The organism is Paenibacillus sp. FSL H7-0716 (assembly GCF_038002705.1).
Classification (GTDB): domain Bacteria; phylum Bacillota; class Bacilli; order Paenibacillales; family Paenibacillaceae; genus Paenibacillus_AQ; species Paenibacillus_AQ odorifer.
This window is the reverse complement of record NZ_JBBODA010000002.1, coordinates 57672-173014: the sequence shown is the minus strand read 5'-3', so window position 1 is coordinate 173014 and position 115343 is coordinate 57672. Positions and strand designations below refer to the sequence as shown.

At 44.7% G+C, this 115343-nt stretch carries 109 protein-coding genes, 3 riboswitches and 1 other annotated feature (2 of these 113 cut by a window edge); of the genes, 90 read left to right on the top strand and 19 right to left on the bottom strand.

The window, feature by feature from the left end; genetic code table 11:
- Positions 1-881, bottom strand: partial view of an ABC transporter substrate-binding protein gene (locus tag MHH60_RS03660; RefSeq protein ID WP_076134739.1) — the 5' portion only. The gene continues 136 nt to the left of window position 1, outside the view; only the first 881 of its 1017 coding nucleotides appear in the window; it begins with the start codon at positions 879-881; its stop codon lies beyond the left edge, outside the window.
- A gap of 213 nt (positions 882-1094) precedes the next feature.
- Between MHH60_RS03660 and MHH60_RS03655 the strand changes: the two genes are divergently transcribed.
- The 9 genes from MHH60_RS03655 to MHH60_RS03615 all read left to right on the top strand — a co-directional run bounded on the left by MHH60_RS03655 (position 1095) and on the right by MHH60_RS03615 (position 12962).
- Positions 1095-2153 (top strand): FecCD family ABC transporter permease, encoded by a 1059-nt coding sequence (locus tag MHH60_RS03655; protein ID WP_076134738.1) that lies wholly within the window; start codon positions 1095-1097, stop codon positions 2151-2153.
- A 62-nt stretch (positions 2154-2215) separates the two neighbouring features.
- Positions 2216-3190, top strand: coding sequence for a FecCD family ABC transporter permease (locus MHH60_RS03650; protein WP_370511172.1), 975 nt, complete (start codon positions 2216-2218; stop codon positions 3188-3190).
- 42 nt (positions 3191-3232) lie between these two features.
- Positions 3233-4948 carry an ABC transporter ATP-binding protein gene (locus MHH60_RS03645; protein ID WP_076134736.1) on the top strand — a complete coding sequence of 572 codons (1716 nt, stop codon included), beginning with the start codon at positions 3233-3235 and terminating at the stop codon, positions 4946-4948.
- 42 nt (positions 4949-4990) lie between these two features.
- Entirely contained in the window at positions 4991-6031 is a 1041-nt protein-coding gene (locus tag MHH60_RS03640) for an NAD(P)/FAD-dependent oxidoreductase (protein ID WP_076129508.1), read from the top strand.
- 144 nt (positions 6032-6175) lie between these two features.
- A complete protein-coding gene (locus MHH60_RS03635) occupies positions 6176-7798 on the top strand; it encodes a helix-turn-helix domain-containing protein (RefSeq protein ID WP_076134735.1) in 1623 nt (540 codons plus the stop codon).
- Positions 7799-7930: 132 nt separating this feature from the next.
- Positions 7931-8956: an iron-hydroxamate ABC transporter substrate-binding protein gene (locus MHH60_RS03630; RefSeq protein ID WP_256715097.1), complete on the top strand. Its 1026-nt coding sequence runs from the start codon at positions 7931-7933 to the stop codon at positions 8954-8956.
- Between the two features lie 158 nt (positions 8957-9114).
- On the top strand, positions 9115-10626 hold the full coding sequence (locus MHH60_RS03625; protein ID WP_076134734.1) for a spore germination protein: 1512 nt from the start codon (positions 9115-9117) through the stop codon (positions 10624-10626).
- The gene (locus MHH60_RS03620) at positions 10623-11828 is read left to right on the top strand and encodes a Ger(x)C family spore germination protein (RefSeq protein WP_076134733.1); all 1206 of its coding nucleotides are present in this window, start codon (positions 10623-10625) and stop codon (positions 11826-11828) included. The genes MHH60_RS03625 and MHH60_RS03620 overlap by 4 nt, the downstream gene beginning before the upstream one ends.
- A gap of 36 nt (positions 11829-11864) precedes the next feature.
- Positions 11865-12962, top strand: a complete 1098-nt coding sequence (locus MHH60_RS03615; protein ID WP_076134732.1) for a GerAB/ArcD/ProY family transporter — start codon at positions 11865-11867, stop codon at positions 12960-12962.
- 6 nt (positions 12963-12968) lie between these two features.
- Here the strand turns inward: MHH60_RS03615 and MHH60_RS03610 are convergent, their stop codons facing one another.
- The 3 genes from MHH60_RS03610 to MHH60_RS03600 form a co-directional block, all read right to left on the bottom strand.
- The gene (locus MHH60_RS03610) at positions 12969-13199 is read right to left on the bottom strand and encodes a hypothetical protein (protein ID WP_076134731.1); all 231 of its coding nucleotides are present in this window, start codon (positions 13197-13199) and stop codon (positions 12969-12971) included.
- Positions 13200-13341: 142 nt separating this feature from the next.
- Positions 13342-14292, bottom strand: a complete 951-nt coding sequence (locus MHH60_RS03605; protein ID WP_232061539.1) for an ABC transporter substrate-binding protein — start codon at positions 14290-14292, stop codon at positions 13342-13344.
- A 160-nt stretch (positions 14293-14452) separates the two neighbouring features.
- Positions 14453-16036, bottom strand: coding sequence for an AraC family transcriptional regulator (locus MHH60_RS03600; protein WP_076134729.1), 1584 nt, complete (start codon positions 16034-16036; stop codon positions 14453-14455).
- 149 nt (positions 16037-16185) lie between these two features.
- Between MHH60_RS03600 and MHH60_RS03595 the strand changes: the two genes are divergently transcribed.
- The 4 genes from MHH60_RS03595 to MHH60_RS03580 all read left to right on the top strand — a co-directional run bounded on the left by MHH60_RS03595 (position 16186) and on the right by MHH60_RS03580 (position 19863).
- A complete protein-coding gene (locus MHH60_RS03595) occupies positions 16186-16545 on the top strand; it encodes a (2Fe-2S) ferredoxin domain-containing protein (RefSeq protein ID WP_036676102.1) in 360 nt (119 codons plus the stop codon).
- A gap of 243 nt (positions 16546-16788) precedes the next feature.
- Positions 16789-17943 carry an AI-2E family transporter gene (locus MHH60_RS03590; protein ID WP_076134728.1) on the top strand — a complete coding sequence of 385 codons (1155 nt, stop codon included), beginning with the start codon at positions 16789-16791 and terminating at the stop codon, positions 17941-17943.
- Between the two features lie 19 nt (positions 17944-17962).
- The gene (locus tag MHH60_RS03585; RefSeq protein WP_076134727.1) at positions 17963-19435 is read left to right on the top strand and encodes a carboxylesterase/lipase family protein; all 1473 of its coding nucleotides are present in this window, start codon (positions 17963-17965) and stop codon (positions 19433-19435) included.
- Between the two features lie 23 nt (positions 19436-19458).
- On the top strand, positions 19459-19863 hold the full coding sequence (locus MHH60_RS03580; RefSeq protein ID WP_076134726.1) for a VOC family protein: 405 nt from the start codon (positions 19459-19461) through the stop codon (positions 19861-19863).
- 49 nt (positions 19864-19912) lie between these two features.
- Here the strand turns inward: MHH60_RS03580 and MHH60_RS03575 are convergent, their stop codons facing one another.
- Complete coding sequence (locus MHH60_RS03575) at positions 19913-21415, bottom strand: N-acetylmuramoyl-L-alanine amidase family protein (RefSeq protein WP_076134761.1); 1503 nt, start codon at positions 21413-21415, stop codon at positions 19913-19915.
- A gap of 207 nt (positions 21416-21622) precedes the next feature.
- Complete coding sequence (locus MHH60_RS03570) at positions 21623-22795, bottom strand: PstS family phosphate ABC transporter substrate-binding protein (RefSeq protein ID WP_076134725.1); 1173 nt, start codon at positions 22793-22795, stop codon at positions 21623-21625.
- Positions 22796-23002: 207 nt separating this feature from the next.
- A riboswitch (FMN riboswitch) is annotated at positions 23003-23151 on the top strand.
- A 126-nt stretch (positions 23152-23277) separates the two neighbouring features.
- On the opposite strand from MHH60_RS03570, the gene MHH60_RS03565 reads away from it, so the two are divergent.
- From MHH60_RS03565 to MHH60_RS03505, 13 genes are all read left to right on the top strand, one after another.
- On the top strand, positions 23278-24234 hold the full coding sequence (locus tag MHH60_RS03565; protein WP_076134724.1) for a DMT family transporter: 957 nt from the start codon (positions 23278-23280) through the stop codon (positions 24232-24234).
- A gap of 244 nt (positions 24235-24478) precedes the next feature.
- The gene (locus MHH60_RS03560; protein ID WP_341161112.1) at positions 24479-28072 is read left to right on the top strand and encodes a glycosyl hydrolase 53 family protein; all 3594 of its coding nucleotides are present in this window, start codon (positions 24479-24481) and stop codon (positions 28070-28072) included.
- A gap of 139 nt (positions 28073-28211) precedes the next feature.
- Positions 28212-29957 (top strand): sensor histidine kinase, encoded by a 1746-nt coding sequence (locus MHH60_RS03555; RefSeq protein WP_076134722.1) that lies wholly within the window; start codon positions 28212-28214, stop codon positions 29955-29957.
- Positions 29958-29975: 18 nt separating this feature from the next.
- Positions 29976-31616, top strand: coding sequence for a response regulator (locus MHH60_RS03550; RefSeq protein WP_076134721.1), 1641 nt, complete (start codon positions 29976-29978; stop codon positions 31614-31616).
- 107 nt (positions 31617-31723) lie between these two features.
- Entirely contained in the window at positions 31724-33442 is a 1719-nt protein-coding gene (locus MHH60_RS03545; protein ID WP_076134720.1) for an extracellular solute-binding protein, read from the top strand.
- Between the two features lie 234 nt (positions 33443-33676).
- Complete coding sequence (locus MHH60_RS03540) at positions 33677-34567, top strand: ABC transporter permease (protein ID WP_036676126.1); 891 nt, start codon at positions 33677-33679, stop codon at positions 34565-34567.
- A 27-nt stretch (positions 34568-34594) separates the two neighbouring features.
- A complete protein-coding gene (locus MHH60_RS03535; protein WP_036676128.1) occupies positions 34595-35473 on the top strand; it encodes a carbohydrate ABC transporter permease in 879 nt (292 codons plus the stop codon).
- A gap of 5 nt (positions 35474-35478) precedes the next feature.
- Positions 35479-36522, top strand: a complete 1044-nt coding sequence (locus MHH60_RS03530; protein ID WP_076134719.1) for a glycoside hydrolase family 53 protein — start codon at positions 35479-35481, stop codon at positions 36520-36522.
- Positions 36523-36746: 224 nt separating this feature from the next.
- Complete coding sequence (locus tag MHH60_RS03525; protein ID WP_036676129.1) at positions 36747-37403, top strand: stage V sporulation protein AA; 657 nt, start codon at positions 36747-36749, stop codon at positions 37401-37403.
- A 2-nt stretch (positions 37404-37405) separates the two neighbouring features.
- Positions 37406-37831 carry a stage V sporulation protein AB gene (locus MHH60_RS03520; RefSeq protein WP_076134718.1) on the top strand — a complete coding sequence of 142 codons (426 nt, stop codon included), beginning with the start codon at positions 37406-37408 and terminating at the stop codon, positions 37829-37831.
- 528 nt (positions 37832-38359) lie between these two features.
- On the top strand, positions 38360-40060 hold the full coding sequence (locus tag MHH60_RS03515; RefSeq protein ID WP_076134760.1) for a spore germination protein: 1701 nt from the start codon (positions 38360-38362) through the stop codon (positions 40058-40060).
- Positions 40061-40186: 126 nt separating this feature from the next.
- Entirely contained in the window at positions 40187-41521 is a 1335-nt protein-coding gene (lysA, locus tag MHH60_RS03510; RefSeq protein WP_076134717.1) for a diaminopimelate decarboxylase, read from the top strand.
- A gap of 145 nt (positions 41522-41666) precedes the next feature.
- Positions 41667-42098, top strand: a complete 432-nt coding sequence (locus MHH60_RS03505; protein WP_036676135.1) for a peptidylprolyl isomerase — start codon at positions 41667-41669, stop codon at positions 42096-42098.
- Positions 42099-42151: 53 nt separating this feature from the next.
- Here the strand turns inward: MHH60_RS03505 and MHH60_RS03500 are convergent, their stop codons facing one another.
- A complete protein-coding gene (locus tag MHH60_RS03500; RefSeq protein ID WP_076134716.1) occupies positions 42152-42907 on the bottom strand; it encodes a YwaF family protein in 756 nt (251 codons plus the stop codon).
- A 243-nt stretch (positions 42908-43150) separates the two neighbouring features.
- Between MHH60_RS03500 and MHH60_RS03495 the strand changes: the two genes are divergently transcribed.
- Positions 43151-46615: a collagen binding domain-containing protein gene (locus MHH60_RS03495; protein ID WP_076134715.1), complete on the top strand. Its 3465-nt coding sequence runs from the start codon at positions 43151-43153 to the stop codon at positions 46613-46615.
- Positions 46616-46700: 85 nt separating this feature from the next.
- Here MHH60_RS03495 and MHH60_RS03490 read toward each other — a convergent pair whose 3' ends face one another.
- The 3 genes from MHH60_RS03490 to MHH60_RS03480 all read right to left on the bottom strand — a co-directional run bounded on the left by MHH60_RS03490 (position 46701) and on the right by MHH60_RS03480 (position 48998).
- Entirely contained in the window at positions 46701-46895 is a 195-nt protein-coding gene (locus MHH60_RS03490; RefSeq protein WP_172628842.1) for a stalk domain-containing protein, read from the bottom strand.
- Between the two features lie 292 nt (positions 46896-47187).
- The gene (locus MHH60_RS03485; protein ID WP_076134714.1) at positions 47188-48291 is read right to left on the bottom strand and encodes a sensor histidine kinase; all 1104 of its coding nucleotides are present in this window, start codon (positions 48289-48291) and stop codon (positions 47188-47190) included.
- The gene (locus MHH60_RS03480; RefSeq protein ID WP_076134713.1) at positions 48288-48998 is read right to left on the bottom strand and encodes a response regulator transcription factor; all 711 of its coding nucleotides are present in this window, start codon (positions 48996-48998) and stop codon (positions 48288-48290) included. Before MHH60_RS03480 ends, MHH60_RS03485 begins: the two co-directional genes overlap by 4 nt.
- Positions 48999-49377: 379 nt before the next feature.
- On the opposite strand from MHH60_RS03480, the gene mscL reads away from it, so the two are divergent.
- From mscL to MHH60_RS03375, 21 genes are all read left to right on the top strand, one after another.
- A complete protein-coding gene (gene mscL / locus MHH60_RS03475; RefSeq protein WP_076127447.1) occupies positions 49378-49773 on the top strand; it encodes a large-conductance mechanosensitive channel protein MscL in 396 nt (131 codons plus the stop codon).
- Positions 49774-49961: 188 nt separating this feature from the next.
- Positions 49962-50135: riboswitch (FMN riboswitch) on the top strand.
- A 218-nt stretch (positions 50136-50353) separates the two neighbouring features.
- Positions 50354-51454, top strand: a complete 1101-nt coding sequence (gene ribD, locus MHH60_RS03470) for a bifunctional diaminohydroxyphosphoribosylaminopyrimidine deaminase/5-amino-6-(5-phosphoribosylamino)uracil reductase RibD (RefSeq protein ID WP_076134712.1) — start codon at positions 50354-50356, stop codon at positions 51452-51454.
- A gap of 54 nt (positions 51455-51508) precedes the next feature.
- Positions 51509-52177 (top strand): riboflavin synthase, encoded by a 669-nt coding sequence (gene ribE / locus MHH60_RS03465; RefSeq protein ID WP_076134711.1) that lies wholly within the window; start codon positions 51509-51511, stop codon positions 52175-52177.
- A 62-nt stretch (positions 52178-52239) separates the two neighbouring features.
- Positions 52240-53493: a bifunctional 3,4-dihydroxy-2-butanone-4-phosphate synthase/GTP cyclohydrolase II gene (locus tag MHH60_RS03460; RefSeq protein WP_076127453.1), complete on the top strand. Its 1254-nt coding sequence runs from the start codon at positions 52240-52242 to the stop codon at positions 53491-53493.
- Between the two features lie 36 nt (positions 53494-53529).
- Positions 53530-53997: a 6,7-dimethyl-8-ribityllumazine synthase gene (ribH, locus tag MHH60_RS03455; RefSeq protein ID WP_036676377.1), complete on the top strand. Its 468-nt coding sequence runs from the start codon at positions 53530-53532 to the stop codon at positions 53995-53997.
- Between the two features lie 136 nt (positions 53998-54133).
- A complete protein-coding gene (locus tag MHH60_RS03450; protein ID WP_036676147.1) occupies positions 54134-54925 on the top strand; it encodes a segregation and condensation protein A in 792 nt (263 codons plus the stop codon).
- Positions 54894-55496 carry an SMC-Scp complex subunit ScpB gene (scpB, locus tag MHH60_RS03445; RefSeq protein WP_036676149.1) on the top strand — a complete coding sequence of 201 codons (603 nt, stop codon included), beginning with the start codon at positions 54894-54896 and terminating at the stop codon, positions 55494-55496. The genes MHH60_RS03450 and scpB overlap by 32 nt, the downstream gene beginning before the upstream one ends.
- A gap of 181 nt (positions 55497-55677) precedes the next feature.
- Positions 55678-56385 carry a DUF2953 domain-containing protein gene (locus MHH60_RS03440; protein ID WP_076134710.1) on the top strand — a complete coding sequence of 236 codons (708 nt, stop codon included), beginning with the start codon at positions 55678-55680 and terminating at the stop codon, positions 56383-56385.
- 89 nt (positions 56386-56474) lie between these two features.
- A complete protein-coding gene (gene ytfJ, locus MHH60_RS03435; RefSeq protein WP_076134709.1) occupies positions 56475-56963 on the top strand; it encodes a GerW family sporulation protein in 489 nt (162 codons plus the stop codon).
- 250 nt (positions 56964-57213) lie between these two features.
- Entirely contained in the window at positions 57214-58413 is a 1200-nt protein-coding gene (locus tag MHH60_RS03430; protein ID WP_172628841.1) for a D-alanyl-D-alanine carboxypeptidase family protein, read from the top strand.
- Positions 58414-58449: 36 nt separating this feature from the next.
- On the top strand, positions 58450-59115 hold the full coding sequence (locus tag MHH60_RS03425) for a nucleoside recognition domain-containing protein (RefSeq protein ID WP_076127464.1): 666 nt from the start codon (positions 58450-58452) through the stop codon (positions 59113-59115).
- 7 nt (positions 59116-59122) lie between these two features.
- On the top strand, positions 59123-59656 hold the full coding sequence (locus MHH60_RS03420) for a spore maturation protein (RefSeq protein WP_036676158.1): 534 nt from the start codon (positions 59123-59125) through the stop codon (positions 59654-59656).
- Positions 59657-59716: 60 nt separating this feature from the next.
- A complete protein-coding gene (locus tag MHH60_RS03415) occupies positions 59717-60061 on the top strand; it encodes an N-acetylmuramoyl-L-alanine amidase (RefSeq protein WP_038572446.1) in 345 nt (114 codons plus the stop codon).
- A gap of 20 nt (positions 60062-60081) precedes the next feature.
- The gene (locus MHH60_RS03410) at positions 60082-60840 is read left to right on the top strand and encodes a pseudouridine synthase (RefSeq protein WP_036676166.1); all 759 of its coding nucleotides are present in this window, start codon (positions 60082-60084) and stop codon (positions 60838-60840) included.
- A gap of 120 nt (positions 60841-60960) precedes the next feature.
- Entirely contained in the window at positions 60961-61482 is a 522-nt protein-coding gene (locus tag MHH60_RS03405) for a redoxin domain-containing protein (protein ID WP_038572444.1), read from the top strand.
- Positions 61482-63167 (top strand): cytochrome c biogenesis protein ResB, encoded by a 1686-nt coding sequence (gene resB / locus MHH60_RS03400; RefSeq protein WP_038572442.1) that lies wholly within the window; start codon positions 61482-61484, stop codon positions 63165-63167. Before MHH60_RS03405 ends, resB begins: the two co-directional genes overlap by 1 nt.
- The gene (gene ccsA, locus MHH60_RS03395; RefSeq protein WP_076134707.1) at positions 63164-64426 is read left to right on the top strand and encodes a cytochrome c biogenesis protein CcsA; all 1263 of its coding nucleotides are present in this window, start codon (positions 63164-63166) and stop codon (positions 64424-64426) included. The genes resB and ccsA overlap by 4 nt, the downstream gene beginning before the upstream one ends.
- A 76-nt stretch (positions 64427-64502) precedes the next feature.
- On the top strand, positions 64503-65219 hold the full coding sequence (locus MHH60_RS03390; protein WP_036676174.1) for a response regulator transcription factor: 717 nt from the start codon (positions 64503-64505) through the stop codon (positions 65217-65219).
- On the top strand, positions 65220-66656 hold the full coding sequence (locus tag MHH60_RS03385; RefSeq protein WP_076134706.1) for an ATP-binding protein: 1437 nt from the start codon (positions 65220-65222) through the stop codon (positions 66654-66656). It begins immediately after the preceding gene.
- Positions 66657-66774: 118 nt separating this feature from the next.
- Complete coding sequence (gene glpK / locus MHH60_RS03380; protein WP_076134705.1) at positions 66775-68268, top strand: glycerol kinase GlpK; 1494 nt, start codon at positions 66775-66777, stop codon at positions 68266-68268.
- A gap of 14 nt (positions 68269-68282) precedes the next feature.
- Positions 68283-68498: a DNA-binding protein gene (locus tag MHH60_RS03375; RefSeq protein ID WP_076134704.1), complete on the top strand. Its 216-nt coding sequence runs from the start codon at positions 68283-68285 to the stop codon at positions 68496-68498.
- Positions 68499-68574: 76 nt separating this feature from the next.
- On the opposite strand, the gene MHH60_RS03370 is transcribed toward MHH60_RS03375, so the two are convergent.
- The 6 genes from MHH60_RS03370 to MHH60_RS03345 all read right to left on the bottom strand — a co-directional run bounded on the left by MHH60_RS03370 (position 68575) and on the right by MHH60_RS03345 (position 74954).
- Positions 68575-69567, bottom strand: coding sequence for a ketoacyl-ACP synthase III (locus MHH60_RS03370; RefSeq protein WP_076134703.1), 993 nt, complete (start codon positions 69565-69567; stop codon positions 68575-68577).
- A 54-nt stretch (positions 69568-69621) separates the two neighbouring features.
- Entirely contained in the window at positions 69622-69972 is a 351-nt protein-coding gene (locus MHH60_RS03365) for a hypothetical protein (protein WP_051490905.1), read from the bottom strand.
- A gap of 207 nt (positions 69973-70179) precedes the next feature.
- A complete protein-coding gene (locus MHH60_RS03360) occupies positions 70180-70548 on the bottom strand; it encodes a carboxymuconolactone decarboxylase family protein (protein WP_076134702.1) in 369 nt (122 codons plus the stop codon).
- Positions 70549-70558: 10 nt separating this feature from the next.
- Positions 70559-72199 carry a thiamine pyrophosphate-binding protein gene (locus MHH60_RS03355; protein WP_143766679.1) on the bottom strand — a complete coding sequence of 547 codons (1641 nt, stop codon included), beginning with the start codon at positions 72197-72199 and terminating at the stop codon, positions 70559-70561.
- A 155-nt stretch (positions 72200-72354) separates the two neighbouring features.
- Positions 72355-72451: riboswitch (cyclic di-GMP riboswitch) on the bottom strand.
- Positions 72452-72625: 174 nt separating this feature from the next.
- Positions 72626-73876, bottom strand: coding sequence for a methyl-accepting chemotaxis protein (locus MHH60_RS03350; RefSeq protein ID WP_076134700.1), 1251 nt, complete (start codon positions 73874-73876; stop codon positions 72626-72628).
- 121 nt (positions 73877-73997) lie between these two features.
- The gene (locus tag MHH60_RS03345) at positions 73998-74954 is read right to left on the bottom strand and encodes a helix-turn-helix transcriptional regulator (protein ID WP_076134699.1); all 957 of its coding nucleotides are present in this window, start codon (positions 74952-74954) and stop codon (positions 73998-74000) included.
- Positions 74955-75113: 159 nt separating this feature from the next.
- Between MHH60_RS03345 and MHH60_RS03340 the strand changes: the two genes are divergently transcribed.
- On the top strand, positions 75114-75947 hold the full coding sequence (locus MHH60_RS03340; protein ID WP_076134698.1) for an SDR family NAD(P)-dependent oxidoreductase: 834 nt from the start codon (positions 75114-75116) through the stop codon (positions 75945-75947).
- Positions 75948-76324: 377 nt separating this feature from the next.
- Here the strand turns inward: MHH60_RS03340 and serA are convergent, their stop codons facing one another.
- Positions 76325-77917, bottom strand: coding sequence for a phosphoglycerate dehydrogenase (gene serA / locus MHH60_RS03335; protein ID WP_036676193.1), 1593 nt, complete (start codon positions 77915-77917; stop codon positions 76325-76327).
- A 243-nt stretch (positions 77918-78160) separates the two neighbouring features.
- Positions 78161-78391 (bottom strand) — a binding site (T-box leader).
- Between the two features lie 110 nt (positions 78392-78501).
- A complete protein-coding gene (locus MHH60_RS03330; protein WP_076134697.1) occupies positions 78502-79407 on the bottom strand; it encodes a hypothetical protein in 906 nt (301 codons plus the stop codon).
- A 115-nt stretch (positions 79408-79522) separates the two neighbouring features.
- Here MHH60_RS03330 and MHH60_RS03325 point away from each other — a divergent pair, with 115 nt between their 5' ends.
- From MHH60_RS03325 to MHH60_RS03315, 3 genes are read left to right on the top strand one after another with little or no spacing between them, the layout of a single operon-like run.
- The gene (locus MHH60_RS03325) at positions 79523-80116 is read left to right on the top strand and encodes a CPBP family intramembrane glutamic endopeptidase (RefSeq protein WP_036676197.1); all 594 of its coding nucleotides are present in this window, start codon (positions 79523-79525) and stop codon (positions 80114-80116) included.
- Entirely contained in the window at positions 80113-80517 is a 405-nt protein-coding gene (locus MHH60_RS03320; protein WP_076134696.1) for a hypothetical protein, read from the top strand. The genes MHH60_RS03325 and MHH60_RS03320 overlap by 4 nt, the downstream gene beginning before the upstream one ends.
- Entirely contained in the window at positions 80511-81353 is an 843-nt protein-coding gene (locus tag MHH60_RS03315) for a metallophosphoesterase (RefSeq protein ID WP_076134695.1), read from the top strand. The genes MHH60_RS03320 and MHH60_RS03315 overlap by 7 nt, the downstream gene beginning before the upstream one ends.
- A 151-nt stretch (positions 81354-81504) precedes the next feature.
- On the opposite strand, the gene MHH60_RS03310 is transcribed toward MHH60_RS03315, so the two are convergent.
- Positions 81505-82413, bottom strand: a complete 909-nt coding sequence (locus MHH60_RS03310; protein WP_370511485.1) for a polysaccharide deacetylase family protein — start codon at positions 82411-82413, stop codon at positions 81505-81507.
- Positions 82414-82498: 85 nt separating this feature from the next.
- Here MHH60_RS03310 and MHH60_RS03305 point away from each other — a divergent pair, with 85 nt between their 5' ends.
- The 38 genes from MHH60_RS03305 to hisC all read left to right on the top strand — a co-directional run.
- Entirely contained in the window at positions 82499-82870 is a 372-nt protein-coding gene (locus tag MHH60_RS03305; RefSeq protein WP_076134693.1) for a hypothetical protein, read from the top strand.
- A 234-nt stretch (positions 82871-83104) separates the two neighbouring features.
- Positions 83105-83719, top strand: a complete 615-nt coding sequence (locus tag MHH60_RS03300; RefSeq protein WP_036676203.1) for a genetic competence negative regulator — start codon at positions 83105-83107, stop codon at positions 83717-83719.
- 153 nt (positions 83720-83872) lie between these two features.
- Positions 83873-84568 carry a glutamic-type intramembrane protease PrsW gene (gene prsW, locus MHH60_RS03295; RefSeq protein ID WP_076134692.1) on the top strand — a complete coding sequence of 232 codons (696 nt, stop codon included), beginning with the start codon at positions 83873-83875 and terminating at the stop codon, positions 84566-84568.
- A 322-nt stretch (positions 84569-84890) separates the two neighbouring features.
- Positions 84891-86249 carry a germination protein YpeB gene (gene ypeB, locus MHH60_RS03290; RefSeq protein ID WP_076134691.1) on the top strand — a complete coding sequence of 453 codons (1359 nt, stop codon included), beginning with the start codon at positions 84891-84893 and terminating at the stop codon, positions 86247-86249.
- A gap of 134 nt (positions 86250-86383) precedes the next feature.
- On the top strand, positions 86384-87037 hold the full coding sequence (locus tag MHH60_RS03285) for a flagellar brake protein (protein WP_036676209.1): 654 nt from the start codon (positions 86384-86386) through the stop codon (positions 87035-87037).
- A gap of 207 nt (positions 87038-87244) precedes the next feature.
- Positions 87245-87955 (top strand): (d)CMP kinase, encoded by a 711-nt coding sequence (cmk, locus tag MHH60_RS03280; RefSeq protein ID WP_232061421.1) that lies wholly within the window; start codon positions 87245-87247, stop codon positions 87953-87955.
- Positions 87952-88539: a lysophospholipid acyltransferase family protein gene (locus tag MHH60_RS03275; RefSeq protein WP_036676211.1), complete on the top strand. Its 588-nt coding sequence runs from the start codon at positions 87952-87954 to the stop codon at positions 88537-88539. Before cmk ends, MHH60_RS03275 begins: the two co-directional genes overlap by 4 nt.
- Before the next feature lie 174 nt (positions 88540-88713).
- Positions 88714-90036, top strand: a complete 1323-nt coding sequence (gene rpsA / locus MHH60_RS03270; protein WP_179088889.1) for a 30S ribosomal protein S1 — start codon at positions 88714-88716, stop codon at positions 90034-90036.
- 176 nt (positions 90037-90212) lie between these two features.
- Positions 90213-91538, top strand: a complete 1326-nt coding sequence (gene der / locus MHH60_RS03265; RefSeq protein ID WP_036676212.1) for a ribosome biogenesis GTPase Der — start codon at positions 90213-90215, stop codon at positions 91536-91538.
- A gap of 12 nt (positions 91539-91550) precedes the next feature.
- Positions 91551-92168, top strand: coding sequence for a glycerol-3-phosphate 1-O-acyltransferase PlsY (gene plsY, locus MHH60_RS03260; RefSeq protein WP_036676213.1), 618 nt, complete (start codon positions 91551-91553; stop codon positions 92166-92168).
- Complete coding sequence (locus MHH60_RS03255; RefSeq protein WP_076127494.1) at positions 92161-93201, top strand: NAD(P)H-dependent glycerol-3-phosphate dehydrogenase; 1041 nt, start codon at positions 92161-92163, stop codon at positions 93199-93201. The genes plsY and MHH60_RS03255 overlap by 8 nt, the downstream gene beginning before the upstream one ends.
- 66 nt (positions 93202-93267) lie before the next feature.
- Positions 93268-93543 (top strand): stage VI sporulation protein F, encoded by a 276-nt coding sequence (locus MHH60_RS03250; protein WP_038572437.1) that lies wholly within the window; start codon positions 93268-93270, stop codon positions 93541-93543.
- A 197-nt stretch (positions 93544-93740) separates the two neighbouring features.
- The gene (locus tag MHH60_RS03245; RefSeq protein ID WP_036676218.1) at positions 93741-93920 is read left to right on the top strand and encodes a DUF2768 family protein; all 180 of its coding nucleotides are present in this window, start codon (positions 93741-93743) and stop codon (positions 93918-93920) included.
- Positions 93921-93954: 34 nt separating this feature from the next.
- A complete protein-coding gene (locus MHH60_RS03240) occupies positions 93955-94323 on the top strand; it encodes a 2Fe-2S iron-sulfur cluster-binding protein (protein WP_076134689.1) in 369 nt (122 codons plus the stop codon).
- A gap of 30 nt (positions 94324-94353) precedes the next feature.
- Positions 94354-95100, top strand: coding sequence for a hypothetical protein (locus MHH60_RS03235; RefSeq protein WP_341161111.1), 747 nt, complete (start codon positions 94354-94356; stop codon positions 95098-95100).
- A 437-nt stretch (positions 95101-95537) separates the two neighbouring features.
- The gene (spoIVA, locus tag MHH60_RS03230; protein ID WP_036676222.1) at positions 95538-97016 is read left to right on the top strand and encodes a stage IV sporulation protein A; all 1479 of its coding nucleotides are present in this window, start codon (positions 95538-95540) and stop codon (positions 97014-97016) included.
- A 377-nt stretch (positions 97017-97393) separates the two neighbouring features.
- On the top strand, positions 97394-97666 hold the full coding sequence (locus tag MHH60_RS03225; RefSeq protein ID WP_036676223.1) for an HU family DNA-binding protein: 273 nt from the start codon (positions 97394-97396) through the stop codon (positions 97664-97666).
- Between the two features lie 116 nt (positions 97667-97782).
- Positions 97783-98031, top strand: coding sequence for a trp RNA-binding attenuation protein MtrB (gene mtrB, locus MHH60_RS03220; RefSeq protein ID WP_051490908.1), 249 nt, complete (start codon positions 97783-97785; stop codon positions 98029-98031).
- Positions 98032-98124: 93 nt separating this feature from the next.
- A complete protein-coding gene (locus tag MHH60_RS03215) occupies positions 98125-98667 on the top strand; it encodes a hypothetical protein (protein WP_076134688.1) in 543 nt (180 codons plus the stop codon).
- A 91-nt stretch (positions 98668-98758) separates the two neighbouring features.
- A complete protein-coding gene (locus MHH60_RS03210) occupies positions 98759-99652 on the top strand; it encodes a heptaprenyl diphosphate synthase component 1 (protein WP_232061419.1) in 894 nt (297 codons plus the stop codon).
- A gap of 9 nt (positions 99653-99661) precedes the next feature.
- Positions 99662-100408, top strand: a complete 747-nt coding sequence (locus MHH60_RS03205; protein WP_036676394.1) for a demethylmenaquinone methyltransferase — start codon at positions 99662-99664, stop codon at positions 100406-100408.
- Positions 100401-101273 carry a UbiA-like polyprenyltransferase gene (locus MHH60_RS03200; RefSeq protein WP_076127498.1) on the top strand — a complete coding sequence of 291 codons (873 nt, stop codon included), beginning with the start codon at positions 100401-100403 and terminating at the stop codon, positions 101271-101273. The genes MHH60_RS03205 and MHH60_RS03200 overlap by 8 nt, the downstream gene beginning before the upstream one ends.
- On the top strand, positions 101273-101875 hold the full coding sequence (locus tag MHH60_RS03195) for a UbiX family flavin prenyltransferase (RefSeq protein WP_036676229.1): 603 nt from the start codon (positions 101273-101275) through the stop codon (positions 101873-101875). The genes MHH60_RS03200 and MHH60_RS03195 overlap by 1 nt, the downstream gene beginning before the upstream one ends.
- A gap of 4 nt (positions 101876-101879) precedes the next feature.
- Positions 101880-102740, top strand: coding sequence for a menaquinone biosynthetic enzyme MqnA/MqnD family protein (locus MHH60_RS03190; RefSeq protein ID WP_076101474.1), 861 nt, complete (start codon positions 101880-101882; stop codon positions 102738-102740).
- Entirely contained in the window at positions 102737-103705 is a 969-nt protein-coding gene (locus tag MHH60_RS03185; protein WP_036676233.1) for a polyprenyl synthetase family protein, read from the top strand. The genes MHH60_RS03190 and MHH60_RS03185 overlap by 4 nt, the downstream gene beginning before the upstream one ends.
- 99 nt (positions 103706-103804) lie before the next feature.
- Positions 103805-104248: a nucleoside-diphosphate kinase gene (gene ndk, locus MHH60_RS03180; protein ID WP_076134687.1), complete on the top strand. Its 444-nt coding sequence runs from the start codon at positions 103805-103807 to the stop codon at positions 104246-104248.
- Positions 104249-104275: 27 nt separating this feature from the next.
- Positions 104276-105079 (top strand): CheR family methyltransferase, encoded by an 804-nt coding sequence (locus tag MHH60_RS03175; protein ID WP_036676236.1) that lies wholly within the window; start codon positions 104276-104278, stop codon positions 105077-105079.
- Between the two features lie 105 nt (positions 105080-105184).
- On the top strand, positions 105185-105346 hold the full coding sequence (locus MHH60_RS03170) for a hypothetical protein (protein ID WP_169744788.1): 162 nt from the start codon (positions 105185-105187) through the stop codon (positions 105344-105346).
- Between the two features lie 192 nt (positions 105347-105538).
- Positions 105539-106708 carry a chorismate synthase gene (gene aroC / locus MHH60_RS03165; RefSeq protein ID WP_076134686.1) on the top strand — a complete coding sequence of 390 codons (1170 nt, stop codon included), beginning with the start codon at positions 105539-105541 and terminating at the stop codon, positions 106706-106708.
- Positions 106709-106710: 2 nt separating this feature from the next.
- Positions 106711-107814, top strand: a complete 1104-nt coding sequence (gene aroB / locus MHH60_RS03160; RefSeq protein WP_076134685.1) for a 3-dehydroquinate synthase — start codon at positions 106711-106713, stop codon at positions 107812-107814.
- Positions 107808-108182, top strand: a complete 375-nt coding sequence (gene aroH, locus MHH60_RS03155) for a chorismate mutase (protein ID WP_076127508.1) — start codon at positions 107808-107810, stop codon at positions 108180-108182. The genes aroB and aroH overlap by 7 nt, the downstream gene beginning before the upstream one ends.
- Before the next feature lie 421 nt (positions 108183-108603).
- Positions 108604-110169, top strand: a complete 1566-nt coding sequence (gene trpE / locus MHH60_RS03150) for an anthranilate synthase component I (RefSeq protein ID WP_076127509.1) — start codon at positions 108604-108606, stop codon at positions 110167-110169.
- Between the two features lie 41 nt (positions 110170-110210).
- Positions 110211-111251, top strand: coding sequence for an anthranilate phosphoribosyltransferase (gene trpD / locus MHH60_RS03145; protein ID WP_172628839.1), 1041 nt, complete (start codon positions 110211-110213; stop codon positions 111249-111251).
- On the top strand, positions 111241-112071 hold the full coding sequence (trpC, locus tag MHH60_RS03140) for an indole-3-glycerol phosphate synthase TrpC (protein ID WP_076134684.1): 831 nt from the start codon (positions 111241-111243) through the stop codon (positions 112069-112071). The genes trpD and trpC overlap by 11 nt, the downstream gene beginning before the upstream one ends.
- Positions 112064-112741 (top strand): phosphoribosylanthranilate isomerase, encoded by a 678-nt coding sequence (locus tag MHH60_RS03135; RefSeq protein ID WP_076134683.1) that lies wholly within the window; start codon positions 112064-112066, stop codon positions 112739-112741. Before trpC ends, MHH60_RS03135 begins: the two co-directional genes overlap by 8 nt.
- Complete coding sequence (trpB, locus tag MHH60_RS03130) at positions 112738-113937, top strand: tryptophan synthase subunit beta (protein ID WP_076134682.1); 1200 nt, start codon at positions 112738-112740, stop codon at positions 113935-113937. The genes MHH60_RS03135 and trpB overlap by 4 nt, the downstream gene beginning before the upstream one ends.
- A complete protein-coding gene (gene trpA, locus MHH60_RS03125) occupies positions 113934-114758 on the top strand; it encodes a tryptophan synthase subunit alpha (RefSeq protein WP_076134681.1) in 825 nt (274 codons plus the stop codon). The genes trpB and trpA overlap by 4 nt, the downstream gene beginning before the upstream one ends.
- 60 nt (positions 114759-114818) lie before the next feature.
- On the top strand, positions 114819-115343 hold the 5' end (the start) of the coding sequence (gene hisC, locus MHH60_RS03120; protein ID WP_076127634.1) for a histidinol-phosphate transaminase. It continues 573 nt past the right edge of the window; the window shows 525 of its 1098 coding nt (coding positions 1-525); the start codon lies at positions 114819-114821; its stop codon lies off the right edge, out of view.

Genomic DNA, 115343 nt, shown 5'->3' with positions numbered 1-115343 from the left:
TTCCAAACTGGAGATTCCTTCAGTTCTTTCAGCTTATCCCCTTTTTTGTCAGGATCATAAGTGGTGAGGAACATGTAGTCAGCTGCATATTCTGGCAATAGCTCCATGGACAACTGCAACGTTTGGTTGTCGTTGCTGTTCTTAGTAGGCATTTTTAGCTTAAGTGCGTTATAAAGGGCTTGTCCGCCACGGCCAGCATTATTTCCGAAGGTCCATAGCTCCCCTTTATCAGTCAGCTCATAGATTCCAAAAGTATCATTTTCATTTACGACATCTTTAAGCTTCTCGCGGCCTTCAGCAGCCTTTTTCTCAAAGTCAGCAATAAATTGTTCAGCTTTGTCAGGCACACCTACAATGTCACCGAACAGTTTAACAGTTTCATAGATATTTGTAGCGGTTCCGTATGGAATATGAATGGTTGGAGCAATTTTGGATAATGCATCGTAGTTATCATCGTACATAACGACGATCAGGTCAGGTGTAAGTTCCAGAGCTTTCTCGGCGTTAACCGGAGCACCGACATCTTGTGTGTTTGTGAGCAGGTCTTTCAAGAAGGGATTATCAAAGGTACTAGGTTCGACACCTACAACATTTGCTCCTACGGAGAGCAACTCCCCACCATAATAATCTGTAATAATCCGCTGTGGTTTTACAGGTATCTGTACAGTACCTTTAGTGGTTTCATAGCTACGCATTTCAGCAGCTGAAGCCTCAGGAGCAGTCGTTGGCTCAGTGCTCGGTGCTGTAGTTGCTTCTGTTGTTTCTGTTGTTTCTGTTGGTTTATTAGATGAAGCATTGTTTGTTCCCCCGCAAGCTGTCACAAATACAGATAATAACATTATGAGTGCCAGGATGGGGAAGAGGGTCTTTCTTTTTAGCATGATAAACCTCCCTATATATATGTACAAACAAATAATAATGAGAATCATTATCAATATTATTTTCAATTTGAACTTTATCAAATCCTAGAATTCCTGTCAATGCAATAAAATAAATGCCTCCTATTAAATCTATCTATTGCCAAACCTAGGAAGGCTCATTTACAATAGCATAGTGATAATGAGAATCAATTTCATAGAAATAGGGTGGCATTCATGAATCAACAGATATCTTCCAAGATTAGACCTAATAAAGGGTCAGCCATACAAGAGTTCCGTTCTCGTCCTTGGGCTGCCACGTTAATCTTGGTTGGCGGTCTGGTACTATTAGCACTAGGTATCGCTGTTTCAGTCTCCTTCGGAGCGGCTGATATTAAACTTTCTGTGGTGTGGGCAGCTGTGTTTCACTTTGATCCGGAGATCATGGATCATCAGATTATTAGAGAATTACGATTACCCCGTGTACTTGGCGGGGCCATGATAGGGGCCAGCTTTGCAGTTGCGGGTGCCATTATGCAGGGGATGACCCGAAATCCACTCGCAGATTCAGGTTTGATGGGCATCAACTCAGGCGCAGGATTTGCGCTGGCGCTTTGTTTTGCATTTTTCCCGAATTTATCGTTTATGTATTTGATCCTATATTCCTTCGTTGGTGCCGGAGTAGGGGCTGGGGTTGTGTATGGGGTCGGATCATTGGCCAAGGGAGGGCTGACTCCTGCTCGTCTGGTGCTGGCAGGTGCTGCTTTTAGTGCACTGCTGTCAGCGCTGAGTGAAGGGGTAGCTTTATATTTTCACATTGGGCAAGATTTGGCTTTCTGGTATGCGGGAGGCGTGGCTGGGACGAAATGGATTCAGCTTAAAGTCATGTTCCCTTGGATAGGAGCGGCGTTAATTGGGGCTATGGTATTATCCCGGTCGATCACAATGCTCAGCCTAGGTGACGATGTTGCTAAAGGGCTAGGCCAGCGCACAGGGCTTGTTAAGCTGGCAGGGACTTTAATTGTATTGATTCTGGCTGGATCATCAGTTGCCGTAGTAGGAGCCGTTGGGTTCATTGGACTAATTATTCCCCATTTGACCCGTTTTTTTGTAGGTGTGGATTACAGATGGATCATTCCATGTTCAGCTATTCTCGGCAGTCTGCTTGCAGTATTTGCAGATTTAACAGCGCGGATGATTAATCCCCCTAATGAAACGCCGCTGGGAGCTATTATTGCACTGATCGGTGTACCTTTCTTCCTTTATCTTGCACGTAAAGAAAGGAGGGAACTGTAATGATAGAGAAAACTTCATTCGATTCCTTCCAAGCCGCCAAAAATAAACGTGGCTTAGTTATAATGATTATTTTAGCTGTACTGATTGTTATTGCTTTTATTATTAGTATGAATACAGGATACATACGTTTGACACCTATGGAGCTGCTTAATACTTTATTCGGTAAAGGGACGGATAAGCAAGAATTAATCTTGTTTCAATTTCGGTTACCGCGGATTGTAATCTCCGTTCTGATAGGCGCAGGTTTGGCTGTATCCGGAGCTGTGATGCAGGGCGTCTTTCGTAATGCTTTGGCCGACCCCGGCATCTTAGGGATTAATGCTGGCGCAGGAATTATGGTTATGCTGTTAATTTCTTTTTACCCAACGGCAACCGCGGCTCCGGTGTATCTGCTGCCTATGGTAGCTTTTGTTGGTGCGGCAATTACTGCTGCCTTGATTTATATCTTAGCTTATAAACGGCATGAAGGAATAAAACCCATGCGACTGTTGCTGACCGGTGTAGCGGTTGCAGCTGGAATGAGTGCAGCGATGATCGTGCTGACTCTTCGGCTGGATCCGGAGAAGTATCAGTTTGTGGCTACTTGGCTCGCGGGGAGTATTTGGGGCACAAGCTGGAAGTTTGTACTTTCTTTACTTCCGTGGATCGTAATTCTCGTGCCGTATGTCATCTATAAAGCAAGGGTAATGAACGTCCTTAATTTGGGTGAACAGACAGCCGTAGGACTTGGGGCTGCTGTAACCAAAGAACAATTCCGGCTTCTTGCGGCTGCGGTTGGTCTAGCTGCGGCAAGTGTTGCTGTGAGTGGTGGGATTGGCTTTGTCGGCCTTGTCGGCCCCCATTTGGCGCGACGGCTAGTTGGACCCAAACATCAGCTCATGCTGCCAACCTCAGCGCTGCTCGGCTCACTGCTAGTCATTATAGCGGATACCATTGGACGCTGGATCTTACAGCCATCTGAGATCCCCACTGGAATCGTTGTTGCTGTAATTGGAGCGCCATACTTTTTGTATTTGCTAGCCCGTACTAAATCTTGATGAAAGAGGATGGTCACTCACCGGAAGGAGCGAATTTTTACAATGTTGCGTCGTTTTTTTGCTTACTATAGACCCTATAAGGGATTGTTTATTCTTGACTTCTCCTGTGCTATTGCTGCTGCACTGCTGGAACTAGTCTTCCCACTGGCCGTTAACCGGGTAGTGGATGATATGCTGCCAAGTGGGAATTGGAAATGGATTCTCTATTCTTGCCTTGGTTTGCTGGGGATCTATATCGTCAGCGCCTTTATGCATTTTGTCGTCACTTATTGGGGGCATAAGCTGGGGATCAATATCGAGTCGGATATGAGAAAAAAGCTGTTTGATCGTGTACAGAAGCTCTCTTTCAACTTCTTCGATAATAATAAGACAGGCCATTTGGTCTCACGGATGACAAATGATCTGATGGACATTGGTGAGATTGCCCACCATGGTCCTGAAGATTTATTCATAGCAGTGATGACGCTGCTGGGTGTATTCGGTATCATGCTTAGCATTAATTGGCAATTAGCGATTCTGACCTTTGTAATTGTCCCGCTGATGATTTATTTATCCATGTACTTCAGTCGCAAAATGTCCAAAGCGTTCCACATCATGTTCGCGGACATTGCTGACTATAACGCACGCGTAGAGAACAATGTAAGCGGGATCCGTGTTGTGCAAGCTTTTGCTAATGAGAATCATGAAATTTCCCGCTTTGCAGTTAATAACGAACGCTTCCGTATTACGAAGCTAATGACCTATCGAATTATGGCTTGGAATTCATCCTTTAGCTTTGTGCTCATGAAGCTGGTCTCGTTATTCGTTCTTGTGTGCGGAACCTATTTTGTAATCCAGAAGCAGATGACTTACGGTGAATTTATAGCCTTTGTGATGTTGTCTAATGTCTTCTTAGGACCTTTGCAACAGATTAACTCGGTCATTGAGACCTATCCTAAAGGGATCGCTGGTTTCAAACGTTATCTTGAACTGCTGGAGACTGAACCAGATGTTGATGACGCAAAAGACGCTAAGCCCGTGTCTCATCTGTCAGGGAATATAACCTTCCAGGAGGTAGCTTTTGCTTATAGTGATAAAGAAAAGGTGTTAACCAATGTGAACTTATCGATTTCAGCAGGAGAGACCGTTGCGCTTGTGGGTCCATCCGGTGCGGGTAAGACAACACTTTGTAGCTTGCTGCCACGCTTTTACGATGTAAGCGAAGGCAACATCTCTATTGATGGAATAGATATTCGCTCCATGACGTTAGAATCACTTCGTTCCCATATCGGGATTGTACAACAAGATGTATTCCTGTTTGACGGAACTATCCGTGAGAACATTGCTTACGGCAGATTGGGAGCTTCCGATGAAGAAATTTGGGAGGCTGCGGGGCGCGCTCAGCTGGAAGAACTGATCAAATCTCAGCCCGCCGGGCTGGACACCATGATCGGAGAGAGAGGCGTCAAGCTTTCTGGCGGCCAGAAGCAGAGGTTGTCCATCGCCCGGATGTTCTTGAAGAATCCGACGATTCTCATTCTGGACGAAGCTACGTCTGCACTGGATACTGAAACGGAGTCCGCTATACAAGAGGCGCTCGCCGAGTTGTCTGAGGGACGCACAACACTTGTTATTGCTCATCGCCTTGCGACGATCAGAAATGCGGACCGTATTGTTGTCGTTGCGGAAGGCGGCATCGCAGAACAAGGTAAGCATGAGGAACTGCTGCAGACTGCCGGAATTTACAGCCGATTGCATGAAGCGCAGTTTGGAGCTTAAGTAGCTGAAGGGATCACTAGAATATAATTTTGGAGGGACACGATGAATAAACAACTGGAATTATACGATGTAACCATTATTGGTGGCGGACCTGCTGGGATGTATACAGCTTTTTATAGTGGAATGAGAGACTTGAAGACAAAGTTAATTGAAGCGAAGGATGAGCTCGGAGGAAGAATGCTTATTTATCCCGAAAAAATGATCTGGGATGTAGGAGGCGTAACCCCAACGCTTTGTCATCAACTAATCGGTCAGCTCAAGGAGCAGGCTCAAACCTTCGATCCTACTATTGTGCTGGGTCAGCAAATTATGAATCAAGAGAGACAAGAGGATGGAACATACATCTTGACCTCTTCTACTGGGGAACAACATTGGACCCGCACAGTCATTTTGGCGATTGGTTACGGAATTCTGCAGATGGCAAAGCTTGAAATTGAAGGTGCAGATCGTTATGAGGTGACAAATCTTCATTATACCGTTCAAGAGCTGGAGCCGTTCCGCGGTAAAAGAGTGCTAATCTCCGGTGGAGGCAACTCCGCAGTAGATTGGGCGAATGAATTGGAACCTATCGCTGCAAGTGTGACGATTGCGCATCGCCGCGAACAGTTTGGCGGACATGAGAAAAACATTGTGCGGATGAAGGAATCCTCAGTCAATGTCCGTGCGCCATATGCAGTAAGCCAATTACACAGCAGTAATGGTGAAACGATAGATCAGGTTACGATCAGCCATATAGAGACAGGTGAAACTGAGCAGTTTGAAGTGGATGCTGTCATTGTGAATCATGGTCTGAAAAGTGATTTTGGTCCTTTAAAAGAATGGGGCCTTGATATGGGCGAGTGGTGTGCGAATGTAACCGATAAGCTGGAAACCAATCTTCCGGGTATATTTGCAGCAGGAGACTTTGTGGATTATGCGAGCAAGGTTCGTTTGATCGCAGGTACTTTCACTGATGCGGCTCTGGCGCTTAATAGCGCTAAGCTGTACATAGACCCAACCGCGGCCAAAGTCGCTTATGTATCTTCTCACAATGAACGGTTCAAAGAGAAGAATAAAGCGCTTGGAGTCGTTGACGACCACTAAGGATAGAGGCTTCTCAAACCATAAAATCTGAAGCTTTATATAAAGCGTATAGGGGATCTTATCCATTTCGAGCGGAGAGAACCCTTATACGCTTGCTTTATATTTTATGGATTATTAAGTCTAGCAATCTGGGAGGGAGCAGGAATGAAGCTATCTAATAATAATCCGATTCATAGAATTTATCTGTTAAAAGAGGCAGGGAAACGCCAATGCGGCGGCGGTCACATCAATAAACCCCAGATTGCCCAGTCCCCACTCTTCCTGACACCAATAGAAGCTATCATTCAAATAACCATAGAAGGAGAGACAATAGCTCTTAAAAATGGTGAAATTCTTTTTCTAAGCGCAGGTGTGACTTATCAAATTAATGCTCCATTAGAGACCGTCTCTGTTCTAGCAATCTCCTATGAGGTATATGGGCTAAGCAATAGCACGGAGCAAGAATTGGTCTATGGACTTTGCCGTGAAATTTTTCCGGTCAATGGGATTTTACCTATACGTACGACGAATAAAATAACCCGCTTATTCAGCGAATTGGAGGACGTTGCTGCCAAAAATTTAGAAGCGCAGGCAGATAGAATTCAATCCTTGCTGTATCAGCTACATCAACTGGTCGTAGAGGCTGACGCTGAAGCAGACATTACGGATAGTTCATATTTCAGAATGCTCTCTTATATCCACCAGAATTTCCAAAGGGAGATTACGCGGGAGATGATGTCTCGAATGATGGGCTTCAATCCTCGTTATTTCTCAGTATGGTTCCGCAAGCAGACGGGTTGGAGCTTCACCGAATATGTAGCTCATTTAAGAGTAAATAAAGCGAAAAAACACTTGATGTCCAGCAAAGCAACAATACAGGAAATTTCGCAAAAAGTAGGCTATACAGATGGACTATATCTGAGCCGCAAATTCAAGCAAGTCACCGGGATGACCCCGACAGAGTTCCGTTTGCGTCCCAAACCGAAGCGAATAGTAGCGTTGCAGTTTTTAGGAGATTTGCTTGCGCTGGGGGTGAAGCCTATCGCGGTTGAAGAAGATGTGATGAATTACTCCTTGCTTTTGCTGCCGGAACTGGCGGATGTACGATCATTTGAGTTGCAGGGATGTCCGGCGGAAGCGGAATGGCCTGGGCTGGAAGCCGATTTAGTCATTGCACCAACCTATCTGAGTCCCCGTCAGCTTAAATGCATGGAGAGGTTGGGTCCACTAGTTACGGTAGAGTGTGATAAAATGGACCGCCTGGAACAGATTCGTTTATTCGGCAGACTGCTGGGAGAAGAGGAGCGGGCAGAGGCATGGATAAGGCACTATCATTTGAAAATAGATTTGGCCAAGCAGCGCTTGTCCTCACTAATTGAATCTGGTGAAACGGTAGCGGTGTATGAGATTAGGCAAGATAACAGTATTTATATCTGGAATCATACAGCCCGGGGGGTGTACAATCTGTATCCAATGCTGGGGTTAATTCCACCGGACAAGGTAAGGTCAGATGTTCTGGAGCGGAATGATCATTTATGCATCTCACTGTCGGAATTGCCAATATACGCGGCTGACCATATGTTTGTGGTTGTATCAGGACAAGAGGACTGGATGTCGAGGACACGTAAACGGATTAGTAAAAGTGCGGTTTGGCGCAATCTTCCAGCATTCAGGAATGAACGCATATATTACCTGAAGCTTGAGGAATTTTGGGGCAGCGAAGGGCTTGCACTCGAACGCCAATTGGAGATACAGACAGATTTGTTAACCAGCCATAATTTAAGCTGACAATCGTCCATAGCAAAATTGATGTATTAGCGTGTATATATGTTTTTCCGCGGAGACGGTATATTAAACAAAGATCTAAATGATATTGATTATCAATATCATGATAATATAAAGTCTCAAGGGGGATTTACATTGTACCAAATAATATCGTTAGGAAAAACAAGCATGATAGCCGTTATGCTTACGCTGGTGCTGCTGTTGAGCGCATGCGGACAAGCAGCTAATCAGGGGAATGCTCCAGCTACGTCTGCTGAAGTGACTAAAAGCACTAATAATGATTCTGTAGTTGCCAGCTCGGAGCCGGCTGCTGATGCAGGGTACTGGACATACCAAAGCGATAAAGGCCCGGTGCAGATCCCACGCAATCCACAAAGAGTTGTGATCCCGGTACAAGACTTTATTGGTGATCTTCTGACGCTTGGCGTGACGCCCATTGCCGTTGCCGGGAATGACATCTTGAACCATCCATATTTCAAAGAGGCGCTGACAGGTGTAGAAGTAGTAGGCGATGACATGACCGTCTCCCTGGAGAAAATAACAAGTCTCGAACCGGACTTGATTATCACTTATCAGGAAGATACCTATGAACAAATCTCCAAGATTGCTCCAACGGTCTTTATTCCTTGGGGCAAATACGATTATAAGGAACGATTGATCGAGATCGGGAAAATCTTGAACAAGGAGCAGCAGGCTGTAAAGTGGGTGGCGGATTTCAATCAGAAGCTGGAAGCGAAGAAAGCGGAATTGGCTGATCTGATCGCAGCTGATAAAAAGGTGGCGATCTTTGAAATTGCCGGGAAAGAGCTGTATTTATACGGTTCGTCATATGGGCGTGGTGGAGAGATTATATACAACGGATTGGGGCTGCATGCACCTGATCTTGTCCAAGAGGCAGCCTTTAAAGAAGGCTGGGCTTCCCTCTCACTTGAAGCGTTGCCCGAGTACTTAGGTGAAGCTGATTATATCTTCCAAGGCTTCAGCCGTGGCGTGGAGCAGGATAAGCTGGACATTCTGGACAGTGTCTTCTGGCAAAGCCTACCTGCTGTTAAGGCGGGTCATGTATTCACCTACGATCTTAAAACTTATTATCTCTCCGATGCTTATGCGCTGGACAAGCAGCTGGATGAGATAGTTACGTTGCTGAAGTCTCTTCAATAAGTTAATTTCAAAAGAGTATAAGGGGATGTTCGCGGAGCTATAGAGCTCATGGACATCCCTTTTGCGTATTCATATTCCAAGTTAAGCGAGGTTATAGATTCCATTTGTTGCATAAAAAAGCGGTGTAGAACAAATAGTATGAGTAGGAGGTGTTAATGATGGATCCCTTTAACTCTACTATTTTGGACGATAATCTTAAAGAGCTTCAAGAAAGGCTAGGCCATAGCCCTGATATTGTTATTCGTAGAATTAAATCCATAACCACAGAGGTTGAGGTAGCTGCCGTATATATTGAGGGATTAATAGAAAAATTGAGGGTCAACGAGTTTGTGGAGCATGCGATGTCGTTCGATAAACTAAGTGAAGAACACCCGGTGGTAACATCCGCTGAAGATATCTTTTTGTATATGAAAGAAGTGGCGAGAGGGATCGGAGAAGAACAGACACTTGAAGATTGGGATATGCTTTTTGAGGCTTTATTCTCTGGGGATACCCTTCTTTGGGTCAACGGGATAAGGGAAGCTATCAGAGGGAATACAAGCGGCGGTGAGGTTAGAACGGTATCGGACGCTACAACTCAAGTAGCCATTCGTGGCTCCAAGGAAGGCTTCACAGAATCTATTGGGACGAATATCTCTCTGGTGCGCAGGAAAATAAAAAGCCCTAATCTCTGGGTGGAGTCGATGAAGATAGGTGACGTCACGCAAACGAATGTATCTATTATGTATATTCATGGAATCGTCAATGATAATACCTTAAAGGAGCTCAGAACTAAGCTGCAAAGCATTGATATAGACGGGATTCTGGAATCTGGATACATTGAGCAATTTTTAGAAGATACTCCCTTTTCTCCATTCCCAACATTATATAATACGGAACGTCCTGACAGTGTTGCAGGAAATCTTTTAGAAGGTCGAGTTGCTATTTTTGTGGACGGGACCCCGTTTGTGCTGATTGCACCTACAACCTTTTTTATGTTTTTACATGCCGTAGAAGATTATTACCAGCGTTATGATATTACGACTTTGATCCGATTATTGAGATTTATTTGCCTTGTTATTTCGTTATTTGGCCCTGCACTTTTTATTGCGATTCTAAACTTTCATCAAGAAATGATCCCAACGGCCTTACTTATTAATTTTGCTTCACAAAGGGAGGGGGTTCCATTTCCGGCTTTTATTGAGGCTATGCTGATGGAATTCACCTTTGAGATTATACGTGAAGCAGGAATTCGTATGCCATCTCCTATAGGTCAGACTGTATCGATCATTGGGGGCTTAGTGTTAGGACAGGCAGCCGTACAAGCCGGTATTGTCTCTCCTGCAATGGTTATTGTAGTTTCACTTACAGGAATATCGAGCTTTGCTACTCCTGCTTTTAATATGGCTCTTTCGATACGCATCTTGCGTTTCATCATTATGTTTATTGCAGCCTTCATGGGGCTTTATGGAATAACGATCTTTACTTTTATTTTGGTTGCTCATATGTGCAGCTTGAAATCGTTGGGTTTTCCGTATATGTCTCCATTTGGTCCTTTTATCGCTGAGAATCAGAAGGACTCGATCTTGCGTGTGCCCTTGAAATATATGAAAACTCGGCCGCGTCTTGTTAGCCAAAAAAATAATACTCGACTTAAGGTGAATGATGGAAAGCCGGGGAATGGCAAATGAAGGTCGGATGGATGATGCGTTCATTTATTTATATATGCTGCTTAATGTTGCTGACAAGCTGCTGGAACAGTCGGGAGTTAAACAATTTAGGCATTGTGACCGGTATAGGTGTGGATAAAGTGCCGAATAAAGAGGAATATCATGTTACTTTTCAGATTGTGAATCCATCCTCAACAGCCACAAGTGCAGGAGCTAGCACCGGACAACCCACGATCACTATTTATTCTTCTACGGACCGTACGATCTTTGGTGCTTTTCGCAAGACCTCAAAAAAGGCGGCAAGACAGATGTTTTTTGCACACACGCAGCTATTAGTTTTAGGCGAATCTACAGTGAAGAGCGGTATTGATGGGATTTTTGACATCTTTGAAAGGTCCCATGAGCTGCGGCTCAACACGAATGTTATTGTAGCCAGAGATACGGAAGCATCCTCTATTCTGAAACTATTGCTTCCCGTAGAAAGCCTGCCTGCAATTGGGATTATTAAAAAGAGTAAAAATACCGCTAGAATATATGGAGAAAGCCGGGATATCAATGTTTTTGAACTAATTAATGGTCTCAGTGGAGAAGGGTCAGTGGTGATATCCGGAGCCAGAATTCTTGGAGATGCTGAAGAAGGAACTAAAAAATCCGGGATGGAGCAAACTAAAGTAAAAGCACTTGTCACAATGAGCGGGCTTAGCGTATTGAAAAAGGGGGTTCTTCAGGGATGGCTGGATGGCCCTCTTGCCCGGGGAGCACTATGGGTACAGAACGAGATTAATGAAACCAGTATTAATGTAGATTCAAATGAGGTTAAAGATTCGATAGCCGTTAACATTAATTATTCAAAAACAAAAATTAAGATTGAACTCCGCAATAAAGTACCCGTCATTCATGTAAATGTTGCGGAAGAGGGGACGCTTAGTGAGGCACAGAGTTATATTGAGCTAAGTGATAGAGAGGTAATCGTTCAGTTGGAACAACAAGTGGCTCTTAAAACTAAACAGGAAATAACCCAAGCCTTACAGGCTGCTCAAACTATGAAATGCGATATTTTCAATTTCGGGAATGAACTGAAGCGCACAAATCCAAAAGCATGGGAGACTGTTAAGGACGATTGGGAGTCAGTGTTCGCGGAAGCGGAAATGGACGTTTCTGTAGAGGCCTATATTCGCAGTGTTGGAATGAGATTAGAGCCGAAATTGTTAAAGGAAAAATGAAAGCGTTCAGTGAGAAAGGAGGGAGAAGGCCACTTTATGAAAAAAGAAACCATCAGCGCGAGTCAATTATTTGCTTTGATTTTTTTGTTTGAATTGGGAACGGCCCTTGTGGTACCGATTGGACTTGAAAGTGGCCATGCTGTCTGGATTGCTATTCTGTTAGCTTTGCCCGGTGGACTTCTTTTGTATTTGATTTATGTTTATTTATACCGGCAATATCCGGGCATGATTATTAGCGGGTATACAAGAAAGATACTGGGCAATGTAATAGGCTGGCCGTTAAGCTTAACATACATTCCAATCCTTCTCTTCAATGGCTCTCGAAATCTGCATGAATCAGGTGAGTTGTTAATAGCTGCTTCTTACGACAGAACACCCGTGTTCATCATTTATGCAATGATGGTGGTTGCGGTAATTTACATCTTAAATAAGGGGATTGAGGTGTTTGCGCGGGCGGCTGAGATTTATATGCTGATTATAATATTGTTGGGCTTGACCAGTTGCTTTTTGGTTATTGCCGCCGGACTTGTAAAACTAGATAACTTGTTTCCGTTACAGGCCTCGGATTGGAAGAATGCATTAAAATCAGCCTATCTGAATATATGGCTATTTCCGTTCGGGGAGATGGTATGTTTCACTACGATTTTACCTCATATCAAAAAAACTAAGGTAGCAAAAAGAACCGGAGTCATCGCAATGACTTTATGCGGATTATTACTCAGTTTTACCCATGCCATCGAAATATCCGTTCTAGGAACAGAAATGTACAGTAGAGCCAATTTTCCGATGTTCACTACGATAACGTTAGTAAACCTGGCCAATTTCATTCAACGTTTGGACGCACTTGTGCTCTTAACCTTAATCATTGGAGTATTTTTTAAAATGTCAGTATATTGCTATGCTGCAATGGTAGTCACCGCGGATCTATTCAAGGTGCAAGACAGCAGAAAGCTCGCCGTTCCCGTTGGTATTGTTGTTTTGTTCGGGGCTTTTATTAGTTCAGCGAATTATCCGATACATATGGACGAAGGAAGGATATTTCTGAAATATATTTTGCCGTATTTCTGTGCCGCTGTACCTATTCTCTTGTGCATCGTTCATTACATCCGCAGAAAATTAGGGAGCATAGGTTAGTTTATTTTATTTGATGGATTTATTGCTTCTATTTCGGATAGAGGATGCAATTGTATTAACAAAAGGTAAGGAGATAAAAACGAGCATAGTTATTGATTCCTGTATGCTTGTAGCTGCAAAGGAGTCATAGATCGTCCGCATTGAAGCGATGAGGGTTTCTCCTGATAAAAGGTCGATGATTACTGCCATCAGCAACCCCATAAAAGCAAGCATGAAATATAGTGATAGTAATTTCATAATGATCAACTCCATTTGCTAGATTAACCTTAGGCTAAATGTATTATTACCTCTTGAGTGTTTTTGTAGTCAAAAGAAATAACAAATCCCCTACTGCTCCAACGTTGTTGGAAGCAGTAGGGGATTCTAATTAAAACGCATTTTATTGTGTAAGCCAAGCAGCCAGCTCTTCGGTCTGGGATAACACGGCAATTGGATCATAGTACCAGGATCGTTCTTCTTTCCATACATAGAGATGGCCATTTTTTACAGCGGGAAGGCTACTCCAGATTGGATCAGCTTTGTAATCAGCTTCTGTACGGTTATTGGAAGTTAAGATAATATAATCTCCTGCGTATTTAGCGAGTGCCTCTGTAGAGATTTCCGCCCATTGCTTCTCCATAATCTCTGCGGCTACAGCTGTAGGTGGGGTGCGACCCAGTGCCTGATAGACAGGCTGTCCGCCTCGGCCAAAGTTGTCTCCATAGGCCCAAATGGATTTTCCGCCGTCTTCCATGATGGAAAACGTTGCATCTGCAGAGAGCACTTTGTCTACTTTGGCTTTAGCTTCAGCTATCCGTTTGTCGTAATCTGCAAGCCAGCTTTTGGCTTCCTCTTCCTTACCAAGGAGTTCTCCGAAATAGGTTAATTCGGCATGAGCATCTTTTAGATCACCATATGGCACAACGATGGTTGGAGCGATTTTGCTTAGTGCTTCATAGCTTTCAGCTTGTCCAGAAATAATCAAATCAGGATTAAGTGCGATGATTTTTTCAGGTGACATTTTGCCGTAAGTTCCAGTGTCTGCAACTCCAGTAAGTGCCTCCTTAAAATACATATTCTCCAGTGTTAATCCGGGAGCACCAACAGGGATGGTATCTAGCGCGATCAGACTGCCCAGATATTCCTCAGCGACAATCCTTTTAGGTTGAACAGGGATTTCAATATCACCATTTATAGTAGTGACCTTTTTAAGAGCAGCTGTTTCCGTAGTTTCTGTTGGTTGACTAGTTTCGGTAGGTGCTGTAGTAGCCGATGATGTGTTGCTGTCTGTATTCCCCACAGAATTATTGGAATTCCCGCAAGCTGATATGACTAGAATTAATGCCAGCATGAGGGGAAAAAGAAGCCAATGGGATTGTTTGGTGCTATTTTTTCCTGGATTATGCAATTTGTTGTTCCTCCTATGTATATTGATTATCATTCTCAATAAGAACTTTACAAGCTTCACCGGGTATTTACTATGGACGGATATGATCTCAGCTTATGCAAATTTATGATGTCATTACCCGTAGCAATTCTTGAAGCTGTGCCTGTGAGGACAGTGGGTCAAATCCGTAGAACATATCACCCTGGTTCAGAATATATACCCGTCCGTTACGTACTGCATCTAATTGCTTCCAAGCTTTAGAATGTAGTAGGCGAGTAAAACGTTGTCTTCCCTCAGATGATGAAGGGATGCTGGTGATAATAATATGGTCAGCAGGAAACGATACGATATCCTCAATAGATGCCTCTAAGTACCCGGAATCTGTAATCCCTTTTTCAATAATTACGGAGGGGGGCTTGAAGCCAAGATCACCGTATAGGATTTGGCAACCTCTGCCGAAGCTGCTACTGAAACAATAGGCGGATCGGGAGCTAACCTCCCACACGATAGCCGTACCTCTCTCCATTCCTATTGCATGGTTTAATAACCCGTTGGCGGTAAGACAAAGTCTGTCATAATGACTTAGCCACTGTTCAGCATGCTGTCGTCGATTCACAACCTCGGCAATCAGAGCAAATTGCTCTCGCCAACTCATTTGCATAAAGGGCAGCTCAATAACCGGAGCAACAGGAGTCAGAATCTTATTGTCGGGTAGACTGTAGCCGATAATGACATCTGGTTTTACCGCAGCTACTGAGTCATAGAGTAATGAAAATTTACCTTCGCTCATTTGAAGCTGTTTGGAAGCGGGAACTTGTTCCAAGCTATGCTGCCATTCGGAATAAACCCCGAGTTGAGGCATGATTTCCAGTACTCGCAGGCTAGCGGTGTGATTATAGTTCAGGGCAACGACCCGTTTATTCTTATTCTGGTAGGCTGTAGGTGAAACGCCAACAAGCTGCTTGAATTTTCGGCTCAAATAAGTTCCCTCTTCGTAACCAACCTCATGTGCCAATGTAGTTAGATTAGGGGAACTGGTGAGGATTCGTTGCTGGGCTTTACGGATTCTTAATAGTGTAATATAAGCACTGAAGGATAGGCCAATTGATTTGCGAAAGGCTCGCGAAAAGTGCTCAGGGCTCACTTCAGCTAAAGCAGCCATTTGATCCCGTGTGATATCTTCATTGTAATGAGCTTCTATATACTCAGTCACTTGCTCCATCCAACTGCTTGATCTTTCTTTACGGGATGTCAGTTCACTATGAAGCTCCACGAGGAACTGGGTGAATAGCTGCTGGACCCTAAACGGCTTTTGCTTATCAGCGTCTATCCAGGCACTGTAAAGCTCACCTGCCAAGGCTGTCAAACGTGTAGAGGCATGGTGGACAGGGGAGTTGTCATTTATAAAAATGTCATCTTTACTCTGGGGTATACAGGAATACTCAATCCATATCCCCTTTAACTGTAATTCAGGTTCCATCTTCAATAAAGAAGAACTACTAAGGGCTATTAAGCTTCCGGCCATGACCTTGTGTAGCTTACCGTCTATTTCAAGAAAACCTTTCCCATCCCAGATCATCATAAGGCTGGAATTAGTAGAAGAAATGTTTGAGGCTGTGTAGTTGGTTATTCCAGATAAGCTGATGACCCGAAGGGGCATATAAAAAGGATGGGATGAATAAGGCATCCCGTCGGATTGGATCTGCATGTAGTAATCCCCTTCTTTTCATTGATAATCATTCTCATTTATAGTATAACAGTCTTTCTTACTATTGACTATAATGATGCTTATGATAGTGTTTAAAATAATCCACGAACGGAATAGGGTTAGCTGATAGGAAGGGGTTGAAGTCATCCATGACGACCTGGAATTTACAAGGAACTGTAAGTCACTTATTAATATGTAACGGTAGCAGCTGCAAGAAACACAAAGGTGAAGAGGTAGCTGAAGCGATAGAAGACGAGATTGAGAAGCAGGGCGCACAAAGTCTTATACATACGACTGTGACCCGTTGTAATGGAAGATGTTCAGATGCTTGTGTGGTGATCGCTTATCCCGAAGGTGTGTGGTACAAAGAGATTACACCTAAGCTGGCGAAATCATTAGTGCGGAAACATTTGCAGGGGGAGAAGCTTGAAGATCACTTGTTATACACCTATGATGGACAATTGATTGCTTCAAATGAAAAGGGCGCTAAAGGGAAAAAGAAAAAATAGCAAGGCTTGTAAGTACCATTTAGTTGCGGTTCAAACCCTGTACAGAGGAATATCTCGTGCAGGGTTATTTATTTATAAACAGGGGAGGATTATGATTGAATCGGATCATGACCAGACTCGTAGTAGGACTGTGTGCTTAATTAAGGACATCAAATTTGACTTGCAGGGCTAACGTTGACTATGCTATTAAAAAGTGAATGAAATAACACAGTATATATGATGGTTTATAGGGGAGAGGGTACGATGGAGAGGCTGCAGGTGTGGCCAGAGAAGTTCAAAAAATTTTTTCTGAATAATAAATTTGTAGTAGTGCTGCTCATTATGCTGCTGGTTGGAATTAATATTCTGGTATTCTCCAAAATACCGTTTATTTTTAAGCCGATATCAGTATTGCTGCACACCGTGGCCGCACCATTATTACTGGCAGGTATAGCTTATTATTTGCTGAATCCGTTGGTAGATCGGATGGAGAAAAGATCCCGAATAAAACGTGTATATGCAATAATCATCCTATATTTGTTGATTGCTGGCATCATCACGCTGGTTTTGTTTATGGTCATTCCAATTATACGGACTCAGCTATCAGGTTTGATCGATAATTTTCCAAGGTATAGTGAATTAATTCAAGAACGGTTTATGGATCTGACCGGAACGGAGTTCTTTGGGCAAGTTCAAGACAGTATCGGAACGAACCTTAGTGAGATAACATCTAAGATAACAGCGTGGGGCAGTTCTTTTCTGAATAATGCCTTGACCGGTGTTGGCAGCTTTGTAGGAGCCCTTACAGAGATTGTCTTGGCGGTTGTAACGACGCCATTTATTTTGTTCTACTTGCTTCGCGATGGAAAAAAATTGCCGGATTATATTCTGAAGTTTGTACCTACTTCTCTGCAGCCGCAGACTCGTATGGTCATGTCGGAGATGAACAGTCAGGTATCCTCTTACATACGCGGGCAAATTATTGTCAGCTGCTGTATTGGTCTGCTGCTCTATATTGGCTATTTAATCATTGGTTTGGAATACTCTCTCGTTCTGGCTATTGCTGCTGCTTGTACAGCAGTTGTTCCTTATCTGGGCCCGGCAATCGCGATTACACCTGCCCTAATTGTGGCGATGGTCACTTCTCCATTTATGTTGTTGAAGATGATTATCGTGTGGACAGCTGTTCAGCTGATTGAAGGGAAATTTATCTCACCACAGATCATGGGCAAGACGTTGAAGATTCATCCGATAACCATTATTTTTGTAATTATATTCGCAGGTAAAATGTTTGGAATTCTGGGGATTATCCTTGCAGTTCCGGGTTATGCGGTACTTAAGGTGGTATTTACACATCTTTTTGAATGGTTCCGGTTTCGATCCGGCTTTTATAAACAGATTGAAGAGAATAAGGAATAATGTGGAAGGGTGAAATGTAATGGGAGCACCAATAGCAGTAACCTCTTATGGTAAGCTTCAAGGAGTACAGGAGGGGGACGTGAACATTTGGCGCGGGATCCCTTTTGCAGCTCCACCTGTTGGAGAACTTCGGTTTCGTGCACCACAGCCGCCAGAAGCCTGGGATGGGGTTAGAGATGCTTCTGAATTTGGTCCAGTTAGTCATCAGCCAGCGGATACGAGAGGTACTCGGTTCGGTGGCAAGACGCCGCTTCATTCCGAGGATTGTCTGTATTTAAATATTTGGGCGCCAGCAGTTCATGATGAGCCCTTGCCGGTTATGTTCTGGATTCACGGGGGGACGTTTGTGACCGGGGCTGGAAGTCAGCCGCAGTTTGACGGCACAAGCTTCGCAGAGCGCGGCAAAGTAATTTTAGTGACCATTAACTATCGGCTGGGTCCATTTGGATTCATGAATTTGTCTCCATTTGGCCATGGGCTTGCTTCTAATCAAGGATTATTGGATCAAATCGCCGCGCTGGAATGGGTAAAGCTGAATATTGCTGCTTTTGGCGGGGATCCGCAGCGGGTAACTGTATTCGGAGAGTCAGCAGGGAGTATGAGTATCGCAGCCCTTTTGGCCATGCCAGCAGCGAAGGGGCTGTTCGCTGGTGCGATTATGCAAAGTGGGGCTGCTCAGACGCTGCCTTCCGAGCAAGGAAAGTACATTGCAGCTGCACTGCTAGCTGAATTAGGGATTGCTCCAGATGGAGATGCCAGTCTTCTGCAAACATTTTCTTCTGAACAAATTATCGATGCAGCCGCAAGAATGACTAAAAAGTTAACGGGTGGCTCAATTGGCATGTTATTTCAGCCTGTCATTGATGGGGATACACTTCCTGTAGAACCTGCACAGGCTGTGGCAGAAGGATCGGCACAGGGTATTCCGCTATTGATCGGAACCAATCGTGATGAGGGCAACTTGTTCTTCAGAGAAGAATCACCTGAGGCAGACTTTGACGAATCACTCAAGGCGTTGGAGCAGATGATGGGTACTGGCAGTCTGAAAGAGATTGCTAACCATTATTCTTCCACCTGGGAGGGACAAGCCGAAATTCTAACGGATCTTTACTTCTGGGCAGCCTCGGTGTCTCTGGCGGAAAATCAATTGAATTATGCACCTGTCTGGATGTACCGTTTTGACGGCACGATCCCAGGTCATCCTTTGTTAAATAAAGCTGTGCATAGTGCAGAAATCGTCTATGCCTTTAATAATCTATCTCATCTAACCCATCTTAGGGCAGAAATTAATCCAACGATGCAGAAGTTGGCTGAAGTTATGCATGACGCTTGGATTGCTTTCGCTCATCAAGGAAATCCGGCTACAGCAGAGAGGTTATGGCCGAAATACAATCTGGAAGAACGGGCTACCTTGATCTTTGATGAAGATACGCATGTAGCTTATGATCCTGAGTCAGAGAAACGCAAAAGAATTGTTACTATACTGGCTTAAGAAGATTGAGAGGCTGAATAAAGATGCAGGTAGAAGGCTTTAACCATGTGACCGTAAATGTCAGTAATTTAGCAAAATCCCTGAATTTCTACACAGGAGTTCTGGGCCTTGAGCTAGTTCATAGAGGTAAAACTGATGCTTATCTGGAATGGGGAAGTGCCTGGATATGTCTTGTTGAAAAGCCTGATTATATGGCGATTGCAGATAAAGTGGTTGGGGTAGATCATATCGCTTTTAGCATTGCAGAGGAACATTTTGAGGAGGCCGTCCAAGGATTACAAACCCAAAATGTGCCCATAATTAGAGGGCCAATCAAACGGGGAATAGGCTGGACGGTCAATTTTCTAGATCCAGATGGTATACAGCTGGAGCTGCACACCTCGAATCTGCACGAACGAATGAGTGTTTGGAACACTGCTACCGAATAAAAGATGGGTGTCCTATCAGCCTAAACGGCTAATGGGACACCCATTTTTTTTAGCGACCTAAATATTCTTTGATTCCTAAAACTACTGCTTCGGCTATTTTATTTTGGATGTCCGGGGTAAACAGCAATGCTTCATCCTTGGTATTGCTTAAGTAACCACATTCTAATAATATTGCTGGCATTTTGGTTTCTCTTGTTACATGATAGTTTGCTTGACGAACCCCTCGGTCCTGCAGTCCTGTAGCAACAGCGAGGTATTTGTGAACGGTTTGAGCGAATAATAAGCTATCATTGCGTGTGTAATAGGTCTCTGTGCCACTAGGGTTACTTTTACTGCCCGCCGGAATACTATTGGCATGAACAGAGATAAATAGATCGGCTTTTACATTGTTGGCGAGGTTAGATCTGTCCTGTAGAGTTGGGTATGTATCGCCACTGCGCGTGAGTATAACCTCGATATTGGGTTCTTTCTTTAGTAATTCTGCAATTTTAAGTGCTGTCGGCAAGGTGAAATCTTTCTCTTTAAGCTTGTTAACACTTGAACTCCCTGGATCTTTCCCACCATGTCCTGCATCGATGACGATTATCTTCTTGTCTGTGTTGCCGGTAGAAGGTGGAGGAGTTGTAACCGGTACTTCTGGTAAGGTGGTTTCAGGAAGCGTAACACTAGTCCCATTAAGATCCACAATAATAAGTCCATCATTAGCATTTATCAGACTGTAGCTATTAGCGCTGTTTAGATCAATGACGATCCGAATGGTCGATGGGGAACTGCTGAACAATGAATAGCGAACGGCAGTAACATTAGGATAGTCGGTAACCGTTAACTGTCCGCTTTGGTTCTTTCCTACGGACAGATTCTGATGGAAGTCGGTTCCAAAACCAGTATTCGGTAAATCCACGACAATTCGGTCTTTGTCTGTCATAGTGAACACGGTAGGTTTTATACTGCCGTTCACTGCAATGACCAGCTGGTTATCGATGAAGCTAAGATTGGTGACTGTAGCTACTGAGCTATTTCCTTCAGTTGCTGTATTCCCGTTTGATCCGTTATCTGAAGGTGCTGTTGGAGTGGGTTGTGGAACCGTAATTTCCGGATCGCTTCCCCCAATCTCAGGTACTGGAGAGGTTAAATATACGGTTTTGGTTACATTGTCCCAACCGACAGTAGTTCCTGTCTGTTCCCCAACAAATCTTAAAGGAACAAGGGTTGTGCTGCCACTGAGAAACGGAGGGTTGTCCAGTTTGACTGGTTTCCCTGAAGCTTCTGCCATCGTATTATCCACGATCAGCTTTAAAGTAGTTCCTTTTTGCTCAATGATCGCCGTCTTGGCCACATTATCCCATTTCACGGTATAACCAAGCTGTTCCGCAACAACACGAAGAGGAACCATTACACTGCCATTTACAATTTGTACCTGTGCTTCTTTTGAAATCTTAAGATCATTGCCGTCTAGGTTGATGTGTGTTTCCGCAGAGCCGGCATACCCAGTTCCTGGATGAACCAGCACCAACAAAAGCAGCAGTAACGCCAAAAAACCAAACTTTTTCATCTGCAATCCCTACCATCCCCGTTTATTGGTCTCTAGCAATTCTTACTTTTTCTTCCTTTGATGCCGTTTAAGGCTCGTATAAAGTATAAACGACAATAGTTTCCAAAAGTTGCGCTCTACAACAGATAAAAAGGAAAATTTTCGGTATAAAAATAGAAAAAGAGCCTTCCCAAACCTTTGGGATAGCTCTCATTTGAAAGAAAGATTTTATTTTAACGATGTATAACCTGTTTTCTCTACCAAATTCTGACCTTGAGCAGATTGAATCCAATCCAGAAAGGGCTGAATATTAGGGTTGTCGCTTCCCGCGGTCACTGCATAAAATTCTGTTGCCAAAGGGTACTGTCCACTACGAATACTTTCCTTGTCTGGTTCGACACCATCGATGGCCAGCAGGGCTATTTCCCCGTTTCGATTCATTTCTGAGGCGTAAAATAAGAAGCTGTAGCCCAGTGCATTTTTATAGTTGCGATAGCTGGAGGTTTGTTGAATGATACCGCTCATAATATCCGCTACGTCTTCTTGAGGCGGCTTCATGAGTGGAGTGTCCTTCATAAACTTTTGCAACATCGTCTGGCTTCCGCTATCTTCAGGCCGTTGAAAAGCACGGATTCGGTTATTAGCTCCGCCTACATCTTTCCAATTTGTGATCTTGCCTGCGTAAATATCTTTAAGTTGAGCGGTGGAAAGTCCGGTTACGTCGTTTCGTTTGTTTACAAAAAATACGAAGGCCTCGCGGCCGATCGGCGTAAGCTTCAGTTCGACACCTTTGCGTTTAGCTTCTTTTTGTTGTGCGATTGACGGAGCCGCTACAAATATAATATCGGTTTCTCCTTCAATTAATCTCTTGTAAGCTTCAGGCGTGCTGCTGCAAATTACTTGACTTGCTTGAAAATCATACGGGTTATAATAACCCTCAGGATAAGTAGATTGAACGAAAGCTGAATACAGTGGATAAAGTGCGGTTGCGCCGTCCAATCTTGGAAGATTGTTATCGATATGATAGGAAGAAGGTTCGTCCAGATTCACTGCTTTGGTCTTCTCAGCAAAGGGTTCATATTGTAGCAGATTAACCTCCCGATCATCGACCATGGCAATTCTGTTGACGTACGCTTGCTTGATCTCATATCCTGCGGTTGCAAGCAGACTAAGTCCGAGGATAGATAACAATACAATATTGCTTGTTTTTCTGGACAACACATTAAATATGATGAGTACAACATAGATGGCTAATACGATCGCTAAGATTGCCACAAGTGGGGTATAAAACAGCAGTCCTCCGTAAAGCGCAGTAATTATAGCACCTATGAATCCTAAAAAAGCTATTCCTCCAACGGCAAAGAAGGAGAACAATAACTTCGTCCAGAATGCTTCTTTCATAACAACCTCCTCGACATGATTACTAAACTATGGAAAAGTCAACATAATTTCATTATACAGAAGTTTTTTGGATGAAGCAGTAGAACAATTACGAACAAACATGTAATAAAATGCTGCGAAACATGAAAGTAATGTGTACATTTTCATAAAGTACTGGACGAATGGCAAGAAGAGGTTTATTCTGAGATTGTGAAAAAAACAACGGAATACGATTCTCGGGGTAGGGTGAAATTCCCGACCGGCGGTAATGTTCAAAGCGAACTGAGCCCGCGACTCACTTGATCTGCTTGCAGGGAAGTGACTGATCTGGTGTAAATCCAGAGCCGACGGTAAAGTCCGGATGGGAGAGGATCATAAGATAAAGACGCTAGGAGTCTATCCTTGCACGTCTTTATTGATAATGCCCCCGAGTTTACCTTTTTGGTAATTCGGGGGTTTTTGGTCTCTTATCGAGGGTTTGTATCGACAAGGAGAATGAAATTATGAGTAATGTTACAGCATCATCATCAACTAAGGTTGGCAGTACACCAGCGCTACGCAGTGGATTTTGGCTCGTTGTGATTGGTGCAGCATTATGGGGCGTTGATCCACTTTTTCGTATCATCCTGTTAAAATCTTTGACTTCATCGCAAATTGTTCTTCTGGAGCATGTGGTGCTTTTCTTGGCTGCTTCACCTGTTCTTTGGCGTCACCGGGCGGAGCTTAAAGGAATTGGATTTCGCCAGATTGGTGCTTTATTGATTGTTTCATGGGGAGGTTCTGCCGGGGCGACGATCCTATTTACGATGGCACTTTCCAGTGGGGATTTGAATGCGGTGCTGTTACTGCAAAAGCTTCAGCCGATATTCGCTATCGGTCTCGCTGCTTTAATTCTTAAAGAACGTTTGCCTAAAAATTTCGGACCACTCATTGTGCTGGCGCTGGTAGGAACCTATCTGCTGACCTTTGGCTGGAGTATCCCTTTCGGACATGTGAATAACTTTATTGGGGTTAGCAGTCTGATGGCCTTGGGAGCAGCTGCACTGTGGGGGGGATCGACAGTCATGGGACGTTATCTGCTCGGTTCTATGAAATATGAGACAGTGACTTCGCTGCGTTTTATCCTTGCGCTTCCTTTACTTTTCGTTATCACTACGCTAAAAGGTGCCCCGTGGCAGATTCATGGCGGGTTTGGTGCATCGGCAGCTATTGCAGTTAATCTATTGCTGCAAGCTTTACTGCCAGGACTTCTTAGTATGTTGTTGTATTACAAAGGACTTAGCACGACCAAAGCTTCCTTCGCCACATTGGCTGAACTCAGCTTTCCTATGACGGGAGTAATCATTAACTGGATCGTGTTCCAACAGCTGGTCACTATCCCGCAGATTCTCGGATTTGCCTTGATCTGGGTCGCTTTATTCTTTTTATCTAATCAACAGTCCAAACCACAAACGCTCTGAGCAGATTGTAGTGGAATGGTTCTACCTATATAAAGATGATTCGAAGCCGTATGGCTTTCGGATCATCTTTTTTTGTATGTGATTTTACTCCTTGCTTAGATCAAATCGACTGCAAAAACTGCTGAAATGTTTCTAACGTAACATATAGCAGAGTTAATAAAGCGTTTACAATTAGGGAGTGCACAAAATGACTGTGCTGCTGAGTACATAATCCATGATTAAATTATTTAGGAGGAAGCATACATTGAAGAAATCATTTGTATTATTTATGATTCTGACCTTTCTTATTTCCCCTTTTACGTTTGGGCAGTCTGCTCAAGCGGCAGGAGATGAGAATATTGCCCTAGGAAAGCCTGCTATATCCGATAGTGAGCTTGCAGGGTATGAAGCGGGTAACGCAGTGGATTCCGATGAATGGAACACACATTGGACGGCGAATGACGGGAGCTTTCCTCATTGGCTGGAAGTAGATTTGCAAGGTGCATATGATTTGTCAGGTGCAACCGTCATCTGGAATGCATGGAGTTACATTAATCAATATACGATTGAAGTATCACGTGATCATAAGGTATGGATAACAGTTGTGGACAAAAGTCAGAGCAGCAGTGTAGAGCAAACTCAGTACAATGCTTTTAAGCTGCGGAATGTTTCTTATGTAAGGGTCAACCTGACCGGCATCAACGGCGGAAAATGGGCAGCCATTAATGATCTGAAGGTCTGGGGTGTTCCCGCAGGCAGCGCTCCGCATGAGCCGGCACAGGGTGAAATACAAACTGTATTGCCAGTACGGTTGGACACGGAAATTGGGCAAGCCCCTGAGCTTCCAAGTGTTGTAACTGTGGTATATAGCAATTCTGACACGGAGGATGCTCAGGTTGCTTGGGATGTGATCCCACCAGCAGAGTATTCCCGTCCTGGAACCTTTACAGTAAGCGGTTCTATTTCTGGTACAGTGCAGAAAGCAGTTGCGAAGGTAACAGTAGTAGGTGACAGCAGCACGCCTATTGTCGGATTTGAGAGCATAAATGTCAGCACAATTACGGATGTGCCTGCTTTATTGCCATCAGCGGTAACGGCTATATACGAAGATGGGTCAAGCAAACAGCTGCCTGTAACCTGGGATGACCTTACTGAAGCGGAGTATGCGGTTGAAGGAACTTACAGCGTAATGGGGAAAGTTGCAGGGACAGACCTACAACCCACAGCTGGTATTCAGGTTACTCCGCTTGTGCTGCAATCCGGGTTCATAAAAGGTGCGGACATTTCCACTCTGGAAGCGATTGAGGATGCCGGTGGAAAGTATTACGACAATGGAGTAGAAAAGGATTTGCTGGATATTCTTAAAAGCCGGGGTGTAAATTACATTCGGCTGCGTTTATGGAATGATCCACAGGAAGCTGGCGGCTATAATGACCGTGAGCATGTTGTGGAAATGGCGCAGCGCGTCAAAGCCAAAGGGTTTAAGCTCTTGCTTGATTTCCACTATTCTGATTTCTGGGCTGATCCCGGAAAGCAAAACAAGCCGGGAGCATGGGCGAATTACTCCTATGATGAATTGAAGCAAGCGGTATATGTCTATACCAAAGATGTTATGGATGAGCTAAAGGAAAAGGGAGCTTCACCCGATATGGTCCAAATCGGAAATGAGATTAATGGGGGCTTGTTATGGCCTGACGGCAAATCCTATGATCAAGAGAATGCTTTTGAGAAGGTTGTTCCGCTTCTGGTGAGCGGAGTGAAGGGAGTTAGAGACAGCCAGGGTGCAGATCAGGATATCAAAATTATGATCCATCTTGCTGAAGGCGGCAAAAATGATATGTTTCGTTGGTTCTTTGACGAATTAACGAAGCGGAATCTTGATTATGATGTGATCGGCGCGTCCTTTTATCCGTATTGGAGCGGAACGATGGATAGCCTGCAGTTTAACTTGGACGATATCTCTAAACGATATGGTAAAGAAGTGATTGTGACGGAAACCGCATATCCTTACACGCTGGAGGACGGCGACAACTTTGAGAATAACATCGCCCGTCAGGATCAGCTAGACGGGAGTGGCTTTCCAGCTACGGTTGCTGGTCAAATGGCTGAGGTCAAAACAATAATGAATGTATTGTCCAAAGTACCCGATGGTAAAGGAACAGGCTTGTTCTATTGGGAACCAGCTTGGATTCCAGTGCAAGGTGTAGGCTGGAAGGTAGGCGAAGGAAATGCTTGGGAGAATCAGGCAATGTTCGATTTTGCAGGGAATGCACTCTCTTCATTAAATGTCTTCAAAACCCCGGTGGCTGGTGAGGGGGGCGAAGAGGAACCCGGAACGGGAGGAAATCCCGGCACTGGCGGAGAACCCGGAACGGGAGGAAATCCCGGCACTGGCGGAGAACCCGGAACGGGAGGAAATCCCGGCACTGGCGGAGAACCCGGAACGGGAGGAAATCCTGGCACTGGCGGAGAACCCGGAACGGGAGGAAATCCTGGCACTGGCGGGGAACCCGGAACGGGAGGGAATCCCGGCACTGGCGGGGAACCCGGAACGGGAGGGAATCCCGGCACTGGCGGGGAACCCGGAACGGGAGAGAATCCCGGCACTGGTGAGGAACCCGGAACAGGGGTTAATCCTGATCCTGTCGTCACGGTCAGAGATTCAAGCGTTGTAAATTCAGCAAATAAAGCAGTGGTCGAACATACAGCGGCAGGACAACTTCAGGTGAAGGCACAAGCAGGAATTTCCGGCACAGCTGATATCACGCTAAGTATAGAGGATATCAATAAGGCGCTGTCGACGCTTCCGGCGGATGAAAAACTGATTATTTCTGTTCTGCCATCGACGGGAGAGCTTAAGGGAGCAGTCGTTCATCTTCCGTTGAGTTCTATACTAGAGCAGGGCAAACATCCTCAAATAGTAATTGTATATGGTGCGGCATCTGTTACGGTTTCTACGGAAGCTAGTGCAGGAATTATAAAGACGGGAGCTAAGGAACTAACGCTCTCACTGGTTCAGGTAGCTACGCCAACCTTGCCTTCACCATTGGCAACTGGAGCAAAAGACTACCCGGCCTATAACATCCACTTGTCAGTAGACGGGACTTCTATCGATGTTTTCAAAAAAGGAGCAATATCGGTAGCCTTCCACTACAAGCTGAAGCTCGGGGAGCAGAGCCAGCGGATTGCTGTTTATTCGATACTTGCTGATGGAAAACTTGAAGTTATCAAAGCTGTGCGGTACAACCCAACCGCGGAACAGATTGTGTTTAATCCAAGTCATTTCAGCATTTATGCTGCGGGGTACGCAGAGGTGGGGTACACAGATTTAAAAGCAGCAGATTGGGCCACGTCAGCGATTGAATCCTTGACGGCTAAAGGGATCGTGCAAGGAATAGGAAACGGGATCTTTAATCCGCAAGGGGAGGTTACACGCGCTGAATTTGTCAGCATGCTGCTGTCCGCGCTGGAGCTAAAAGCAGAAAGAGGAGCAGGCAGTTTTAAAGATGTGAACCTTGATGCGTGGTATAGCTCTACTGTGATTACTGCTGGAAAATTGGGTGTTGTACAAGGACATGCGGATGGCACTTTTGGCCCGAATGATAAATTGTCCCGTGAAGAAATGGCAGCTATTTCATACCGTGCGCTTAAGTTGGCGGAGAAAGTGAACGGTCAGACGGATGTGAACGTTATTTCTTTTAAAGATAAAGATCTGATCTCGTTGTATGCCAGTGAAGGGATAACAGCGCTTGCGCAGGCTGGGATTATCAATGGATTCGAAGATGGCAATTTCCGCCCGCAAGCCCATACAACACGCGCTGAAGCGGCTTATATCATACTTAATCTTTTGCAGCAATAATAGGCAGACAGGCAATAACTGTGCTCGAAAAGGCAGTTAGGGCCTGTCTTTACCACATTTTTTAGATATTTATCTTTTCGCAAGTAGGGATTGTTTGTACAATAGGGGCTATGACATTTGAGCCGGAGAGTGAAGGAACGTGTATAGATATAATTTATTTACCAAAATCGTGAGTATCATGGTCATTATGCTGATCCCGATAACCATCCTCTACTTCTATTCCAATAAAACGACCACGGATGTGCTGCGTACGGAGTTAAATACTTCGAATAATAATCAGCTTAGTTTTTTTCAGAATCAGGTAGAAAGTAATATGGAGCTTTTGTCCTCGTGGCCGATTCTGCTGATCCATGATCCTGATATCCTCAGCCTTAAGGATACTTATCTGGAAAAAGGGCGTTTGAATCTGGATACGATAAACCTGATCAAACGGATTCAGACCAAAATCAGCATTCAAGAAAGCTCCTCCAATTGGAAGAGTAAGCTGTATTTATACTCCCCGTCCATTCATCGTATGGTATCTGAAAATGATGCGAAGTTATACGAAGATGAGGATCTGAAGCGGGAAGTGAAGTCGGGCTGGCATGTGGAGAAGATTGAAGGGCAGGAGGGTGACCGCTTCGTATTCTCGTGGTTTTCTTTTACACCTTTTATGTCAGAATTCGCTCCGGAAAAAGTCAAAACGGTTATGAAGGTAGAGTTCGACAGCCGGAACATAGAAGATATGCTGGATAAATTCAAAAGTGATGGCAGAAGAGATCCTTTTTATTATAAGCAAGGAACAGGGCTTATTTTTAACCGCAGTGCCGACAAGGTGTTAGCTAAAGAATTGGTAGACAGGCTGGAAGAGACCCAGCTGAAGCCTAGTGAGAATCGCACGGTCAAAATAGAAGGTGAATCCTACAGTGTAAATATCGTCTTTTCGGACAAAATGGGCTGGTATTTGATCGACTATATGCCGTTGACTGAAATCCTACATCCGATCCTGACCTCTAATCGTTTATTTTATTTTGCGATCAGTGCTTTGTTGTTAATGAGCTGTCTCGTAGCCTATCTGTTATATGTTCAAGTGCAGGTGCCTATAAGGTTATTAGTTGGAGGCTTTCAACGGTTGAAGCAAGGGGATTATTCTGCGCGAGTGGAGATTAAAGGGAAGAATGAATTCAGCTTCCTGTCCGGCCGGTTTAACAGTATGGTAGAACAGATTCAGATGCTGATCGAGAATGTGCTGATGGAGAAAATCCATGTTCGCGAAGCCCGCTTAAAGCAGCTTCAATCACAGATTAATCCACATTTTTTCTATAATTGCTTCTCCTTTATTACAAGTATGGCGAAGCTTGATAATATGGGGGCGGTCGTTGGAATGTCGCATAATTTGTCCCGATATTACAGATACACGACTCGTCAGGAACGTGATTTGGTTGCGCTGTCAGAAGAGGTGGAATTTGTGAATCATTATCTGGAGATCCAGAAGATGAGGATGAGCAGACTTCGTTATGAGATCAATATCCCACCGCAAATGCGCAAAAGAGAGCTTCCGCCGCTCGTACTGCAGCCTCTGGTGGAGAATGCGGTTATACATGGAATTGAGCCCGTCGCCAAAGAGGGACTGGTGCGGATTACGGGTTCATGTGTAGGCAGAGAAATGACGCTTACGGTTGAGGATGATGGTCAGGGCATGACGCCAGAGGGAATTATAGAACTGGAAAATAAACTAAGCAGAGCGATGGATGAAGAAATGGGCTGCGGTTTATGGAATGTGCATCAGAGGATGCGGTTGCGTTTTGGAGAGACGTCTGGCTTGCGCATCTCGCCTTCTCCACTTGGAGGATTACAGGTGACACTGCAGTGGCTGCTGCCCTACACAGACAATGAAATGGAATGACATCTAGGAGGGGAAAGAATGATAGAGCTGTTGTTAGTTGATGATGAGCCCTATGTTACGGAAAGTTTAGCCCGTACTATTCCATGGGCTGAAATTGGGGTAAAGCAGGTGCATCAAGCGGCATCGGGTGCTGAAGCTCTGCAAATTATGGAACAGCAGGCTATAGATATTATGGTTACGGATATTTCAATGCCAGGAATGACTGGCCTGCAATTGATTGAAGCCGTGGGCGAGCAATGGCCAAATATTCGGTCCATTTTATTGACGGGTTATTCCGATTTTCAATATGCGAAAAAAGCTATTCAACTGCAGGCATTTGATTATATTTTGAAGCCGGTAAGTGATGATGAGTTTATCAAAAGCGTATCCAGTGCGATTGAATCTTTGAAAGATGAATGGGAAGCCCATGATAGATATCATTTGCTGCTGTATAATCGCAAAGCCGATTACAGTGTTTTGCGCGCTAATCTGATGCACGAATTGCTTCTCGGCAGGGTGCTGTCTGAGCGGACGCTGGCCATTAAGCTGAAGGAATATGAAATCTCCTTCCAGGCGGATGCTGAAGCGGCGATGCTGCTGATTCAGCTAGGTAAACATTATGCCGCAATGGATCACCATTCGGTCTCGTTAATGGAATATGCGATCGGCAACATTGCCGAGGAGCTTTTTAAGGAACAGTTCCATGTCTGGTTCTGCAAAGCGCCGCATGATTGCTTGATTCTGCTTGTTGAATTAAAGCCGGCTGTACAGCAGGAATTGGAGCAAATGGCTAACTATGAAGCTGCAAGGCAGCAAATCCTAAAAGCGGTGATCGCGAATTTCCTAATTAGTGTAAGCAATTACCTCAAAGGGGAGATTTCACTGATTGTAACGGAGTGGTTCACCTTTCCAGAGGGGATGACGGCTGCCTATCGAAGCGGCCTTAGCTCGATGTATTTGGCAGCACATGATGAATCCAGCTCCGTGCTGTTTTTGGATGACCGCCAGCATCAGGAGACGATCAGCATCAAATCGCTCGAATGTCTTTATCGTCCACCTACACTCATTCATCTGCTGGAATCCAAACAATGGGATACAGCAAGGCAAAAAATTGCTGACGTGTTCCGGGATATGGAGAATGCACGGTTTTCCAGTGAACATTTGTACGAGGTCTTTCTATCGATAACGAATGCATTTATGTATATCGCGCATAAGAGTGGTCAGTTCATCTCCAAGATCGACCAATATGCTTTAGATCCGTTGTTGACGCAGAGTATTATTGTTTCTTTTGATAAGCTTAAAGATTGGGCGTTTGATATGCTGGATAAGCTTCAGAAGGAGCTATCCGAAAGCGATCAGAATACGAAAAGTTATATTATCAAGCAGGTGCATGAGCTGGTAGGAAACCATTCGGGGCATGAGCTGTCTGTCAAAACCATTGCCGATCATGTATATTTGCATCCTGTCTACTTATCCAAGATTTATAAGGCTGAGACTGGGGAAGGACTTGGGGACTATATTATTCGGATGCGGATGGAACGGGCGCTCTATCTGCTTAAAAATACGAATAAAAAAATCTATGAAATCACCTCTGAGCTTGGATATCAGAATCCGCAATATTTCAGTAAGATGTTCAAAAAACACTACAATATGACACCAAATGAATTCCGGGACGGATAGAGGTTGAGAAAGGTGCAGAAACCTTGTTTAAATGACGTATTCGGGCTTAGCGCCGTTCCCTATAATTAAATTGTAACCAACACTTATGGAATCCAAGGGGGAACAAAATGAGCGCGATGAAGAGAAAAAGATGGCTGCCGCTCCTGTGTATGAGCATGCTTTTGGCGGGTAGCCTTGCGGGTTGTTCAGGCAATAACGCTGCTAATAGTAAAGACACTGCTGGAGATAAAACAGCTGGTGAAGCGACTGCAAATACTGCTTCTAATTCTGAAAACGCCTACAAGGATAAATACGATCCTGAGGTTACATTTACAACCGCATGGGGCGTGGACCCTGAGCTTAAATTCAAAAACGGTGAAAGCATTGAGAATAACGTGGCTACAAAATGGGCTAAAGAAAAATTCGGCATCAACATTAAGTCCCTTTGGTCTATCACAGATACGAACGGTGCATTTGGTACGAAGCTGCGTTTATCCATGTCTTCAGGTCAGGACATGCCTGATGTCGTAACCATCGGTACAGCCGACAACACGATTGCACAGGACTTGATCGATTCCGGCATGTATGCAGATGTAGGAACTTTGTTTGATAAATATGCTTCAGATACTTGGAAAGAAGCGATGGCACAGGATCCTAACGTTTGGAATCAATACAGCCGTGATGGCAAAAGAATGGGTCTGCCTGTTCTCGATTATGCATATAACCATGATTACATTCTGTGGATCCGCCAAGATTGGCTGGATAAGCTGAATATGCAAGCCCCTAAGACGATCGAAGAGCTGGAAAAAGTGATGGATGCGTTCAAGAATCAGAACCCTGATGGCTTGGCACCAGACAAGGTAACTCCACTTAGTATCGGCTTCAAAACAACAATGAACACTTGGATGGGCGATCCATCTTGGATCTTTGGTGCTTACGGAACCTTGCCACAGCAATGGAATCTAGATGCTGATGGTAGACTAGAATACGGCTCGGTAAATGCTGGCATGAAGCAAGGGCTAGAAAAACTGAAGGAATGGTTGGCGAAAGGTTATATTCCTCAGGAAGCAGCTCTTTGGGATGAGAACAAAACTGCCGAACCAGCAGTTGCAGGTACAGCAGGGATTCTCCCGGGTCCTTACTGGATGAGCGGCTGGCCGCTTCAGGATACCGTGAAGAACTCTCCAGATGCAGTATGGGCTCCAATTGAAATTCCAGCGGGTCCGGATGGAAAAGTTATGCGTCATGGCACACAATTCACTAACGGTGTAACTTTGATCAGCACGAAAATGAAAAATCCAGAAGCCTTCTTTACTTATCAAAACTATCTGTTCGATAACTTTGCTAATCCAACGCCAGGCAGTGAACTGGATAACGGTCTTTTTGCAGGATACGACTATGAGCTAGACGCGAACGGCAAGATGATCGAAAATGATAAAATTGCTGGCGGTTATGTGAATAGCGTTCGTTATATGCTGGTTCGTGACGGTGCCCGGATCCCGGATGCCCAAATGAAAGCACTCCTTAACCTGGCAGATGGCGCAGAGCCAACAACCCGACTGGAGAAGGACGTAGCTGTGAATTATGGTAAAGATACCCCTGCGGCTGCCAAAGTTCTGCTGGCGCAAGAGGATAAATCCTTTAAGAATATGTTCACAGGTCCTACGACCGAAACTATGAAATCGAAGATGGACTATCTGAACAAAATTGAGAACCAAACGTTTAATGAAATCATCTATGGCAACAAACCGCTGGATGCATTTGATTCCTTTGTAGCAACCTGGAAATCAGGTGGTGGCGATCAAATCACTAAAGAAGTTAACGAATGGTATGACAGCGTAAAATAAGGTTTGGATTAAGTTTAACTAGGTAAAAAGCAGTAAACGGGACCATCTCTTCAGCCGTAGCATTAGGCTTTAGGGAGGGTCCCTGTTTGCGTTTGAAGTCCTCTTTTTTCAATGTGATAAAGAGATTGCTTTTGTACCATATATATTGGTTTTGCTCGCTATTTGAGGAATTCGGGCGTTGCTATAATTTGAGTATGGTTACAGAAGAACTTGACACGATATGGGGGACCAAGGATGAGAACACTAAAAAAAACATGGCCTTTTCACTTGATGTTATTGCCGGCGATGATATTCCTGATCATCTTCAGCTTTATTCCAATGGGCGGAATTGTGATGGCATTTCAGGATTATAAGCCATGGCTGAAAATTTCAGGCTCGGCATGGGTTGGATTGGACAATTTCCGTTATCTATTTGAACGTAATGACAGTATGCAGGTCATTTGGAATACATTGATTATTGCTGTTCTAAAAATGATTTTCAATCTGGCTGTACCGTTTGTATTCGCCATTTTGTTAAATGAGATTCGCAAGGTATACATACAGCGTACTATTCAGACACTGGTATACTTGCCTCACTTTTTATCTTGGGTTATTCTCGGCGGGATCTTGCTGGATTTGCTTGCTACAGATGGTTTTGTCAATCAGATCTTAGGCAGCATGGGCTTCAAACCCATCTTTTTCTTAGGGGATAACAACTGGTTCCGGTTCACAGTTATTCTCACAGATGTGTGGAAGGAATTTGGTTATAATACGATCGTTTTCTTAGCTGCTCTAGCAGGAATCAATCCATCATTATATGAAGCTGCTGAAATAGACGGCGCTAACCGCTGGAAGCAGACACGTTTTATCACGATGCCATCTCTATTGCCAATGGTTGTGGTGGTAGGTACCTTGGCTCTTGGAAATGTATTGAACGCAGGGTTTGACCAGATCTTCAACCTCTACAATCCACTGGTCTATCAGAAAGGCGATATTATTGATACCTTCGTGTACCGCACGGCTATTCTGAATGGTGAGATGGGCTTTGGTACGGCAATCGGACTGTTTAAGTCGGCCATTAGCATGATCCTAATTCTCGTCTCGTACAGTTTGGCTAAGAAGTGGGCAGGATATCGCATTTTCTAATTTACCAAAGGAAGAGGGAGACAACTTATGTATTACAAAACAAGAGGTTATCGTATATTCAACGTGTTTAATACTTGCTTTCTAATCCTGCTCGCACTGATGTGTATTGTACCTTTGATTCACGTGCTGGCTGTATCCTTTAGTGCGAAGTCGGCAGCGGATGCCAATTTGGTAGGGTTATGGCCAAAGCAATTCTCTCTGGAAGCTTATAAAAAGACAATAAACAATCCGATCTTTCTACACTCCATCTGGGTATCTGTTCAAAGAACCATACTCGGGACTGGACTTACACTTTTAATTACTTTCCTGGCAGCCTATCCGTTATCCAAAGAAAACTCAGCCTTCAAGGGCCGTAATGTCTACTCTTGGTTGTTCGTTTTCAGTATGGTGTTCAACGGCGGATTGATTCCATTTTACATTGTGATTCAAAAGATTGGTTTGATGGATTCCTTCTGGGTACTTGTTCTGCCAGGTGCGGTAAATACGTTCTTGGTGATTCTGATGCTGAACTTCTTCCGTGGTATTCCAAAAGATCTGGAGGAGGCCTCGCTAATTGACGGAGCCGGACATTTCCGAACGTTGTTCAGTATTTACTTGCCGATTTCTCTGCCGTCGATCGCTACGATTGCCTTGTTCAGCATGGTATTCCATTGGAACTCCTGGTTCGATGGACTATTGTATTTGAATAATTCCAAACAATTTCCATTGGCGACATTCCTGCAGACGGTTATCATTCAGCGGGATATGAGCTCCATGAGCATCAATCCAAAGGAAATGGAGCTGATCTCGCAGACGACGGTGAGAGCCGCGCAAATATTTATCGGAGCCGCTCCAATTTTGATCGTATATCCTTTCCTGCAAAAATATTTTGTTAAAGGGATGACACTTGGTTCTGTAAAGGAGTAGCAATGATGACAACCACATTTATCAATGGGATGGATATCTCGTTTCTGGATGAAATTGAGCAGGGTGGAGGAGCGTATTACAGCGGTGCTGAAGAGTCCGTTGAGAACGCTGAGGATTTGCTCTACATTCTGAAAGACAATGGCGTGAACGCGATCCGGCTGCGGATTTGGAATGATCCTCCGGGCGGTTTCTGCAATCTAGAACGTACGCTGATTATGGCTAAGCGAATCAAAGAAGCAGGACTTAATTTTCTGCTAGATTTTCATTATTCGGATAAATGGGCAGATCCAGCTAATCAATCGAAGCCAAAAGCTTGGGAGAACCTTGATTTTACGGGTTTAACATCAGCCGTGTATGAGTATACTCGTGAGGTTCTTGAGCTTTTGAAATCTCAAGGCACAATGCCCGACATGGTGCAGATCGGTAATGAGATTACTCCAGGCATGTTATGGAATGAAGGCAAGGTAGATGGTGAGTGGGATACTACGGAACAATGGGAACAGTTCATTACATTGGTTCAAGCAGGAATAGCGGGCGCAAAAGCTGTTGCTTCTGATTTGTCCGTCATGATCCATATTGACCGTGGTGCTGATCATCCAGCCAGCCGTAACTTTTATGATCGGTTTTTCGAGCATGGCGTAAATTTTGATGTTATTGGATTATCTTTTTATTCTTGGTGGCACGGCACGCTGGATGACTTGCGATCTAATCTGAATGAATTGGCGGAGCGGTACAATAAGGATATTATTGTTGTTGAAACAGCTTATCCTTGGACGCTGAATGCACCTGAAGGTTTCCCCTTAATAGTAAGTGAGGAAAAGCAACTGCATGAAGGTTATCCGGCTACAGTAGAGGGTCAGACTAAGTATATGAAAGATTTTATTAGTGTAATTGAGAATATACCTGACGGTAAAGGTATTGGGTTTTATTATTGGGAGCCAGCCTGGATTCCTTCGCAAAAGGAATGGTCCGTGGGACATGAGAATGGTTGGTCCAATCTGACCCTGTTTGATTTTGCGGGAGGGAAATTGGATTCGCTTGAATTCTGACATATTTAGGATTGAAACAAAAGACAGCTTAAGGTTAATTACCTTGAGCTGTCTTCTTTTTAATTTCCAGAAGAAGGATTGGCCTTTCCTGATACCTATAAACAAGCAACATTTCAGTATTTCAAGAAATTGATTCAGAGCAGCAAGAGTAAAAATAAGGCTTTACTCCCATACTACCGTTATCTTGGACCTGAGCTTCACCATAACCTTTAGGAGGAATGCGGATGAAACAACATTCTGCTCCCACCATCTATATACAGCTTAAAAATCGGGTGATGGTTCCCAAGGGTAAAGGTGTCACGTTGGGTGATATTGCTTTTTTGATAGCGGAGCCTGAACTGAAAGAGTCGTTGGAGACAATTCTCTTAATGAAACCGGAACAAAGTGACGGCAATCTGATTTTAATTGATCTGTTGATGGTTATCCCCCGGATATATGAACTTATACCGAATGCGGACATTGAACCGATCGGTGAAGGGAGGACGATTGTGCAGATTGAGAGTCAGGTGGAGAGACGGAAACCTTCGGTGGCGATGTTTGTTTTAGTGTGGCTGCTGCTTTTCTTTGGGTCTGCTCTGACGATTATGAACTTTCATGCTGATGTAAATATGCTGGAGGTCCAAATTCGAATTGTGGAGATGCTAACGGGTCATCGGGATGAGCATCCCTATATATTTCAGATTGCTTATTCTTTGGGCATCGGGTTTGGGATGGTCATTTTTTTCAACCATTTATTTAAAAAGAAGTGGAACGAGGAGCCTACTCCGCTGGAAGTGGAAATGTATCTGTATCAGAAGAACATCGACCAATATGTCATCAATGAGGAATACAGCAAGATGAGGCGCCGCAGTGAAAACCAATCTGAGAATACGGAGGACTGAAGATGACGGCACCCATAGCACTGGGACTAAATTTGCTGCTGGGCATTGCGGGTGGTATTGCTGTAGGCGGTGGAGTGATTGCTCTATTTGTTGTGCTCGATATGGTGCCGCGTCTGGCGCAATTAACCTCTTCTTACGATAAAGTTCATTGGTATGAAGGCGCGATGGTTGGTGGATCTTTAGTAGGTACTGTTAGTGATTTTTGGAATTGGAAAATCACCTCAGGTCCTCTAGTTGAACTTGGTGTAGGACTATTTGATGGGATTTTTGTCGGGATGCTCGCTGCAGCATTGAACGAGGTATTAAATGTGCTGCCGATACTCGCTAAACGCTTAAATATGACACATTATCTATTCGGTCTGTTAATGGCGATGGTGAGTGGGAAGGTTGCGGGTTCTTTGTTCGACTGGTTTGTATACCGACAGTAAACAGGGGGTTAGGAAATGAGCAAGTTTATACACAGCGGTGATTCTGCACCGGAAGATGACCATCTGGAAGATAATGCTGCAGCTGCTGCAGCAATGAAGACAACTGCAGCGGATCTAGTTGCAGATCACACAGAACCTGAAGGCGCTCCAGCTAGCGGGGGAAGTGAAGATTCAGTGGAAAATTCTACAACATCTGAAACTAGCCCAGAGCAGCAGGATACAGAGGCATCAGCCGAATTAGGCACTGAGCATCAGGATGCAGAAGCGACTGCGGAGCAGGGAACAGAGCAACAGGATGCAGAAGCGACTGCGGAGCAGGGAACAGAGCAGCAAGATGCGGATGCCACTGCGGAGCAGGGAACAGAGCAACAGGATGCAGAAGCGACTGCGGAGCAGGGAACAGAGCAACAGGATGCAGAAGCGACTGCGGAGCAGGGAACAGAGCAGCAAGATGCAGAAGCATCGGATGAGCTCGGCAATCAGGAGCCAAATGAGCCGAGTAAAGGTTTTTTTGCCAGGTTATTCGGCATGGATTCAGAGGATTCGGAATCAGATGATGAGGCACAGGATCAGAATGCTCAGGCAGCAGGAGGCACAGATAACGATGCCGGAACTGGAGAGGGATCTCAAGCTCAACCGAAGCCTTCAAAGAAGCAGACACAGCAGCAGTCTCAGAACAAGGGGAAAGATAAGCTGCAAGACAAACGCGATAGTGAGCATTCTAACTCATTAAAGGAATCCGTTATTTATTGGCAAGGCAATGATCATATCCCAGGTTCTCTACAAGAAACAAAAAACACGCTGACCGAAGTGATGGGGCTGGGATCAAGTTTTGATGTGACGTTTAGAGAAATGTCCTTTGGGGGACATAAGACAGCTTTACTCTGCTTAAGCGGATTCACCAACGAAGATGTAACGGATGAAATTCTGAAACGATTAACCTACCTTTCTTCAGAAAATCTGTCCGCAGGTGTATTAGGTAGCTTTATGAACGAATACATCCCTCATATTCAAGTTGAAGAGGGTAGTGTATTAAGCGAATGTTTCGATAAAGTATTAAAAGGAATGAGCGCACTATTTATTGAGGGTGAGAACAAAGTTATCCTAATGGATACTCGATCTTACCCCATGCGAAGTCCTGATGAACCCTCGATTGATCGGGTGGTGCGGGGTGCGCGCGATGGTTTTACAGAAACCCTGCTTAGTAATATTTCACTTGTAAGAAGACGGATACGTGATCCGGGGCTGAAGCTTGAAATGTTTCAAGTGGGACGGCGGACACGGACAGATGTCTGCGTGGCTTACATCGATGATATCGTTGATAAAACACAGGTAACGTCAGTCATCGATAAAATCAACAGCATCGATATCGATGGTATCCCACTGGCGGATAAGCAATTGGAGGAAGCGATTATCGGCGGAGGGTGGAACCCTTATCCTATGGTGCGTTATTCTGAACGCCCTGACGTTGTAGCCTCCAATTTATTGGAGGGACGGGTCATATTGTTCGTGGATACCTCGCCCATTGTAATTGTTCTTCCGACTACCTTTTTTGATCTTTGCCAGCATGCGGAGGAGAATCGCCAGACTCCTTTTATGGGGACATATCTTCGGTGGGTCCGTTTCATCGGCATCTTCGCTTCCATGTTCCTGCTCCCGTTATGGATGCTGCTTGTTATCCATCCGGAGTTAAAGCCTGCTATGCTGGATTTTATCGGCCCGCAAAAGACAGCAAGAATTCCTATTCTCGCTCAGTTTCTGATTGTAGAGCTTGGGGTTGATTTACTGCGGATGGCCGCCGTGCATACCCCAACACCTTTAGGCTCAGCGATGGGTCTGATTGCAGCCATATTGATTGGTGATATAGCGGTGCAGAGCGGTCTGTTTGTAAACGAAGTAGTACTGTATATGGCGGTAGCCTCAATCGGTATGTTTGCGACTCCGAGTTATGAGCTGGGTCTGGCGAATCGTATAGTCAGGCTTGTGTTATTAATTGCCGTAGCGGCGTTCCAGGTACCAGGCTTTATGATTGGCACGACGTTACTGACTATTTTCTTAACCACTCATCGGTCCTATAACTCCTCATATATGTGGCCGTTTATACCTTTTAATGCAAAGGCAATGAGTGAAATTCTATTGCGTAAACCGGTCTTAAGTTCGAAGGAAAGGCCGTCTTTTAACAAAACCAGAGACAATACCAGAATGCCGCCATCTCAAGAGAATGAGTAACAATCGTAGGAAAATACAAAACTACTGCAAATTAGTCCATTCAATGGAGTTCCCACTGTCTGTTATACTGAATACACTAAGACAGGGTGGAACCTTGATATTCCACAGAAATTGGAGGACTAAAGAATGTTTCTACACGGTACTAGCCGCATTAACGATGCTGGGCATTTGGAGATCGGCGGATGTGATGTAACTGAATTGAAAGCGGAATATGGAACCCCGCTATATATATTGGACGAGCAATTGGTTAGACAACGTTGCCGGGAATATATGGATGCTTTTAAAGCCTCCGGCCTTGGTTTCCAAGTAGCTTACGCAAGCAAGGCGTTTTCAGTAATGGCAATGGTTCGTTTGGCTGATGAAGAAGGTTTGTCACTGGATGTTGTATCTGACGGCGAACTATATACAGCTTTGCAAGCTGGCTTCCCGGCAGAACGTATTCATTTTCATGGCAACAATAAGACATCTGAAGAGATCGAAATGGCGATTGATGCCAAAATCGGCTGCTTCGTAGTCGATAATCTGGTAGAGCTTAACCTTTTGCAGTCCATTGCCGCACGTAAAGAAGTTAATGTGAACATCTTATTGCGGGTTACACCAGGTGTAGAAGCGCATACTCATGAATATACCGCAACTGGCCAGACGGATTCCAAATTCGGCTTTGACATCGGTAATGGATCGGCCTATGAAGCAGTGAAAGCAACAGTCAGCAAAAAGAATATCACGCTGCTTGGTGTGCATTCCCATATTGGTTCGCAGATCTTTGAAACTGATGGTTTCCAGCTAGCTGTTGAGCGTGTGGCAACTTTTGCCCGCAGTGTTAAAGAAGGCTTGGAAGTGGACTTCCGTGTAGTCAATCTTGGCGGAGGTTTCGGCATTCGTTATGTCGAAGGAGATACCCCATTACATGTTTCTGAATATGTAGCAGCGATTACGGATGCAGTGAAGACTCATTTTGCGGGAATTTATAGTGCTTTGCCGGAAATTTGGGTGGAGCCGGGCCGTAGTATTGTTGGAGATGCAGGTACTACATTGTACACTGTAGGATCTAACAAGGACATTCCTGGCGTACGTAAGTACGTTGCTGTTGATGGTGGAATGACCGACAATCCACGCCCTGCTTTGTATCAGTCTAAATACGAGGCCTTGCTTGCTAACCGTGCTAACGAAGACGCAACTGAGACTGTCTCCATCGCTGGTAAATGCTGCGAGAGCGGAGATATGTTGATCTGGGATGTAGAGCTGCCGAAGGCTGAAAGCGGCGATTTGTTGGCTGTAGCCTGCACAGGTGCGTATAATTACTCCATGGCCAGCAACTATAACCGTCTTCGCCGTCCGGCTTTAGTATTCGTACAGAACGGACAAAGCGATCTTGTAGTGCGTCGTGAAAGCTATACGGATCTTATTGCCAACGACATTGTACCAGAGCGTATCGCCAAACAGACAGTTGTTGCTAAGTAATAGCCTGCTGCTGTAAGGTGGGTAAAGTTGAGCAGCATATAGAGCAAGCAGGAAAGTCTCCTGCTTGCTTTGCTTTGTGCGTGGTTTCATAGTAATATAATTGAGGTATTCTAAATTTGTTAATTTTGAAAGGGGTCATTTACATATGGCAAAGCAAGCGAAAATCACTCTAGAAAATGGTGGCGTAGTGCTGCTGGACTTGTTCGATCAAGATGCACCTAACACTGTAGCTAACTTTGAAAAGCTGGCAAAAGAAGGTTTCTACAACGGATTGACATTCCACCGTGTTATCCCTGGTTTCGTTGCTCAAGGCGGATGCCCTAACGGAACTGGCTCTGGCGGCCCAGGTTACACAATCAACTGCGAAATTAACCCAAACAAACATGAACGCGGAACACTTGCTATGGCACATGCAGGTAAGAACACAGGCGGAAGCCAGTTCTACATCTGCTACGCTCCACAACCACACTTGGATGGAGTACACACTGTGTTTGGTAAAGTAGTAGAAGGCATGGATCTTGTTGATGCTTTCAAAGGACGCGACAAAATGACTTCGGTAGAAATCATCGAAGCTTAAGATTTAATAGTTAAAGCCAGTCTCCGAATATCGGGGCTGGCTTTTTTGTGTTGTTAAAGAATCCGCCTAACCTGTCTACGCCGTGAATTGCGCCGCTCTGGCAGCCAGAAGAATATCAAATACATAGCTAGAAACACAGTGAAGGCAAACAGCTCTTCAACAAGCAGGTAATAAGGATAAGGTCCAAAATAATCCAATACGGAATAGGTACTAGGTTTCTGAGATAGGAACATGTAGTTTGAACCTAGGAAGTAATTAGCAGTCCAGATGCAGGCCGCCACAATATTGAGGCCGAGCATGGTGATGAGTAACGATCTCCAAGTCGGCTTGTAGCCCTCAATCCAGGTCATATAAAGAGATGCCAGAATAATAGAACCATGAGCTATAAAAAACAGGAGAAAGCGGAAATGAGGGAACGGATAAACTAGGTTAGGGGTGAGCAACGCAATAAATGCTCCGCCGATCCCGGCAAAGTAGAGAAAGGAATAAAGGGTTCGACTGCGTGAAATTAACATGATAATAGACAGCAGTAGAGTGATTCCACAGAGCTCGAACGGTAATGAGGAGCTGGAGCGCCAGATGTTCTGAGAGATGTACCACATTTGCAGCCCGGCTTCTGAGACTACAAGTAGAATGATTAGCAGCAAACGCACGCTTTGCCGAAGTCTTGAATCTGTACGAATTTCAAACCGTAAGCCATAGAGCAGTAGACAACTTAACGCAATGATAGACAGCGCAACCCAATGCGAAGATGAGAACATGATGAAATCCTCCGCGTGCTGGCGATCAAAAAAAGATGAAAGCTGCATAGACGAACCTCCTTTGAACGTGAAAACATCCATCAAAAATAAAGTTTGAGAATTTTAATAATCTTGATTCTAGATATCCATAAAATGGGTATATATGTATATGTTCTGTCAACTCCACCGCATAAGGAAGACTTTTCATTATATTAACATAAGATGGGGCGTAGGGCGCGGAATTACATATGAAGCTTTTGAACATGCAGGGGTGGAAAACAATTAGAACAAGAAAATGGAGGCAACAGGAACATGTTTAAGAAAAAAATAAGTGTAATGGTCATTATTTTGATGCTTGTGGCCCAATATGCCTATGGCATCGGATTTGCTCCGCAAGTAAAAGCGGCTGCGATTGATGACGAAAGAAATATCATCACCAGTGTTTCAATGGCTGTGTACGGGCCAGATGGAATCACGGTCACGAACAGCGTATACGAACAAGATGCTAATGTTACCTTGGATTATAATTGGTCTCTTCCTAAAAATCATAATTACAAGCAAGGTGACACTTTTACTTTTCAGCTTCCAGAACAGTTCCGGCTATTTAATGATTTTAACGGTCCCTTGGTCTCTGAGGATGGAGATGTAGGGAGCTTTGAAGTTAGGCAAATTTCACATGAAGTGATAATGACTTTTAATGACTACATAGAAACGCATGATGACGTGCAGGGAACGCTGCGGTTAAATACTAAATTCGATAAACAGAAAATCTCGGGCAGTACTATTCAAAATATTTTATTTCCCGTGAGCGGCGGTATTCAGACAGTGACAGTGAATTTTAAACCAAGTGTTGTATCGACTATAGAGAAGAGAGGTATTCCCGAAGGCTTCAATGCGAACCAAATATTATGGACTGTTGATGTCAATAAGTCTTTGGAAGCCGTGGGGAATGCCATTGTGACGGACCCCATCCCTTCAGGCTTATCATTAAATACTCCAGTCACTGTGAGCGTGTATCACCTCAGCATTCAATTGGATGGTTCAGTAACGGAAGGAGCATTGCTCGACACAAGCAAATACTCTGCAGAGCTCTCCGGAGGGTCACTGATTGTCCGTTTTACGGAGCCTGTGATTAAAGAGGCTTACCGTATTGTATATTCCACAGGGATTATTAATGACCATCAGCTAACCTTCACCAATACTGCAACTTTTTCAGGAGATGGGCAAGAGCCTGCCAGCTCCTCTGCCACAGTGAATGTAGAACGTGGAGGAAGCTTGAAAAAGTATTCCACGAGCTATGATGGGGGCAAGCAGATCATTTCCTGGGCAATTGAATATAACTACAATGAAAAGAACATCCCGCAAGGAAACGCTGTGTTAACAGATTTGTTGGATGCTTCTCAAGAGCTGATAGCCGATTCGCTAAAAGTATATGCTGTGCAGCTGGATTCTTCCGGTGGTGCAACGTTAGGCAAGATTTTGAAAAAGGATGTTGACTACACGCTTGTTCCCACGTCAGACGTTCATAAGTCTGGATTTGTATTGCAATTTGCACACGAAGTTACATCACCATATCGAATGGAATATAAAACCAAAGCGATAAAACGCGTGTTTGAGGATGCCACCATAACTAATACAGTATCTGATAGTACGTATAGTGATCAGGCTACCCGATTAATCCGGTCTTCCATTCTTTATAAGACTTTATCAACCGTAGATTATCAGAATAAAACATTGGGTTGGAAGGTCACATTGAATAGTGATAATTACCCGATGAGTCATGTTACAGTTACCGAATCCTTCCCATATGGCGGCCTAAAGTTTATTCCAGAATCACTGGTGATTAGAAATCTGAATGGGAATGTTTTAAATCCAATTAACTATGATCTAGTGTACAACTCACCTGTCGAGCCTAATAAAGGCTTCAAGGTAGTGTTTAATTCACCGATATCTGGTCTTTACACGATTAGCTATTCTACAGAATTTAACAAGGATTGGATTTGGGCTAAAACTGAAAATTTCAACAACAAAGTTCGCTTAGACTGGATGGACTCTACTGAAGCCTTACGCACGATAGAAGCAGAAGGGTTATTCATTCCTAGACCTGAGGCGAAAAACAATGGATTTAAAGGGGGAGCCTACGATGCTTCAACTAAAAAAATTACTTGGTCGATAGGCGCCAATTATAATGGCAAAACCCTCGAAGCTCCGGCGCTTGTTGATATTTTAAAATCAGGCCAGTCCTTGGTTCCGGGTTCACTAAAAGTTTACACTATGAATATTGCAAAGAATGGTGACCCTACCAAGGGTGCAGAAGTGAATCCTAATAAATATACCTATAGCATAAATAGCGATAATGAATTAAAGGTTATTTTTACAGATAAGATTAACTCCGCTTTCTACATTGAATTTAATACAAGTCTTGAAGGGCAAATAATAGGCTCTACTATTGAGAATAAAGCTAATCTCTATGATGGAGCAAAAGTGGTTTCCAAAGATTTGACCGCCTCCGTAAAAATTCCTTTTGGAGAGGATTATGTGCTGAAGGACGGTACACAAAACGGGGATAAAATGGACTGGAGCCTGCAAATTAACCGGGGGCAGTCCACAGTAAAGGATGCATTAGTCAAAGATACTCCTAGTGCTAATCAAATTTTGCTGCAGAATTCATTCCATCTGTATCCTACGGCTGTAGCTGTGAACGGAGATATCACGAAAAGCGGTCCTGAACTGATTCAGGGTATTGATTATAGCGTTGTTATCACAACGGATGCCGATGGAAAACAATCCTTTGAGTTAAGCTTTGCCTATCAAATCAGCAGGGCTTACATTCTCGAATATCAATCCCTGATTGTGGCTAATACTGGAGACAAAGTAATAAATACTGTACATTTCACTGGTTTTAACGGTAGCGAAATAAGTAAAGAGACCTCCAAAGAAATTATTGTCGGGGTCTCCAGCGGTTCTGGCACAGGCAGCGGGGGAAGAGGCACTCTCATTATTAAGAAGCTAGATGCTGAAGATAACTTAAAGGCGCTTGGTGAGGCGACTTTTGCATTGTATCGACTAAATGGCACGGAACGTGTACTGATTAACAGTCTAACTACAGATGCAGAGGGTACAGCGACATTCAATAAAATATGGCTGGGTAGGTATGTATTGGTGGAGACAGCAGCTCCAAATGGTTACGTGCTCGATACATCCGAGCATCCAGTGGAGATTCGTTCCTCGTCAGCGATTCAACTGGTGGTTACGAATCAAAAAGCAGTGGAGCCCACGCCTACGGTAACGCCAGAACCAACCGATGCTCCAACAACAACACCAGAACCAACCGTAACACCTGCACCATCAACAACGCCAGCACCTACGGCTTCTCCATCACCAGAAGCGACTGCTGCACCTACAACAATCCCTACAAGCAGCACATCAGGAGGTTCGGTGGTACCCACGTCTACAAGTTCGCCCGTACCCGGAGTAATTATTAATGATCCAGCTGTTCCAGCTGGTCCTGGAAATGCGGCCGATCTAGGATCCGCGACATCAACCGATGAGGGAACTCCTGAGCAAGAGATTACCGAAGAAATTCCATTAGGAGAAGTTGATATCGACGATGAAGAAGTACCAAAAGGTACGGTGAACAATAGCACTTCAGGTGCTCCTCAGCTGCCGAAGACAGGTGAGAATAGTCCTTTGCCTTTGTATCTGTCGGGAATAGGGTTGATAGCCATAGGATTTGTTTTGAACCGAGTATTTAGACGTAGAGGTAAGACGGAGTGATCGAGATTAGTGTGATTTAAGATTTTTATGCAAAAGCACCCAGCATGATAAATGCCGGGTGCTTTTGTGCTTTTTTTTGAAAATTTTATGGCTGATTCTTAAGTGTACCGGCGTTTTCTGAGGGGCTTAGATTATACCGCAGCCATTCGCCTTCTTTTTCACTTGAGACATTCCAGCCGAGCTGTTCCGCAACAAAGGCTAGCGGGACTAAAACTTTTCCTCCTGCCACTAGCGGCGCAGCATCAATGGTGAGAGCATAGTTAAATAAGATGGATAACAAGATTAGAGGAACATATCTATATTCCAATACCCGTAAAAAACTAAAGAGGCGAGGGTAAGCCATACCTTAGCATAGAGTGTGAGACGAAGACGATTCAGAATAAAATATCCGGCCAGCACGATAGGGCAGAAAACCAAACATAAAGGGATACGAATTAAATAGCATAACAACAATCCTCACTTATAGCAGATTTGGTATGAAATCACTATAAGTCAGAGATCTTAAGGCTTTATGTTATGAAATCTTATCATTTTCTTAATCGATGAGATTGTACAAAAAATCCCTGCAAGCATTATTCGCTCACAGGGAAAGAGGTTTCAAATTCAGTTTGTTTGCGTGTGCTTTTGGCTGTAATGGTTCCGCCGTGAAGCTCTGCAATACTCTTGGCTATGGCGAGCCCTAAGCCACTTCCGCCTGTCTCTCGGGAGCGGGATTTATCGACACGATAAAATCGTTTGAATAAGTGGGGGAGGTCGGATGCAGGGATAGGAGTACCGTAATTCGTACATAGAGCAACTATTCTATCGTCTTTTCTAACAACAGAAATGTCTAGAATTTTTCCTTCCTTACCGTATCTTACGGCATTGGTAAATAGGTTCTCATACAATCGCACCAGCTCGTCCGCATCTCCGTTGATGATCAGAGGTGCTGTATCCGTATGAATACGGTAGGTCATATCTGCTTGTTCCAGTACGGGTGCAAATTCCTCAATCAGCTGTTCGAGCAGCTTGCCGAGATCTACAGGCTCAATATTTAGCGGTAATCCGCTGCTGCTGACGCGAGTGTATTCAAATAAATCGTCGATTAGCTTTTTAAGAGTCAAAGATTTCTCATAGGCAATATTCACATAATAACGCAGCTCAACCTCGTTTTTATAACGATCCTTCTCCACATATTCAAGGAATCCGAGAACAGAGGTTAGTGGGGTTCGGAGGTCATGGGACACACCTGTGATTAGTTCGTTTTTGGCTTTTGCAGCAGCTCGTTCTTCCTCTATAGCAGATTTTAGCTTGCCAGCCATAGTGTTCATATTTTCAGCGAGCTTTCCGAGTTCATCCGTACCTGTTACCGGCACCTTGAAAGACAAATTGCCATCCGCAATGGCCTGAACTCCGCTCGTAATGTTATGAAGATTCTTAGTTGTATTTCTGGACAGTTTTAGGATGAAAAAAATAAATAAAGGAATCCCTATAAGAATCACAACTGGCGTTGATCCAATGGTATTGATCACCCAGAGAATGAGTCTGACTCCCCAAAAGGAGCGTGAAGGATTTAACCACAGCAATAGTGAAGTGCCATAATAGCCGCCCATTAAGATTAAAGCGGTGAGTGCTAGGCTCGTTAAGCTGAAGCCAACTATTTTCCAGGATAGGGTATCGAATCGTTTAAAGTTCAACTAGAAGGACCTCCTTTTTCCAGTTTGTAGCCAACGCCCCATACCGTTTTTAAGTATTGTGGTTTACGCGGATTTTCTTCTATTTTTTCTCTGATTTTACGAATATGCACCATGAGTGTATTGTTGCTTTCCAGGAATTGTTCTTTCCATACTTTGGCGTAGATCTGCTCCATGCTTAGGACTTGTCCCTTATTACGGGCGAGCAGTTCTAGAATCGCAAATTCTCGCGGGGTAAGTTTAACTGGCTGATCATCCACACTAATTTCATGCGTAACCGAATTAATAACTAGGCCATCAATGATGATTTCATCCTGTTTGGCGTTTAGATCTGCCATGTAATTTCGAGTTCTGCGCAGCTGGGATTTAACACGGGCAACTAACTCCAGCGGACTAAAAGGTTTCGTAACATAATCATCTGCACCTACGCTAAGTCCGGTGATTTTATCAAGTTCCTGCCCTTTAGCAGATAACATGATGATCGGAAATTTTTGCGTTTCACGAATTTTAATACAAGCCTCAATGCCGTCCATATTAGGCATCATGATATCAAGAACCATGAGGTCTATAGTCTCTCTATTGATAATTTCGAGTGCTTCCAGCCCGTCTTTGGCAGTTAACAGCCGGTAACCCTCGTTCTCCAGATAGATCTGCATTAGTTTAATAATCTCGGCTTCGTCGTCCACCAATAGCAGCGTTGCGTTGTGCATTTCTCAGCGTCCTTTCTTGCTAGTAAAGCGCAATTCTTGCTATAAGAAGTATACAACATTTTCTTGTTTGGAAGCCTCATTTGAAGACCCGTGAAGGCAAGACCAAATCCCCCACAGCATTATGCCAGTTTATTTTTCTTTTTAGCTTGCTCTGATCGCTGTGCCTCATCCATGTGGTGATCTGTGGATAATACATTCTCAGCCATGGCTCTAACAGTAAGAAGAAAAATTCTTAAACCTTATTTAACAGGAAACTTCTTAACAGCGGTGGCAGGTAAAAGTAAAGGGAAACTTAATAGTTTCTTAACAAGTCTTAAGAATTAGGAAGCTACTATGCTATAATAATTTCAAATTATATATGTTGGGGGTTATTTGGAATATGTGGAAAGAATTTAAAGCTTTTGCCTTAAAAGGAAATGTTCTTGATTTAGCGGTTGCGGTCATTATTGGAGCTGCATTCGGAAAGATTGTAACTTCATTAGTAAATGACATTATTATGCCAATTGCAGGTTTGCTTACGGGTGGTATAGATTTAAAGGATCGGGTGCTTGAAGTCACTACGGACCTGAAAATACCTTACGGACTATTTTTACAATCGGTTGTTGATTTCTTTATTATTTCGTTCTCTATCTTTCTGGTGATCAAGCTCGCCAATAAATTTCAGCGCAAAGAAGCCGTTAAAGTTGAAGTGGTAGAGACTCCAGCACCTGCAGAGGATATCGTGCTGCTTACGGAAATTCGTGATCTTTTGAAACAACAAGAACGTGGTTTGTAATCATGAAATATAACCAAGAAGCGCCAGGAGTCCTTGTCCTGGCGCTTCTTGGTTTCCTTTTATAAACTCAGTACAATCTATAATCTAGTTACAAATTTTAAGTAAATATAATAAACGCACTTGCATTTCGCTGGTGTAAGTGATAATTTTGTTAGTAAGGAAAACTTGAACCTCAATTAAATAAAGGATCAATCCTTCAGGGCAGGGTGTAATTCCCTACCGGCGGTGATGCTGTTGTAGAAGTAACTTATTTAGTTCATCTACAGTGCTCAGTCCGCTACCCGGCTCGCGTTGTTGACGCGAACGGTGGACCTGGTGAAATTCCGGGACCGACAGTATAGTCTGGATGGAAGAAGGAGAGGTTGACCGCTTGTCTGCAATGGACTGGCGGATCGCAGTGTTTTCATATAATCATGTGCGATATTTCACAATACCTGTCGATTGACGGCTATTTAAGCACACTTTTATTTGGACTGCCGATTAACTCTCGCATAACCCATCTTGAACTCCTCCTGGAGAATGAGATGGGTTTTTCTGTTTTTTTAGCTTAAGAATTGACAGCAGTGGATAGGAGGAAGAGATGGACAACATGAATGATGAGTTTTATATGTCGCTAGCACTGGACATGGCCGAACGTGCCCAAGGACAGACGGGAATTAACCCTGTTGTTGGCTGCGTTGTGGTGAAGAATGGAGCAATGATTGGACTCGGAACTCATTTACAGCGAGGTACGGGGCATGCCGAGGTGCACGCCTTGAATATGGCAGCTGGGCAGGCACAGGGCAGTACGGCATATGTCACACTAGAACCGTGCAGCCATTATGGAAAAACTCCACCTTGCAGCCAAAGGCTGATCGATGAAGGGGTAGCTAGGGTTGTAGTTGCTTGTGAAGACCCGAACCCTCAGGTGGCAGGGCGCGGAATTCAAATGCTGCGTGATCAAGGGATTGAGGTCGAAGTAGGCTTGCTGCGTGATCGCGCGCTTCGATTGAATGAGCGTTTTATCAAATATATTTTGACAAAACAACCTTTTGTTACGCTGAAGAGTGCAAGTACGCTTGATGGCAATCTAGCTACCAAATCTGGTGACAGTAAATGGATTTCGAATGGGGAAGCGCGGGAGATCGTACATACGCTGCGGCATCGGCATCAGGGTATCATGGTCGGTGTGAATACAGTGATTGCTGATAATCCCTCTCTGACAACAAGAACAGAAGTGCCTGGCATTAACCCGATGCGGATCATCATTGATTCCCAGCTACGTATTCCTCTGGATTCGGCAGTTGTAAGTGATGGTCTAGCGCCTACACTTATTGTAACAACGGATGCTGCAGATCCTGCTAAGAAGGCTGAACTGCTGGAAGCAGGCGTTCAAATCGTTGTGTGCGGAGCAGGTCTAAGAGTGGATCTGAAGGCGGCCATGATAGCCCTTGGCGAAATGGAGATTGGCTCTATTTTGCTGGAAGGCGGGGGGACGCTGAATGGCTCGATGCTGGAGAGCGGGCTAGTGGATCGTGTGATTCTCTTCTTCGCTCCAAAAATTGTCGGCGGTGGTGCAGAAGCGAAAGGGACTTTCGTATTTCCGGGTGTAGAGCTGATGAAAGATGCGATCTCACTTGAAGGATTGGAAGTAAAAGTGCTAGGAGATAATGTATGTATCAGCGGCACTCCAGTACGCTAACAAAAGCTATGCAAGAGTGAAATTGAGGAAGTAATGCTTTTTAGGGGGGATATCATGTTCACCGGATTAATTGAAGAGGTTGGTGTTTTGCGCAGTGTCTCCGCCGGTGGGGAAATGATGGTGCTGAATATTGCCGCTTCGGTCATCATGGATGATCTAAAAATCGGTGACAGTGTGTCCGTCAATGGGGTTTGTCTCACGGCGACAACTTTGGGCGATCATTCCTTTACAGTGGATGTAATGCCGCAGACCTACCGGAATAGCAACCTGAAGGAACTGAAGCCCGGCAGCCGGATGAATCTGGAACGAGCGATGGCAGCCGGCGGGCGTTTTGGAGGGCATATTGTTCAAGGACATGTTGATGGCACTGCCATTATTAAGAGTGTGAAACGTGATCAGAATGCTGTTGTATTCGAGATTGCACCGGATCGTAAATCACTATTTAAATATATTATCCCCAAGGGGTCGATCACGATCGACGGCATCAGTTTAACTGTAGTGAAGACTACGGCCACATCGCTTGCAGTGTCCATTATTCCGCATACGTTAGGGGAAACAGTTCTGACGCACAAACGGGCCGGGGATAGTGTAAATATCGAGTGTGATGTACTTGGCAAATATGTAGATCATTTATTGCATTATGGCTCAGCCGCTCAAGATGAGGGAGGCGAGAGCCGCTCCGGGATTAGTCATGATTTTTTGGCGGCGAACGGGTTTGTTTAAATAAAGAGTTTGCTTACGAAGAAGGGAATAATCTTTCGTAAAGCTTTTAGGAGGATAGGATCATGAGCGAGCAATCGAAAAAGGAAAGTGTCTTGGATCCGATTGAAGAAGCAATATATGACTTAATGCGCGGTAAAGTCATCATTGTAGTGGATGATGAAGATCGTGAGAATGAAGGGGATTTTATAGCCCTTGCTGAACGTGCGACACCAGAGGTCATCAATTTTATGATTACGGAGGGACGTGGATTGGTTTGTATGCCTATTACCCAGGAGCGTGCGGCAGAACTTGAACTGCAAGCCATGGTAACCCACAATACCGATAATCACGGTACGGCTTTTACCGTATCTGTTGACCATAAAGATACAACCACTGGGATCTCTGCGGGGGAAAGATCTTTGACCGTTAAGGCCATGATTGATCCAAAAGCGAAACCTGCTGATTTCCGCAGACCGGGGCATATGTTCCCGCTGATTGCGAAAAAAGGTGGCGTTCTGCGCCGCTCCGGACATACGGAGGCTGCTGTTGATCTAGCGCGGATGTGTGGCGCTTATCCAGCTAGTGTCATTTGCGAGATTATCAAGGAAGATGGCTCAATGGCCCGCTTACCTGATCTAATCGAAATTGCCCGCAAGCATGATCTTAAGCTGATCAGCATCAAGGATCTTATTCATTATCGAAATGAAAAAGAACAACTCGTCACGCGAGAAGTGTCTGTACGACTTCCTACCGACTTTGGGGATTTCCAGACCATAGCTTATACAAATGAAGTGGATGATAAAGAGCATGTAGCTTTGGTAAAAGGCGATATTTCCGGCGATGAGCCAGTACTTGTACGTGTTCATTCCGAATGCCTGACGGGTGATGTATTCCACTCCCATCGCTGCGATTGCGGCCCGCAATTTGAAGCTGCGCTGCGGCAGATCGAAACTGCCGGTAGGGGCGTGTTGCTCTATATGCGCCAAGAAGGCAGAGGCATTGGCCTTATCAATAAGCTTCGGGCTTACAAGCTGCAAGAGGAAGGTCTTGACACTGTAGATGCGAATCTAAAGCTTGGGTTTCCAGCAGATCTGCGTGATTATGGAATTGGAGCACAGATTCTGAAGGATCTGGGTGTGCGCCAAATCCGTCTGCTCACGAACAACCCGCGTAAGATCAAAGGGCTGGAGGGTTATGGGTTGGAAGTCGTTGAGCGCGTGCCGATACAAATGCCGGAGAACAAGGACAACACCAACTATCTCCACACGAAACAAGCGAAGCTTGGACATATGCTGTCTTTTGACGATATTGAACAAAATGAGGATTCGAAAGCTTAACCATACATTATAAAAAACGAAGGGTAGATGATGGATATGCCGAAATATTTAGAAGGACACTTAGTTTCTGAGGGGTTAAAATACGGAGTTGTTGTAGGACGTTTTAATGAATTTATTACCAGCAAGCTTTTGTCAGGTGCACTCGATGCCTTTAAACGCCATGGTGTCGGTGATGATGAAGTGGATGTTGCTTGGGTTCCAGGGGTATTTGAAATTCCATTGATCGCGCAAAAAATGGCTGAAAGCGGCAAATACGACGCTGTAATTACCTTAGGAACGGTTATCCGTGGTTCTACTACACACTATGATTATGTATGTAATGAAGTTGCCAAAGGAGTAGCCGCTATCAATCTTAAGACCGGCGTGCCAACCATTTTTGGCGTAGTTACTACTGAAAATATTGAACAGGCCATCGAGCGTTCAGGAACCAAAGCAGGCAATAAAGGCTGGGATGCTGCGACTGCTGCGATTGAAATGGCGAATCTTAACAAACTGTTTAAGTAAGTCAGCTATTGACGAATCAGTCGAATTCGTGCTTATTTATAGTATAAGAAGAAAGCATGGATTATAAGAGCCCTTTCTACTTGTGTAGCGTCCAGACGGGCGCTGCACTTTACTTTTTTTGGCGGGAGGATGCTTCGTGACTGTATTGTACAAGCTGGAGACGTTTGAAGGTCCGCTGGATCTGCTCTTGCATTTAATTGATAAGGCGGAAATCGACATCCAGGACATTCCGGTCGCCGAGATCACCGAACAGTATATGGAATACCTGCGTAGCATGCAGGAGCTTGAATTGGATATTACGAGTGAATTTCTCGTGATGGCCGCTACCCTTTTATCTATAAAGAGCAAGCTATTGCTGCCCAAACCACCGGTCATTGAGATCGATGATTTTGAATATTACGAAGAGGATGAATTTGATCCACGAGCTGAACTTGTTCAGCGACTGATTGAGTATCGTAAGTTCAAGAGTATTGCTGTACATTTAATGGATATGGAGAGCGAGCGGAGCTTGATTTTTACGAAGGAGCCTGAGGATTTGGGTCCATTCGTGCCAGAAGAGATTGATCAAACGCTAAAAGGACTACATACCTCAGACTTAATAGCCGCTTTTCGTAAAGCGCTAAGTAAGGCTGCCAGAAGGTCTTCTTACCAGCGGATCACCCGGGATGAAATATCGGTAAAAGATCGTATACGTGATGTGTCAGATGCGCTGCAGCGCAGAGGAACAGGCGGTAAGCTGCATTTCTCGGCACTGCTTCACGATGAAATGGCACGGCACGAAATCGTAGTTACTTTTCTTGCGATTCTGGAACTGATGAAAATGAAGGCGATTTTTTGCTACCAAGAGAAATTGTTTGATGACATCGTAATGGAGTGGAGAGGAGGAGAACACTTCAATGGATTACAAAACGCTGAAATCGATTATTGAGGGCCTGCTGTTTCTATCAGGGGATGAGGGAATCTCTGTACGCCAAGTGGCTGAAATTACAGAACAGCGCCCAGAGCTTGCGGCCGGAGCCTTAGAGGAACTGAAAGAAGATTATGTAGCACAGGAGCGGGGCTTACAGGTAGTGCAAATTGCCGGGAATTATCGCCTGGCTACATTGCCTGATCATGCCCACTATTTTGAGCGTCTGGCCTATTCACCATCCAGATCAACCTTGTCTCAGGCCGCCTTAGAGACTCTTGCAATCGTGGCTTATCGCCAACCGATTACGCGGGTGGAGATTGAAGAAATCCGGGGTGTGAAGTCGGAACGCGCAATTCATACGCTGAATAACAAGGATTTGATTCATGAGGTTGGTCGTGCGGAAGCGGTAGGCCGGCCAATTCTGTACGGGACGACTAAATCCTTCTTGGAGAGCTTTGGTCTTGCCAGTCTAAAGGATCTGCCGGAACCGACAAACTTTGAGTCCACGGATAATTTGGAAGAAGAGACACAGCTATTGTTCAATAAGCTGGACACTCAAATGACTTTTGAGGATGTCGAGCTGCCATAGTTCGTACGAGAACGCTAATAATTGTATTGAAGGGACTGCCCTTAAACCATTTATGTGGTTTGGGACAGTCCCTATTTTTATTTAAGCTCATATTTTTTATGCAAACCCCGAATTTTTTCCAGCTTAAATTGCCATACTAAACCAAAGGTTCCCATTATTAAGGTTTCTTGGAGGTAAATACGTGACGTTATGGCTTGCAATTCCCCTCGTTTTGCTTGTACTGGCCCTGATCCTGGTCCTGTCTTCATCTATCGATTTCCGCATACGGTGTTATAAACATGGAAAAAATGACCTGCTCGAATTAGATGTTACCTCTCTTTTTGGTCTGATAAAGCTTCACTATGAACTTCCCCAACTGGTCTTTAAGGGATTGGAGCAGGGTGTGTGGGGAAAGTTTAAAGAGACAGGGACTGCGACGACAGGTGTAGATACCGTAAAAGAAGAGATATTCGATAAAGAAAGAGTAATGCACTGGCGCGACAATGTTAACCAAGCTGTGAAATCTACACGCGGGTTGAAGGAATGGTTAAAAGAGACTGTAGCTCATGTCAAAATATCAAAGTTCGATTGGTCCACCGATTTCTCTCTTGGTGATGCAGCAGATACTGCGACCGCATCGGGAGCGGTTTGGGGCCTGAAGTGGAGTATTGTTGGTTTTATTTCACAGTGGGTGAAATTGCAGCAGCACCCTCGAATTTTTGTTAAGCCTGTTTTTGAAGATGAGCTTTGTTTTGCAATGGAGTTTGTCTGTAAGGGGAAAATGTCAGTCGGCTACACTTTGTATGCCTTAATGCGGCTATCTCGGCGTGTCTTGCGTGAAAAAGGCGGGCTCGGCCATTGGAGAAATCTGCTGAAACAGATGCGTCAGGAGCCACATGGGAAAGTTTAAAATGAAAGTTACATACAAATGGGCAGATGTGGGGATGATATACGCTGTAGAAGAAAGAGAAATCGTACTCAATTAAAGGAGGAAACAATATGAGCGACCATCCTATTCAAGGCCTAATGCAAACAGCGATGGAAAATATCAAGGGCATGGTAGATGTGAATACCATTGTCGGAGATCCGGTACAAACCCCTGACGGTAGCATCATCCTGCCTATCAGTAAAGTTGCCTTTGGATTTGCTGCTGGTGGTAGTGATTATCGAGTAGAAGATTCTATAAGTGGTTCAAACTCCCAAGGTGGAGTCAAAATGCTTCCATTTGGTGGAGGTAGCGGGGGAGGCGTCTCCATTCGACCGATCGCTTTTTTAGTGGTAGGTAAGGATGGAGTGAATATTGTCCCTCTGGACAATCAAACGCACCTATTCGAAAAAATCATCGATGCAACACCAGGGCTCATCGACAAAATTCAAACCATGTTCCAAACCAGCAATGCTGCAGCTCAAACGCCGCCAACACCTGCCACACCAGCAGCAGCACCTGTTAAAACCGATCCAAGTACATCTCAATCTTCAACTCATTAGGTACACATAATTCTACAAATAGCCTCGGGGATATCGCCATACATCAGGCGGTGTCCCTTTTTTGACGTATCAGTAAGTATATTTTGTTTCCCGCAAATTACCTGAAAAAATATCGAAGCAAGGCCTCACGTTGTGGGGATATTTTGTGTGGAACATCCCAAGGAGTGGACATACCCTAAGGCTGGTCCGCATACACTTGTACAACATAAACACTTTTACTTAAGATCCGATAAGAAGCCGGAGGATGAACATGAAGACAATAACCCGTAAATGGCCATTCGCCTTAATATTGTGCCTTTCGCTGCTGCTTCTGGCGCCGCTATCTTCAATTCAGGCCGAGAACAGCTCTATCTCTACACATGCAAGAGCAGCGGCACTGATTGATGTGGAATCCGGGCGTATTTTGTACAGCAGCCGTGGGGATGAGCCTATGCTTATTGCCAGCTTGACCAAAATTATGACCGCCCTCGTCGCCATTGAGAATGGTGATTTAGCCTCTAAAGTCAAAGTAGGAAAAAATGCCTATGCGAAAGAGGGCTCTTCTATTTACTTGCAGCAGGGGGAAGAGATGACGCTGGAAAATATGCTCTATGGCCTGATGCTGCGCTCAGGGAATGATGCAGCAACGGCGATCGCTGAGCATATCGGTGGTTCTGAGGAAGGTTTTGTATACCTTATGAACGCTAAGGCTGAGGAGCTAGGGCTAACCCATACTCATTTTGCTAATCCCCATGGTCTTGACGCTGAAGGGCATTATTCAAGTGCCAACGACTTGGCTGTTCTGACCGCTTATGCTCTTCACAATCCTGTATTTAAAGAAATTGTGAAGACGCAGGAGAAAACTGCAGACAATCCAAATGAGAAATGGGATTACAAATGGAGAAACAAAAATAAGATGCTGTATTTATACGAGGGAGCGGACGGTGTAAAGACAGGTTATACCAAAAAAGCTCTGCGCTGCCTTGTCAGCTCTGCCACCAGAAACGGCCAGCAGCTTGTCGCAGTTACTATAAATGACGGCGATGACTGGAATGATCATGCTTCCCTGCTAAACTTCGGGTTTAATCACTATCCGCTCAAAACATTGATCGAACGTGGGGATGCCGTGAAGGGCTATAACTTTGTAACCTCCAAAACCTTTGCTTATCCACTTGGACAAGGTGAACAAAATAGAGTGATCACGAAACTTCTTTTAAATCAGAAGGAAAGTGCTTCAGCCGAAGCTTCGCGAGCAAATTTTGGATTGCAAGGGGCGCTTGTGCTGGAGCTGGGCGGAAAAGAAATAGGTCGCGTGCCGGTGTATACTCCTGAGAACCTGCCTCCTGAGCAATCTGCTTATATGAAAAAGTATAGTCCCACACTAGCACAGGCTTATCCGGCAAATAATTGGTTTCAGGCGCTGGGTAGTGCGCTGAAAGCTCTATTTGAAATGGGAGCGAGTTCGAAATAAGTAAATGGGCTGATGAATGAAGAAGGAGGCGTGTCCATGATTAACGGGATTTGGCTAGGAATGATCATCATCGGTTTTCTGTTCGCCGCCGTTAACGGCAGAATGGATGAGTTTACAGCCGCCGTATTCGACGGAGCCAAGAGTGGGGTAACGGTAAGTTTTGGCTTAATCAGTGTGCTTGTGTTCTGGCTTGGAATCATGAAGATAGCAGAAGATGCAGGTTTACTTAAAAAGATTGCCAAGGTGCTTGGCCCTGTCGTAGCTTTTTTATTCCCTGATGTGCCGAAAGGGCATCCTGCCATTGGATATATTCTCTCCAATATGAGTGCTAATCTGCTCGGACTAGGCAATGCCGCAACGCCAATGGGCATCAAGGCGATGCAGGAGCTGCAAAAGCTCAATCCTGATAAAGAGACCGCCACTCCAGCCATGTGTACTCTTCTAGCGCTTAACACAGCAAGCATTACGCTTATCCCAGCCACACTGATTGCCATCCGGTTAAACTATGGTTCAGCCGATCCTGCAGGCATTGTAGGTACAACACTTGCAGCAACGGCCGTGGCTACACTTGCAGCGATTGCGGCAGACCGGTTTTTCCGAAGGTTGACTTTACTGCGCAAACCGCCGAAGCCCCCTTCAGCAAAGTCCGGGGTTCCTCCTTTGGCGAAGACAACACTCCCTAATTCCTCATTGAAAGGGTGAACGTGATTTGTACCAGTTTATCAGTCTCATATCGGCATGGGCGATTCCGGTCATGATCACGTTCATCCCGCTCTATGCTTTTACGCGCAAGGTGCCAGTCTACGAATCCTTTGTTGAAGGTGCGAAAGATGGGTTTGGCACAGCCATTGCGATTATTCCACATCTTGTGGGGATGCTGGTTGCGATCAGTGTTTTTCGCGCTTCCGGTGCGCTGGACTTTTTTATGGGCTTCATATCCCCAGCCCTGCGGGGGCTTGGTGTTCCTGCAGAAGTATTGCCGCTTGGTCTTCTTCGGCCGCTTACGGGGACTGGGTCGCTTGCTTACACTACGGATCTAATCCGTGTACATGGCCCGGATTCTTTAATTGGTATGATTGCTTCCACCATACAGGGGAGCACAGATACTACGCTTTATGTTTTGACCGTTTACTTTGGAGCTGTAGGCGTACGTAATGGGCGTTATGCGCTTAAGGTTGGCTTGTTCTCCGATGTTGTCGGCTTTGTCGCCGCGATCGCTGTGTGTTTGCTATTATTTGGATAATCACCCCATTGCCCCCCTGAACATATGCTATTGCAGCAATGTGGAGGGGGGCATTCCGCAATGAACTATAAAGGTTTTATTCTGCATCATTCTAGCTGCACATCCATTAACGGTAAAGGTTTTGACTTCTGGGTAGGAGTGGATGGCGCGATTTATGCAGCACCGCTACTGACAGATCCGGAGTATATTCATATTTGTTTGGAAGGTGATTTTGGTAAGGAAGTGGGCGATCCTCCAATATCCGGAAGGCAGGAGCAGCTTTTTGCAACGGCTAAACTCGTTTTAGAATTAGTAGAACGCTACCAAATCTCCCCTTTAATCATCGAACCCCACAATAATTCCTGTCCAGGAGCATTTTTTCCTTGGAATGAACTTGTGATTTATCCCTCTGATGGTTATCATTGATCTGAGGTGACTAGTCGAATATGGAAAGATTACAGAAAATTTTGGCGCAGGCCGGTGTGGCGTCCAGACGTAAGTGTGAAGAAATGATTTTGGCCGGTAAAGTGGAAGTCAACGGGGAACTCGTAACTACGCTTGGCACGAAGGTGGACCCCGCAACAGATATTATTAAAGTTTCCGGTAGACTGATCCGGGGCGAGAACAAAATCTATATTATGTTCAACAAACCTAAGGGAGTTATCACAAGCGCTTCCGATCCAAAGGGTCGTAAGGTTGTAACTGACTACCTAAAAGGAATTACTGAACGGGTTTACCCTGTAGGCCGGCTTGATTACGATACGGAAGGTTTGCTGCTGCTGACAAATGATGGGGACTTTGCTAACTTGCTAACCCATCCGAAGCACCATGTACCTAAGACGTATCATGCTACGGTCAAGGGTATACCGCATGGTACTGCATTGGACAAGCTGAAAGCTGGGATTAAGCTGGAAGATGGCATGACAGCGCCTGCGGAAGTAGAGTACAAGGATATTGATGAAGCAAATAAAGAAGCGGTAATCAGCATCACGATTCACGAAGGACGTAATCGTCAGGTACGACGCATGTTTGATGCGATTTCACACCCCGTACTCCGTCTGAAACGGATTTCATTCGGGGATATTATGCTGCAAAATCTCAAACGTGGCTCATACCGTCATTTGACCAAGGATGAAATTAACCATCTGCAGCAAATTGCCAAAGCAGGATTGCTTAAAGAAAGAACTCCACGTAAAGAGTCATAAAGACACAGAATATTCACAATTAAACCCCCTAAAGCTGTGACGAAATTCGCTATAATGTTCATAGGATGTTCACACCTTACAACATAAGTATGAGTTGCGTCACAGAAGGGGGCTTTACGTGTGGGTAAAGCAAGAAAACCAATTCAAATCGTGATTCTGTTTCTAATTGTTATAGTGGGCGGTTATGCCATCGGTTCCTCTGTATTTGGGGGAAGCGGCAAACCAGAGGAAGGGAGCAAAGCACCTTCCTTTGATTTGCTTGGGCTTGACGGTCTGGCTCATACCCTAGACGAATATAAGGGCAAGACTATTGTGCTTAATTTCTGGGGCTCTTGGTGCGCACCTTGTGTCAAAGAAATGCCGGCTCTCCAAGCGCAATGGGAGAAGTGGAAGGACAAGGACGTAGTGGTCTTAGGCATTAATGTGGGCGAAGACCGGATGACTGTCGAGAATTTTGTGAAGCAAGTAAACATTGATTTTCCGATTTTGATGGACACTGGACGTGATGCTGTACGAAGTTATGGTATTTCTCCGCTGCCAACTACCTTATTCATTAATTCCAAGGGTAAAATTGACAACATTCATATCGGCCAGCTTGATTTGAACTCACTTGACGATCAAATTGGGAAGCTGGTGGATTGATGAGTGAACGCGAGGCATTTATAACCAATACCAAATGTGAATGTGGCCACCAGAACCCTGTAGGCACTGTTTTATGCGAAGCATGCGGAAAGCCGTTGGGTAAAGAATCAGACTGGGGCGAGAATTTGGAAATGCGTTACGATGGCGTAGCTCGCCGTTCTCAGCGCGTTAACCCGGGGATTATTGATCGGGTGTGGAACTTCTTCTCTTCCGTCAAAATAGCGATCTATCTGATCGTGTTGACACTTATAGGCTCTATGCTGGGGACGATTTTCCCGCAGGAGAGTACTTTTCTTAATATTGATGCCTCAATTTATTACAAGCAAGAGTACGGAACAGCCGGATATATTTATCACAAACTTGGACTTTCACATACATACGAATCCTGGTGGTTTGTAACTCTACTCGTAATGATCGGCGCTTCACTTGTGATCTGTAGCTTGGATCGAGTACTTCCGCTCTATAAGGCCTTAACCAGACAGAAGATTCGGAAACATCGCCAGTTCTTAACTCGGCAAAAAGCTGTGTTAGTGACTGAAGTACAAGAGGAACCAGAAGCTTGGGTAGCCCGGGTAATTCAGCCAATGCGTAAAAAGGGCTATCGCGTGAAGACGGATGGAGGAGCTCTGCTGGCAGAGAAACATCGCTTCAGCCGCTGGGGACCTTATGTAATACATATTGGCTTAATTATTTTTTTACTTGCTGTATTAGCAAGAGGATTGCCGGGACTGAACATGGATCAGCATCTTGCTTTCCCGCAAGGGGAGATCACACAGATTCCGGACACCACCTATTATTTGAAAAATGAGAAATTCACCGTGGAGTTTTATACGGAGGAAGAGATGCCTGAGGAATTTCGAGGCAAAAAAATACTTCCAAAGCTATTCCAGACCCAAGCTGTGCTTTATGAATGCACCGCGGATTGTGGAGACCCTTCGAAGGAACCACAGCTATCCGAGGTGACGAAACATGATATCCAAGTAAATTCACCTTTGGATTATAAAGGATTGAAAGCGTATCAGTTTGATTATGATCTGACCCCGGTGCTGCGTTCGGTACAGCCTGAGCTTAAAAATTCCACCACTGGCGAGGCGTTCGGCAAATTTAAGCTGGACATGAAGAATCCTCCGCGGGCAATTCAGGCGGGTCCTTATACTTTAACTTTGAAAGAAAAGTATATGGATTTTGGTCTAAATGAGGATGGACAGCCGATTTCCAAATCACCTTATCCGAATGCACCTGCTTTTTTGTTCCTGATACAAGGTCCGGATCTCCCGGCGGAAGGGCAGCAGTATTTCTATTTTCCTAAACAGGTGGATAAGGCGCAGTTTCAACAGGCTGCCATTAACGATAAGCTTGGCGGGAGCAATAGATTTCTTGAGCTTGAAGTGGACAACATGAGCGACGTTGATTTTTCGGAATCGACTACTTACTTGAATATACGTATTGATCGTGCAATGCCGTTTGTATGGCTAGGTGCAGCAATCGTGATGCTGGGTTTAGTGCTTGGCTTCTACTGGCAGCATAGACGTATCTGGCTTACCGTTGCTAACGGGGAGCTTATCCTCGGAGGACATACGAACAAGAACTGGTTCGGGTTCCGCCGTGAGATCGTTTCTATTTTAGAAAAAGTAGATCTGGTAGTCGATGAAAAATCATTAGATAATGGAGGAGGCCTTTCATGAGCTTGCTCGACATCAGCAGCGCTGTCTTTATTGCCGCATTTTTATTATACAGCGGTTCGTTTATGTTATTCACTATCGCCATCATGGGTCGCAAGTGGTCAGGCCGCAAGCCGGAGGAACATACCTCACGTTGGGGCAAAATTGCTTTTATTTTCTCTTCAATAGGTCTTATCTTTCATCTTATTTATTTCTTTACACGTTGGGCGGGCTCAGGGCATATTCCGGTCAGCAACATGTATGAGTTCATGACTTTTTTATCGATGATGGTCATGGTTGCCTTTACTGTGATGTACGCTATTTATCGTAAGGTAATCCTGGGTCTCTTTGCAGTTCCAATCAGTATTATTGTGATGGCTTATGCCGCAGTATTTCCACAGGAAGTACAGCCGCTGATTCCATCTCTTCAATCCAACTATTTAAAGATTCACGTAACACTGGCTGCACTAGGTGAATCCTTCTTCGCAGTAGGGTTTGCGGCAGGACTGATGTATCTGCTGCGAACAGTCAATTTTTCCAGTAAAGAGAAGACGGATCGCAAGCAACAGAGGCTGGTCGAATTTACTCTCTTTTCAATCATTGTTATAATTGGGTTTCTGGGTTCTGTTTTTGCATTCCGCGGAGCAGGCTATGAAACTGTTTTTGTCCGTCCGAACGTTACGATTGACAGCCCCGGGCAGGAAAATAGTACAATAGAGAAAGTGAGTTATCGAATGCCGCCGATTGTGGCACCACACAATAGCGAAATTGAGAGCTTCCAGTCGTTTCTTGGCATAAAAGAACCACTCTTTGAGGCACCATCTTGGATGAATGGTGTAAATGCTGGACGGAAGTTTAATACTGTAATTTGGTCACTCCTTTCCGGATTAATCCTCTACGGAGTTCTTCGCTTGATCGTACGTAAACCGCTGGGCACTGCTTTACACCCGGTGATGGACGGAATTGATGAGGGCGATCTAGATGAGATTACGTATAGGGCGATAGCCATTGGCTTTCCTATTTTCACATTAGGCGCTTTGATCTTTGCAATGATATGGGCGCAAATCGCTTGGGGAAGATTCTGGGGATGGGATCCTAAGGAAGTCTGGGCGCTTGTCACTTGGCTCTTCTATAGCGCTTATCTTCATTTACGTTTGGCTCGTGGATGGCAAGGAAGAAAATCTGCCTGGCTGGCTGTGCTTGGCTTCCTGGTCGTAATGTTTACCCTGGTTGGCGTTAATTTAGTCATCGCCGGACTTCATTCTTACGCGGGGACGGACTGAGCATAGTTTACCTGTTAACGTTGCACAATGGTTTAAAGGTTACGTTCTACTGTATTGATGAAGGGGTTGTAGTGAAATGGCAGATCATTTAAACAGAATTCTGGTAGTGGATGATGAGGAACGCATTCGCCGCCTGCTAAAGATGTATCTTGAAAAAGAAGGTTATGAAATTGATGAAGCGGAAGATGGAGAAATCGCTCTTCGTAAAGCAACAGCAAATGACTACGGTCTAATTTTGCTGGATGTTATGCTGCCTGGCATCGATGGGATGGAAGTGCTGACAAGACTCAGAGGAGTGAAGTCAACTCCGGTCTTAATGCTTACAGCTAAAGGCGAAGAGATCAACCGTGTTCAAGGCTTTGAGATGGGCGCAGACGATTACGTTGTGAAGCCCTTCAGTCCACGTGAAGTCATTTACCGGGTGAAGGCTATTATGCGCCGTTCGTCGGCAACTGCTTTCTTGTCCAAGGAGAGCAATTCCAGCAATAACATTGTATTTACTCATCTTATTATTGAGCATGATGCTCACCGTGTGACTGCTGGTGGTGAAGAAGTAAGTTTGACACCTAAAGAATATGAACTTCTGCATTATTTGGCTATTTCGCCTGATAAAGTATTTTCTCGTGAAGAACTGCTTAAGGATGTCTGGAATTATGAATTTTTCGGAGATTTGCGTACTGTAGATACTCACGTAAAACGTCTTCGTGAAAAACTGAATAAAGTATCACCGGAATCCGCAGCGATGATTACGACCGTATGGGGCGTAGGCTACAAACTAGAGGTACCTAAATAAGTGAACTTCTGGAGAAGTCTTGTCGGCAAACTGTGGGTTACGATCATCTGCCTGGTCGCTGTCGTGCTTATTACCTTGGGGTTATTTTTGCTTCCCTACATAGACAGTAACTTTGCCAATTCCGGAGATATCAAGCGTTTATTTATGTATACTTGTATGATCGGATTTTCTTTGACGACATTTTTTGCGTTATTTTTGTTTACCAAAATCACTCAGCCGATGCAGCGTGTCATTGAAGCAGCGAATAACATTCGCCGGGGCGAATACGGAACAAGGCTTACGCTTGTCACAAGTGATGAAATTGGCCAGTTGGCGACTTCCTTTAACCATATGGCTGAGGAGCTTGAAGAGAATATTCGCAGTCTGCATCATGAGAAGGGGCATCTGTCTAGCGTACTGCGCAGTATGAGCGATGCTGTGATCACCTTTGACATTGAAGGGCAGATTATTTTGACCAATCCGCACGGCCAAGCTCTGCTAGAGAGCTGGAGCGATTTGCAGTGGGAACATGAGAGTGATGCTGAGCTTCATCCCGAAACGGTTGAGAGCAGTGTTCCTCCTCCCCTGCGTCCTTTATTTTTAAGCACCTTGAAGCAAGGTGGCGATGACCGCTCTAATGTACATGTGCGGCAGGGCGTCTGGTCTGTTCATATGGCACCGTTATATTCTGAAGGCAGCATCCGAGGAGTAGTTGCTGTACTGCGGGATGTGACGGAAGAGGTACGTCTGGAAAAGATGCGCAGAGACTTCGTAGCTAATGTCTCCCATGAAATCCGCACTCCATTGTCGATGATGCAAGGGTACAGTGAGGCTTTATTAGACGGGATGGCTTCATCCCCCGAAGAAAGCAGTGAGCTGATCCAGGTCATTCATGACGAATCACTGCGTATGGGGCGTCTGGTTAAGGATTTGCTTGATCTTGCCCGAATGGAAGCCGGACATACGGATATGATGAAAGCTCAGGTGGACATGAACGAACTGCTGGAACGAGTCTACCGTAAATTTTCTGTACGTGCGAAAGAGCGCGATATCCATCTTCACCTACAGCAAGAGAGCGATATTGCTGTTCTGAAGGCAGCGGATGAGGATAAACTGGAACAAGTCTTAACCAATTTACTCGATAATGCTTTTCGCCATACACAGGGTGGCAAAAAAATCACGGTTCATACAGGAACTTGTGTATTAGAAGGCCGTCGTTATCTTGAGATTAAAATTCAGGATGAAGGGGTTGGAATTCCACCAGAGGATCTGCCGTATATATTCGACCGCTTCTACAAAGCTGATAAGGCGCGTGTACGGGGAGAATCGGGTGGAACGGGACTTGGGCTTGCGATTGTTAAAAATATTGTAGAGTCGCATCACGGGACTATCTCAGCTTCAAGCAAACTAGGCGAAAGTACAACCTTTACGCTAAGACTTCCTGTCGAAAAACAGTAATTCCAAACACAATGTGTGATAGCGCCTCTGACAGCAGAGGTGCTTTTTGTTGAAACAAACACATTAATCTTGTTCATCGTGGAACATATCTTGTAGGTTTTGCTTGGGAGGGCATAGAATGATTTTATCTTTAGACCAAGGTACTACCAGCTCACGAGCCATATTGTTCGATACGGAGGCTAAATGGGTCTCACAAGGTCAATATGAAGTTAAACAATCCTTCCCCCATCCAGGCTGGGTAGAGCATGACCCTGAGCAAATCTGGGAGTCACAGCTCGCAGCGGCAAGAGATGCGATTGCGCGGGGTGGCATAGCAGTTGAGGAGATCTCTGCCATCGGAATAACCAATCAGAGAGAAACAGCTTTAATCTGGGATAAAATAACGGGCAAACCGATATACCCTGCGATTGTGTGGCAGGACAGGCGTACTGCAGAGCAATGTGAAGAACTTAAAAGTAAAGGGCTGGAGCAAGTTATTGCGAGCAAGACGGGCCTTGTTGTAGATGCTTATTTCTCAGCTACCAAAATCTCCTGGATACTGGATCATGTGGATGGCGCTCGAGAACGGGCGAATCGAGGTGAACTTCTAGCAGGGACGATCGACAGCTGGTTAATCTGGAGACTTACTTGCGGAGCCGTACATGTCACTGATGTTACCAACGCCTCACGTACGATGCTGTTCAATCTTCATGAACGGTGCTGGGATGAAGAGCTAATGGAAGAGCTTCGTATTCCGCGTGCCATCCTGCCAGAAGTAAGAATGTCTGGCGGCGAATTTGGAGTAGCAGACAAACAGTGGTTCGGAGCGGACATTCCAATTCGCTCTGTACTTGGAGATCAACAGGCTGCATTGTTTGGACATACTTGTCTAGAACCCGGCAGTGCCAAAAACACCTATGGTACAGGCTGCTTTATTCTAATGAACACAGGCACAGAAGCTGTAGCCTCCAGCCATGGCTTGTTGACCACTGTAGCTTGGGGTATGGGAGATGAACTCTATTATGCTCTCGAGGGCAGTGTGTTCGTGGCCGGAGCGGCCGTTCAGTGGCTGCAGGAGGGGCTTGGTCTTATAGAGGAGCCAGCAGGCTCAGAAGATAAAGCACGGGAAGTAGAGGACAGTGAAGGGGTTATCGTTGTGCCTGCGTTTACCGGACTGGGGGCACCCTATTGGGACATGTATGCCCGTGGAGCCATATTTGGCCTTACTAGAGGCACTACCTCAGGACATCTGGTACGAGCTACATTGGAGTCCTTAGCCTTTCAATCCAGAGATGTAATAGGAGCTATGGAAAAAGACGCAGGCATGCCATTGACCGGCCTTCGTGTGGATGGCGGAGCTGTGCGTAACGATTTGCTGATGCAATTCCAGTCTGATATCCTGGGCAGTGAGGTTACTAGAACAACATATGCGGAGACAACAGCTTTGGGTGCGGCGCTTCTGGCCGGGTTAACGTCCGGCGTCTGGACACGTGCCCAGCTAGAGAGCTTCAACAAGGCTGAGAGGGTCTTCTCGCCTGAGATGGGTACAGTTGAGCGGGAAGGTCGTTACAACGCCTGGAAAGACGCTGTAGCGCGTACTATGGGTTGGGAGAAGCATGAAGGATATCAGTAATAAAGGGGCTGTATATGTCTATGGTTAACGGAACAGAATCTGATCTGCCGGGCGGACTATCTAAGCCGGCGCTTCGAGCCCTGCATGGGGCTGGATATGTTCAGCTTCAACAATTCAGCAAGCATACGGAGGCAGAGCTTCTGCAGCTACATGGATTGGGGCCAAAGGCGATCGTTCTACTGCGGAATGCCCTTGCGGAAAAGGGGCTCACCTTTGCAAGTAAGTCCTGATGTTGCGTTCATATTTATATTAAAAAGCGGCAAGCTTAGGTGAATCCCTAGCTTGCCGCTTTTTGTTATATAGCTCCTAATATTCAATAACAAATGCTACATTTTGCCAACCGGCGCCCACTGTCCAGAACAGGACTTTATCACCACGTTCGATCTTTCCAGTAGTTACAGCTTTATGTAGAGCAATAAATGGGCTGCTCGTAGAGGTATAACCGAATTCATCTCCTATGTATACCGCTACATTGCGATCAATGCCGACTTTCTCACACATCTCTAAGATATTAGGCAATGAAAACTGTGAGAAGCAGGCTGCTTTAATGGCTTCAGGCGCGATATTGTTGTTAGACAGTAGAGTACGAATAGACTCAGAAGCAGCATCTATGCAAATGGAATCATCAAAAGGAATAAACTTCACATTAAACTCTCCAGCCGCTACACCTTGTTTACCCAGTTTAGCCAGGCCTGCGCACGGGAACTTGGAATTATCGCAAACACATGGATCCGTTTGGTAGATAGAGTCAATGAAACCGACCGCATCCTCAGCTTGTTCAAGAATGACTGCCGCCGCTGCATCACCAAAGTTAGCGTAGTAGACCGGATCATTCTTATCGGCATGAGGGGTTACATAATCCGAGCCGATTACCAACGCTCGTTTAATCCTAGGATTGGCTTGCATCTGACGGCTAACCTGTTCCACAGAAGCCGTCATACCCGCACAATTAGCATTGCTGTCAATGCAGATCGTATGAGATGCGCCTTTGATCAAACGGTGAATCATTAATGAGTTGGTAGGAAAGATATACTCAGGAGTTTGACTTGCATAGGCAATAAGGTCGATATCGGCACCTGTGAGACCACTTTTCTCCAAAACATTCCGGACAGCCTCAAAAGCCATCGTAAGGGAATTCTCATCCGCATCCTTAATACTATACCGTGTAATACGACCTAATGCGGATAATAGACCTCGAATATCAATGCCTTTTTCGTCAAAATGCTTAATGAAAAAGTCGTTACCAACTATATTGCTGGGATGATAGATATCAATGCCTTTAATACGAATTCCGGTCATAATACGCCTCCAGGAAAGCAGTAAGATGTGGCCTACATATTAAGATTAAAAGATCTAGACTGTAACCGCAGAAATGATCTCGATGTTATCGAGTCCAGCTTTACGGCCAAGACGGGAAAGCTGCATTTTGAGGATCGGGTTATTTTCAAGCGTTAGATTTACTTTTACAAATCCATCATTCTTAAACATTACAAAGCAGCTTTCTAAAAGAGGTACAACATCTGGTGCAGTTACATTTAGCTTTCTGCAGTCGATTTTTAGTTCATAGTCAGCTGGAGTAATTGGATTGATAGTTTGTTGATAAGCTTGAATAGATTTTAGACCATCTTCTTCAGAAAATGTTCCATCCAACTCAATGTTAATAACCTTGTTTGCAGTGTCTGTCTTCAAAACGAAACTTCCCATGCCTAAATCTCTCCCATAGATTGAATTTGTCCAAAACAGTTCGACTGCAATATCCAGCCATATGTATATCCACTTAGCTGTTTTATAAAAGTCAAAATTCGACACTATACAGCAAGTAATGGGATATTCCGACTCTATTATAGGCATATTTTTCAAGTGTATGCAATAATAAAGTCGAATTTTGTATATTGTTGTCGAACTGTTGGGTTATTGGATTTCTTCTATGGTTGCAAGCAGGATATTAAAAGCTGTGATGATTCTAGGTGCCCCTATAACGGGTACTAAGTGTAATAGAATACCTTTAAGCTGTTCTACGGTGACTCCAACACGAAGGGCCATGACATAATGAACACCCAGCTGTTCGAATTGACCCATTGAAATTAAAGATGAAATGACTGCGATTTCCTTCCAGTCAGGGGCTATAGTATTACGTTGAAAAATATCGCCATAGGCATTCCCCATAATAAATTCAGCCAAATCAGGGAAGTGGTCTTTAATTGGAGCTAGTGCTTTTGCGCCATAGTCTCCTGATAGATTCGCGAAGTGGTTGAGACCACTGTTGATATTTTCCTTCATGGTTAGCCTCCTAGTTTAGGTTCAAAGTACGGTGTGCAGTCGGAGGGACTTCATCACGGTCTGTTAGTAGTTCAATAACGGCAACATGGTTTAGAGCTACCGCATCTTTAATTGCAGCTGTGAATTCATCCGCTGTCTCACACTTGTAGCCTTTAGCACCTAGAGATTCAGCGAATTTCACGGCGTCCATTGGTACTTCATATAGAGTTCCATCGATACGACCTGTGGTTTTCTCCATACCCTTAAGAGCCATATCTAGTTGCTTATTATTGACCACGATAAAGATGACAGGGATATCTTTGCAGACAGCGGTGTTAATCTCAGCGCCGAGCATCATGAAACAACCATCACCTGTAATGCAGAGGACCGTTTCTTCAGGAGCTGCAACTTTTGCACCAATAGCCATACCGATCGAATTACCCATGCAAGCAAAATAAGCATCAAAAACAAAGCTGCCCGGTTTCTTAACCTTGTACCATTTTGCAGCGTGGAATCCATGACTTCCATCATCAACGAAAATTGAATTATTATAAGGAATCAAATCACTTAAAGTGCTCATTACCGAAGCAAGGGAAAGATTCTTGAGGGTTGAAAGCTCTTCTGAATAATCAGCATCGGCCAAAGCATCACGTTTGGTGATTGTGCTTGGGTCAATATGATTTAGGCAGTGCACCAAATTATCGCGCAGGTCCCCAGTGACCGGGATCGTTTTGGACAATAGTATTTTTCCGACAAAGGTTGGATCAATATCAAATTGAATTAAAGTTGCTGGATGATTCTCCCGTTTAAGATTACAGATGGTCATATCACTTAAACGTGATCCAAGCACTATAAATAAATCGCTTTTATTTAATAAATCGTCCCCGTGGGTCGAACCGCCAACGCCAATAGGACCATGATAGAGTGGGTGATCCCAGACTATAGCCCCTTTTCCACCAGGAGAGGTTACTACAGGAATATTAAAAGTTTCTGCGAGTTGAACAAGCTCTTTATGTGCTCCGGAGCGGTTAATTCCTTTACCCGCAATAATCAAAGGATTCTTAGCAGCTTGAATAGCATCGATGACTCTATCGATATTAGCTTGACTAATTAGAGACTCTCTTTCTGGGATTACTATATTGCATTCTTCCAATACTTCAGTTTGTACATCAAAAGGAATACAAAGATGAACAGGACCACGTTTGGTCAGGGCCACAGAAATCGCATGATTAAAAATAGTACCAAAGTGATCCCCACGTTCAACCAATTTACTGAACAAGGTGGCAGGTCTGAACATATCAGCTAAATCAGCCAGAAAAGAAGTGGAGTCCTGACATTGAGGAATTCCAAGCTCTGTAATGGATTGGTGGCCAGTAATAAATAGGACAGGTAGGTTGTTAGCTTTCGCATGTGCTGCTGCTGTAAGCAGGTTAGTTCCCCCAGGACCCGAAGTACCAAATGCTACGCCTAGGTTACCTGTTTTCAGCGCATATCCTGCTGCTTCGAATCCGGAGCTTGCTTCGTGTCTGCCGGGAATAAATTCAATACCGTAATCCACCATCTTTAGAACTATTGGACAAATCGATTTGCCAATGATCCCAAAAGAATGGGTGACTCCAAGGTTACGTAGTGCTTCCGCCATGTAATCTGCGACTGTCTTCAAAAGAAACACCTCACAAGTTTTTTGATATATATTAGTTATTAATCTATCGCATAGATACGATAGATCAATATACTCAAAAAGTAAAAACCTGTGCTCTATAGTAAGCACAGGTTGGTGGCATAAGGCGCCGCTAAGACTGAACAATAGTTCAGCCGTCCTGGTTCCTCTGCAACCTGGCAATCATGGCCTCAAACGAAAAAATGAGGCTGTAGATCCATGGTTTTGCGTCATCCTCTTTCGAGGATTTTGCCAATATTAATTTATAGTTGATAAGAATAATTTTCCTTTACAATATATTCCTCATTAATTTTTGTCAACATAATCCGCTAAAAAAACTCGAAATTTGACGAAAGTCTTGTCCAAGAGATGAAGTTTTGCCTCGCGAAAAAAACTGCCACCTAAGACTCAGCTTAGGTGGCAGTTGATAGTTTTGAACTAGAATTTAAAGATATGAATGGTTTTTTGCAGATTAAATACGGCCTGGGTCATTTTTTCCGTTTCTTCTGCAACAGATTGCAGGGCATTAATCTGTTCATTCATAGCCGCCGATACCTCTTCTGTGCCAGCAGCGGTTTCTTCGGTGATTGCTGAGATATTCTCGATTGCACTGGAAATTTTCAAGGCACTTTCTAGCATAAGATCACTCTCCGCAGAGAATGAAGAGATTTGCTCGGTAATGTACTGCACGCTTTGTACAATTTGTGCGAAAATATGGGCAGTTTGTGTGATCATTTCGTTCTGAACCTGCACGACCTCTTCATTGATGGCGATATTATCGATGGCTTGTTTAATATCTGACTCAATGCTGCGGACCAAACCGAATACTTCTTTTGTGGATGCCGTAGATTCCTCAGCAAGCTTGCGAACCTCTTGAGCTACAACGGCAAAACCCCGACCATGCTCTCCGGCACGAGCAGCTTCGATGGAGGCATTCAGTGACAGCAGGTTGGTCTGCTCAGCGATCTCTGTGATGGTCTTGGTGATCATCGTAATCCCGCGGGCATTTTGTGAAAGAGCTTCAATAGTATCAGCCACTTTTTGTGTAGCCTCTATGTTTTTACGCATGCCTTCAGCCTGTGTATCTACGGATTGGCGCCCTTGCTCAACAAGTTCTAAGGTATGTATTGAACGTCTGTTCATTTCTTTGGTGGAGTTCGTATAATTGGATACTTTGGTCTCAATGTCTTTAATGGATTCTGTCATATCAGCGATATCCGTAGATATTTCATTTGCACCAAGAGCGAGCTCAGTAGAGGAAGAGGCTACTTGTGCCATGACAATTTTCAGGTTCTGGTTCTTATCTTCGATTCCGCGGCTTGCATCCATAACTTGACGGGTGATCTGTGATGCATCGGTCAGAATCTTCTTGAGCTTATCAATCATTGTGTTAAAGGAGCGGCTTACGTCACCCATTGAACCGTTTTCGTCCGCTCTGCTAGTGAAATCCCCCTTCGAAATACTGTGAGATACATTAGCAATATCATCAAAAGAAGATGTAAGCGTTCTCTCCACGAAGCGAGCAACAGGTAAAGTCAGACCTGCAAGAACAACTACTAGTATAATTCCTACGAGAAATTGACCTAGAATCATTAACGTAACTAAGACAGGAATAGCAAACAGTGCGGCAACGAGGTAACATCCGGCAACAATTCTTTGTTTTAACGGAAGTTTGTGCATCCAGCTCATTGGTAAAATGTCCCCCTTATTAAATTTTATGTAATGGTGTTATTATAGGGGATTTATAGGTCATTGGTCTATAGAGAAGTGTCATAAATCTTCTTTAAGTAGTAGATATTTAGAATTCATGTCAAAATTCCTCATATATTGTGGAAATTGTTTTAATAGCAGACTTTACCATCCCTACTAGTTCGGTAGGAGCTAAAACAATAACTGAAGGAGAGAAAGAGAGTACGATACGACAGGCAGATTCTATAGTATTAAACTCGGCCTCTACGTTCATCCACCCAGTTTTAGCAGAGGGTTCTACTAAAGTTATAGTTACATATCTTTCACGTTGTAATTCTTTAAGAATAGACTCATTCACCTTTAATTTCACTACATATTTTGGCAGTGCTGCTTTAAAAGCTAAAGTCGATTGTTCCCAGTAGCTTTTTAAATCAAAAACCTCAGGTCTGACAAATGATTCATTAGTTGCTTCAGCTTGTATTAATCTTGACACGCGAAAAGTCCGCATTTCACCCTCGGTTCGTGCCACTACATACCAAACTCCACGTTTTGCGACTAACCCGAGAGGTTCAATGAAACGCTCCTTCATCTCGTCGTTCCGTGGGTAAGTGATCTTCACTTTATGGTCTTCCCAAACAGCTTCCTGCAGGATAGATAGAAACGGGTACGTCTCGTCGGAAGGGTGCCAGCTGGCACCATCAATATGAATGCGCTGGCTCAGGTAACTGGCTGGATTATTCGGCCTGGATGGGGAAGCAGCCTCCAGCTTAAGCACGGCAGAAGAGAAGTCGTTTTGTATACCCAGATCTTTTAAAATCGAGGAGTCTGCGGACAACAGCAGAGTAGCAATCTCTGAGGGCTTCATACCCGTTAACGAGGTTCGGTAACCTTCTGTGAGCATCCAACCCCCTTCGCGTCCCCGTTCGGCAAGAATCGGTATTCCTGCTGTACATAAGGCTTCCATATCTCTAAACACAGTTCGTTCAGACACTTCTAAGGTCTGGGCTAGCTCACGGGACGTCATCTTTCCACGATTTTGCAGCAAAAGTAAGATGGATAACAAACGATCGGCTCTCATTAAGTGAACACTCCTCCTCCTAATAAATGTTAGCTAGTTCTTAATAAATTATTATATTATATATGTCAGTTGATGTCATATTAAAGAATTATACTTATATAAGGTAAGGATTAAATACAGAACATTTAGAGAAAAACAAGTGTAGAAAGGATTGATAACATGACTTTAAAAGGAAAAGTAGCATTGGTCACCGGGGGCAGCAGAGGTGCTGGTAGAGGAATTGCATTGGAGCTGGCAAGGAAAGGTGCATTCGTTTATATTACGGGCAGAACGACAGAGGCTTCTGGCACAGAGCATAGCAAGCGGAGCATTGATAACGTACTTAGGGAAATAAAAGCAGAGGGAGGGTCCGGCAGCGCCATACGATGTGATCATACAAAAGATCAGGAGACAGAGGCAGTCATTCGCCAGATTGCTTCAGAGCAAGGGCGGCTTGATATTTTAGTCAATAATGTATGGGGCGGGAATGACTTGCCTATTGAGCAGAAGTCTTTTTGGGAGCTTCCTACAGCGCACTGGGATAATATGTTTAATGCGGGTGTGAGGGCGCAATTGGTAACAAATTATTTCGCAATACCTTTAATGCGCGAGGCAAAAGCTGGCGGTCTAATCATCCATACAACCTTTTGGGATCATTACAAATATCTAGGAAACTTCTATTATGATCTTTCTAAAAATACACTTGTGCGCATGGCCTACGGGTTATCGAATGAGCTTAAAGAGGACAACATTGCAGTTATTCCGCTCACTCCGGGCTGGATGAGGACAGAGGCGGTGCTGGAGAGCATGAACACGGATGAGGAGCATTGGCATGAGGTTGAAGAATTGCAGATGACTGAATCCACAACCTATATCGGTAGAGCAGTCACTGCTCTAGCAGCCGATCCTGAGGTCATGTCTATGACCGGACAACCGCAGCAGGTTGCTAAGCTGGCTGAAAAGTATGGATTTACAGACATCGATGGTCGGACTGTTCCCGCATTCTTAGTCTAAACAGCAATCTTGATCTGTTTGATCCCATATGTGCGTACGAAGCAGTATAGGGCACAGCTGATCTAAAATGCAGCATTTTCGTATATTTAGGACGCTATCGGTCCCCATAGACGCTATTGATAGGCAAAACACCTGATTTAGCTCTCTTTTTGAGGAATAGTGACATTGGAGTCCGAAACCCTGCTTCAAAAGCGGAATTATTGCATATAAGGTCATCTGGGTCCGAAACCTCAAGGGTGTCCGTAAGCCTCACGAGGGAACTCGGTTCGGCGTTGTAGATGAATTCGAAACAGGTTAGCTAACAATCAACAACAAAAGCAGCGAAACTCCTATAAGAGGAGAATCGCTGCTCTGTTGTTTGATTTCTATCCTATTGCTTACAGAAGAATGATTTCTTCTGCAGTGTTGATTTCTGGCAGGCCAGCAAGCTTCACAAGCACATGAGTAGGTACAGCTTTATCAACGGTCAGCAGCATGATTGCTTCGCCACCAACGATTTTACGTCCCACTTGCATGGAGGCGATATTGACATCATTTTCGCCCAGCAATGTACCCACAAGTCCGATAATCCCTGGTTTGTCGTTATGGGATACGACAATTTGATGTCCTTCAGGAGCGATATCAACGGGGAACTTGTTCACTTGAACAATTCTTTCTCCATAACCTTGCAGCAATGTTCCGGCTACGAGACGTTCTTGGTCGTGATCTGTTTTAAGGGTCACGGTAATCAGATTAGTGAAGCCTTTAGTTTTGGAAGCTTTAGTTATTACTACATTAACGTCGCGTGTTTTTGCCAAGTGCATGGAGTTAACGATGTTAACATCCTCAGCAAAGTGGCGGGAGAGCACGCCTTTCACAATATAGCGGGTAAGTGGTTGGGTATCGACATCTGACAGATCACCCGCATACTCAACATGGATTTCACGAATAGCACTATCTGTAATTTGGGTAACAAAGCTGCCCAGCTTCTCACCAAGTGTGAAGTAAGGCTGGAGTTTGTTCATTACGCTTGGAGCAACTGGAGGAATATTTACAGCATTGATGAACGGTTCATTACGCAGAATATGCAGTACTTGTTCCGATACATCGATCGCTACATTCTCCTGTGCTTCAATTGTAGAAGCGCCCAAGTGAGGAGTCACGATAATTTTTGGATGCGACAAAAATGGGTGATCTGCTTGTGGCGGTTCTTTTTCGAATACGTCAAATGCAGCGCCAGCAACAATACCGCTATCAATAGCTTCTACTAACGCCATTTCATCAATTACACCACCACGGGCACAGTTGATGATGCGCATTCCCTTTTTCATCACTTCAAATTGCGGGCGGGAAATCATATGGCGTGTTTCCGGAGTAAGTGGAGTGTGCACAGTAATGAAGTCTGCTCCGCGGACTACATCGTCAACGGAAGCTAATTTCACTTCCAGTTTCTCAGCACGCTCAGCAGTTAAGAAAGGATCAAAAGCAAGGATTTCCATGCCGAAAGCTTTGGCACGTTTTGCCACTTCGCTACCGATTCTGCCCATTCCCAGCACACCTAAAGTTTTGCCACGAAGCTCTACACCCACGAAGGTTTTTCTATCCCAGGTTCCACCAATTGTTTTTGCATAAGCTTGTGGAATGTGACGGGCCAGCGCCATCATCATTGCAAAAGCATGCTCACAAGTTGTAATGGTATTTCCATCAGGAGCGTTGATAACAACAACCCCACGTTGAGTAGCAGCTTCCAGCTTGATATTATCTACACCCACACCTGCACGACCAATGACCTTTAAGTTTTTTCCAGCTTCGATAATTTTTTCAGTTACTGTAGTTTGACTGCGGACGAGTAGACCATCATATTCACCGATGATTGCAACGAGCTCATCTTCACTGAGACCTGTTTTTTTGTCTACAACCACATCTGTTGCGTCCATCAATTGCTGAATGCCCAAATCACTGATTGGATCCGATACTAATACTTTAAACATGGTTTCTTATCCCCCTTAAAGTTGAAAAGCTTTATATGTCGAGGACGCCCTGATGGGCAGTCCACAATACCAGAAGGTTCACGAACTAGTAGAGAAAAACATGTGATAATAGTAGATCAACGCGGTGTCGCACAAAAGAAACAGCGTGCAAGAGTACCGCGAAATCGGTAACTTTGGGCATAAGGTAGTATTTATGGGGGATTAGGGAATTAAAAAAACTCCCAACCCCATACTACTGCCGTAGTAAGGGACGAGAGTTATCTTCGTGGTACCACCCTAATTCACTGCAACTTGGAAGAAGCAGCCTCATTGGCCTGCATAGGCCACACTGTTAACGGAGTTGATCCGATTGTACCTACTTTAAGGTTCGATACAATATCTCAGGAGCGCTAAAGATAACTGTTCGTCACCGGTTTGCACCAACCACCGGCTCTCTGAAGACTTTCAGGATCTTTGTTCCATCATCGGTTTTGAATGATTAATTTTTTCATAATGTAACACGGTATGCAAGTTGTGTCAATAGGCTTTACAAGTAGCGTTTCTTGAAGTGAACTTCATTTTTCGTTATGATTCAATAACTGGTTCTATTCAAAAAAGAACGGAAGCTGTGGAAGTGTCTCCTTGTTATAATACTGTTCCCGCCATTTTACAAAATCCTGTTCCTGCACAGCACCTGTAGAAATCAACAAGGTTACTGAGGACTGGATATCCGAAAGATTTAATGAGCTTGCAGTGCCTGAGTAAATCATATCGTCTATTTTAGCAGTGATGTCCTGAGGATCATAACCTGCAAAAATTCCGCGATTCAACATCATATCAGCGATAGAAGCATTTTTCAAAAGCAGCGGCATTTTTTTCCACTGGATGAAAGACATCGTTTTTAGTTCGCCAGGTGCAGAAGGTATTTTCTGGTTTGTCTTAGAGCCCCATTTTAGCATAGAATCATAGAAGTTCTTTTGTGCTAAGAGACCGTACTTCACGGCGCCGGTTGTAAATTCATCATTTTTCAATAACTTGGCTGTTTCTGCACCAGATGCACTAGTAGAGACTTTGCCGGAGGCTTTAGAAAATAAAGTTAAGCTTTTGAGTACATTGACCTGTGACTGATGTAATAGAGGAGAGTTAGTGAAAATTGAATCTTGATTAACTCTTTCATATTGCTGGTCTGCTAGAATACTTAGATTCTTCATTACTGCCGCATTCATACGAGCATCTGTGCTGCGCGCTAACTTATCTACTTGAATGTTCCAATTCCGCTTGAATTCCCGATAGGGCAAAAATACGTTATGATAGAAAGTAACAAGATCCTGCTGTTGATATGAGCCCGTGAATTCTACTAATCCATTCATGCTTGATGGATTGTCATATTTGGCTTCAGTTTTGTCTGCGCCTACCTTAACGCCAGTAAAAAATGCGGCGAAGGCGCAAACTAGGAAAAACAAAAAAACTAGCGTGTATAACATTTGATTGCGGGACTTACGTTTGCTCATAATAAATGCTCCTTTTTCTGGGGGGATTATCCTATGTATTATGTATTGATAGCAACACTATGGACGGTTTCTCTCTCGGAGCGGCCCGAAAAAAATAAAGAACAGGCAGGTCACGATGAAAAAATTCAAATTTGGCGAGATTAAGGTTAAAAAGGTAGAACCAGGCCAGTTGACAGACCGTCTTCTGCTGCTCAATCTCTATATCACTCAGGGGCTCACATTAATTATCGGTTTGATATGGATATTATTTCAGAAAAGAAATCCTTTTCAGCTATTAATTATTCCAGAAAAAGTACATTTTGTGGCATGGGGCCTCGGTCTTGCTGCTGCAATGCTAATTGTTGACTATTTATTGACACATATTGTCCCTGAGGAAAGCATGGATGATGGTGGAATAAACGACCTTTTATTTCGAAATCGCCCTGTGTGGCATATTATCGTCATAGCAGCAATTGTATCGGTATGTGAGGAGCTCTTATTCCGCGGAGCCATCCAATATTCCATTGGCCCTTATTGGACGAGTATAGTATTTGCTCTTATTCATGTCCGTTATTTACGTCACTTTGTACCTACCGGCTGGGTATTCTTAAGCAGTTATGGTCTTGGATATATTTACATTCAATCGGGCAGCCTCTGGGCCCCTATACTATGTCACTTCTTCATCGACCTGATCTCAGGTCTGGTGATCCGCTATAGGAGGGAATCATGAGTGAGGAATTAAGCCGGGTAAAGTCTCGACAAAAACAACACAAGAGTGAAAGTAAACATCCTGGCAAAGGTAAAAAAGAAAAGCGGACTTCGGAGGCTGTAAAAAAGGCTACTCCTGAAAAGAAGCCTACTCCTATAAAGAAAAATGCTACCGCTCGGGTTTCTACGGCAACTTTATCAAGAAAAGCTCGCCGCCCAGCAGGTTCTGCAAAGCGCTCTTCCACAGGAAGTAAAGAGAAGGACGAAGAATCTGTTCCTTCTCGTTCAGATACTTATTCTTCAGAAAAAGTTCGTCTAAGCAAGATGTTTGTGAATTCTTTGATTTTTATCTTTGTTATTTTGCTAATAGGGCTGCTTTGGTGGGGAATTGAAGGAGCGCCTCCGCTGAGTACATTATGGTGAGTACATGGGCATGGGGAGTGGTCTTGGCCATTCTATTGATAGCTGCGGCTGTTGTCATAATCATGGTGATCAACGCGTTTAGAAACAGAATTATTACCGAGGAAATAATGCTAGATTCGCTACCTGAAGAGTTCGATGGATTTCGTATCTTGTTTATAACAGATATCCATCGCCGCCGCCTTCCGTCCTCGCTTCTGATGCCATTAAAGAGTGGAGTAGATGTTGTCTTTCTGGGAGGAGATCTAACGGAAAAAGATAGCCCTTTAAATCGTCTTGTCGATAATATGACTCTAGTTACTTCTATTGCATCTACCTATGTAGTGCATGGAAATCATGATTATCGGGCTAATATTACAAGGGTGGATGAGATTATTCAGGACAGTGGTGCAAAACTGTTAATGGATGAAAATGTGGCTTTTGAACGTGAGGGAGCTAAACTTTGGTTAACCGGAATTGATTTTCCGAAAAATGGGGGCAAAACTCCATACCGTCCTTTTCCGCAATTAGCCACAAACACTTCTGCTGAAGATACCTGTCGTATAATTCTTGTACATGATCCGCTTTGGTTGTCCAAGCGCCAAAGTGTGCCAGCGGACCTGATTCTGGCAGGTCATACGCATGGGGGCCAGGTGATCCTTCCGTTTGTGGGTCAAAGACATGTTGAGCATTTCTATCATAAATATGACGCTGGAAAGTTTAATTGGCCAAGAGGTGACGGTTCCGCAAAAAATGCGCTGCTGCTGATCAGTAGAGGGTTTGGAACAGCACATCTGCCAATTCGCTGGGGCAGTCCTGCTGAAATGCATGTGCTGACACTGCGTAAATCAACCCAATAGTGCTTGCTCTTTCCAGTAAGAAAAATAGGTAGCGTAAAAAAAGGGGGGTCCAAAGCCATGGAAATGGCTTTTGGAACCCCCTTCTATTTTTCGTTTGATTTGAAACATTTGCACTGACGAAGCAATTATCGGACATGTACGGATAATGAGATCAACGCATTTTTAGCTCAATGCTGCGCGGATCAACAAAGCTATATCCTTTGCCCTCAAGTGTAGTGAGCAGGGTATCCAGACCTTCAACGGTCCATGGTAGCTCATGCATCAGGATATTACTGCCAGAATGCAGCTGATCGGTAACATTGCTGATCAATTTTTCTGTCTTACCCGTTTCTTTTTCTTTCATTTCCCAGTCAAGAGAGCCTACAGACCAGGTCATGTATAACATTCCATTCTCGGCCGCGACCTTCTTGCCAACATCCCCGCCAGCACCATGTGGCGGACGGAAAAAGTGAGGAGCTTCTCCCAGCGTTTCTTTGACAATATTTTGAACATCTTCGATTTGCTTCTTAACCTCAGTATAGGACTTGTCTTTCAATACAATATGATCCCAGCTGTGGTTGCCGATAATTCCACCGCGGTTATGTATTAACTCCAGAAGCTCAGGATGCTCCTTAACACGATAACCATTCACGAAAAAGATGGCTTTAGCTTGATGTTTGTCCAGAACATCCATCAAAGGGTTAATCATTGCCGCATCTTTAGGACCGTCGTCAAAGGTGAGCAAAACCACTTTTTTATTTGTAGCTTCCTCATTAGGGACGATATCGTAATTTTTGTTCATATGGTACAGCAGTGGAATTTCAGCGGATGCTTCGCCCTTACTGGCTGTACTATTTCCTGTAGTACCTCCATCTGCTGTTGCTTCAGGGGTAGGGCTGGCTGTTGCTTCAGGTGATGGCGCCGTAGTTTCTGCGCTTTGTGTAGCTGCCGCCGTGGGCGGATTGTTGGTGGTGGTGTTTGTTTCCTTGGCTGTATTTCCATTTGCACCGCTGTTGCCACAGGCAGTAAGCAGCAAGGTAGCCAATAGGAGCACTGATGTCATTTTACCCACTTTTTTCAACTCGCTTTCTTGTTATTAGGTTGTATGAGCCGGAATCTTTCCGCGAACACTAAACATGATTTTACCATACAAGGAGGCTGGAAATATGAATACTTCGTCATTTTTATGCGGGGTGCTGATGGGCGCCGCAGCCAGTATGATTATGTCCAAAAAGCGGAATTCTTTAATGTCTTCGCTAGGGCAATCGGGTGGTCCCATGAGTGGAGCAGCAGATAAAGCTAAAGAAAAAATAATCGGTATGGCCACGACTGGTTTTGGTAACACTGCTGTTTCAAGCAGTAATGCTCAAAGTAACGGTTCAAGCAGCGGGATTTCTGAGCATAAGACTGAATCACCAGTGAAGTCGAAGGAATCCAATCTTAAATTGTTAAAGGAATTCATTCGCAGCAATCCTGAAGTAAAGAGCGAAGTAGAGCAGATTCTTAAAGAAACGCATACAACCATACCGGGATTGTAACCGTAAAGGACTCCATCAGAATCATTTTGGGGATGAAATATTCCGCAGAATGATTCTTTTTTATTATTCAGGGCCTTGGAAATGGTTTATTCAATAGAGAGGATTTTATATATTTATTTACGTGCATTTATCTCGGCAAAATGATAACATACTTACATAGTAACCATTTTTGGCTCATTACTCGGGACTCATCATACATTATAATAAATGAGCTTGCAAAAGGAGGATCCTGTCATGAGAATAGAGCGATTAAGTCAAGATAAGATACGGATTTTCCTCACTTTTGACGACCTGAGCGAGCGGGGCATACAGAAGGAAGACATGTGGCAGGAAGTTCCTAAGGTTCATGACCTGTTTACGGAGATGATGGATCAAGCATATAGTGAACTAGGTTTTGATGCCACGGGTCCGCTTGCCGTAGAAGTTTTCGCATTGCCCGCGCAAGGCATGGTCGTTATAGTGACCCGAGGAAAATATGATCACCATCAGTACGGTGCGTCCGGGGAAGAAGAATTGCCAGAAGAGATTTATGAAATGGAAGTTACTCTTGAACAAAGCGACTCCATTGTATATGCATTCCGCGATTTCGAGGTTCTGGTTGAAGCGGCTCATGTGCTCATCGGTAATATTACTTCCCAGGGGAAACTGTATTCTTATAACAATAAATGGTATCTGTATTTCGATCCAAAGGAATTTGAAGAAACGGCGTTGTCAGGTCTTGTTGGCGTACTTGCTGAGTTTGGAGATTCCTCACCGGTCACAGAAGCTGTTCTCGATGAATACGGGAAAACAGTGATGCCGGAGAATGCGGTCCAGTTATTGTGCACTCATTTTAAGCGTCAGGAGTAATTAGGCAAGATCTAGGGGCTGATGACCATTGTTTAGGCCGATCAGCCCTAGTCTTGTTGTTGGTGATATGTCGGTCATTCTTGTATCAAAGTTATCATCTACCTTGCTGTATAACAGCAGTAATAGGGTTTAGGGGTGTAGGGAGGTTATTCGGTGCTCGTGTTATCGGTTATTACGTCGGCAGTAGCGCCGGGACTTGCTCTGTTGACCTTTTTTTATCTGAAAGACAAGTATGATCAAGAACCGCTTCATGTAGTCATTAAAGTATTCTTGCTCGGCCTTCTGATTGTGTTTCCAGTAATGATCATTCAGAGAGGGCTGATGCTGGGACTAAATGGTGGTCCCTATGTGGAGTCGTTTCTCATATCCGCTGGCGTGGAAGAATGTCTAAAGTGGTTTGTGCTGTACCATATGATTTACAATCATACCGAATTTGACGAGCCATATGATGGGATACTATACGCTGTGGCGATTTCGCTCGGCTTCGCAACAATAGAAAATGTAATGTACGCTTGGTATAGCAACGCTTCAATCGGATCAATGTTTCTGAGAGCACTTCTTCCGGTTTCTGGACACGCTATGTTTGGTGTGATCATGGGCTACCATATGGGAAGGGCGAAGTTCTCAAAAGGAGTTCATACCCGCAGAATTCTGGTGTTTTCTCTTCTGTTGCCATGGATGTGGCATGGGATATATGACTTTATTTTGAGTACGACAGCCAACTATTGGATATGGTTTATTGTGCCTTTGATGGCTATTCTATGGTATGGAGGTATGGGAAAGGTTGCTAGGGCCAACAGCCGTTCTCCTTTCCGCTTTCTGAAACGTGAAGAAGAGGTTAACCTATAATCGAGATGGACACACTTATATTCGAAGGGCAGTTCCTAGTAAGGAATTCCAGAGAGGAGAGAGGTGTCTTTTTTTGCGTATAAAAGTACGTATCGTTTGCAAACAGTGCGGTGAGACTTACATATTAAGAGGGATTAAAGAGCATGGTGTCATTCAAACCGGCTTTAAACAATGCCTTTGCAGTAATAGCAGTGGCTTTGAGATTGAAGAGAGAGCATGAGCGGACGTTATAGTCACATTGTGTAGCAACTTCAGTGCATAAGACTCCTAGTTTATTGTCAAACTAACGCCAATAAGCTATCGAAAGGAGTCTTGTAGCCCTATGTACAAAAGATTAAGTGCTGTAATGTTCCCGCTGACCGCGCTGCTGCTGATTGGTGCGCTTGTGTGGGGTTATCAGGAGAATCAGGAGAAGAATTCAATATTAATTAAGGCGGAGAACCAATATCAACGCGCCTTTCATGATTTGTCCTATCATGTGGACCGTCTTCATGGTGAGCTTGGAAATACGCTTGCGGTTAACTCTGCTTCTAATGGGATGCACCGTAAAGGACTTGTGAATGTGTGGCGGATGACTAGTGAGGCCCAAAATGAGATTAACCAGCTGCCGCTGACCTTGCTGCCATTTAGTAAAACAGAGGAGTTTCTGTCCAAAATCTCCAACTTTTCTTATAAAGCCGGGATTCGTGACTTCACTAAAAAACCTCTGACAGATGGAGAGCTGAGCAATCTAAAAGCATTGTACAAGAACTCAGGAGAAATCTCTAAGGATTTGCAAGAGGTACAAAATAAAGTCATTGGCAATCGGCTGCGCTGGATGGATGTTGAAACGGCGTTGGCGACAGAAAATAAAGCGGAGGACAACACGATTATTGACGGCTTCAAAACGGTGGATAAACGTGTAGGGGCATATCCTGAGCTAGACTGGGGTCCTTCAGTAGCAAGCATCTACGATAAACGTTCCGTCAAAATGCTCGGAGGTACCCCCGTGACTGCCGAAGACATCAAACGTAAGGCGTTGAAGTTCGCGGATGCGGGCTCCAATGCTAAAGTGGATGTTAAAGAAAATGGGAAGAACACCGAATGGCCATCCTATACAGCAACTGTTAGCGCTTCGAATAAGAAGCACACCATTAGTATGGATTTCACCAAAAATGGCGGGTTGCTGATCTCTTATTATGATAACCGTGAGGTTGGCCCTGCCAAAGTTTCTATTAAAGAAGCAGTAACCAAAGCAGAGCAGTTTCTAGAGAAAAAAGGATATCCACATATGACTGCAGTCAGCGCTGATCGTTACGATAATATCGGGAATTTGACCTTTGTAACCAAACAGAATGAAGTATTGATTTATCCTGAAAAGATGACCATTCGTATGGGGCTGGATACAGGTGATACCATCGGTTTTGAGGCCAGCGAATACGTCAATGAGCACAAGGACAACCGTAAGCTTCCAAAACCAAAACTTACCCTTGCAGAGGCAAGGAAATTTCTGAATTCTGATTTCAAGGAGCAATACAACCGCCTGTCCTGGATTAAAAATGATGATTCCGTCGAGGTCTTGACTTACGAGTTCGGTGGAGGGGTCAATGGCTCTAAGTATCGTATTTACATTAACGCCGAGGATGGAATTGAAGAGTCTGTGGAAGAAATCAGACCTTCTTCGGGGTCTGAGGCAAAATAAAAGGGAGGGCGCATCCAGCAGTTGGGTGCGTCCCTTTTTTTTGCAATATCTATAAAATATATCTGACTGGCTGATATTCCCATGCTATAATCAGGGGTAGTGATAATTACTAAACTGATGTGGCGGTGACATCTTTGTATCCTAAAATTAACGAATATCTATACATACAGGTTGCTTCCAGTGACGCTGCTGAAGCAGAAGTTGAATATAGATCAAGAATTGCAGAGACGGAAGAAGACGCATTCCTGATTGAAATTCCTATGCAGGAGAGCAATGGTCGTCTAAAAAGGCTCTTTATGGGGGACGAGCTTTCGGTTTATTTTCTAACTGAGGGTGGCATCAAAAATTACTTTAATACTTATGTTCTGGGCTTTAAAGAAGATGTAATTCGTATGGTCCGGATTCAAAAGCCGGAGACTGATTCGATTTTTAAGATCCAGAGAAGAAGCTTTTTCCGAGTGAATGCTGATCTAGAGCTTGCTGTGAAGGATAGCCTTGGTAAACGATTCCTGGTTCGTACAGATGATATTGGTGGTGGAGGAATCTCCTTTTTGGTGGATAACCAGGTTAAGCTGGAGGTTGGTAATAAATTGTCCTGCTGGGTACTGGTGCCTTATCGAAACGGAAGCACGGAGCATGTTAATTTTGAAGGTGAAGTAGTGCGCATTAAAAAGCTAGAAAATGGACGCCTTTTAGCGATGTTGAAATTTGTCGCTATTTCAGATTTGGAACGCCAGAAAATTATCCGTTATTGCTTCGAACGTCAGTTTGATTTCCGCAACAGATAAGCATTTTTTACAGCTCTATTAAGCTGTCTGATTTTGCACTGAAGTATAAACTGTGGTATAATTTTATAAGTCGCAGGCAATGCCTGCTTTTTTCTTGATAATATCATCAAGCATAACAATTTATGTGTGCTTATTGATATTGCAGGAATAGTTTTCGTAACGCTAGATGCTTTTTTTATGAAAGAGTGTTTGAGGAGGAATGCCCCGTTGGATAGGCAGGGTACACATACTTATGACAGAATAAACGTCGCCATCGACGGACCTGCCGGGGCAGGCAAGAGCACTGTAGCCCGATTGGTAGCCCAGAAGTTGTCTTATATCTATGTCGATACAGGTGCAATGTACCGGGCAATCACCTGGTATATGATCCAAGAAGGCATTGAACCGGAAGATCAGCATCGAGTGAACGAGAAGGTTCGCGACATGGTGATTGAACTTATTCCGGAACGAGATATTCAGAAGGTGCTGATTAATGGGGAAGACGTGACCCCACATATTCGGAGCCTTCAGGTTAGCGGCCTTGTGTCGCAGTATGCGAAGATCGAGGATGTTAGATCCAGACTGAGTCAATTGCAGCGTCAGATGGCGCTTCGCAAAGGCGTGGTAATGGATGGCCGCGATATCGGTACAACCGTGCTGCCGGATGCCGAGGTAAAGATTTTTATGACGGCAAGTGTGGAAGAACGAGCTCTCCGTCGTTATAAGGAACTGAGAGACGCGGAATCGGTGACGCTTCAGCAGCTTGAACACGATATTGCAATGCGGGACCGTCTGGATGAAGGGCGGGAGATTTCACCGCTGCGCCGTGCAGAGGATGCTATTCTTCTGGATACGACTTTAATGAATATCGATCAAGTTGTGGAGGTTATTGTATCCCACTGTAGATCTCATGTTGACGGGGAGAGAAATCATTTATGATTTATGCAATTTGTGTTGGATTGCTTCGCTTGATTTACGCAATCCTTTTCCCACTTAAGATTGTGGGGAAAGAAAATGTGCCAAAGGAGGGCGGGGTACTGCTCTGCGCTAACCACATTAGTCTGCTTGATCCAATGACTATTGGAATTAAGCTGGACCGTCAGGTAAAGTATATGGCTAAGGCTGAACTGTTTGAGGTTCCGGTGCTTGGCTGGCTCATTAATAAATTGGGTGCTTTTCCGGTGAAACGTGGCGGCGTAAGCAAAGAATCCATAAAAACGGCCCTTAACACACTTCGTAATGGTAATGTCATGGGTATCTTCCCGGAGGGTACGCGTAACTCTGATGCCGGAGTGGCCAAGAAGGGTGCTGCTAGCTTTGCACTTCGAAGTGGCGCAGCAGTTATTCCAGCGGCTATTATCGGCCAGTATAAACCCTTTCGACGCATGGTCGTTGTCTACGGTGCTCCTGTAGACCTTAGTCAATTTGCCGGTGCGGGGAGCGAATCTCTCGAGGCTGTTACCGATGTCATTATGGATCGCATCCGTGAGATGAAAGAGACAGGTAAACCAAGTGCTAGTTAAGGGATGAGCAGAACAACAAATTTTGCTCAATGTTTTGATTAAATAACGGCATAGCCGCTATTTTTTGGAACATACTATCATCAAGTGTAAGTGAAATATTATGCATGGCTTGTTTTGAACTCTGCTATACGCAGGTTTAAATAAATGGGGTTTTGAATCGAGGAGGCTAATCACATGTCTGAAGAAATTAAAAATCAGGAAGCTGCGGAAAAGAATGAATCCGTAGAAGCGGTGGATTCCGCTGTGACAGAAAATAACGGAGCTGTAGAAGAAGTTGCTGCCGTTAACGAAGAAGAAGTGACTAACCAAGCTGACTTGGAAATCATTTCTCTGAAAAAAGGCGATACCGTGAAAGGAACAATCGTCAAAATCGAAGATAACCAAGCTTATGTAAGCATTGGATATAAATACGACGGTGTGATTCCAATTCGCGAATTGTCCGCAGTACAACTGGACAACGCTGCTGCAGCAGTAGTAGTTGGACAGGAAGTAGAATGTAAAGTTGTCAGCATCAACGACAACAAGGAAAGCCTTGTTCTTTCCAAACGTGCTGTTGATAGTGAAAAATCATGGGAAGATCTTGAGAAATACTTCGCTTCCCAAGAAGCTTTCGAAGTTACTGTGGCTGACGTTGTTAAAGGCGGCCTCGTAGCTGATGTTGGAGCTCGTGGATTTATCCCAGCTTCCATGGTAGAGCGTCACTTCGTTGAAGATTTCAGTGATTACAAAGGCCGTACCTTGCGCGTTAAAGTGAAAGAACTTGACCGTGAGAACAGCAAAGTAATCTTGTCTGCTAAAGAAGTTCTTGAAGAAGAATTCGAAGCTAACAAGCTGAAAATTATGGCTGAACTATCTGAAGGCCAAATCATCGAAGGTACAGTACAACGTCTGACTCAATTCGGCGCATTTGTTGATGTGGGCGGAGTTGACGGTCTTGTACACGTATCTGAAATCGCTTGGAGTCACGTAGAGAAACCTTCTGATGTAGTATCTGAAGGTGATAAAGTACGTGTTAAAGTATTGAAGGTTGATCCTGAAAAAGGAAAAATCAGCTTGAGCATCAAAGCTGCTGCTCCAGGTCCTTGGGACTCTGCTGCTGGCGAAATCAACATCGGTGATGTTGTAACAGGCGTTGTAAAACGTCTTGTGAACTTCGGAGCGTTCGTAGAATTGCTTCCGGGTGTGGAAGGTCTTGTGCATATCTCACAAATCTCCCACAAACACATCGCTACTCCACACGAAGTATTGAAAGAAGGACAAGAAGTTCAAGTGAAAGTTCTGGACTTCAATCCATCCGAGAAACGTGTTAGCCTGAGCATCAAAGAAACTGAAGAAGCTCCAGCTCCATCTGCTAGACCTGAACGCAGCAATAGCAGAGACAGAGCTCCTAAAGAAGTTCTGAACAACCCTAACGTTTCCCTTAGCAACGAAGGCCTTAGCTTTACGCTTGCTGAACGTTTTGGTGACAAGCTGGACAAATTTAAGGGTAATAACTAATCCCTAAATGAGCTTTTGAATATACGGGTAAAGTAATCGGCGAGCCCTCGATACGGGGGTTCGCCGATTGTCTTTTTTTCGGAACTGGTCGGATTGATGAGAGTTAACATGATTGTTAGCCAATTTAAATGTTTTTTGCTATGATGAGTAACGTAAGGATGACAGGAGGAATGAATATGGCAAGACCCGTTGTGGCAATCGTTGGGAGGCCTAACGTCGGAAAATCGACGATATTTAATCGGCTGATTGGCGATAGATTAGCCATTGTAGAAGATAAGCCGGGGATTACACGTGACCGGATTTATGGTATTTCAGATTGGAACGGTAAATCGTTCAGTGTGATTGATACCGGAGGTATTGAAATTGATGGAGAAGATACAATTCTGAAATCAATCCGCGTTCAAGCGGAGCTGGCGATTGAGGAAGCGGATGTTATTGTATTTATGTGTGAAGCGAAGAGTGGTGTAACGAATTCAGATGAAGAGGTAGCTCAGATTCTGTTCCGTTCAGGTAAACCAGTCGTTCTTGCCATCAACAAAGTGGATAATATGAAGCGTGCGGATGACATTTATGAGTTCTATAGCCTTGGTTTTGGCGATCCAATCGGAATTTCTGGTAGTCACGGAACCGGACTCGGCGATTTGCTAGATGCTGTAGTTGAGCGCCTACCTGAGAAAATAGATGATGAATACGATGAGGATGTCATTCGTGTAGCTTTGATTGGCCGTCCGAATGTAGGTAAATCCTCTTTGGTTAACGCGATTTTGGGCGAAGAACGTGTTATCGTCAGCGATATTGCAGGGACAACAAGAGATGCTATCGATACTCCTTTTGAACGTGATGGGCAACGTTATGTGCTTATCGATACGGCAGGTATGCGTAAAAAAGGCAAGGTATACGAGAACATTGAAAAATACAGTGTTATGCGTGCTATGCGTGCGATTGAACGGGCTGATGTGGTCCTCGTTGTAATTAACGGCGAAGAGGGCATTATCGATCAGGACAAGCATATTGCGGGTTATGCACATGAAGCTGGTAAAGCATCTATTTTTGTTGTGAACAAATGGGATGCCATCGTGAAAGACGATAAGACTATGCAGAACTTCGAGACGAAGATTCGTGACCATTTCTTGTTTATGAGTTACGCACCGGTTGTCTTTTTGTCGGCTTTAACCAAACAGCGTTTGCAAAAGCTGCTGCCTGTTGTACAGCATGTATCTCAACAGCATGCACTGCGCATTACTACACATTTGGTGAACGACGTTGTATCTGATGCAATCGCGATTAACCCTCCACCAACTGACAAAGGCCGTCGCTTGCGTATTAACTATGTAACGCAGGTTGCGGTTAAGCCGCCTACGATTGTGGTGTTCGTGAATGATCCGTCGCTGATGCACTTCTCCTATGAACGTTATCTGGAGAATAAAATTCGCGCAGCGTTTAATTTCGAAGGAACACCAATCCGTCTCTTTACACGGCGCAAATCCGAAAACGAAGGTTAGGGGAGAAGAAGTGTGGCGCTTGAACTTCTGGTTATCGTTGTAAGCTATTTGCTTGGTTCTGTCAGCTTTAGTGTACTGCTTGCAAAGTTGCTAAAGGGAATTGATATCCGTCAATACGGAAGCGGAAATGCGGGGGCTACCAATACACTGCGTGTATTGGGTAAAGGTCCTGCAATACTAGTGCTGTTGCTGGATGTGCTGAAAGGGGTGGCCGCTGTATGGTTAGGAACCTGGGTCGGCGGTTGGGGAACCTGGGTTCCGGCTCTTTGCGGAATCGCTGCCATCATCGGACATAATTGGCCGCTCTATTTTCGTTTTCGTGGGGGGAAAGGCATTGCTACTACGATCGGTGTTATGGCTACGCTTTGTTTATGGCCAGCGCTGCTCGCCGGTATCATCGCCATTCTGTCTATCTTTATCACACGTTACGTGTCCCTTGGCTCATTAATATTTGTAGCACTGACACCAGTGGCTTTATTGTTGACAGGATTTACACAACCTGTGCTATGGACCAGTATTATTATTGCGGTCTTCGCCTTCTGGCGGCACCGGACGAATATTGTAAAGATCGTAGAAGGCCGTGAGAACAAGATAGGCTCAAAAGTTAAAGGAGGGAATCGTGTTGTCTGATAAAGTTACCGTACTTGTAGCGGGGAGCTGGGGAACTGCACTGGCTAGTGTGCTGGCTGCAAACCACTCGGAAGTTTATCTGTGGACACGCAACTCTGATCAAGCTGCCGAGATCAATGGCTCTCATACGAATAATAAGTATCTGCCTGGCATCGCTCTGCCAGCTAACATTATTGCAACTACGGATATGGAAACGGCAGTGTCCGGTTCTAAGGCGGTTGTAATTGTAGCTCCGTCATCAGGAATGCGGCAGGTTGCTCGCAGTCTGAAGCCATTCTGGAAGGATGACATGTTATGTGTTCATGCTACGAAGGGCTTTGAGTCGGAAAGTAATAAGCGGATGTCCATCGTAATTGCAGAGGAACTAGGCTGTGACGAAGGGCAGATCGTCGTCCTCTCCGGTCCAAGTCATGCAGAGGAAGTTGTACGCCGGTGTCCTACAACAGTTGTAGTTGCTTCACCTGATGACAAACGTAGCGCCGAAGCGCAGGAATTGTTCATCAACAACGATTTCCGTGTATATACGAATCGTGATCAGGTTGGGGTAGAGCTTGCCGGAGCTCTTAAGAATATTATTGCCCTTGGTGCAGGTCTATCCGATGGCCTTGGATATGGGGACAATGCTAAAGCAGCGCTTTTGACCCGTGGACTCGCCGAGATATCTCGGGTGGGAGTTGAGCTTGGAGCCAATCCTTTGACCTTTGCCGGCCTTGCCGGAATTGGCGACCTTGTTGTGACGGCTACTAGTCAGCACAGCCGTAACTGGCGCGCTGGGTCCATGCTTGGTCAAGGCAAGCCGCTGGCCGAGGTGCTGGAATCCATGGGGATGGTAGTCGAAGGTATTCGTACTACCGAAGCAGCTTATGCAATTTCGCTCAAGCTGGGTGTGCAGATGCCGATTACGGATCAGATTTATCATGTGCTCTTTCAAGGAAGAAGCCCACGCAGTGCGGTTGAAGCCTTGATGGGTCGTGATCGTAAGCCTGAGCTTGAGTCGATCTCCCAGGAAACTTGGGAGCAGTGGCATTCCTGATCCTGTTCACCTTTTTCCGCAAATTCTCATATGTTGTAATGGGGATTGACGGAGGAGGGATGAAAAGTGAGCAGAGATTTTTCCAAGGATGCATTGAACGCCATTAACAAAAAGGCGGGCAAGAACATTACGGAAAGTGCCGTCAAAAAGCTAGCCAGTACGGTAAAGCCAGGAACTACGCAGAATGAAGCCCAGCTCCGCCAGTTAATTAAGCAGGTGTCATCAATGGCGAAAGTGCCGGTCAGTGAAGCTACTGTGCAGGAGATTATCAATGCCGTTAAAAAAGGCGGCGCAGGTTCCAGCACAATGGAGTCTTTAATGAAAATGATGCTTAAAAAATAGCTTTATGTTGGGTGAGCAAAAGAAAACGGATCAATGAATGATTCCGTCGTCTTTTGCTTTTTTTTATATTCCTGATAATTTTCACGAAGCGTAATCTATTTAAAATAATACATAAAAAATGATGTTTTTTTACAGAAAAGGATAAGGTCATGATATAATAGTCCCTAATAAATTACAGGTGAATGGGGGCTTTGACCATGGATCCGATGACAAAAATGTGGTTATCCCTGATTGCGATGCTGATTATGGGATTATCAGTATTTCTTATAACTTTTGCTCGGAGCAAAACCAAGGGATTGCTTAAGGCTGTACTGTCTATACTTGCTTTTGTCATCATGTTAGTGGGCCTATTGGGCGGAGTTGTTTCAATTATGTAAGCAGTTACATAGCGTTGAGGAAGGAAGTAACATCATGAAATCACAAAAAGGAGTTACCGTTGTATTTCTACCAGAAGGTCGTAAAGCTGTTGTGAACCGTGGCATTTCGTTATTAGAGGCTGCTCGTAAAGCAGGAGTGCCAATAACAACTAGATGCGGAGGCAAAGCAGGCTGTCTGATGTGTAAGGTTACAGTCGCGAAGGAAGAGGCTGCTGCACTAAGGCCTCCCGGTGATATTGAGCGGCGTAAGCTTGGATCGGCCTTAGAAGAAGGAACGCGTCTGGCCTGTCAGGCTGCCGTATGGAGCGACGTAACCGTTCAGGTGCCGGAAGATCCACTGAAGGCTGCGGTGCGCCGTAAGCTTGAAGCAGCGCGGCGTGGGGAAGAAGATGAGCTGTGGTAGCGTAAGAATGTCACCGTGGGAGGGACTCGGTTGGAGTTTATAGGATATAAAATGAAACTGAAGGCAGGGGCCAAGCTTTTGCTAGGGATGGTATCGCTCGCGCTTACGCTTTCGGGCTGTCTATACCCAGGTGAAGAGAAGCGGGCTAGTGTTAATTATCGGGAAAGTGTTAAACGGATACAAGCAGCCGTTGATGATTATCAACAGGAGGAAGGGGTACTGCCCATTCTTAATGCGGATGAAACTACTCCAAGGTATGAGAAGTTTCGTATCGACCTGGGGAAGCTGAATAATAAGGGATATTTGGATGATATACCGGCTACCGCTTTTGAGCAGGGTGGAAGTGCTTATTTTCTTATTTTGAATGAGGAAATTGATCCTGTGGTGAAGGTGATGGACCTTGTTACGGTTCAAAAGGTGAATGACGTGCAACGACAGGTTAACCGCTACAAATCAGCTCATGGCGGCAACCTGCCTGTGCTTGATGAGCTATACCCCGGATTGTATACCATTGATCATAAGCAGGCGGGTACAAGCTCTATAACGTTAACTAGTGTCTATTCCGGTCAAGTTCTTGATTTTATCCTGGATAAGGATGGAACTGTCTACGTAGATTATGTTTTTGATATCATGGCTGCCGTCGATAAGAAGGATGGAGAGCACGACAAGAATCAGGACTTGCGACTGGATCTGGAGGAAGCTTCATATTACGTTCCCGTAAAGTCTTTGCCGTATCTATGGATTAATAATCAGCCGATCCCGCAGCCTCCAAGTTAGAGTTAAAGTTCAAAAACGTCTAAGCTTCGGTTTTATCCGGGGCATTAGGCGTTTTTTGTTTATAACCTTTTAATCTCAGCATCCACTAAAAATAGTTCTATCAAAGAATCCTACCTCATAAGATGGATGAGTAAGCTTCCGGGCATCAGACGCCTTGCGGCGCGCAGACTTAACTTTTTTTGAAATTACATTGTGAAATGCGCGAATACGGGTCATAAATTCGTTCCGGATACATATGATGATACTAGTCCAAATGCATGTCCGAGCATTCGGAGTTTAGCGCGGGGCAAGTACGTCCCGGTCGAAAGCAGCTAGGCTTCGGGCGGGCATACGATAAGTCCGGTTGATGTCCTGCAAGGGTCAGATTACCGGCGGAACGCGAAGTCGATGCTCTTCAGGCATTTTTTCTTCGGAGTAATATGAGGAGGGGATCTCTTTTGGAAAAAGTGGATATTTTCAAGGACATTGCCGAGCGTACCGGCGGAGACATTTATCTTGGCGTCGTCGGCGCGGTTCGCACGGGGAAATCGACATTTATCAAGCGCTTCATGGAAACAATTGTCCTGCCAAACATCACGAATGAGGCTGATCGAGTAAGAGCTGTGGATGAGCTTCCGCAAAGCGCAGCAGGCAAAACGATTATGACGACAGAACCGAAGTTTGTGCCAAACAACGCAGTCCAAATTAAGGTTGCGGAAGGGCTTGAGGTTAATGTTCGTCTGGTAGACTGTGTGGGTTACGCTGTAGAGGGTGCAAAAGGTTACGAGGATGAAAATGGACCACGAATGATCTCTACACCTTGGTTTGAAGAGCCTATTCCTTTTCAGGAAGCGGCAGAAATCGGGACACGTAAGGTTATTCAGGAGCATTCAACGCTAGGTGTAGTGGTAACAACAGATGGTACGATTGCAGAAATTCCGCGGAACTCGTACGTGGACTCTGAAGAGCGCGTCATTGCAGAGCTGAAGGAAGTGGGTAAGCCGTTTGTGCTTGTCATTAACTCCACCCGGCCGCGCAGTGAAGAAGCGCAGCAGCTCCGTAACGAGCTAGCCATCAAATACGATATCCCAGTTATGACGCTAAGCGCCGCAAACATGAGCGAAGATGACGTAACTGGTGTGCTGCGGGAAGTGCTTTATGAATTCCCAGTGCATGAAGTAAATGTAAATCTGCCAAGCTGGGTTATGGTGCTTGGAGAAAACCACTGGCTGCGTAGTAGTTATGAGAACTCCGTTCGGGATACGGTAAAAGACATTCGCCGCCTGCGGGATGTTGACCGCCTCGTATCTCAGTTCACCGAATATGACTTTATTGATAAAGCTGGCCTAAGTGGTATGAACATGGGTCAGGGTGTAGCAGAGATCGACCTGTATGCTCCAGAAGAGCTGTACGATCAAGTTCTGATGGAAGTGGTTGGGGTTGAGATCCGCGGCAAGGATCATTTGCTTCAGCTTATGCAGGAGTTCTCACATGCGAAACGAGAATACGACCGATTCTCAGAAGCTTTGGAAATGGTCAAGACTACTGGCTATGGTATCGCGGCTCCATCCTTAGCCGAAATGGCACTCGACGAGCCAGAACTGATTCGTCAGGGTTCTCGCTTCGGGGTTCGCTTAAAGGCTACGGCACCGTCCATTCATATGATTCGGGTGGATGTGGAGTCTGAATTCTCGCCAATCATCGGAACGGAAAAGCAAAGCGAAGAGCTGGTTCGTTATCTGATGCAGGACTTTGAGAATGATCCTATTAAGATTTGGGAATCCGATATTTTTGGCCGCTCCCTACACTCCATTGTAAGAGAAGGAATTCAAGGCAAGATAGCTATGATGCCGGATAATGCGCGCTACAAACTGCAAGAAACGCTTGGCCGCATTATAAATGAGGGTTCTGGCGGACTTATTGCAATTATTCTCTAAGCTGAATATAAATAAATTCAAAGAGTGGGAGAAATCCTGCTCTTTTTATTTGTATATATCCTAAAACTTGATTCCTAGTTCCTATAATAACGGTGAATCTGACTCAATTATTCTGATGAAATAAAGACCTTAACTGCTCTTATAGGTCTAACAAATTAGTTTGAATTTAGATAAATATGCAAGGATAGATGATAATTTCTGCTCCTTTTTTGAGTAACAGCTTGAATTTATGGATGGGCTGTATTACTATAAGTTTGTTGCGCTTCAAGGTCTAAGGGCGCCAAAGTTAAGTTTTAAACGGGATTATCACGTATATTTTACGTTGAAACGGAAACAGTGTATGATACCGGAGAATTTACTCAGGGAGGTGAGAAAACATGAATAAATCAGATTTGATCAATGTAGTTACAGAAGCAACTGAACTTCCCAAGAAGGATGCTACTAAAGCTGTAGATGCGGTTTTCGAAGCAATTACAGAAGCACTGCAAAGCGGTGATAAAGTACAACTGGTTGGATTCGGAAACTTTGAAGTGCGTGAGCGTTCTGCACGTAAAGGCCGTAACCCGCAAACTGGTGAAGAAATCGAAATTCCTGCAAGCAAGGTACCGGCATTCAAACCCGGTAAGGCGCTGAAAGACGGAATCAAATAAAGATTTCTACATACCTATCCCATAGTCTTTTTAAGAACAACTATGCCGCCCTCCAAGGCGGCATTTGTTTTTTGATATACTATGAACTGTATAATAGGTTTAGAGGAGGATGAGTGATGATGGATAAAAATACGGGTACTACTCCGCTTCCAACGGGCAGCGACTATATTGTGGTTAAGGCTAAAGATAATGGCGTTCAGGTCATTGGGTTAACCAGAGGTACAGATACACGTTTTCATCATACAGAGAAGCTGGATAAGGGCGAGGTATTGATTGCCCAGTTTACTGATCATACCTCAGCGATGAAGATCCGCGGTAAGGCTGAAATATGGACAAAGCACGGACAATTGGAAAGTGAAAGCTGAAAAGCAGGCATAGCCTGCTTTTTTTCAAAATATAGTAAAGATAAATGATCGTATTCCGCTAAGAGTGGGAATTATGGATAAGGGGGCGTGTTCATGAACAAGGCCTGGTGGGTTGGAGCCGTATTACTCTTGACTGCAACCTCTGCTGTAATATTGCCCAAAGTGGCAGATATGGATTCAACCTTACAGCAGCGAAATGGTGCGGTGGAGACTTTTACTGGCGGCCATAACACGGTGCTAGACAACGAGAATCTTGTTGATGTTCTTGGCGCACTTCCATTGACCTTATCCATTGATAGCGTAGGCTGGGAGGATCACGTTCTGTCTCTGGATTTAAAAGTGAGCGGAAATGATCATGAACCCCAGGAGCTTTATCGAAATATGGCACAGACTATTTCTTTTGCTTTTCAAGAAACCTCGAATGTGGATCAGCTTCTGCTGCGCATCGTGGTCATGGATAAATGGCTGGATAGCCGCCGGCTGCTGCTAGCAGGGGATATCAGGCGCCCAGAGTGGTCCGTTGAACTCCAGAATGAACTTCAGTCTGCGGGTAATCTCCCCATATCCGAGCGTCTCAAGACGGGCTTCCGTATTAGTGAGACTGAGCTCTGGAAGAAGCAGTTCATTTATCCTTGAGAAGAATAAAAGAAACTCAGTTGTATCACAGTGCGTGACAAAAAAACATGTGATATAATAGACAAGATTGTGAACAAAGGAATTAATATAAATGTCAATGGCTTCGGAGGCTGAAATGAAACCGTACTGCATACCGCAACTGGCAAAACCCTACACCGACTACGACATGATTCAGAAGCATACGGATTTGCCGCCGTTTTCTGATGGCCGGGGTCATTTGTTATATATTTTTCTAAACCATGGATCTTCTGTAAAAGGAAGTACCGGTGAGTTGTATACGCTCGTAACCGCACTTATTCAACTTGGACTAGATACACATGAGGTAATTGACCGCTCGAATGATAGACGCGGTGGAGATCCTATGCGTTCCCGTCAATTAAAGGTATTGGCTGGCGATTATTTTAGTAGCTGGTTTTACCATCTGCTTGCAAAGAGTGATCAGATTGAGATGGTTGGAATCTTGAGTAAGGCGATTGCTGATTTCAATGTCTTGAAAGCGAACCTCTATGTGAAGATGAGAGGAATCCGTCTTTCGGCTGAACAATACTTGCGGCACATGGTACAGCTCAATATGCGGCTGTTCCTTTCTTTTACGCCCATGATCGAGAATTCATTAGTGGAATTGTGGGAGAAGTTATTGACAGAGTTCAGTCAGTGCGAAACTGTTGCCATAGAGCTTCAGCGTTGTGATAACCTTGAGAATGCTAGCAATGGTTATTGCTACTGGAAGATGCTGGAGTCAGCGACAGAGGAAGAACGCAAACAGCTTCAAGACCAGAACCTTGATCAGAAGGACTGGAAGATGCTGAAGATGAAATATAAATGTGATTCTCTGCTGACGGACAAGCTCCATCAGTCGATTCAGTCGATTCAGGGACTATTACAAAGCGTTAAAGACGAAAGCCTGCTTAGAGAGCTTGAGATAGCGCTGGATCGTATTCTCCTGCAGATGAAAGTCTCAGGACAAGCAGCCGTGGAGGGTTAGTGGATGACTATGGACAAAACTACAACTGCTGTGGGTGATAACAGCAAGCCGAAGGAACAGTTTGTGCACTCGGTGTTTGAGAGTATTGCAGGTAAATATGACTTGATGAATGACATCTTAAGCTTTCGCCGCCATAAGGCTTGGCGTAAGTTCACGATGAAGAAGATGGGCATGAAGCGCGGGGATTCAGCTGTAGACTTATGCTGCGGCACTTGCGATTGGAGCATTGCCTTGGCCGAAGCCACACAGACAGGGAATGTGATAGGACTCGACTTCAGTGCAGGCATGCTTGAAGTGGGGCGCCGTAAGGTGGAGGAGCGCAAGCTTCAGGACCGGATCTCTCTTGTACAGGGTAACGCTATGGAGTTGCCTTTTGAAGACAACGCATTCGATTATGCAACGATTGGTTTTGGACTCCGCAACGTACCGGATCTTGTTCAAGTACTGAACGAGATGAAACGGGTGGTGAAGCCCGGAGGAATGGTGGTCTGCCTGGAGCTTTCCAAGCCGATGAAACAACCATTTAAAGGTATCTATTTCTTTTATTTTCAGCGTGTACTTCCATTGCTGGGCAAGTTATTCGCTAAAAGGTATGAGCAATACAAATGGCTGCCAGAATCGCTGGCGCTGTTCCCTGACCGGGAGCAATTAGCTGCTATTTTCCGTGAAACCGGACTGCAAAAAGTGGAATCCTTCCCCTTGACCGGAGGCATCGCGGCATTACATATTGGGCTCAAGGAGAACGGGAATGTTTAAGAAAATCGGTATCTTTTTACAAATGATCAAGTTTGAACATACGGTATTTGCTTTACCTTTTGCTTTTATGGGTGCTTTACTTGGTTCCGTTGTCATGTTTGGCACGCTACCTACCTGGAGCCAGATTGGTTGGATCGTAGTGGCTATGTTTGGGGCACGGAGCGCTGCTATGGGGTTGAACCGACTGATTGACCGGATAAGTGATGCTAAGAATCCACGCACAGCGGGAAGAGCTATTCCTGCAGGATTATTGAAGATCGGTGAAGTCGTCATTTTTATCGGCATTTCGTTTTTCTTACTCTTTTGGGCAGCCTTTAAGCTGAATCCTTTGTCGGCCAAGCTCTTGCCGATCGCAGTTTTCCTTCTTGTCATTTATTCATTTACTAAGCGCTTTACATGGGCCTGCCATCTTATCCTCGGTCTGACCATTGCGCTTGCACCTTTAGGCGGCTGGGTAGCTGTAACTGGTAGTGTGAATTGGACTTCAATGGTATTTTATTTCACTATTGTGTTTTGGACTGCAGGTTTTGATGTAATTTATTCTTGTCAGGATGTTGAGTTTGATCTAAAAGAGGGTTTGAAGTCCATTCCGGTTCGGTTCGGGGTTCAAGGTGCACTCTTTATTGCCCGCGTATTTCACATTCTCACGGCGATTGGATTCGTATCGTTGCTGTTTATGACGGATTTAAGCTGGTGGTATGTAGCAGGCATGATCATCGCATATATTATTCTCTTTTATGAGCACTACATTGTATCTCCGAGTGACCTTAGCCGTCTGCAGACTGCTTTTTTCACTATGAACGGCGTATTGAGCATCGTAGTGTTCTCTTTCACTTTGATTGACTTGGTGGTGCAGTTCTACTAATGACGCTTACTAAACCGAAAAACATCGTGGTTGGAATTACAGGAGCTAGCGGTGCGATATATGGTGTTCGTCTAACTGAAACCTTGCTATCACTAGGATACTCCGTGCATTTGGTAGTTAGTAATGCGGGCTGGCGCGTATTTAAGGAAGAACTTGGCTATATCGCATCAGACCGGGAGGGCTTTTTGAACGAAAGGTTCAAAGGCTATCCCGGTTCTCTGCTTTATCATCCTGTTGCGGATATCGGCGCATCCATTGCAAGTGGTTCGTTTCGTGTGGAAGGGATGATTATTATGCCTTGCTCTATGGGAACATTATCCGCGGTAGCGAATGGGACTTCTGATAATCTGATGACACGTGCTGCTGACGTTATGCTCAAGGAAGGCCGCCCACTGGTGCTTGTACCTCGTGAGACTCCACTGCATGCTATTCATCTAGAGAATATGTTGAAGCTGTCCCGTCTGGGAGTTCGGATGATTCCCGCAATGCCGGCTTTTTATTTTGGGCCGCAAAGTATGGATGATCTGATTAATTTCATGGTGGGCAAAGTGCTTGACAGCTTTAATATTGAACACAATTTATTTCGAAGATGGGGGGATTGAAAGGATGGACAATAACAGCCACACCATCATCGGCAAAATCAGCTATACCAACTCATGGCCGGTATTTCACAATTTTCATCCCTCTGCATTGAAATATCCTGCAGAAATGGTGAGTGAGGTACCTGCCATTCTTAATCAGGGGATGAGCCGTGGAACTATTCATGTAGGTGCTTTATCCTCTTTTGCTTATGCTGAGGCCAGTGACAAATTATTACTTCTACCTGATTTATCGGTTAGCGCGGACGGTCCTGTGAGATCAATATTCCTTTTTTCCAGGGTGCCATTTGCTCAGATTGGCAGTGGTAAGATCGCTGTTACGAATACTTCTGCAACCTCGGTAAATTTGCTGAAAATTTTAATGGAAAAAGCTTTTGGCAATAAACCGGAGTATATTAGCGCTAATCCTGATTTGGATGCCATGATGCATGAAGCGGATGCCTGTTTATTAATTGGTGATAATGCTATTAAGGCCTCATGGCAGGATCAAGGTTATATCGTTACTGATCTAGCTGAGGTTTGGAAGGAATGGACGGGCTTAGGGATGACCTTTGCGGTCTGGGCAGTGAACCGAAAGGCTGCTGAGGACAAACCGGAGGCTATTTCTGAGATTGCAGAGGCTTTTGCCGAGAGTAAAATGCGGGGATTGAGAGATTTAGATCCTATTGTACAAGCAGCTTGTTCTAACATTGGAGGAACAAAGTCTTATTGGGAAGGGTACTTCCGCAATTTATGTTATGATTTTGGAGAAAGGCAGCAGCAAGGTTTGAACCTCTATTTCCGCTATGCCTATGAGATGGGCCTGCTGCCGCAGGAAGTGAAGATGGAGATTTGGAGCCATAAACTGTTGACACGGGTGAAAGAATGAAACGACTGCAAATATTCGGATTACTGAACAGAGATATGGATCAGATTGAAAAGGAGCTGTACCGCAGTGTACAGGGGGATGACGATCTGCTTACAGAAACTTCCCTGCATTTATTAAAGGCAGGCGGCAAAAGGTTACGTCCCGTATTTGTCCTAATGGGCGGGAAATTTGGTAAGTATGATCTGGAAAAGCTGAAACGGGTGGCGATACCGTTAGAGTTGATCCATAGCGCTTCACTGGTCCATGATGATGTGATCGACGATGCAGAATTGCGCCGTGGTGAACTCACCGTGAAAGCAAAATGGGGCGATAAAATTGCCATGTACACTGGTGACTACATATATGCAAAAGCGCTGGTTATGACTACGGAGCTGAAGAATCCACGAATTCATCAAATTCTGTCTAAGGCGATGATCGAAATGTCGATCGGAGAGATGGAGCAGATTCGTGACTTTTTCAACAGTGAGCAAAGTGTACGTCATTATCTACGGCGTATCCGCCGCAAAACAGCCCTGCTGATTGCGGTTAGCTGCCAACTAGGAGCACTTGCTGCTGAAGCAGATCCAGAAGTAGCTCGTCTGCTTTATAATTATGGTTACAACGTGGGTATGGCGTTCCAGATTCGTGATGATTTACTGGATCTCTCAGGCACAGAGAAACAGATCGGTAAACCTCCGGGCAGTGATATGCGGCAAGGAAACATTACACTTCCAGTGATTTATAGTCTTGAAGATGAGCGACTGCGCGAGTCATTGCTTGAGGAACTGAAGTCTATACGTGAGGGCCATAGCACGGTAGGACGTGCGATTGATCTCATTCTTTCCGGTGACGGAATCGCCCGTTCTGAGGAGCTCGCTTCACGTTATATCGACAAGGCGCTGGCGGCGCTGGAACAATTGCCTAACAATAAGACTAAGCGCAATCTGCGCGATATTGCGTATTTTATAACAGGAAGAAGTTATTGATCTTCTGGTGAGATTGAAATTAAACGTTTCCAGAAAGCAATGTTTCTGTTAAGATAGCGTCAAAACAACCCTTCAAATGGGAAAATGGAGAGTGCTTCTATGGAAAAGACGTATCTGATGGTCAAGCCTGATGGAGTTCAACGTGGATTAATAGGGCGTATTGTTGCCCGCTTTGAGGATAAGGGGTTTAAATTGGTCGCGGCTAAACTGATTACAGTCAGTGAGGATCAAGCGAAAAGACATTATGCTGAGCATGCAGGCAAAGACTTTTTTTCAGAGCTGGTCTCTTTCATCACTTCAGGTCCAGTGTTTGCAATGGTATGGGAAGGCGATGATGTCATAACTTTATCCCGGACACTCATAGGCAAGACAAAAGTTGGAGAAGCTCTGCCAGGCACGATTCGTGGCGACTTTGCCAGCCATACACCACTTAATTTAATTCATGGATCAGATTCGCCTGAAAGTGCAGAACGGGAAATAGCTAATTTCTTTGCTCCAGATGAACTGAATCAGTATAACAAAGACATCGCAGTCTGGATGTAAGGTCCAGGTAGGAGGCAGGGGATTAACATGTCTGATCGTAATGTTGCAGCATTAACAACAGATCCAGATTATAGCGGATTTATTCACAACGTTAAACAAAGCACCGGAATTGATCTGGCTCAATATAAAGAAGCGCAGATGAAGCGGCGTTTGACGACTCTTCGGATGAAGAATGGGTATCATACCTTCAGTGATTTTTTTGCAGCGATGATGAAAAATAAGGACTTATTTTATGAATTTTTAGATCGAATGACGATCAATGTCTCTGAGTTCTGGCGGAATCCGAATCGCTGGGAAGTTTTGCGGGATATTATCCTACCTGACCTCCAGCAGTCGGGCCGCAAATTAAAGCTGTGGAGCGCGGCGTGTTCCACTGGCGAAGAGCCTTACACGCTGGCTATGATTTTGTCGGACAAGAATATATTGGCGCAGACAGGCATTCTTGCCACTGACATTGATGATGGCGCTTTATCCAAAGCAAAGCAGGGTCTTTATTTGGAACGTTCTTTAAAGGATGTGCCCAAAGACGTGGCAGCACGTTATTTTACACCGGAAGGTCCTGTCTTCAAGGTCAGCGATTCACTTAAGAAAAACATAGATTTCCGCAAACAGAATCTCCTCTTGGATAAGTTCGACGAAGGCTTCGATCTTATTATCTGTCGCAATGTAATGATCTATTTTACTGAAGAGGCGAAGAACAAGCTCTATCATAAGTTTTCGGCTAGCTTACGTCCGGGTGGTTATTTGTTTGTGGGCAGCACAGAGCAAATCTTTACACCGGCTCAATATGGCTTTGAATCGACGGAAACTTTTTTCTATCGTAAAAAATAAATACTTTTTGCTCCTTCGCCATTAACTTCAAAGGTATACTTTCGCAAAAGTTCAGTGATACTGGATAGTAGAATCTGTACGCTAAGTGAAAGGAAAGTTAAACCGATGGACAAAAGCAAGGTCATTGCCGCGTACAAACGAGGCTTTATCACCGTTCGTGAGTGCGGGCAAATTCTCGGTGTGGAGGAAATGCAATTGGAGCGCCTTTTGCAGCTGGAAGAGCGTAAGTCTACATTCCCTCCACCAAGCCAGCGGCTCGGCAGCTAACAAGCTGAAGACCGAGCCGAGGAGCGCCATTCATACTCTTAAGGGTATGGATGGCGCTTTTTATTTCGGTATACATAGAGTGTTTCTAGAGAGAGCCCTTTCTTGTCAAAGCGGATTCCCTATACTATAATGAGCAAAGATCATAGGATTTTAGCGGTTTACAGTTTAAAAGTATAAAAGGGGGAAGACATCATGAGTTTACGCTATTTAACAGCGGGGGAAACGCACGGCCCCCAGCTAACGGCTATTATTGAGGGATTGCCAAGTAATTTAACTTTGGATTTTGAAGAGCTTAACTTTCAATTGCATCGTCGACAAAAGGGATACGGACGTGGACGCCGCATGCAGATTGAGAAAGATACGGCACAAATTGTAGGTGGAGTACGTCACGGCTATACTACGGGTGCTCCGGTAGCCTTGGTAGTAGAGAACAAGGATTGGACTCACTGGAAGAACATTATGAATATTGAACCTATTCCAGGCAGTGATGAAGAAAAACGCCGGGTAAATCGGCCGCGCCCTGGACATGCAGATTTGAATGGTGGATTGAAGTACAATCATACGGATCTTCGCAACGTTTTGGAGCGCTCCAGTGCCCGCGAAACCGCAGCCAGAGTTGCATGTGGCGCTGTAGCCAGACAGCTGCTGGCAGCCTTTGGTGTGAAAGTAGCAGGTCAAGTCATTCGCATTGGTGAAATTGAGGCACCTGCAAATGATCTGCCTATCGATGAGCTGATTGAACGGACAGAACAGTCTTCTGTCAGAGTTGTCGACAAAGAAACGGAACAGAAAATGGAGGCTTACATAGATCAGATCAAGGAAGAGGGCGACTCCATCGGTGGAATCGTTGAATGTATCGTCGAAGGACTGCCCATCGGACTTGGCAGCTATGTACAGTCAGACCGGAAGCTGGACGGGGCGATCGCTGGGGCAGTGATGTCGATTAATGCCTTCAAAGGCGTTGAAATCGGTATTGGATTTGAAGCAGGAAAATTGCGTGGATCGCAAGTCCATGATGAAATTATGTATGAAGCTTCTAAAGGATACTATCGCGCAAGCAATCGTTTAGGCGGTTTTGAAGGCGGGATGACGAATGGCATGCCTGTAGTGGTTCGTGGGGTTATGAAGCCTATTCCTACCTTGTATAAGCCACTTCAAAGTGTAGATATCGATACGAAAGAACCTTTTACAGCTCAAGTAGAACGTTCAGATGCATGTGCGGTTCCAGCGGCATGTGTAGTTTTGGAAAGCGTAGTGGCATGGGAAGTTGCCAAAGCTTTTCTTGATAAGTTCGGCGGGGATTCTCTCGAGGAAATTAAAGCGAACTATGAAAACTATCTTGCACAATTGGAGAGTTATTAATCATGCGTACAATCAATGTAGATTTGGGAGATCGTTCTTATCCAATCCACATCGGTAGTGGTCTGCTGCACAACATTGGCCAGTACTGTGCTGAAGCTGGACTGTCCACTCGCAGCCCACTACTGGTTGTGAGTGATAGTGAAGTAGCTCCACGGTATTTACCGGCACTTGAAGAAGCTCTAAGTCAGCAAGGCTATACCGTAGTAAGCCATATTATGCCGGCAGGGGAAGCATCCAAATCATTAACCGTGTATGAAGAGGTTATGACGACCGCAATTCAAGCGGGACTAGATCGCAACTCAGCGGTGTTGGCTTTAGGTGGCGGGGTTGTTGGTGATTTAGCTGGTTTTGTAGCAGCTACCTACATGCGCGGAATAGGATTTTTACAAATTCCAACGACGATTCTAGCCCATGACAGCAGCGTAGGCGGCAAAGTGGCTGTCAATCATCCACTAGCCAAAAATATGGTTGGTGCGTTCTATCAACCTTCGCTGGTGCTTTACGATTTGGATACCCTTCGCACGCTTCCGCCACGCCAAGTCTCTTCTGGCTTAGCTGAAGTAGTGAAGCATGGTCTGATTATGGACAAAGAATTTGCATATTGGTGCCGTGAACATGCTGATGAGCTGCTTGCTTTGAATGCTGAAGCCCTCGGCTATGCCCTTGAGCGCGGTTGTGCGATCAAAGCTCATGTCGTGGCGAACGATGAACGTGAGCATGGACTTCGGGCGATCCTGAATTTAGGCCATACGATCGGCCATGCTATTGAAGCGGTTGGCGGATACGGTGTGTTTTTGCACGGTGAAGCGATTGCGATTGGAATGGCGGGTTCGGCGCTGCTGGCTGTAAAGCTTGGACGTGACCGATCCATTTATGAGGATACAGTATCTATGTTATCTGCACTTTCACTGCCTATACAGCTTCCTTCTGAATATGATGAAGAGGAGCTAATGGAAGCAATGATGCATGATAAGAAATTCAAAGAAGGCAGAATGACTTTTATTGTGCCTGATGCCATAGGAGCCGTTAGTATTGTAAACGATGTACAGGAATCGCTTGTGCGAGAGGTTCTCGCAGAGCTAAAAAAGGAGGGGAAACCGTGGTAAATCGAGGGATTCGCGGAGCAACTACCGTGATTAATAACGAAGAAACAGAGATTTTGCGTGAAACTGTTGTGCTGCTGCGGGAGATCGTTGAACGCAATAATGTTATAGCTGAGGATATTAGCAATGTATGGATTACGATGACCAATGATCTGGATGCTACTTTTCCGGCAAGAGCCATTCGTGAGATTGAGGGCTGGGAAATGGTGCCGCTTATGTGTTCAACGGAGATCCCGGTCAAAGGCAGCCTGCCGATGTGTATCCGGTTAATGGTGCAGTTTAATACGGATAAATCACAGCGTGAGATCCGCCATGTGTATCTGAATGAAGCTCAGAAGCTTCGTCCAGATTTGTCGCAGAGTAAGTCTTAAATTTGAGTTGTGGGTTGTCAATGACCCTTGTCATCATGTATAGTGTAATTAGCCGAGTATAGAAGAGTTTAGTTGAGTTGAGATGAGTATAGTTGAGCAGAGTGCAAGAAATTTTTGCGAATATAAGAAAGTATATACATTTCTTATATTTCACGCATATACGCTTACCGTCCTTATAAGGACGCTGAAGACGTTTATGCCTGATTAGCAGTTTTTGTGTACACAGAGTCTTTATTTTGATATGTACTGGAGTGTTATTTCACATCCGTGATGTATCTTATTTAGAGATAAGTCTGTAGGCACAACATAACGATGCTGATCATTGCTCAAAAACATATACTTACTTACACAAACCCTCTACTTTGGTAGAGGGTTTTTCTGTGTTTCGGAAAGATTTATATAACTAAGGGGGCATCTAAAAATGACGAATCCGAGTGTTCAAGAGGTGGTAAAGCTGTCGCAGGATTATAATCTGATTCCTGTTGTGAAGCGGCTGCTGGCTGATATGGAAACACCTATCCGGTTATTCCAACGTTTTGCTGAACGTGACCGCGCGTTCTTACTAGAAAGTGTAGAGGGTGGCAAACAATGGGCCCGGTATTCGTTCATCGGCAGCGATCCCTTTTTAATGATATCGGGAAAAAAGGGTGCAATTAACGTAGAGATCGACGGGAAGAAAAAACAGCTGCATGGTAAGCCGATTGAGGAGCTTAAGGCGCTGCTTCGTTCATACCGTAGCCCTAAGCTGGATGAGATGCCCCCATTTACTGGAGGAGCTATCGGATTTTTTGGATATGATCTGCTGCAATATTATGAGAAGCTGCCTGAGCATCCAGTAGATGATCTCCAAATGGATGATATCCGGTTTATGTTCTGTGATCGCATCATTGTTTTTGATCATGTGAAACAACAAATTCTCCTAGTTGGCAACCTGCATGTTAAAGACGGTGATACGGACTCAGATATCAAATCCAATTACGAAAGCTTAAGTCGTAAGCTTGAGGATATGGCCGAAGAGCTGCAAAAGGAAGGGCCAAAGGAAAATGTGAACCGCCGCAGCATTCCGCAGGATATTGAGCTGGGTGAGATTCATTCGAACCTGACTAAAGAACAATATATCAACAACGTAGAACAAGCGAAGGAATACATTCGGGCTGGCGATATTTTTCAAGTGGTGTTGTCGCAGCGCCTGCATATTGAAACGGAAGTTTCTCCACTGCATGTATACCGGATGCTCCGGACGCTTAACCCATCTCCATATATGTATTATTTGAAAATGGATGAAGAGATTATTGTTGGAACCTCACCGGAAGCACTCGTAAAGGTAGATGGAAATCGTGTGGAGACACGGCCGATTGCCGGAACAAGGCCAAGAGGTGAAAGTGAAGCTTCGGATCGTGCTTACGCCGCGGAGCTGCTGGAGGATGAAAAAGAACGTGCAGAGCATTTGATGCTAGTTGATCTAGGTCGTAATGATTTAGGAAGAGTGTCCAAATTCGGTTCTGTAAAATGTGATTCCTTTATGGAAATTGAAAGATACTCTCATGTCATGCATATGGTATCGAATGTGTCAGGCACGCTTAGCGAGGATAAAGATTTCTTTGATGCCTTTCTCTCCTGTCTGCCAGCCGGTACTGTCTCAGGAGCACCTAAGCTACGGGCAATGGAGATTATTGCTGAATTGGAGCGAGAAGCCCGTGGTGCTTATGCGGGGGCGATTGGATATTTGGGATTCTCGGGAAATATGGATTCATGTATCACCATCCGTACAATCATCTTCCGTAAGGGCAGAGCATATGTGCAGGCTGGGGCGGGTATCGTTTGGGACTCGGTTCCGGAGAAAGAGTATGAAGAGACGGTGAATAAAGCGAAGGGCATGCTAAAAGCTATTCGTATGGCAGAGGCTATGTTCCCACCCGAGATAAAAGAGAAACAAGTCATCAATCAAGATTACATGTACGCATATACCCCTGAACAGGTGGTTTGATTAATAAAAAAGATTACATTAAGGCTGGGAGGATGAACATTATGGATGCAACAAAATTGATACAATCAGGAATCGCTGGACTAATCGAAGGCAAAAGTCTGACACGTGTGGAAGCACGGGATATAATGGGCGCAATCATGCTGGGAGATGCTTCACAGGCGCAAATCGGATCACTGCTGACCGCTTTACGGATTAAGGGAGAGACCGTGGAGGAGATTACGGGGTTTGCGGAAGCCATGAGAGGTTTCGGCACACCTGTCCTTACTGAAAAAGCGCGTCTGCTAGATACATGTGGTACGGGCGGTTCCGGCATCCATAAGTTTAATATTTCTACCGCCTCAGCGATTATTTCATCAGCGGCTTCGGTACGAGTTGCCAAACATGGCAACCGCTCAGCTTCCGGTAGAGCAGGAAGTGCAGATGTACTTGAAGCTCTGGGCGTCAACATTCATCTGAATGCGGATCAGGCTCGGGAATGCTTGGATCGAATCGGCATTTGTTTTTTATTCGCGCAAATCTATCATCCTTCGATGCGGCATGCGGCAGCACCGCGTAAAGAGCTTGGAGTGCGGACGATTTTTAATATGCTTGGTCCGCTTACGAATCCCGCGGGTGCTGACCGTCAGCTGCTGGGGATTTATGATCGGAATAAGACAGAGACGGTGGCTAATGTCCTGAAGGAGCTGGGGTCCAAGCGTGCGATGGTTGTTAGCAGCGTGGATGGTCTGGATGAAATCAGCATCTCGGCCCCTACATTAGTGTCTGAGCTAAAAGAGGGCATCGTAACCACGTATGAGGTAACGCCAGAGGCATTAGGTCTTAACAGACATCCACTGGAAGCTGTGCTGGGTGGAGATGCAGCTGAAAATGCGGCGATTATTACCTCGGTCCTTCAAGGGCAGATGAATCCTTATCGTGATATCGTTCTTGCTAACGCCGGAGCCTGTATATATGTTGCTGGTTTGGCAGATACCATGGCCGGAGGCGTAGAGAGAGCAAAAGATGTAGTGGATTCAGGCAAGGCACTATCCAAGCTTAATCAGCTTGTAGCTATGACGGAGGAACTTAATTATGTATCTTGATAAAATTGTCGCGACTAAGATTAAAGAGGTTGAAGTGCTCAGTAAAAACTTTTCGTTGGCACAAGCAGAGCGTGATATTGCGCTTCTTCCGGCAACAAGAGGTTTTCGTAAGGCTCTGACCCAAGGGAAGAACAGAGATATGGGCTTGATCGCTGAGGTGAAGAAGGCTTCTCCTTCCAAAGGGTTGATCCGTGAGGATTTTGATCCTGTTTCCATTGCAAAAGGGTATGAAGCTGGAGGTGCAGATTGCTTATCTGTTCTGACGGACACAGAATATTTCCAGGGCAGCGCAGCTTATCTGCAGCAAGTGAAGGAAGCTGTAAAACTGCCGCTGCTTCGCAAAGATTTTATTATCGATGAGAAGCAGATCTACGAAGCACGTCTTCTCGGAGCGGATGCCGTGTTGTTGATCGTCGCTATTTTGACACCAGCACAACTGTCTCATTTTATAGATATAGCTTCAGGGCTTGGATTGGATATCTTGATTGAGGTGCATGACCGAAATGAACTGGCGGTTGTACTGAGCACAGAAAAGATAACCCAACCTAACGTCCTGCTAGGAATTAATAACCGTAATCTACGTACCTTTGAGACCTCTTTGGAGACAACAGCCGAGCTGGCAGCTCTTGTGCCGCAAGGTGTTCCAGTGATCAGCGAAAGCGGAATTTCCGGGTCAAAAGACATCGGCTACCTAAGAACTACTGGTGCTCACGGAGTGCTTGTTGGGGAGTATCTAATGCGTCAAGCTAACGTAGAGGATGCGGTTAACGGTTTGCTCGGTGAGCTTCCTAACGGAAAGGACCGTGTCCGGCATGGCTGAGACATTAGTAAAAATCTGTGGACTTCAGGACGTTGAAGTGCTAAAATCTATGTTACACTTACCACTAGATTATATCGGATTTGTTTTTGCACCTAGCCGCCGGAAGGTATCCATAGAGCGTGCTGCCGAACTGATTGCAGAGCTTCCAAATTGGAAGACTGGTGAAATTCCTAAGGCTGCCGGGGTTTTTGTTAATCCGGAGCTGAATGAGTTGAACGAATTGCTGTCTGTGGTGCATTTAGATGTAATTCAGCTCCATGGACAGGAGAGCCCAGCTTTTTGCCAGCAGGTTCGCCAAGCTTATCCACAGGTTCAGGTATGGAAGGCACTGTCCGTTGCTGATCAAGAGCGGGATAAAGCTGAAAATGAATATACCTTGGAAGATTACGCAGCTGCAGTAGATGCGGTTTTATTAGATACTTATGATCCATTGCAGAGAGGCGGCTCTGGCCGAACCTTCGCATGGAACAAATTACCTGTGTACCAAGAAATTGCAGTACAACATGACTTGCCCTTGTTTATGGCTGGAGGGCTTCATTCAGATAATGTTGGTGAATTGCTTGATACCTATGTCCCGTATGGGGTAGACGTGTCGAGTGGAGTAGAGACTGACGGCATTAAGGATATTCAAAAAATGACAGCTTTTGTGGAAAGGGTGAAGCAATCATGATACAAGTACCGGACCAGCATGGACGTTTCGGTTCATTCGGAGGCCGCTTCGTGCCCGAGACTTTGATGAATGCATTGATTGAGTTGGAGGAGGCCTACCGTAAGTTTTCGGCAGATCCAGCTTTTCAGGAAGAAATAGATTATCTATTAAAGCAGTATTCCGGACGGGAGACCCCGCTGTATTATGCGGAACGTCTAAGCAAACATTTGGGAGAAGCTAAAATATATTTGAAGCGTGAAGATTTGAATCATACAGGTGCCCATAAGATTAACAATGCGATTGGTCAAGGGATTTTGGCCAAAATGATGGGGAAAACGAAGGTAATCGCTGAGACTGGTGCGGGTCAACATGGTGTAGCCACAGCTACAGTTGCAGCTCTGCTAGGTATGGAATGTAAGGTGTTTATGGGGGAAGAGGATACGCGTCGCCAGGCCCTTAACGTATTCCGGATGAAGCTGCTTGGTGCAGAAGTGATTCCCGTTACTTCCGGATCGCGCACATTAAAAGATGCCGGCAATGAAGCGCTTCGCTACTGGGTTAGCAATGTAGACGATACCTTCTATATATTGGGTTCAGCTGTAGGACCGCATCCTTATCCGATGATGGTCCGTAACTTTCAGCGGGTTATTGGGGATGAAACACGGCGCCAGATTCTGGAGGCTGAAGGAAGGCTGCCGGATGTGCTCGTAGCTGCTGTAGGCGGTGGCAGTAATGCTATCGGTATGTTCTATCCATTTGTTGAGGATGAAAGTGTCGGTATGATTGGTGTAGAGGCGGCTGGTAAAGGCATTGATACCCCTTTTCATGCGGCAACAATGAGTAAAGGAACTCATGGCGTATTCCAGGGATCGATGAGTTATCTCCTGCAGGATGAGCATGGACAAGTAACAGAAGCACATTCCATCTCCGCAGGCCTGGATTATCCTGGTGTGGGTCCTGAACACTCCTATCTAAAAGATATCGAACGCGCAAAATATGTCCCGATTACAGATGCAGAGGCGCTAGATGCACTGAAGCTGCTATGCGTAACGGAAGGCATTATTCCAGCGTTAGAATCGGCGCATGCGATAGCACATGTTGTAAAAATGGGTCCAACCCTTACTAAGGATGATATTGTTGTCATCTGCCTGTCAGGCCGGGGAGACAAAGACGTAGAATCCATTATGGCGTATACAGAAGGGAAGGGAACTGAATGACAACCCAAACTACAAACCGGATGGATTTGGTATTCCGGAAGCTTAAAGCTGAGAACCGGACCGCATTGATTCCTTTTCTGACTGTTGGAGATCCAGATTTGGAGACTACTCTTGCCATCATCACTGAATTGGAGACAGCAGGGGCAGATATTCTGGAGCTAGGAGTACCATACTCTGATCCGCTTGCAGACGGCCCTGTAATTCAGCGAGCATCTGCCCGGGCACTGCGGGGTGAAGTTCACCTGCGCACTTGCATGGAGACCGCGTTAAAGGCTCGTGAAGCCGGCAGCAGTTTGCCATTTATCTTGTTTTCTTATTACAATCCTATCCTGCAAATGGGTCTAGATACGTTTTTTGCTGATCTGAACAAGCATGAAATCAGCGGACTTATTATCCCGGATCTTCCCGTTGAGGAATCAGCGGAGATGCGGCGCCGTAGTGATGAAGTTGGAGTCAACCTCATTCCTTTAGTTGCACCCACCTCAAGCGAACGTATTGCAAAGATTGTATCCGGTGCGAGCGGGTTTATCTATTGTGTATCTTCATTAGGGGTGACTGGAGAAAGATCCTCTTTCCATGCGGATGTAGAAGCCTTTATTGATTCCGTTCGTCAAGCTACGGATCTGCCAGTGGCTGTAGGATTTGGGATCTCTACTGGCGAACAGGTTGCCCGTTTTGCTCAGATTTGCGATGGTGTTGTAGTAGGGAGTGCCATTGTCCGCAAAATAGAAGAGGTAATTCCGTTGCTCGATCATCCTGATACGCGGAATGAGGGACTGTTGCAAATTCGAGAATTTGTGGCACAATTAAAAAGACCATAACAGTGTCATTCTGACCTGTGTATAGTGGAGTAATCAACTATGGAGAGCGAGGACTATTGTATGAATCCAAAACCGAATATAGTTAATCTCCCTGTCTACAAACCAGGGAAACCTATAGACGAAGTCAAGAAGGAGCTTGGCTTAAGTGAGGTTATTAAGCTTGCATCCAATGAGAACCCGTATGGAGCTTCACCGAGTGCAAAAGAAGCAATTCTAGCAGAACTTGAGAATCTTTATCTTTATCCGGACGGCTCAGCCGTTGAATTGACTTCAGCACTTTCCAGCCGTCTTGGCGTGAATAACGACAACATTATTTTTGGCTGTGGCTCAGATGAGATTATTGCACTTATTGCTCGTGCCTTTTTCTTGCCGGGTGATGAGACAATCATGGCGGACCAAACCTTCTCCGTGTATAAGAGTAACGCAGACATCGAAAGTGCGGTATCTATTGAGGTGCCACTTGTAAAAGGTACCCATGATCTGGATGGGATGCTGGCCCGTATAACGGACCGCACTAAGGTTATCTGGATCTGTAATCCGAATAACCCAACAGGTACGATTGTTCCAGAGGAAGCTTTGGTTTCT

Excerpts from the sequence above, each read along its gene's own strand:
- MHH60_RS03655 (WP_076134738.1), top strand. The coding sequence starts at position 1,095 with ATGAATCAACAGATATCTTCCAAGATTAGACCTAATAAAGGGTCAGCC.
- MHH60_RS03650 (WP_370511172.1), top strand. The coding sequence starts at position 2,216 with ATGATTATTTTAGCTGTACTGATTGTTATTGCTTTTATTATTAGTATG.
- MHH60_RS03645 (WP_076134736.1), top strand. The coding sequence starts at position 3,233 with ATGTTGCGTCGTTTTTTTGCTTACTATAGACCCTATAAGGGATTGTTT.
- MHH60_RS03640 (WP_076129508.1), top strand. The coding sequence starts at position 4,991 with ATGAATAAACAACTGGAATTATACGATGTAACCATTATTGGTGGCGGA.
- MHH60_RS03635 (WP_076134735.1), top strand. The coding sequence starts at position 6,176 with ATGAAGCTATCTAATAATAATCCGATTCATAGAATTTATCTGTTAAAA.
- MHH60_RS03625 (WP_076134734.1), top strand. The coding sequence starts at position 9,115 with ATGGATCCCTTTAACTCTACTATTTTGGACGATAATCTTAAAGAGCTT.
- MHH60_RS03620 (WP_076134733.1), top strand. The coding sequence starts at position 10,623 with ATGAAGGTCGGATGGATGATGCGTTCATTTATTTATATATGCTGCTTA.
- MHH60_RS03615 (WP_076134732.1), top strand. The coding sequence starts at position 11,865 with ATGAAAAAAGAAACCATCAGCGCGAGTCAATTATTTGCTTTGATTTTT.
- MHH60_RS03610 (WP_076134731.1), bottom strand. The coding sequence starts at position 13,199 with ATGAAATTACTATCACTATATTTCATGCTTGCTTTTATGGGGTTGCTG.
- MHH60_RS03605 (WP_232061539.1), bottom strand. The coding sequence starts at position 14,292 with ATGCTGGCATTAATTCTAGTCATATCAGCTTGCGGGAATTCCAATAAT.
- MHH60_RS03600 (WP_076134729.1), bottom strand. The coding sequence starts at position 16,036 with ATGCAGATCCAATCCGACGGGATGCCTTATTCATCCCATCCTTTTTAT.
- MHH60_RS03595 (WP_036676102.1), top strand. The coding sequence starts at position 16,186 with ATGACGACCTGGAATTTACAAGGAACTGTAAGTCACTTATTAATATGT.
- MHH60_RS03590 (WP_076134728.1), top strand. The coding sequence starts at position 16,789 with ATGGAGAGGCTGCAGGTGTGGCCAGAGAAGTTCAAAAAATTTTTTCTG.
- MHH60_RS03585 (WP_076134727.1), top strand. The coding sequence starts at position 17,963 with ATGGGAGCACCAATAGCAGTAACCTCTTATGGTAAGCTTCAAGGAGTA.
- MHH60_RS03580 (WP_076134726.1), top strand. The coding sequence starts at position 19,459 with ATGCAGGTAGAAGGCTTTAACCATGTGACCGTAAATGTCAGTAATTTA.
- MHH60_RS03575 (WP_076134761.1), bottom strand. The coding sequence starts at position 21,415 with ATGAAAAAGTTTGGTTTTTTGGCGTTACTGCTGCTTTTGTTGGTGCTG.
- MHH60_RS03570 (WP_076134725.1), bottom strand. The coding sequence starts at position 22,795 with ATGAAAGAAGCATTCTGGACGAAGTTATTGTTCTCCTTCTTTGCCGTT.
- MHH60_RS03565 (WP_076134724.1), top strand. The coding sequence starts at position 23,278 with ATGAGTAATGTTACAGCATCATCATCAACTAAGGTTGGCAGTACACCA.
- MHH60_RS03550 (WP_076134721.1), top strand. The coding sequence starts at position 29,976 with ATGATAGAGCTGTTGTTAGTTGATGATGAGCCCTATGTTACGGAAAGT.
- MHH60_RS03545 (WP_076134720.1), top strand. The coding sequence starts at position 31,724 with ATGAGCGCGATGAAGAGAAAAAGATGGCTGCCGCTCCTGTGTATGAGC.
- MHH60_RS03540 (WP_036676126.1), top strand. The coding sequence starts at position 33,677 with ATGAGAACACTAAAAAAAACATGGCCTTTTCACTTGATGTTATTGCCG.
- MHH60_RS03535 (WP_036676128.1), top strand. The coding sequence starts at position 34,595 with ATGTATTACAAAACAAGAGGTTATCGTATATTCAACGTGTTTAATACT.
- MHH60_RS03530 (WP_076134719.1), top strand. The coding sequence starts at position 35,479 with ATGACAACCACATTTATCAATGGGATGGATATCTCGTTTCTGGATGAA.
- MHH60_RS03525 (WP_036676129.1), top strand. The coding sequence starts at position 36,747 with ATGAAACAACATTCTGCTCCCACCATCTATATACAGCTTAAAAATCGG.
- MHH60_RS03520 (WP_076134718.1), top strand. The coding sequence starts at position 37,406 with ATGACGGCACCCATAGCACTGGGACTAAATTTGCTGCTGGGCATTGCG.
- MHH60_RS03515 (WP_076134760.1), top strand. The coding sequence starts at position 38,360 with ATGGATTCAGAGGATTCGGAATCAGATGATGAGGCACAGGATCAGAAT.
- lysA (WP_076134717.1), top strand. The coding sequence starts at position 40,187 with ATGTTTCTACACGGTACTAGCCGCATTAACGATGCTGGGCATTTGGAG.
- MHH60_RS03505 (WP_036676135.1), top strand. The coding sequence starts at position 41,667 with ATGGCAAAGCAAGCGAAAATCACTCTAGAAAATGGTGGCGTAGTGCTG.
- MHH60_RS03500 (WP_076134716.1), bottom strand. The coding sequence starts at position 42,907 with ATGCAGCTTTCATCTTTTTTTGATCGCCAGCACGCGGAGGATTTCATC.
- MHH60_RS03495 (WP_076134715.1), top strand. The coding sequence starts at position 43,151 with ATGTTTAAGAAAAAAATAAGTGTAATGGTCATTATTTTGATGCTTGTG.
- MHH60_RS03480 (WP_076134713.1), bottom strand. The coding sequence starts at position 48,998 with ATGCACAACGCAACGCTGCTATTGGTGGACGACGAAGCCGAGATTATT.
- mscL (WP_076127447.1), top strand. The coding sequence starts at position 49,378 with ATGTGGAAAGAATTTAAAGCTTTTGCCTTAAAAGGAAATGTTCTTGAT.
- ribD (WP_076134712.1), top strand. The coding sequence starts at position 50,354 with ATGGACAACATGAATGATGAGTTTTATATGTCGCTAGCACTGGACATG.
- ribE (WP_076134711.1), top strand. The coding sequence starts at position 51,509 with ATGTTCACCGGATTAATTGAAGAGGTTGGTGTTTTGCGCAGTGTCTCC.
- MHH60_RS03460 (WP_076127453.1), top strand. The coding sequence starts at position 52,240 with ATGAGCGAGCAATCGAAAAAGGAAAGTGTCTTGGATCCGATTGAAGAA.
- ribH (WP_036676377.1), top strand. The coding sequence starts at position 53,530 with ATGCCGAAATATTTAGAAGGACACTTAGTTTCTGAGGGGTTAAAATAC.
- scpB (WP_036676149.1), top strand. The coding sequence starts at position 54,894 with ATGGATTACAAAACGCTGAAATCGATTATTGAGGGCCTGCTGTTTCTA.
- ytfJ (WP_076134709.1), top strand. The coding sequence starts at position 56,475 with ATGAGCGACCATCCTATTCAAGGCCTAATGCAAACAGCGATGGAAAAT.
- MHH60_RS03430 (WP_172628841.1), top strand. The coding sequence starts at position 57,214 with ATGAAGACAATAACCCGTAAATGGCCATTCGCCTTAATATTGTGCCTT.
- MHH60_RS03425 (WP_076127464.1), top strand. The coding sequence starts at position 58,450 with ATGATTAACGGGATTTGGCTAGGAATGATCATCATCGGTTTTCTGTTC.
- MHH60_RS03415 (WP_038572446.1), top strand. The coding sequence starts at position 59,717 with ATGAACTATAAAGGTTTTATTCTGCATCATTCTAGCTGCACATCCATT.
- MHH60_RS03410 (WP_036676166.1), top strand. The coding sequence starts at position 60,082 with ATGGAAAGATTACAGAAAATTTTGGCGCAGGCCGGTGTGGCGTCCAGA.
- resB (WP_038572442.1), top strand. The coding sequence starts at position 61,482 with ATGAGTGAACGCGAGGCATTTATAACCAATACCAAATGTGAATGTGGC.
- ccsA (WP_076134707.1), top strand. The coding sequence starts at position 63,164 with ATGAGCTTGCTCGACATCAGCAGCGCTGTCTTTATTGCCGCATTTTTA.
- MHH60_RS03390 (WP_036676174.1), top strand. The coding sequence starts at position 64,503 with ATGGCAGATCATTTAAACAGAATTCTGGTAGTGGATGATGAGGAACGC.
- glpK (WP_076134705.1), top strand. The coding sequence starts at position 66,775 with ATGATTTTATCTTTAGACCAAGGTACTACCAGCTCACGAGCCATATTG.
- MHH60_RS03375 (WP_076134704.1), top strand. The coding sequence starts at position 68,283 with ATGTCTATGGTTAACGGAACAGAATCTGATCTGCCGGGCGGACTATCT.
- MHH60_RS03370 (WP_076134703.1), bottom strand. The coding sequence starts at position 69,567 with ATGACCGGAATTCGTATTAAAGGCATTGATATCTATCATCCCAGCAAT.
- MHH60_RS03365 (WP_051490905.1), bottom strand. The coding sequence starts at position 69,972 with ATGGGAAGTTTCGTTTTGAAGACAGACACTGCAAACAAGGTTATTAAC.
- MHH60_RS03360 (WP_076134702.1), bottom strand. The coding sequence starts at position 70,548 with ATGAAGGAAAATATCAACAGTGGTCTCAACCACTTCGCGAATCTATCA.
- MHH60_RS03350 (WP_076134700.1), bottom strand. The coding sequence starts at position 73,876 with ATGAGCTGGATGCACAAACTTCCGTTAAAACAAAGAATTGTTGCCGGA.
- MHH60_RS03345 (WP_076134699.1), bottom strand. The coding sequence starts at position 74,954 with ATGAGAGCCGATCGTTTGTTATCCATCTTACTTTTGCTGCAAAATCGT.
- MHH60_RS03340 (WP_076134698.1), top strand. The coding sequence starts at position 75,114 with ATGACTTTAAAAGGAAAAGTAGCATTGGTCACCGGGGGCAGCAGAGGT.
- serA (WP_036676193.1), bottom strand. The coding sequence starts at position 77,917 with ATGTTTAAAGTATTAGTATCGGATCCAATCAGTGATTTGGGCATTCAG.
- MHH60_RS03330 (WP_076134697.1), bottom strand. The coding sequence starts at position 79,407 with ATGAGCAAACGTAAGTCCCGCAATCAAATGTTATACACGCTAGTTTTT.
- MHH60_RS03325 (WP_036676197.1), top strand. The coding sequence starts at position 79,523 with ATGAAAAAATTCAAATTTGGCGAGATTAAGGTTAAAAAGGTAGAACCA.
- MHH60_RS03320 (WP_076134696.1), top strand. The coding sequence starts at position 80,113 with ATGAGTGAGGAATTAAGCCGGGTAAAGTCTCGACAAAAACAACACAAG.
- MHH60_RS03315 (WP_076134695.1), top strand. The coding sequence starts at position 80,511 with ATGGTGAGTACATGGGCATGGGGAGTGGTCTTGGCCATTCTATTGATA.
- MHH60_RS03305 (WP_076134693.1), top strand. The coding sequence starts at position 82,499 with ATGAATACTTCGTCATTTTTATGCGGGGTGCTGATGGGCGCCGCAGCC.
- MHH60_RS03300 (WP_036676203.1), top strand. The coding sequence starts at position 83,105 with ATGAGAATAGAGCGATTAAGTCAAGATAAGATACGGATTTTCCTCACT.
- ypeB (WP_076134691.1), top strand. The coding sequence starts at position 84,891 with ATGTACAAAAGATTAAGTGCTGTAATGTTCCCGCTGACCGCGCTGCTG.
- MHH60_RS03275 (WP_036676211.1), top strand. The coding sequence starts at position 87,952 with ATGATTTATGCAATTTGTGTTGGATTGCTTCGCTTGATTTACGCAATC.
- rpsA (WP_179088889.1), top strand. The coding sequence starts at position 88,714 with ATGTCTGAAGAAATTAAAAATCAGGAAGCTGCGGAAAAGAATGAATCC.
- der (WP_036676212.1), top strand. The coding sequence starts at position 90,213 with ATGGCAAGACCCGTTGTGGCAATCGTTGGGAGGCCTAACGTCGGAAAA.
- MHH60_RS03245 (WP_036676218.1), top strand. The coding sequence starts at position 93,741 with ATGGATCCGATGACAAAAATGTGGTTATCCCTGATTGCGATGCTGATT.
- MHH60_RS03240 (WP_076134689.1), top strand. The coding sequence starts at position 93,955 with ATGAAATCACAAAAAGGAGTTACCGTTGTATTTCTACCAGAAGGTCGT.
- MHH60_RS03225 (WP_036676223.1), top strand. The coding sequence starts at position 97,394 with ATGAATAAATCAGATTTGATCAATGTAGTTACAGAAGCAACTGAACTT.
- mtrB (WP_051490908.1), top strand. The coding sequence starts at position 97,783 with ATGATGGATAAAAATACGGGTACTACTCCGCTTCCAACGGGCAGCGAC.
- MHH60_RS03215 (WP_076134688.1), top strand. The coding sequence starts at position 98,125 with ATGAACAAGGCCTGGTGGGTTGGAGCCGTATTACTCTTGACTGCAACC.
- MHH60_RS03210 (WP_232061419.1), top strand. The coding sequence starts at position 98,759 with ATGTCAATGGCTTCGGAGGCTGAAATGAAACCGTACTGCATACCGCAA.
- MHH60_RS03205 (WP_036676394.1), top strand. The coding sequence starts at position 99,662 with ATGGACAAAACTACAACTGCTGTGGGTGATAACAGCAAGCCGAAGGAA.
- MHH60_RS03200 (WP_076127498.1), top strand. The coding sequence starts at position 100,401 with ATGTTTAAGAAAATCGGTATCTTTTTACAAATGATCAAGTTTGAACAT.
- MHH60_RS03195 (WP_036676229.1), top strand. The coding sequence starts at position 101,273 with ATGACGCTTACTAAACCGAAAAACATCGTGGTTGGAATTACAGGAGCT.
- MHH60_RS03190 (WP_076101474.1), top strand. The coding sequence starts at position 101,880 with ATGGACAATAACAGCCACACCATCATCGGCAAAATCAGCTATACCAAC.
- MHH60_RS03185 (WP_036676233.1), top strand. The coding sequence starts at position 102,737 with ATGAAACGACTGCAAATATTCGGATTACTGAACAGAGATATGGATCAG.
- ndk (WP_076134687.1), top strand. The coding sequence starts at position 103,805 with ATGGAAAAGACGTATCTGATGGTCAAGCCTGATGGAGTTCAACGTGGA.
- MHH60_RS03175 (WP_036676236.1), top strand. The coding sequence starts at position 104,276 with ATGTCTGATCGTAATGTTGCAGCATTAACAACAGATCCAGATTATAGC.
- MHH60_RS03170 (WP_169744788.1), top strand. The coding sequence starts at position 105,185 with ATGGACAAAAGCAAGGTCATTGCCGCGTACAAACGAGGCTTTATCACC.
- aroC (WP_076134686.1), top strand. The coding sequence starts at position 105,539 with ATGAGTTTACGCTATTTAACAGCGGGGGAAACGCACGGCCCCCAGCTA.
- aroB (WP_076134685.1), top strand. The coding sequence starts at position 106,711 with ATGCGTACAATCAATGTAGATTTGGGAGATCGTTCTTATCCAATCCAC.
- trpE (WP_076127509.1), top strand. The coding sequence starts at position 108,604 with ATGACGAATCCGAGTGTTCAAGAGGTGGTAAAGCTGTCGCAGGATTAT.
- trpD (WP_172628839.1), top strand. The coding sequence starts at position 110,211 with ATGGATGCAACAAAATTGATACAATCAGGAATCGCTGGACTAATCGAA.
- trpC (WP_076134684.1), top strand. The coding sequence starts at position 111,241 with ATGTATCTTGATAAAATTGTCGCGACTAAGATTAAAGAGGTTGAAGTG.
- MHH60_RS03135 (WP_076134683.1), top strand. The coding sequence starts at position 112,064 with ATGGCTGAGACATTAGTAAAAATCTGTGGACTTCAGGACGTTGAAGTG.
- trpB (WP_076134682.1), top strand. The coding sequence starts at position 112,738 with ATGATACAAGTACCGGACCAGCATGGACGTTTCGGTTCATTCGGAGGC.
- trpA (WP_076134681.1), top strand. The coding sequence starts at position 113,934 with ATGACAACCCAAACTACAAACCGGATGGATTTGGTATTCCGGAAGCTT.